The sequence below is a fragment of the Ideonella aquatica genome (assembly GCF_018069755.1).
GTDB lineage: Bacteria > Pseudomonadota > Gammaproteobacteria > Burkholderiales > Burkholderiaceae_C > Ideonella > Ideonella aquatica.
In genome coordinates this window covers 1-86209 of the sequence record NZ_JAGQDE010000018.1, presented here as the reverse complement: position 1 = coordinate 86209, position 86209 = coordinate 1, and the positions used below count along the sequence as shown (strand labels likewise).

Here is an 86209-nt window from a genome sequence, read left to right as displayed (position 1 = left end):
GCTCATCGGCGGTCAAGAACTCCCGGAAACTGCGCTCCATTGAATCGCTTCCTGGGAGTTCTCGCCATCGGCATTCACCCCGCAGAGCCAGTGTTCATGCGGGTTGCGGGCGTTTTGCAGGGACGACTCAAGAAGGGTTGATCGATGGCCACCGACGACCTGGCCTGGATCACGGCGGTCCGTGCCGACGATCTGCGCGGGTTCGGCGTGGAGCAGTTCGACGACGAGACCCCGGCCCAGGCGTTGACCCGCCTGGCCGAAGAAATGGACGTCGACCTGCACCGCGTGGGACGCTGCCTGGCCCTGCTCAAACAGGAGCCCTGTGTGCTGGCTGGCGGCGCGCCGATGGCTGTGCTGGGCTACTCGCCGCGATCTGATGAAGCACTGTCAGGTCGTTGACTCCCCCCTAGGGAGTCCGTCCTGAACAACTCGATTTCAACCGGCCGCGGCACGAGTAATCGGGCCCGCTGACGCGATCACGTTGCGGGCGACGAACATGAGCCAGGCAACGAGGGCCAAGCAAAGCACCCGCAGGTGCCGCAGGATCATCCTCAGGTTGTGCCCGGCGCCGCACAGCAGCGCATGAAGCGCGTCACCATCAGCGCCCTTGAGCCAGTTCTTGCCCAGCAGCCCGTCGGCCTTCATGTGGCCGATCATCGGCTCGACCACCTGGCGCCGTTTGAGCAGCGTCTTCAAGCGTTTGGGCAGCCGGCGCGTGTGGCTGATCAGCAGCCGCGTACCACTGGGCGGCTGTGCACCACGGTAGCCTCGATCCGCCAGCACGATCTTCGGCATGTGCCCCGTGAGGATGCTGACCTGTTCGAGTTGGCTGTCCACCGTGTGCCCGTCGTACGGATTGCTAGGCATCGAGCGCATGCCCACCACCAGGCCTTCGCCGGCCGTGACCGCCACCGACACCTTCACGCCAAACTCGTAGGGCGTTCGGGCCTTGCCCTTGGCGATGCACTCGACCTCGGGGGCGTGCAGCGCGTACAGCTTGTTCTTCGAATCGCGCCGCTGCTGGTGCAGACGCTGCGCCAGATCCAGCTTGGCCTTGAGCGTGCCGGCGATATCGCTGCCAGCAGCCTCGGCCTTGCGTTGCACGTCGCGGATCACCCGGCCCAGCCAGGTGCGCAGCTTCCTGATCTCGCGCTGCATGCGCCGGTATTGCTTGGCGTGCGCGTAGCGCCCGGCCTGGGCCTCGGCCGCCTTGCCCACGCGGGCGTAGCTCTGGCGCAGTGTGATGCCCGCGTCCTGCGCCGCGGCCACCAGGTGCTCTCGCGCCCGGTTGAGCAGCCGGCTATCCGTTGGATGGGCAATCGCCTTGGGCTGCACCGTCGTGTCCAGCACCACCTCGTCCAGGCTGCGGCGCTTGATCACGCCGGCGCGGCTGGCCGCTTCGATGCTGTGCGCCAACAGCCATTCGCAGCCTTCCTCGCCGATGCGCTGGCGCCAGCGCACCAGGCTCGATGGGTCACACGGCAGCTCGTGTCGGAAGTAACGCTCGCCGCTGAAGTGCTGCCAGTACGGGTTCTCGCACCAGCGCTCGACCACGTCCTCGTCGCTGAGTGCGTACACGTGCTTGAGGTACAGCAGCGCCGCCATCAGCCGCGTGGGCAGCGCCGGCCGCCCGGTCGTCGATTCGAACTGCGGGCTCCACTTCTGGGCAAACGCCTGCCAGTCGATCAACGCGGCCAGCTTCACCAGCTCATGCCGCTGATCGATCAGGTTCACCAGTTCCGTGCGGAACAGGTCATGGTCGCTGCGCTCGTCGGTCGGCTTCGGGCCCATTCAACCTCGGGTGAGTTTGCAAGGAATCGATATCGATTGAGCCTGATTCCTGCAATCTCAACCATCGGCAATCGCCCGCAGGCCCAGCATCCATGCGGGTTGCGGGCCTTGTTCAGGGCCGACTAGGGAGCCCAGAGCAAGGGACTGTTAATCCGTAGGTCCCTGGTTCGAGCCCAGGTCGGGGAGCCACCGAAAAGCTAGTAATAGCAAGCCCTTAGCCCAGCCTTCACCGGCTGGGCTTTTTGCTTTCCAGGGACCCGAGTACTTGATTCGTACTGTGCACGGCCCAGCTCTCAGAGGCCACCGGGGTCAGCCTCTGCGGAGGCGGGGGCAGACGCTGCCTGAGGCGCCTCAGGATCTTCGATCTGCTGACTGGTCGCTGAGGCAGCATGTGCGTGCCAACCTGCAAGCATCCATGGGGGCAGTCGATCATGTCGAGTCACTGCTACCCTAGCGTTGGCATACGGCATCGATGGCAACAGCACAGTACGCACAAGCAGACTGTCGGCGTTGACCTGCAGCGGCGCCACCAGGTCCGGAGCCTCTGTAATGTTCTCCCGAGTCTGCAGGTAGAGAGGCACCAGCACACTCATCTTTCCGTAGTACCAGTACGGCAGTTCGAGGCCACGATTGAGGGACCATTGGATAGAGCCCGCGACGGCACACATCTGGGCGACCCGTGGCGTATCCGCCAAGTAGGGCACTCGCTCGGCGTTGTCACCGAGTATGTGGTCATGAAGCATCACGATCTCTGCGCCGCGCGGAATGACAGGTGCGCTCGGGATGTCAGGCGGCGTAGGTAGCGCAGGAGCAGCGATATCGGCCCCCACCCTGACCAGCGCGTAGGGCGATGTGCCCGGAACCCGGTTTCGCTCAAAGACAAGGTAGATCGGTGTCCCGTAACGGGTCTGCAGATGCCCCGCCGTGACATAGAACTGCCGGTCAGAGCACGTGAAGCGCCCTTGTTCAATGCTCCAAGGGACATGTACCGCTATGTACTTTTCCAATACATATCGCTGACGTCCCCACACCTCGGCTAACGCTTGCTCGGCCAATCGGTCTATCAACGCATCTGAGACATAGGCGAAGCGATGGAATCGCGGCACGACCTCCTTGGTGTATGGATCGCCAAGGGCCGTCAACAGCTCTTCTTGAGTGAACATAGGTGTTCGTGCTCTGCGGCGTCAACGAAACTGACTAAACGTCTTCAATAGCTTCATAGTCGAATCATAGTCCAGCTTATCCCCCTCAAATTCGCAGCGGTACAGCCCCTGGAGGTTTGATGGCAAGCTCACGCCGCGCTCCACTAGCAGGATTACCTTCTTGCCGTATAGCGCCATGGCAGCACCGATCTCGATGAGCACGTTGTCGTTGATCTTGGTGTGTTCTGTCCCCTCACGGTCCAAATACTTTCCTTCAGAACCGACATGGATGACACCAGCAGCGCAACCCCGCATATCCTCAAAGACCTTCTCCGGTACCGGAATTGCGGTTGACTCGCGCTCCACAGAAACAACCGGTTCAAAGCTGCCGAAGGTCAACAGTTCCTTGATCTGGTTGACGATTTCGCGCCGTTTGCCGTGAGTGATGAAGACTCGATTGCTAGCCACATCAGACTTGGCTTGCTTCACTGGCGCTGAAGGCGCAACTCCCAGTGGCACGTTTGTTTCCTCCGCCTCGGCGTCAACCGGAGCCGCCGCATCAACCTCGGTCGATTGGGGCGTAGCGACAGTCGGGCCGGGAACACCAGGGGAGTCGAGGTTGATGAACGGCCCGGTCCGGGTTTCCCGAATGACCCCAGCGTACTGACCATTGGCTTTCAAGATGCCCAGTGCGGTGTCCACCCGGTCTGCAGGGATGCCAAGGCTCTTTAGGACATTTGACGCGATCACGTCGCTCGGAAACTTTGCTCGCCGGTACCTCTCATAGAACTCCATTGCAATACGCGGCTTCATGATGGCCTCGCGCCGCGCTATCAGATCCTCACCTTCCTCCTCTGGCGCGACCAAGCGCTTTCCGAGCGCAAGCAGTTTGATGACAATAGCGTTGGGACCGCCCTCTGTCAGGCCATACGCTATGGCTGCCCCTGCCAGGTCTCGCCATGTGCTGCTGGTCGGACTTGCACCTATCGAAAGCGCTACATCAGGCGGGCTACCTTCCCGTCCACCAAAGTCATCCATCAGCGCTGCAGCGACCCGCTGAGCCTCTTGGAGAGAAAACAGGGGAAAGTCCGCCTGCTTGAAATAGACGCGCTTCTCGCTCGCACGCACTGGGGCCTTCGCGGCACCTGGCTTCTTACCCGTCTTCTTCGCGGTCGCAGGCATCTTCTTCGCTGGGAGCTGCGCCTTCTTTTTCGTCGGCATTGGCAATTTCCCTTTGTTGGTAGGCGGTTGCATCCTACCTGCATGAGCACAGTTTCAGGGCCCCGATTCCACTGGGATGCGCGGCAGATCCCAACTTAGCTCACTGAATCGCCCCGGGTTCAGCGGAGGCCAGCTTCAGGCCGGGGTAACGCAGGCACTGTGCCTGAAGTAGATCCGTAGGTCCCCAAGTGATAGTGCATCGATCTTCGAACGGCCTCGTTTCGTTTCGGACGATTTCGGGCCAGTTCGGCTAAGTTGTTGATATGATTGAAATTCCGGCGATGCCGCCCCTCACGGGGCCTTTGACGCCCCTGTTAGTCCGTAGGTCCCTGGTTCGAGCCCAGGTCGGGGAGCCAGACTGCCAAGCCCGTCGTGTCACCGCGACGGGCTTTTTCTTGGGGTTCGCCTCCCCAAGGCATCAGAGTGGCCCTGTCGCGGCGATCGGCCTAGCATCCCCCCACGCCACCGGGAGACCGCCATGCCCACCAAGAACGTGCAGATCGGCCAGCGCGCCGTGTCGCTGGATGCCCGCCCCGACCGCCTGGACCTGCGCGACCGGCCTTATCTGCCACCGCTGGGCAACCTGCCCACGCAGTGGCCCACCGACGCCGACGTGCGCGAACTGCTGCCGCGCTACGCGCCGCTGATCCTGGACCAGGGCCAGGAGGGCGCCTGCACGGGCTTCGGGCTGGCGGCGGCGATCAACTACCAGCTGTTCATTCGCGCCATGCAGGCTGGTGGCAGCGTCGAGCGCCAGGTCAGCCCGGCGATGCTGTACCAACTGGCTCGGCTGTACGACGAGTGGCCGGGCGAAGACTACGAAGGTTCCAGCTGCCGCGGTGCCCTCAAGGGCTGGCACCGACACGGCGTGTGCCGCGCCGCGCTGTGGCCGCACGGCACTGACAAGCAAGGCCGCCGCCGGCCCCCTGGGGAGGATGCCAGGCACCCCGACGACCCCGATCGCAACTGGGATGTGGACGCGCTGGCCTGCACGCTGGGCGTGTACTACCGGGTGGACGTGCGCTCGGTGGTCGACCTGCAGGCCGCGCTGCGCGAGAACGGCGTGGTCTATGTCTCGGCCACGGTGCATGAGGGCTGGGCCGTGCCCGCCCGCAAGATCCTCACCGGCCATGCCGATCTGGTGCGCATCCGCGCCCTGCCGCGCCCCAAGGACGCCGGCGGTCACGCCTTTGCGCTGATCGGCTACAACGCCGACGGCTTCGTGGTGCAGAACTCCTGGGGCCCGGACTGGGGCTCGCACGGTTTTGCGCTGCTGCCCTACGAGGACTGGGTCACCCATGCCACCGATGCCTGGGTGTTCACACTGGGCGTGCCGCGCCTGGGGCCGGCAGTGGCTGCCCCTGCGCCGCGCAAGGGCAGGACCGCTGCGGCGGGCACCGCACGCGCACGGCGCGCGCCCCGCTTCCTGGTGCCCGCCGGCACCGGCGCCACCGCAGCGGCCAACGAGCGCCCGGCCGGCCTGGTCGGCGCTGACGACGCCTTGACCCGCCGCTACCAGGGCCTGAAGAACCCGGCCCACCAGCCGCTGGATCCGGACCAGGCCTACCGCCACACGCTGGTGCTGGACCGCGGCTTTCCGGTGCGCAACGACATCACCGCCGACAGCGCCGCCAGCGCCCTGGAGGCCGCCACGCTGACCCGTCCGCTGGCCTGGCTGAAGGCCCAGGGCAGCGTCAAGCTGATGGTCTACGCCCACGGCGGCCTGAACAGCGAGGCCGACTCGATCACCCGCATCCGCGTGATGGCGCCCTACGCGCTGGCCAATGGCATCTACCCGCTGTTCATCAGCTGGCGCTCGGGGCCGATGGAAACCGTGTCGGACCTGGTCGAGGAGCAGATGGCCCGCTTCGGCCTGGGCAGCCGCGGGGGTGCTCCGGCCCGCGGCTGGCTGGACCGGCTGAGCGAGACCACCGACCGCATGCTCGAGCCCGCGCTGCGCGGGCCCGGCGGCGCGATGTGGGGCCAGATGAAGCTCAACGCCGAGCGCGCCAGCAGCGACGCCCAGGGCGGCGTGCGCCTGATGGTGGCGCAACTGAAGGCCCTGAAGGCGCAGATCCCGAAGCTGGAGATCCACCTGGTCGGCCACTCCGCCGGGTCGATCGTGCTGGGCGCCATGCTGGATCGCCTGCACGAGGCTGGCCTGGCCGCCGCCAGCCTGCGCCTGTTCGCACCGGCCTGCACGCTGCGTTTTGCGCTGGACCATTACCGCCCGGCGGTGCAGCGCGGCACGCTGCGCGGCGACCGGCTGGCCCTGCATGTGCTGTCGGACGCCAATGAGCTGAACGACAGCGTCGGCCCCTACCGCAAGTCGCTGCTGTACCTGGTCAGCCGGGCCTTCGAAGACGTGCACAAGATGCCTATCCTGGGCATGGCCAAGGCCTTCGACCCCAGCTCGCTGGCGGCCGACATCTGGTCGCAGGACCGCCGCCAGGAGGTGCTGGACTGGCAGGCCTTCTGGGGCGGCCTGGGCCAGGGCCAGCCGCAGGTGCTGAGCAAGCCCAGCGTGTCCAATGGCGTGAAGGGCATCCCGTCCTCGCATGGCTGCTTTGACAATGCGGTGGACCTCTACGCCCAGGCGCTGGGGGCGATCGTCTCGCCGCAGTCTCCCACGCCGGTCAAGGTCGAGCGGCTGGACTACTGAGCGCCCTGGCCCCTACCCGGATGGGGTAGGAGCGCCCACCCATCGTGGGAATAGACGCTGCACCCTGCTTGCGTCGAAATTGCCCCTGCCGCCAGCAAGGACTGGCGAACACGCATGCGCGCCGCCACCGGTCCCCCGGTGCAGGCGCCACAATGCCCACGACTGGAGACAAGCACATGAACTTCGACAAGGAATTCGACGCCTCGGGCCTGGCCTGCCCGCTGCCCATCGTCAAGACCAAGAAATCGCTGTCCGACATGGCCAGTGGTCAGGTCCTGCGCGTGGTGGCCACCGATCCGGGATCGGTCTGCGACATGGCCGCCTTCGCCGAGCAGACCGGCAACACCCTGCTCGAGCAGGGCAGCGAGGGCGGCAAGTTCGTCTTCTTCCTGCGCAAGGCCTGAGCCCGCCGCGCCTCACCCGAACCCGGAGTTCGCATGAGCAAGAAGATGGCGATCATCGCCACCAAGGGCACGCTCGACATGGCGTACCCGCCGCTGATCCTGGCCTCCACCGCCGCCGCTCTCGGCTGGGATGTGCAGATCTTCTTCACCTTCTACGGCCTGCAACTGCTGCGCAAGGACCTGAGCGGCGTGGCGATCAGCCCGCTGGCCAACCCGGCGATGCCGATGCCGGTGCCAATGCCGGTGCTGGTCTCGGCACTGCCGGGCATGGAGGCCATGGCCACCTCGATGATGAAGGCCAAGATCAAATCCAAGGGCGTGGCCTCGCTGGAGGAACTGCGTGACCTGTGCGTCGAGGCCGAGGTCAAGTTCATTGCCTGCCAGATGACCGTGGACCTGTTCGAGTTCAAGACCTCCGAGTTCATCGACGGCATCGAGTATGGTGGCGCCGCCACCTTCATGAAATTCGCCGGCGAGACCGACGTCTGCCTGTTCATCTGAACGGTGGCCCGGTGCCTGAGCGCACCGGCCCGATGAACTGACAACGCTGTAGGAGACATCGATGTCGATCGAGTCCACCGTGATCCTGGGTGGCTTTGCCACCGCCGTGGTGCTGGGCGCCGTGGCCCAGCGCAGCAACTTCTGCACGATGGGCGCGCTGTCCGACGTCGTCAACATGGGCCATTGGGGCCGCATGCGCATGTGGGTGTTGGCCATGGCCGTGGCCATTGCCGGCACCACCGCGCTGTCCCAGGCCGGGCTGATCGACCTGCCGCAGGCGGTGGCAATGCGCCCGCGCCTGCCCTGGCTGTCGCTGCTGCTGGGCGGCCTGCTGTTCGGTGTGGGCATGACCTATGCCGGCGGCTGCGCCAACAAGAACCTGCTGCGTGTGGGCGGCGGCAGCCTGCGATCGCTGGTGGTGCTGCTGGTGCTGGCGGTGTCGGCCAGCATGACGCTCAAGGGCCTGTTCGGCCAGTGGCGCGCCAGCTACCTCGATCCGGTGGCGATTGACCTGGCCGCGCTGGGCTGGAAGGACCAGGGCCTACCGACCTTGTTGCAGCAGGTCACTGGCCTGGCGCCGCAACAGGCTGCAATGGCTGCGGCCGGCGTGCTGGTGCTGGCGATGCTGGCCTGGGTCTTCGCCGACAAGCGCTTCCGTGGCAATGGCCTGCAGATGCTGGGCGGCGTGGTGATTGGCGGCTGCGTGGTGGTGGGCTGGTACATCAGCGGCCACCTGGGCTTCGGCGAGAACCCCGAGACCCTGGAGATGACCTATTTCGCCACCAACACCCGGGCAATGGAGTCGATGAGCTTTGTCGCGCCACTGGCCTTCGGGCTGGAGTTGCTGCAGCGCTGGACCGACCAGTCGCTGAAGATCAGCTTCGGCATCGCCACGGTGCTGGGCGTGATGCTGGGCGCGGGCGCGATGTCGCTGGCCACGAAGAGCTTCCGCTGGGAGGGCTTTGCGTCGGTGGACGACCTGCGCAACCAGGTGCTGGGCGCCACGCTGATGGGCTTTGGCGGCGTCACCGCGCTGGGCTGCACGGTGGGCCAGGGCCTGACCGGCATCTCCACGCTGGCGATTGGCTCCTTCCTGGCGCTGGCCGGCATCATCGGCGGCTCGGTGGCCACGCTGAAGTACATGCTCTGGCGCGCCGAGCAGGACTGACGCGGCGCGCTCAGCGCGGCGCCCAGCGGCGCCTGGGCTGCCAGGCCGCGATCGCCGGGACCAGGCGCTCCCAGGGCAGTTCGGCGAACGCCGTGTCGGCGCTGTGCAGCGCGGCGGTCAGCGCCGACACATCCTCGCGCCCCACTGCCCGTGGACCGGCCTCGGCGGCCAGCGCGGCCAAGCCGCCGCACTGCAGCCGCAGCGCCTGGGCGTGCAGCAGCGGCCGACCAGGCGGCGGCAGGCGCAACGCAAAGGTGGCGCGCTCGCGCGCCAGCGCCAGCAAGGTCTCGCAGTTGTAGCGTGCCGGCGGGTGGGCGCACAGCAGGGCCTCGCGCTCGCCGACCGGCTGGCGACGCAGGTGCGCGCAGCCGGCCGCGCGGGCCAGCAGGGCCTTGTCAAAGACGCAGGCGTCGTCGGGCCGCGCGCAGCAGGCCGAGCGTTCGTCGGCGCGCTCGGCGTTCATTCGTCGCCTGTGGGTCCGGCGGTGCGAATCTGACACAGCAGGTCTTCGGCCTGCAGCGCATCGTCGGCGAACATCACCTTGACCTGGCCGGCACCGCCGTCGGCGCGCGCGGCCTTGGCCTGGATGGAGGCCTGCTTGAAGCTGGGGTGGCTGCCCAATTGTTCGAGCTGGGCGAAGGGCAGCACGCGGTAGACGAAGTAAGGCATCGGTCGATTCAGGGGTAGTGGCGGGTCTCGCGGCGGCGGCCTGGACGGGCGCGCTGGATCACCACGCCGCGCACGGCCGCGAGGTCCGGCAGCAGCTGCGGCGGCCAGCGGGGATCCAGCGCCTCCAGACGCCAGGCGCCGGGCGCGCCTCGCAGCTGGCGCAGCGTCCATTCGCCGTTGACCCAGGCCAGCACGAAGCGGCCGTCACCCAGGCGACCGTCCGGCTCGATGACGACGATGTCGCCGTGCGTGAACTCCGGCGCCATGCTGTCGCCCAGCACGCGCAGCGCGAAGGACTCCGCACCCTCGCAGGCGCTGGTCGGCGCGGGCGTTGGCGCGCCGTTCACGGCAGCACCTGGGTGCGGCGCTGCGCCGCGGGCACCCCCATCGCGGCCAGTGCGCTGTCCACCACCTGCACGAAGACCTCGGGGCCGGCCACGTAGCAGTCGCAGTCGATCGCGAACAGATCGGCACGCAGCGACTCGACCACCTGGGCGGCGCCCGCCTGGACGTCGCGGTCGGTGATCGGCGTGTACTCGAAGGCGTCCAGCGCCTCCGACCAGGCGCGGCACTGGTTGGCCAACACCTGGCCATCCGGCCGCGTGGCCAGCCACAGCAAGGCCATGGCCGGTGCGGCCTCGAGTGCGAGCGCATGCTCGATCAGGCTCTTGATCGGCGCGAAGGCGGTGTCGCAGGCGATGAACAGCAGCGGCCGCAGGCCCTCGGCCAGCACGAAGTCGCCCATCGGACCGCGCACCGACACCGCCGTGCCGGGCTTCAGGCCGGCGCAGACCGCCGCGCCGAAGTCGCCGTCGTGTTCGCGCGTGACCAGAAAGTGCAGGTTGCGGTCGTCGCAGGGACAGCTGGCAATCGGCAGCGTGGCCTGCAGGTCACCGCTGGCTGCGGCCAGGCCCAGCGTGACCGACTGGCCGGCCAGGAAACGCAGGCGGTGGCTGCGCGGCGTCTGCAGGTGCAGCTGCGCCGTGTCGGCACCCAGCATGGTCACCGAGCGCAGTGTGGCCACCAGGTCCTGCGCCGGAATGTCCTGCGGCCCCGACGCCTCCAGCGTTTCCAGCGTCAGGTCGCTGCTGGCGGCGGTGTGGGCGCACATCAGCGTGTAGCCCTGGCGCTTCTCGGTCTCGGAGAGCACGTAGTCGAATGGCTGGGTGCGGCAGACCTCGCCCTGGATCACCCGCACCTTGCACATGCCGCAGCTGCCGTTGCCGCAGCCATAGGGCAGGCGCAGCCCGGCCTTCAACCCGGCCTGCAGCAGGGTGTCGTGGCCCATCACGCTGAACTCGTGGCCACTCGGGCGGATCGTGACCTGTGCGGACATCAGCTTGAGCATGTCGTCCATCGCTTCCAGGGGGTCGGCGGCCTCGCTGGCCAGAATCTGGCCGAGTGCGCGGTCGATGTCATCGGCCAGCTTCAGTGGTCCGGGCGGCGTGGTCGCGGCGCGCAAGCGGTCGCGCAGGTCCACCACCAGGCCGTGGTAGCGCTGCAGGTGGCGGCGCACCTCGGCCAGCTCGGTGCTTTGGTGAAACAGGCGCTGCGCCAGCACCTCCTGGCTGGGCAGGGTGCGCTCGCGCACACGGCGCGCAAAAGCCTCGTTGCGGATCGCCTGGGTGCGCTCAAGCATGCCGCTGTCCTCCAGATGGGCCTGCGGGTACAGCGCCAGCAGGTCGTCGCTGGACACCAGGCCGTCGTCCAGCGCCAGCCGGCCCTCGCGCACCAGCGCCTGCAGCTGGCCACGCGAGACGCCCAGCAACTGCGCGGCGCGCCAGACGGTCAGGCGGTGCGCCATGCCAGCTCGCGCGCATCGCTGCGGTCCAGGAAGCGGGCGCGGTACAGCAGGCGCGGCTGCGCCGGGTCGTCCTGGAAGGCGCTGCGGTCATGCAGCACGTTGTGACAGACCAGGCCCATGCCGGGCGCCAGCCGGGTGGCCAGCACATCGTGCAGGCCGCCCTCGAGCAGGCGCTCCAGCGCCGCCAGCGCGGCCTGGGTGGCACGGTCGTCCTTCCAGGCGATGCTGCGGGTGCGCGCGGTGTAGCGCATGTGCAGCGCGCCGCTGGCGGTGTCGACACTGAACACCGCGCCGCCCTGGGCGGCACGGGCCACGCCGTGCTCGTCTGTGCGCTCGGGAATCACCATCGCGTCGGGGGCCATCAGCGCGCGGACATGGGCCGGCGACTGGTCGCGCAGCGCGATGTAGACCAGCTCGTGGTCCAGCAGCGCGTTGTCACCGCCCTGGACCGCCGGGCGCACGCAGTGCAGCACCATGCCGCGGATGGCGCGCTCGGGCACCTGGTAGTAGCCGTCGGTGTGCCAGCGGATCGCGCGGTCGGTGTAGGGGATGAAGCCGCCGCGCTCGTCGCGCCGATCACTCACGCAGATGCTGGACACGCCGTCCTCGCCGGCCAGCCAATTGGCGTCCAGCCGGCGCATGCCGAGCTGGGCGGCCAGTGCCACCGGCAATGTGGGATCCGCGTCCAGGCAGGGGCTGTGGTAGAGCGCCATGTTGCAGCGGCTGAGGCGGTCCAGCAGCGCCAGGCGCTCGGGGGCCGTCAGCCGGCGCGGGTCGGCCACCTCCACCAGCAGGTGCGACACGCTGCGCGGCCGCGCCGCCAGCTTCATCGCCCGCCAGCGCCGGTAGGCGCCCTCGTCGTCCAGGTCAAAGGGGTTACCGATGAAGCGCCGTCGGCGCCCTGCGGCGGTCATCTCGTCGGTGAGCCAGGCCATGGCCTCAGTCCCCGGTGGCCGCGGTGGCCGGTCGGGCGCGCCGCGGGGTCTCGTCAAACACGCCCGCCAGGGTGCGGCGCAGCGCCTGCGCAGCCTCGGGCACCTCGATCGACATCACCTGGTCGATCACCCACACCCGGTCGGCGGCGGGCAGCAGCGGCTCCAGGCGCCACGCGAAATGGCGCACGAAAGCGATCTCGGGCTCACCACTGACGGCGTCGCTGTCGAAGTCGGCGTAGGTGGGGGCGACGGTGTTCCAGGCAGCCAGAAAGTCGTCGGCCCAGTCGGGGCCGTCGGCGCGGCGCGGCGGCAGCCACTCGGTGGCGCTCTCGGCGTAGGTGGCCGCCAGATGGCGCACCATGCCCACGGTGAACTCGTCGCGCTCCTCGGGCGATTGCCTGGCGTGCACCTGGCGGTCGGCCAGCAGGGCCAGGAAGATCGCCACTTCCTTCAGCACCTGGAAGTAGCCTGCGCCCACCTCGATGCCAAAGCCAGCGCGCTGCAGCCGCTTCACCATCTCGATGCCCAGGCGCCAGCTGGCCACGGCGGCCACACCGCCGCGCTCGGCCGCGCTGCGCTGCGGGCCCTCGCGGAACCAGCGCGATTTCAGGCGGATGGCCATGGGGGCCGCCGGCGCTCAGTAGCCGCCCTTGCCGAAGGGCTGCGGCAAGCCGGCCACCTTGGCGGCCTGCTTGGCGGGTCCCATCGGGAACAGCTCGTACAGCGCCTTGCTGTCGGCCTCGGGCCAGAAGGCATTGACGCCCTTGAGCATGTGGCGGAAGTTGGGCGTCTGACCGTGCTCGCGGTACTCGTCGCGCATGTAGCGGATCACTTCCCAGTGACGCTCGGTCAGGCTCAGGCCCTCAGCGGCGGCGATCACCTCGACCACCTCGTCGCTGTAGTCGGCCTCGATCAGGTAGCCCAGGTCGTCGGTCTCGAGTTCCTGGCCTTGGACGGTGTAGGGCATGTGTGTCTCCGTTGTCTTGTGGGAAGCAACCTCAGTGGCCGACGGCGGCGGCCGACTTGTGCGGCACGAACAGGCCGCAGCCCAGCCAGTGCCAGTCGCCCAGGCCCAGCGACTGGGCGCGCAGGGAATCGGCGGCTGACAAGCCGTGCAGCATCAGGCTGTGCCCGCCCAGCGTGCCTTGCGGGCCCATCAGCTCGTGGCGTCGGCCACAGACCAGCTCGCCGCGCAGGCCATGCTGCTGCATCCAGGCCTCGGCCAGGGCCAGCAGTCCGAGCTCGTCGGGGGCGTCACAGACCACGCTCTGCGACCACAGCGTGGGGTGGGCCAGCAGCGCCCGGGCCTGCGGCTCGGCCAGCTGCAGCTGGCCATCGCCAGCCTCCAGGCGGGCGCCAGCCAGGGCCTGGGCCTCGGCCAGGCGCGATTGCGGCACCCTCAGCAGCAGACGGGCCCGGCGAGGCACCAGCCCCCCCGGGGCCAGGCGCGGCGCGTGCAGGCCGCTGCCCGGGGCCTCGCCCAGCCAGGGCAGCCAGGCGCGCAGGGCCGTGCCCAGCTGCAGGCGCGTCAGCGAGGGTCGACCGGCGCCCTGCAGCGCAAAGGCCAGATCCAGCAAGCTGTCGTCCACCACGCGGGCGTCCATCAGGCGCGGGTCGCTGAGCCCGTTTCGGCGGCCATGCCCGGCTGCGACAGGGCCCAGCGCTGCATGGCCTCGGCCCAGGCCAGCGTGGTCACCGGATCCAGGTCAAAGATGGTGAAACGGTTGCGCTCGCGGATGCGCACCCGCAGCATGGCCATGCCGCCCGCCTCGAAGTCCACCTGCTGCAGCTCGATCTCCTGCCCACCCAGCGGCACATGCAGGCGATCCAGGGGGGTGATTTCGGTCATCGGGCGCAAGGGCACCTCTCGGTCAACGGGGCGGGAACTGCATTGAGCCCGCTGCGCCCCGGTGGCGTCCATACCCGGCTCGGGGCGCCCCCGCCTACGCCATACGGGTAGGTGCCTGCACCCGACCAGAGGAATGGCGCCGCGCTGCCGCAGTTCCCAGAATCCGCCCCATTCCCAGAAGCGGACGGCACGCACCGGACCGCCACCCTTGCAACACACACCGGTGCCCTCAGGCACCCACGGAGACAAGCCGATGGCCAAGAAGTTGCACGACACGCCCATGCTGGACGCGCTGGAGACCGGCCCCTGGCCCAGCTTTGTCACCGGCCTGAAGCGCCTGGCGAACGACAAGGACTACATGGTCGACCTGCTCGGCCAGCTGGAGACCTCCTACCGCACCCGCAAGGGCTACTGGAAGGGCGGCACGGTGGGCGTGGTGGGCTATGGCGGCGGCGTGATCCCGCGCTTCACCGAGCTGAAGGACGAGCAGGGCCAGCCCATCTTCAAGGATGCGGCCGAGTTCCACACCCTGCGTGTGCAGCCGCCGCCCGGCATGCACTACACCACCGAACTGCTGCGCAAGATGTGCGACATCTGGGAGGAGCACGGCTCGGGCCTGATCGCCTTCCACGGCCAGTCGGGCGACATCATGTTCCAGGGCGCCAAGACCGCCAATGTGCAGGCCGCCTTTGACGCCATCAACGAGATCGGCTTCGACCTGGGTGGTGCCGGTCCCGCGGTGCGCACCTCGATGAGCTGCGTCGGCGCTGCCCGCTGCGAGCAGAGCTGCTACGACGAGGCCCGCGCCCACCGCCAGGTGCTCAACACCTTCACCGACGACATCCACCGCCCCGCCCTGCCCTACAAGTTCAAGTTCAAGTTTTCGGGCTGCCCGAACGACTGCATGAACTCGATCCAGCGCTCGGACATGGCCATCATCGGCACCTGGCGCGACAACATGCGCACCGACGAGGCGCTGGCCCGCCAATGGCTGGCCGGCCACGGCATGGACGAGCTGGTCAACAACGTCGTCGCCCGCTGCCCCACCAAGGCCATCCAGATCAAGGACGTCTCGGCCGTGCGCAGCGCCGAGCACATCACCAGCGTCCCGGTCAGCGACGACAAGGCGCTGGAGATCGACAACAAGGACTGCGTGCGTTGCATGCACTGCATCAACGTGATGACCGGCGCCCTGGCCCGCGGCACCGACACCGGCGCCACCATCCTAGTGGGCGGCAAGCGCACGCTGAAGATCGGCGATCTGATGGGCACGGTCGTCGTGCCTTTCATGCCCCTGAAGACCGACGAGGACTACGAGGCCCTGGTCGAGCTGGGCCAGAAGATCATCGACTTCTTCGCCGAGAACGCACTGGAGCACGAGCGCACCGGCGAGATGATCGAGCGCATCGGCCTGGTCAACTTCCTCGAGGGCATCGAGCTGGAAATCGACCCGAACATGGTCGCTACGCCGCGCACCAACCCCTATGTGCGCACCGATGGTTGGGACGACGAGGTCGCCCGCATCCAGGCCAAGCGCGCCGCCGCCTGAACGCGCCGAGCCGGCGTTCGAAAACACCAGGAGACAAGCGACATGGCCACTGCACTGCGCCAGCCCATCGAGAGCGGCGTTCCCGACAACAAGCCGTACCTTCACCCCACGCTGGCGAAGAACTACGGCAACTGGAAGTACCACGACCGGCCGCGTCCCGGCGTGCTGCACCATGTCGCCCACAGTGGCGACCAGGTCTGGAGCGTGCGCGCCGGCACCCAGCGGCAGATGGATGTCTACACCATCCGCAAGCTCTGCGACATCGCCGACACCTTTGCCGAAGGCCATGTGCGCTTCACCATCCGCTCGAACATCGAGTTCATGGTCAGCGACCCCAACAAGGTGGCCCCGCTGATCGAGGCGCTGGAGAGCAACGGCTTCCCGGTCGGCGGCACCGGCAACTCGGTGTCGATGATCGCCCACACCCAGGGCTGGCTGCACTGCGACATCCCTGGCACCGACGCCTCCGGCGTGGTCAAGGCGCTGATGGACGAGCTCTACGACGAGTTCCGGCGCGAGGAGATGCCCAACCGCGTGCACCTGTCCACCAGCTGCTGCGAGATCAACTGCGGCGGCCAGGCCGACATCGCGATCATCGTGCAGCATACCAAGCCGCCGAAGATCAACCACGATCTGGTGGCCAATGTCTGCGAGCGCCCCGCGGTGGTGGCCCGCTGCCCGGTGGCCGCCATCCGCCCGGCGCTGGTCAACGGCAAGCCCAGCCTGGAGGTGGACGAGAAGAAGTGCATCTGCTGCGGCGCCTGCTACCCCCCGTGCCCGCCGATGCAGATCAACGATCCCGAGCACTCCAAGCTCGCGATCTGGGTGGGCGGCAAGAACTCCAACGCCCGCGGCAAGCCCACCTTCATGAAGATGGTGGCCTCGGGCCTGCCCAACAACGCGCCGCGCTGGCCCGAGGTGGCCGAGGTGGTCAAGCGCATCCTGCACGTCTACAAGGAAGACGCGCGGTCCTGGGAGCGTCTGGCCGACTGGATCGAGCGCATCGGCTGGCCGCGCTTCTTCGAGAAGGTCGACCTGCCCTTCACCAAGTACCTGATCGACGACTGGCGCGGTTCGCGCGCCAACCTCAACGCGTCGACCCACATCCGCTTCTGAGATGGCGTTCTGAGATGAAGTTCAGCCTGCTTGTCAGTGAAGGGCCCTACACCCACCAGGCCGCCGACACGGCCTGGCAGTTCGCCAACGCCGCCATTGCCGCCGGTCACGAGGTGATGCGCGTTTTCTTCTACCACGACGGCGTCTACAACGCGACCCGCCTGACCGAGCCGCCGCAGGATGACCGCCACATCGTCAACCGCTGGTCGGCGCTCAAGGAGCAGCATGGCGTGGACCTGGTGGTCTGCGTGGCGGCGGCGCTGCGCCGCGGCATCAAGGACGAGGTGCTGGCCCCGGGCTTTCGCATCTCGGGTCTGGGCCAGCTGGTCGACGGCGGCATCAAGGCCGACCGCTCGGTGACCTTCGGAGACTGAGATGAAGAAGTTCATGTTCGTCAACCGCAAGGCACCCTACGGCACGATCTATGCGCTGGAGAGCCTGGAAGTGGTGCTGATCACCGCCACCTTCGACCAGGACGTCAGCCTGGTCTTCCTGGACGACGGCGTCTACCAGCTGATGAAGGGCCAGGACACGGCCGGCATCGGCATCAAGAACCACTCCAAGACCTACCGGGCATTGGAGGGCTATGACGTCGAGAAGCTCTATGTCGAGCGCGCGTCACTCGAGGCCCGCGGCCTCAGCGAAGACGACCTGATCGTTGATGTCGAGCTGCTCTCCAGCGACGAGATGGCCGGCCTGATGGCCGAGCAGGACGTCATCTACTCCTTCTGAGGCCGCCATGCTGCACATCGTCAACAAGTCACCCGCGCAGGGCTCTGGCCTGGCCAGCTGCCTGCGCCTGGTCCGGCCCGGCCAGACCGTGCTGCTGATCGAAGACGCCGTCCTTGCCGCCACGCGCGGCAACGCGGCCGCCAGCGGCGTCGCGGCCGTCCAAGGCGCCGTGAAGATCGTCGCGCTGGCACCCGACCTGGCTGCCCGCGGCGCGGGCAGCCAGCTCGCCGAAGGCATCGCCACCGTCGACTACGCGGGCTTCGTCGCCCTCGTCGCCGAGCACCCCACCAACCAGTCCTGGCTCTGAACCAGGCCCCATCACCAACGGAGACACACCATGGGCATCGAAGTCAACGGCACCACGTTCGAGACCGACGAGGAGGGCTACCTGGTCAACCTGGCCGACTGGAATGAGGACATCGCGCTGGAGCTGGCCAAGGCCGAGAACGTCGAGATGACGCCCAGCCACTGGGAGGTGGTGAACTTCCTGCGCGGCTACTACGACGAGTTCCAGATCGCCCCCGCGGTGCGCGTGCTGACCAAGGCCATCGGCAAGCAGCTCGGCCCGGAGAAGGGCAACAGCAAGTACCTCTACGAGCTGTTCCCCTACGGACCGGCCAAGCAGGCCTGCAAGATCGCCGGCCTGCCCAAGCCCACCGGCTGCGTTTGACCGCCCGCGCCGCCGCCGCGGCGCGCTCCACCTCTCCAGAACAAGGCACCCGCCCGTGTCGATGCTGTCGCTCGCCTACGCGATCCTGTTCTATGGCGCCACGGTCATCCTGGTGCTTGGCCTGGCCCGCAAGATCCACGGCTACTGGCGCACGCCGGCGCCGCTGAAGATCGCCACCACGCCCGCCCCCTTGACGCCCGGCGGCGTGGCGATGCGACTGGCGCGCGAGACCGTGCTGTTCGAGAGCCTGTTCAAGTCCAGCAAGTGGACCTGGATCTTCGGCTGGAGCTTCCATGCGGCAATGCTGCTGGTGCTGCTGCGCCATGGCCGCTATTTTCAGCAGCCGGTGTGGGACCTGACCGCGCTGATCCAGCCCTTCGGCCTGTACGCCGGCTTCTTGATGGTGCTGGGCCTGGGCGGCCTGTGGGCGCGGCGCTGGCTGGTCGATCGGGTGCGCTACATCTCCACGCCATCGGATCACCTGATGCTGGCGCTGCTGCTGGGCATTGCGCTGACGGGTCTGCTGACGCGCTTCGTGGCCCGCACCGACATCGTTGCCGTCAAGGCCTACATGCTCGGTCTGATGCGGCTGGACATTCAACCGCTGCCCACCGAGCCGATCCTGCTGATCCATCTGGCGCTGGTGGCGCTGCTGATGATCATTTTCCCGATCAGCAAGCTGCTGCATGCCCCGGGCCTGTTCTTCAGCCCGACGCGCAACCAGACCGACGACCCGCGCGAGCGCCGCCACCTGGTGGCCTGGGCCGCCGCGCTGGACCGCAAGCACTGAAGAACGCACCGAGCCCGCCATGGCCACCGCCAAGTTCGATATTCCCGCGCTCAAGCCCTACCCGGTCATTCCGCTGGTGGCCGAGGGCGCGATGGCCCACAGCAAGCCCTTTGTGGCGAATGCCGCCATCCAGGGCGCCATCGGCTTTCCGGGTGAGCTGACCGAGGGTTGGGAGCAGCGCGCGATCACCCGCATGGGTGAGTTGCTGGACACCTACCGCTCGCTGCGTGTCTACATGGACGCCTGCGTCCACTGCGGCGCCTGCTCCGACAAGTGCCACTACTTCCTGGGCACCGGCGACCCGAAGAACATGCCGGTGGCGCGCCAGGACCTGATGCGCGCGGTCTACCGCCGCTACTTCACCTTTGCCGGCAAGCACTTTCCCAAGCTGGTGGGCGCAGTCGACCTGACCAAGGAGGTGCTGGACGACTGGTACAGCTACTACCACCAGTGTTCAGAGTGCCGCCGCTGCTCGGTCTTCTGCCCCTATGGCATCGACACTGCCGAAGTGACGATGGCCGCACGCGAGATCATGGACTCGGTGGGCCTGGGCCAGAAGTACGGCAACGAGATCATCGGCAAGGTCCACAAGATCGGCAACAACCTGGGCCTGCCCGGCCCGGCGCTGGAGGACACGCTGCTGGGCCTGGAAGAGGACGTGCTGGAAGAGACCGGCGTGGCCGTGCGCTACCCGATCGACCAGGCCGGCGCCGAAGTGCTGCTGGTCACGCCCTCGGCCGACTTCTTCGCCGAGCCGCATGTCGAGAGCCTGATCGGCTATGGCAAGGTCTTCCATGCCGCCGGCATCAGCTGGACGCTGTCCAGCAAGGCCAGCGAGGCCGGCAACTTCGGCATGTTCATCGGCAACTACGAGCAGCTCCGCAAGATTGCGCTGCGCATCCGCGAGGCGGCTCTGGAGCTGGGCGTCAAGCGCATCGTGGTGGGCGAATGCGGCCATGCCTGGCGCGTGGCCTACAGCTTCTGGAACACCCTGGTGGGCGTCGGCGCCGGGGCCAATGATCCGTTCGCGATCGAGCTGCAGAACCAGCTGGACCACCGCTACAAGCAGCCGATGCACATCTGCGAGCTGACCTGGGACCTGATCCAGCGTGGTGCGCTCAAGTTCGACAAGAGCCGCAACGACGACAAGATCATCACCTTCCACGACTCGTGCAACGTGGCGCGCGCCTCGCGCATGGGCGACATGCCCGGCGGCCAGTTCGTCATCCCGCGCGAGATCATCCGCGCCGTCGCGAACAACTTCCACGACATGGCGCCGGGCACGATCCACGAAGCCACCTTCTGCTGCGGCGGCGGTGGCGGCCTGCTGACCGACGACCTGATGGAGCTGCGCGTCAAGGGCGCCCTGCCACGCATGGAGGCGCTGAAGAACGTCGTCGATCAGCACCAGGTCAATTTCATGGCCACGATTTGCGCCATCTGCAAGGCCCAGTTCACCAAGGTGCTGCCGGCCTACGGCTTCGACATGGGCATGGTGGGCGGTGTCCACCAGCTCGTCAGCAAGGCCATCCTCCTGGGCGACCAGGACTGAGACAGAACACATCCAGGAGACACGCGATGTCCACGAACAACGCCCCAGCCCAGCCGCTGACCTTCCGGCGCTACAAGGATGGCGACCACCGACCCGGCCGCTGGCAGGACGAGATCTTCGACGCCGACCACTCGCACAAGTGCCCCACCTACATCCAGAGCACGCCGCCCTGCCAGGGCTCCTGCCCGGCGGGTGAGGACATCCGCGGCTACCTGAACATCGTGCGCGGCGTCGAGAAGCCGCCGGCCGGCATGCGCTGGCAGGAGTACGCCTGGCGCCGCCTGACCGAGGCCAACCCGCTGCCCGGCGTGATGGGCCGGGTCTGCCCGGCCCCCTGCGAGTCGGGCTGCAACCGCAACCAGGTCGAGGACTTCGTTGGCATCAACTCGGTCGAGCACTTCCTGGGCGACTGGGCGATCAAGGAGGGTCTGGCCTATCCCAGGCCCGAAGCGTCCACTGGCAAGACAGTGGCCGTCATCGGCGGCGGTCCAGCCGGCCTGTCGGCCGCCTACCAACTTGCGCGCAAGGGCCACGCGGTCACCATCTTCGACGACCACGAGCAGCTCGGCGGCATGATGCGCTACGGCATCCCGGGCTTCCGCACGCCGCGTGCGCTGCTGGATGCCGAGATCCAGCGCATCCTGGACCTGGGTGTGCAGGTGCGGCTGAACTGCCGCATCGGCACCGACATCACGATGGAGGAACTGCGCGCCTCCTTCCACGCGGTGTTCCTGGGCATGGGCGCGCAGTCGGGTCGCCCGCTGCCGGTGGAGGGCGCCGAGGCGCCCAATGTCGTCACCGCCACCGCCTTCCTGAAGGCCTTCAACGACGGTCGCATGCGCCATGTCGGCAAGCGCGTGGTGGTGGTGGGCGGGGGCGACACTTCGATCGACGTGGCCACCGTGGCGCGCCGCCTGGGCCACATCGACCAGATCCACGAGAGCGATCGCCCCGAGCGGGCGATTGCCGGCCATGTGGCGCACGACGTGGCCGAGGCTTCGGCGCGCCAGGGCGCCGAGGTCACGCTGACCTCGCTGTTCGACATCGCCAAGATGCAGGCCAGCAAGCACGAGGTCGAGCATGCGCTGGCCGAGGGCATCACGATCCGGGGTGGCATGGCGCCGATCGCCGTGCTGCGCGATGCCAGCGGCCGCGCCACCGCGCTGCGTATCCAGCGCTGTGAGGCCAAGCTGGTCGGCGGCAAGCTCGATGTCAAGATGATCGAGGGCACCGAGGAAGACGTCGAGGCCGACCTGATCGTCTCGGCCATCGGCCAGGCGGTGGACTTCACCGGCTACGAGTTCCTGAACAACGGCCGCGGCGCGGTCAACACCGACAAGAACTACCAGGTCGCCAACCAGCCGGGCCTGTTCGCGGGTGGCGATGTGATCCGACCGCACCTGCTGACCACCGCGATCGGTCACGGCGCCATCGCTGCCGAGGGCATCGACCGCTACCTGGCCGGCGAGGCCCTGGAGAAGCGCCCCAAGATCGACGTCCACGCCTTCGACCTGATGCGCAAGCTGGTCGAGAAGGGCATGGCGCCCGGCAAGGTGGATGAGCCGCTGCGCGGCACCGATGGCCACACCGGCGTGGTGCATAACTTCGACAACCGCTCGGACCGCTACGTCATCCCGCACACCGAGCTGTTCCTGGGCCACTTCGCCTACACCGAGCGCCACAAGCGCCATGTGGTGACGCTGGACGCCGAGCAGGCCCTGAACAACTTCGACGAGCGCCTGCAGGCCCTGACCGAGGCCCAGGCCCAGGCCGAGGCCAAGCGCTGCATGAGCTGCGGCCAGTGCTTCGAGTGCGACAACTGCGTCGTCTACTGCCCGCAGACCGCCGTCTTCCGTGTGCCCAAGTCCAAGGCCACCACCGGCCGCTATGTGGACACCGACTACAACAAGTGCGTGGGCTGCCACATCTGCCGCGATGTCTGCCCGACCGGCTACATCCAGATGGGCCTGGGAGAGTGAGGCGATGACGCGCCGATCGCCGCCCGACTGGCGCCGCCGGCTGGAGCGCGCCAGCGCCTGGCTGATGCTGGTGCTCGCCGCGGCCCTGTGGTGGACCGCCCCATCGCAGGCCCAGGTGCGCGAGACCGGTCGCACCCCGGTGCCCGCCGTCGCGCCAGCCGCCAGCGGAACCCAGTGCGTGGTCGAGCCGACGCTCATGCGCCGCACCCACATGGACCTGCTCAAGCACCAGCGCGACCGCACGGTGCGCGTCGGCGACCGCAGCTCGGTGCTGAGCCTGAAGGCCTGCGTGGATTGCCATGCCAGCCCGGCCACCCGCAGCGTGGCCGCTGCGCCCACCGATTTCTGCCAGAGCTGCCACAGCTACGCAGCCGTCAAGATCGACTGCTTCGAGTGCCACAGCAGCCACGCCAGCCAGCAGGCCGCCAGCCTCGTCCAACGACCATGAGCTGCCACGACACTTCCGAGAAGACACCGGCCGACCTGAAGCGTCGGGGCTTTCTGGCGGCTGCGCTGGGCGGCGGCGTGCTGCTGGCCCCAGGCATCACGCTGATCGAGGTGGCCCGTGCCGCCCCCCAGGCGTCGGCCAACGAGGCCGTGCGCTGGGGCATGCTGATCGACACCACGAAATGCGCTGACGGCTGCACCGACTGCGTCAGCGCCTGCCAGACCGAGAACGGCCTGCCCGCGGCGGTCAGCGCCACCTCGGCCCAGTGGATCCGCCTGGTCGAGATCAAGGACCACGCCAGTGGCCGCGAGCAGCGTGCACCGGTGATGTGCCAGCACTGCGCCGAGCCGCCCTGCGTCGATGTCTGTCCCACTGGCGCCTCGTTCAAGCGCGCCGACGGCATCGTGCTGGTCGATCGCCACGCCTGCATCGGCTGCCGCTACTGCATGATGGCCTGCCCCTACAAGGCACGCTCCTTCGTGCATGAGCCAACCACCGGCCAGAAGCCCGATGTGCCGCGCGGCCAGGGCTGCGTGGAAAGCTGCACGCTGTGCGTGCACCGTCTGGACCGCGGCGAGACCACCACCGCCTGCGCCGAGGCCTGCACCCGCGCGGGCCATGGCGCCATCGTCTTCGGCAACCTGAACGACCCCGACAGCGAGATCGCCCGCCGCATCCGCGCGGTGGCCAGCACCCCGCTGCGCGCCGACCTGCGTCTGGACCCGGGCGTGCGCTACGCCGGCCTCTGAGGACCCACCATGGCCGCCACCCTGCCTTCGATGCAACGCCTGTCGCCCGGCCTGTACACGCTGCGCGAACGCCTGTTCTACCTGCTGCTGGTGCTGGGCGGTACCGGCGTGGCGCTGGGCCTGCTGGCCGCTGCCACGCTGGAGCACCACGGCCATGTGATCAGCGGCATGGACAACCAGGTGGTCTGGGGTCTGCCGCATGTGTTCGCGATCTTCCTGATCGTCGCCGCGTCGGGGGCGCTGAACGTGGCCTCGATCGGCTCGGTCTTCGGCCGCAGCCTGTACAAGCGGCGTGCGCCGCTGTCGGGTCTGCTGACGCTGGCCATGCTGGCCGGCGGCCTGTTCGTGCTGATGCTCGACCTGGGCCGGCCCGACCGCGTGATCGTGGCCGCCACGCACTACAACTTCCGCTCGGTCTTCGCGTGGAACGTGTTCCTGTACTCGGGCATGTTCGCCATCGTCGCGGTCTACCTGTGGACGATGTTCGAGCGGCGCCTGCAACCGTGGTCACGCAGCGCGGGCATCGCTGCCCTGGCCTGGCGCTTCGTGCTGACCACCGGCACCGGCTCGATCTTCGGCTTCCTGGTGGCACGCCAGGCCTACCAGTCGGCGCTGCTGGCGCCACTGTTCATCGTGCTGAGCTTCGGATGGGGCTTGGCGGTGTTCCTGATCGTTCAGTCGGCCATGTACCGCTGGAACGAGCAGGTGCTGCCCGATGCCACACGCCAGCGCATGTCGCGCCTGCTGGGCCTGTTCCTGATCGCCTCGGCCTACCTGGTGGCGGTCTACCACGCCACCAACCTGTATTTCGCCCGGCAGTCGGACTTTGAGGCCTTCCTGCTGCTGGGTCGCGGCGGCGGCGAGCTGTATTCGATGCTGTTCTGGGGCGGTTGGGGCCTGGTCGGCACCCTGGTGCCGGTGGCCCTGCTGTATCTGCCCTGGATGGGGGGCCCGCGCAGCATGCTGCTGGCCGCGGTGCTGGTGGTGGCCGGCGGCTTCGCCTTCCTGCATGTGTTCATCATCGGCGGCCAGGCCTTTCCGCTCGAGATCTTTCCCGGCCATTCGGTGCGCTCCAGCTTTGGCGATGGCCAGGTCGCGCGCTATGTGCCCAGCCTGTGGGAAGCCCTGCTGGGCCTGGGCGGACTGGCGGTGGCCTTCGTGCTGACCACGGTGGGTGTGCGGGTGCTGGACTTCCTGCCCCAGGACGAACTCAGCGATACCCAGGAGGCCCACTGAATGGCCCCGTCCCTGCCCCTGATCGCCGCGACGGCGCCGATGTGGATGGTGTCGGCCGCGCACAAGTCCTCGGGCAAGACCACGCTCAGCATCGGCCTGGCGGCGGCCATGGCGCGGCGCGGCCTGCGGGTGCAGACCTTCAAGAAGGGCCCGGACTACATCGACCCGATGTGGCTGGCCCGCGCCAGTGGCCGCGACTGCATCAACCTCGACCCCTACCTGAGTGCCGAGGCCGACATCCGCGATGCGGTGCTGGCGCGCATGGCGGGCGCCGACGTCGGCTTCGTTGAGGGCAACAAGGGCCTGTATGACGGTCTGTCGCTGGATGGCAGCAACAGCAATGCCGCACTGGCCAAGCTGCTGGACCTGCCGGTGGTGCTGGTGATCGACGCCCGTGGCATGACGCGCGGCATCGCGCCGCTGCTGCTGGGCTACCAGGCCTTCGACCGCGACATGCGCTTTGCCGGCGTCATCCTCAACCAGCTGGGCGGCTCGCGCCACGAGTCCAAGCTGCGCGCGGTGATCGAGCACTACACCGACCTCACCGTGCTGGGTGCGGTGCAGCACGATCCCGCCATTGCGCTGGACGAGCGCCACCTGGGCCTGATGCCCGATGCCGAGGTGCACGACGCCCACGCCCGCATCGGCGCGCTGGCCCAGGCCGTGGACACCCAGGTCGACCTGAGCCGGCTGATCGAGCGCTGCGCACCGCGCCAGGCCCCGGCCGACACGCCCAGGCTGCGCTTCCCCGACGCGGCGGCTGCAGCGCCTGCCGCGCCCGCCGCCGACCCGGTGCGCATCGCCGTGGCCCGCGACGCCGCCTTCGGCTTCTACTACGCCGACGACCTGAGCGCCCTGCAGGCCGCCGGGGCCGAGCTGTGCTTCTTCGACACCCTGCTCGATGCCGCGCTGCCCGCAGGCGTTGACGGCCTGTTCATCGGCGGCGGTTTCCCCGAAATGTTCATCGGCCCGCTGTCGGCCAACCAGGGCATGCGCGCCTCGGTCCGCCAGGCCATCGACGCCGGCCTGCCCACCTATGCCGAGTGCGGCGGCCTGATGTACCTGTCGCGGCGCATCCATTTCGGCGGCAAGCAGGCCGAGATGGTGGGCGTGATCCCGGGTGAGGTGCGCATGCAGGCCCGCCCGGTGGGCCGCGGCTATGTGCATGTCGAGGCCACCGAGCACCACCCCTGGCTGGGCGCGCAGGTGGCGGCCGGCGCGCCGGTGCAGTGGCGCGGCCATGAGTTTCACCATTCACGCCTGGATGGCCTGCCCGACGGCACCCGCTTCGCCTGGCGGGTCAGCCGCGGCCACGGCATCGACGGCAGCCACGATGGTGTGCTGGTGCGCCAATGCCTGGCGTCCTATACGCACCTGCGGCACGCCGCCGGCACCTGCTGGCCCGAGCACTTCGTGGCCCAGGTACGCCGCTGGCGGGATGCCCACCGGCTGACAGCCTCCTTCCTCACGCCCGCTGTCCATTCCCTTGGAGACCGCTCCCATGCTGACGCTCAGTGACGCCGCCGTGTCCCAGATCCGCTGGTCGGCCGCCCAGTCCGGCTGCGAGGGCGCGGCGCTGCGCGTGGCCGCACGCCTGGGCGCCGATGGCAGCCTGGACTACGGCATGGGCTTCGACGACCCCGGCGACGACGACCTGAACCTGGAGTTTGACGGCCTGGTGGTGCTGGTGGCGCCGTCCAGCCAGCCGCTGCTGGACGGCACGACGCTGGACTTCGTCGAGTTGGAGCCCGGCCAGAGCGCCTTCATCTTCGTGCCCCCGCAGCACTGCGCCAACGACACCGAGAAAGCCGCCCGCGGCGGCTGTGGCAGCGGTGGCTGCGGCAACTGCCGCAGCGCCTGAGGAGCCCGCCGATGCATCACCGTCTCGATCCCGCCGCGGGCCATGTGGCCCTGGTCGGCGCCGGCCCCGGCGACCCCGAGTTGCTGACCCTGCGCGCGCTGCGCCTGATGAGCCAGTGCGAGGTGCTGGTCTATGACCACCTGGTCTCGCCCGAGGTGCTGGCCCTGGCCAACCCGGCCGCCGAGATGCGCTACGTGGGCAAGCAGATGGCCCGACACAGCCTGCCGCAGGAGGGCATCAACGAGCTGCTCGTGCGACTGGCGCGCGAGGGCCGGCGTGTGGTGCGGCTCAAGGGTGGTGATCCCTTCGTCTTCGGCCGCGGCGGCGAGGAAATCGAGGTGCTGGCGGCGCACGGCGTGTCTTTCGAGGTGGTGCCCGGCATCACCGCCGCCTGCGGTGTCTCCAGCTACGCCGGCATCCCGCTGACCCACCGCGACCATGCCCAGGCCTGCGTCTTCGTCACCGGCCACCTGAAGGACGGCAACGCCGAGCTGGACTGGGCTGGTCTGGCCCGACCGCGCCAGACCCTGGTGATCTACATGGGTCTGTCGGCGCTGCCCGACATCTGCCACCAACTGCAGCAGCACGGCCTGCCGGCCGACATGCCCGCCGCAGTGGTGCAGCAGGGCACGACAGCGCAGCAGCGCGCGGTCTGCGGCACGCTGACCGACCTGGCGCAACGGGTGATCGATGCGGGGCTGCAATCACCGGCGCTGATCATCGTTGGCACGGTGGTCAGCCTGCACCCGACGATGCAGTGGTTCGAGCCTGCCGCCCAGGTCGCAGCGGCCTGATGTCAGCGACGGCGGGCCGGGGGCTCGCCCAGCTCGCGCTGGCCGGTGCGGGCCTCGACCGCAAACACCGCCGCCTCCACGCGCGAGCTCAGGTGCAGCTTGGCCAGGATGTGGCGCACATGCAGCTTGACGGTGTCGTGGCTGATGTCCAGCGCCCGGCCGATGGTCTTGTTGCTCTCGCCCAGCGCCAGCCGCTCCAGGATCTGGCGCTCGCGCTCGGTCAGCGAGGCCAGCATCTCGTCGCGCTCATTGCCTTTGGGGCCGGACTGCAGCAGTTGCGCCAGCTTCAGCGTCATCGCCGGCGCCACCGTCAGCTCGCCGCGGGCTGCACGGGCGATGGACGAGATCACGTCCTCGGGCTCCATGTCCTTGAGCAGGTAGCCGCGCACACCGGCGCGCAGCGCAGCTGCCAGGTCGTCCTCGGCGTCACTCATGGTCAGGATCAGGGCCGGCGTCTGCACGCCCTCGGCACGCAGTTGGCGCAGCAGGGTCAGGCCGTCGGTGCTGGGCATGCGCAGGTCCAGCACCACCAGGTCGGGGTCGTGCTGCCGCAGCAGCGGGACCACCTGGGCCGGATCGCCGGTGGAGGCCATGACGTGCATGCCGCCGCGGTGGGTCAGCAGGTCGGTCAGGCCGTTGCGGCACAGCGCATGGTCGTCCACCAGGACGATGCGCACCGGGTGCTCTGCGGCGGGCGACGTGCTCATCGGCCGGCCGCCGAGGCAGGGAAGCCCAGGTGGACCCGGGTACCCCCCTCGGCGCGCGGACCGATGTCGAGGTGTCCGCCCAGCCGGCGGGCGCGCTCGCGCATGATCTGCAGGCCATGGTGGCCGACGTCGTCGGTGGGGCCGGGCACGTGGGACCAATCGGCGCCCAGGCCGTCGTCGTCGATCGTGAAGCCGATCTCGCCGTCGCGCACAGCCACGGTCAGCCAGGCATGGCGCGCCTGGGCATGGCGGGCCACATTGGCCAGGGCCTCCTGGACGATGTGGAAGGCCTGCGCCTCCTGATCGGCCGACAAGGTCAGCCGGGGGGCCTGGTTCTGGTAGCGCAGTGGCAGGCCGAAGCGCTCGGGGAAGTGATCGGCCAGGTCGGCCAGGGCCGGCAGCAGCCCGCGCTGCGGCACCGGCGCACGAAAATGCGCCAGCACCTCGCGCAGGCTGGCGTGGGCCTCGCTGGTGGCACGGCGCACGTCGTCAACGTAGGCAGCCGCGCGCGGCTGGTCGCAGACCTCGATCGCCTCTTGCAGCAGCGGCATGCGCATCTTGATGTAGGCCAGGCTCTGGGCCACCGCGTCGTGCACCTCGGCCGCCATGGCCTGGCGCTCCGCGACGATCATGGCCTGCAGGTTCTCGCGCTCCAGGCGGGCGTTGTCCATGGCCAGACCGAGCAGGTCGCCGATCGCGCGCAGCATGGTCTGCACCTCGGCCGAGGGCTCAACGCCCGGCCCGAAGAACAGGTTGTAGACCCCCAGCACCCGCTCGCGGCGCTGCAACGGCACCGCCAGCACGCGCCGGCAACCGCCACCGAAGAAACTGCCGTCGTCGTCGCCGCCGCAATGGGCGTTGCACGACTGCACATCCGCGCTCCAGGCGCTGCGGTGCTCCCAGGCAGCTTCACCGCAGACGCCACACTGGCTGTTGACCACCTGCTCATGCCCGGCCACCCGCTCGGGCAGGCCCACCTGGCCGATCAGGCGCAGCGCCAGGCCATCGTCGCTGAGCGCCCGCACGGCACCGGCCTGGGCACCGGCCAGGCGCACCACCGGCTCCAGGAAGCGCCGCAGCAAGTCGGCCAGGTCGTGGCCGGAGGCCAGATCGGCGGTGATCTCGGCCAGCAAACCGGCGCCGGGCACCGTGTGCAACGCGGCATCGGTGGCGGGCAGGTTGGATATTCGCATCCGCTTATTTAATACCGGCCGTCCAGGCTCCGGCATCGGGAACAACCATATACCCCGTGCGGCATCAACCCGACACCCTGGTGAAAACCCCCACTACCCGGATGGGGTAGCCGCGCTTCCCGTTCGCGGGAATAGACGCTGACCCTGGCCCTTGCGCCTAATGCCGCCCAGGAGACACACGCGCGACGCCGACCTGGCGCTCGCCGGCCATGACATGACAGCCACACCGCTGCACGACCCGACCGCGCCGCCCCTGCCCGGCGCCCGCACCGAGACCAAGGACACCACCTGCTACATGTGCGCCTGCCGCTGTGGCATCCGGGTGCACCTGCGCGACGGGGAGGTCCGCTACATCGAGGGCAACCCCGACCACCCGCTGAACCAGGGCGTGATCTGCGCCAAGGGCTCCTCGGGCATCATGAAGCAGTACTCGCCAGCCCGGCTGCTCAAGCCGTTGCGGCGCAAGCCCGGCACCGAGCGCGGCGCCAACCAGTACGAGGAAATCTCCTGGGACGAGGCCTTCGGCACGCTGGAAGAACGCCTGCGCCACCTGCGCGCCACCGATCCCAAGAAATTCGCCCTCTTCACCGGCCGCGACCAGATGCAAGCCCTGACCGGCCTGTTCGCGCGCCAGTTCGGCACGCCCAACTACGCGGCGCACGGCGGCTTCTGCTCGGTCAACATGGCCGCCGGCATGATCTACACGATCGGCGGCTCGTTCTGGGAGTTTGGCGGCCCCGACCTGGAGCGCAGCAAGCTGTTCATCATGATCGGCACGGCGGAGGACCACCACTCCAACCCGATGAAGATGCAGCTGGCGAAGTTCAAGCGCAACGGCGGCCGCTTCATCGCAGTCAACCCGGTGCGCACCGGCTACGCTGCGATCGCTGACGAGTGGGTGCCGATCAAGCCGGGCACCGACGGCGCGCTGCTGCTGGCCATCATCCACGAGATCATCGCGCTGGGCCTCTACGACCGCGACTTCATTGCCCGCTACACCAACGCCGGCCAGTTGGTGAACCAGGACAGCGCCAGCGCCGACTTCGGCCTGATGCTGCGCAATACCGAGGGTGACATCCGCAATCCGCTGCGCCCGCACAACTTCTTCTGGTGGGACCGACTGAGCCAGCAGGCCGTGGCCGAGCACACCGAGGGCGCGGATCCGGCGCTGCTGGGCCACTTCCAGCTGCCCGACGGCACGCCCGCCGTGCCGGCCTTCCAGTTGCTGGAAGAACGGGTCAAGGCCTACACACCGGAATGGGCCGCCGACATCACCGGCATCCCCGCCGCCACCATCCGACGCCTGGCCCACGAGATGGGCGTGACGGCGCGCGACCAGCGCATCGAATTGCCGATCGCCTGGACCGACTGCTGGGGCAAGACCCACGATTCGGTCACCGGCAACCCGGTGTCCTTCCATGCCATGCGCGGTCTGGCGGCGCACAGCAACGGTTTTCACACCATCCGCTCGCTGGCCATCCTGATGAGCCTGCTGGGCACGATCGACCGCCCCGGCGGCTTTCGTCACAAGGCACCCTACCCGCGCGCCGTGCCGCCCAATGCACGCCCGCCCAAGGGCCCCGAGGCCGTGCAGCCCAACACCCCGCTGAACGGCGCGCCGCTGGGCTGGGTCGAGAGCCCGCAGGACCTGTTTGTCGATGCCGCCGGCGAGCCGGTGCGCATCGACAAGGGCTTCTCCTGGGAGTACCCGCTGTCGGCCCACGGGCTGATGCACAACGTCATCACCAACGCCTGGCGTGGCGACCCGTACCGCATCGACACCTTGCTGATCTTCATGGCCAACATGGCCTGGAACTCGACGATGAACACGTCCGAGGTCCGTCAGATGCTCAACGACAAGGACGAGTCGGGCGAGTACAAGATCCCGTTCCTGGTGGTGTGCGACGCCTTCCAGAGCGAGATGACGGCTTTCGCCGACCTGATCCTGCCCGACACCACCTACCTCGAGCGGCACGACTGCATGTCGATGCTGGACCGGCCGATCTCCGAGTTCGACGGCCCGGTCGATTCAGTGCGCATCCCGGTGCTGCCGCCCACCGGCGAGTGCAAGCCCTTCCAGGACGTGCTGGTGGAGTTGGCCAGCCGGCTCAAGTTCCCGGCCTTCACGCACGCTGACGGCAGCCGCAAGTTCCGCGACTACCCTGACTTCGTCATTCACTACGAGACCGCGCCGGGCTCAGGCATCGGCTTTCTCACCGGCTGGCGCGGCAAGGGCGGCGAGAAGAGCATGCGCGGCGAACCCAACCCGCGCCAGTGGGAGATGTACGCGCAGAACAACTGCGTACACCATCTGGTGCTGCCGCCGTCGCTGCAGTACATGCGCAACTGGAACCAGGGCTACATGGACTGGGCCCAGCAGGCCGGCCTGCGCCGCGACCGCGACCCGGTGGTGATCCACCTGTACTCCGAGTTCCTGCAGCGCTTCCGCCTGGCCGCGCAGGGCAAGCAACCTGGCCGTCAGCCTCCGGACCGGCTGCGCCAGCGCGTCGACACCTTCTTCGACCCGCTGCCGTTCTACTACGCGCCACTGGAATCACAGGCCGTGGACACGCGCGCCTTTCCCCTCAACGCGGTGACCCAGCGGCCGATGGCGATGTACCACTCCTGGGACTCGCAGAACGCCTGGCTGCGCCAGATCCACACCCACAACCACCTGATGGTGAACACCCGCACCGCGCTGGCGGCGGGTATTGCCGACGGCGCCTGGATGTGGGTCGAGTCGCCCTGGGGCAAGGTGCGCTGCCTGTGCCAGCACACCGAGGCGGTCGAACCCGGCACCGTCTGGACCTGGAACGCGATTGGCAAGGCCAGCGGCGCCTGGAGCCTGGACGGCGACGCCAACGAGTCGCGCAAGGGCTTCCTGCTGAATCACCTGATCAAGGAAGAGCTGCCCACCGCCGGCGGCGGCAGCGTCTCCAACAGCGACCCGATCACCGGCCAGGCGGCCTGGTACGACGTGCGTGTGCGCATCCGCCCGGCCGACCCCGGCGAGCCCGGCGAAACCTGGCCCCGCTTTGACACGATGCAGCCGGTGCCCGGCATGCAGCCGGCGCCGAAGCAGCGCGGCTGGTGGGCCGGCCGCATGACCCGGGGAGACAAGGCATGACCCAGCTCGCCCTGGTCATCGACCTGAATGTGTGCGTGGGCTGCCATGCCTGCGTCACCAGCTGCAAGCAGTGGAACACCTCCGGCAGCGCCGGCCCGCTGACCGACGACAAACCCTATGGCGCCGACCCCAGCGGCACGTTCTTCAACCGGGTGCAGACCTTCGAGGTGGGTGAGTTCCCCAACACCCAGACCGTCCACTTCCCGAAGAGCTGCCTGCACTGCGAGGAACCGCCCTGCGTGCCGGTGTGCCCCACTGGCGCCAGCTACAAGCGGGCCGAGGACGGCATCGTGCTGGTCGACTACGACAAGTGCATCGGCTGCAAATACTGCTCCTGGGCCTGCCCCTACGGTGCCCGCGAGTTCGATGAGGACCGCAAGGTCATGACCAAGTGCACGCTGTGCGTGGACCGCGTCACCGACCAGAGCCTGCCCGAAGACCGTCGCAAGCCGGCCTGCGTGCTGGCCTGCCCGGCCAACGCCCGCCTCTTCGGCGACGTGCATGATCCCGAATCGGTGGTATCGGTGGCCATCCGTGAGCGCGGCGGCTACGCGCTGATGCCCGAGTGGAACACCCAGCCGTCCAACCACTACCTGCCGCGCCAGCGCACCGGCATGACGATCCGCCCGGACGACCTGGTGCGTGTAGACAACCCGCTCAAGATCGACGGGCAGCAGCCCGAACACCCGCAACTCGGCGCTCCGGGGTCTGAGGACTACGCGACATGAAGCCCGCCTTCTCGGTCATCTTCCTGACCACGCTGATCGGTGCCGCCCAGGGTCTTTTCCTGCTGCTGGTGGGCAGCCAGGCCCTGAACCTGGCCGATGGCGATTTCCTGGTCACCGGCGGCGTTGTGTGCCTGGCGCTGGCGGCGCTGGGCCTGTTCGCCTCGTTCTTCCACCTGGGTCACCCCGAGCGCGCCTGGCGCGCCGCCGCGATGTGGCGCACCTCCTGGTTGTCGCGCGAGGTCATTGCCCTGCCGGTGTTCATGGGCTGCGTGGTTCTGTGGTCGGTCTCGCTGCGGCAGAACTGGCCGGGCGTGGCGGTGTGGGCCGTGCTGGGTTCGCTGGCCTGCGGGGCGCTGTTCGTCTGCACCGCGATGATCTACGCCTCGCTGCGCTTCCTGCAGGAATGGGCCAGCAGCTACACGCTGCTCAACTATGTGCTGCTGGGTTGTGCGTCGGGCACCACGCTGGGCGCGGCATTGGCGACCTTCGGGCAGCCGCAGCTGGCGCCGCCTTATGCGCTGCTGGCGATCGGCCTGACGGTGGCGGGCGCGGTCAGCCGCAGCCTGTCGCTGCGGCGCAATGCCCGGCTGCGGCCACGCTCCACGCTGCACAGCGCGATCGGCATCCGCCACCCGCGCATCGTGCAGATCGCCACCGGTTTCCTGGGCGGCTCGTTCAACACCCGCGAGTTCTTCCATGGCCAGCCGCAGGCGGTGATGACGCTGGTGCGCAATGGCTTCCTGGTGCTGGCCTTTGTCGTGCCGCTGCTGCTGCTGGTGCTGTCGATCATCCTGCCGGGCCTGCTGGTCGTGGCCTTCACGGTCCAGTACCTGGGTCTGCTGCTGGAGCGCTGGTTCTTCTTCGCCCAGTCCAGCCACCCGCAGAACCTGTACTACCAGAGGGCGGCGTGAGACTCGCGCCGCTGCGTCGCCCTGCCGGTCTGTCGGCGGGCTGGCTGCCCTGGGCGGTCGCGGCGCTGGTGCTGCTGGGCGCGGGCGTGGCCTGGGCCGCGCCAGCCGCTGCCGGCGCTGACACCGCCTGGTGGTGGACGCCGCTGGAGCTGTTTCTGGCCTGCTTTCTGATGGGGCTGATCGCGGTGCCAGCGGGCATCGGGGGCGGCACACTGTTCGTGCCCATCATCGGCGGCTTCTTTCCATTCCACCTCGACTTTGTCCGCGGCGCCGGCCTGCTGGTGGCGCTGGCCAGCGCGCTGGCGGCCGCGCCCACGCTGCTGCGCGGCGGCCTGGGTCATCTGCGGCTGGCCATGCCACTGGCGCTGCTGGCCTCGCTGAGCTCGATCTTCGGTGCGCTGCTGGGCCTGGCATTGCCGGCCGCCGCTGTGCAGGTGGCGCTGGGCGGCACCGTGCTGGGCATCGTGGCGCTGATGCTGGTGGCTGGCAAATCAGAGCGGCCCCAGGTGCCAGCCAGCGACGCGCTGGGTCAGGCGCTGTCGCTGCATGGCGTGTTCATCGACGGCGCCACGCGCCAGCCGGTGGCCTGGCAGGTGCATCGCACGCCAGTGGGCCTGGCGCTGTTCCTGGTCATTGGCGTGATGGCCGGCATGTTCGGCATCGGCGCCGGCTGGGCCAATGTGCCGGCGCTGAACCTGCTGATGGGGGCGCCGCTGAAGGTGGCGGCCGGCACCTCGGGCCTGGTGCTGTCGCTGGTCGATTCGGCCGCGGCCTGGGTCTACATCAACAAGGGCGCGGTGCTGCCAATGATCGCCGTGCCCTCGGTGGCCGGCATGATGCTGGGGGCCCGCATGGGCGCGCGGCTGCTGGACGTGCTCAAGGGCTCGGTGATCCGCCGCATGGTGATCACGGTGCTGCTGTTCGCCGGTCTGCGGGCGCTGCTCAAGGGCCTGGGCGTATGGACCTGAGCCGCAACCCGAGACCTGCCCATGACCCCCTCCGCTGCACCTCCAACCCCGCCCCTCGATCCCGAACAGGCGGTCTATGCCCGCTGGCTGGCGCGCGGCAACCAGATCGCCCTGGCCGTGATGCTGGGCGGCTTCGCCGCCTACCTGGCCGGCCTGTGGTCGCCACTGGTGCATCGCCGCGACCTGGCCAGCCTGTGGCATCTGTCGGCACGCGAGTACCTGCAGCGCACCGGCGTGCCCACCGGCTGGGGCTGGTTCGGGCAGCTGGGCCATTCCGACATGACGGCGCTGCTGGGCATTGCGTTGCTGGCAGCCTGCTCGCTGCCGGCGCTGGTGGCGGTGGCCTGGCGCTACGGGCGCCGAGGCGAGCGTCTGGCCGCCGCTCTGGCGCTGCTGCAGATCGCGGTGCTGGTGCTGGCCGCGTCGGGCATCATCGGCGCTGGCCACTGACCCCCCGGGAGCCCCGCGATGAGCCATGTCTTTGAACGCCTGCTGCTGGCCACCGAGCACACCCCGCAGGACGCCGGTGCCGAGGTCCTGGCGATGGCCATGGCGCGCCGCTGCGCGCTGCCGCTGGACCTGGTGCTGCCACTGGTCAGCAATGCCGAGTACGAGGCGGTGGCGCCCGAGCTGGCCGAGCGCCACGAGGCCGTGGCCCGCGCCCACCTGGACGAGCTGCGGGCGCTGGCCGAGTCGCAAGGCGTCACGCTGCGCCCGCAGGTGCGCCACGGCAGCGAGCTGGATGCGGAGATCATCGCCCAGGCGGGCGAGAACCGGTCGGATCTGCTGGTCATCCGCCGCCGTGGCCGCCGTGGCCTGCTGGCACGGCTGATGTTCGGTGAAATGGTGGGCCGGGTGGTGGCCCGCGCGCCCTGCAGCGTGCTGGTGGCACCGCGGGACGCGCGGCTGTGGTCGCGCCGCGTGCTGCTGGCGGTGGACCCCGAGCACGCGGATCCGGGTCTGACCCAGGCCGCCCTGGCCGTGGCGGCCGAGTGCAGCCTGCCACTGCTGGCGGTGGCCGTGGGAGCCGCGCCCCAGGGGGCGCTGGACGCTGTGCTGGCCCTGGCCCGTGCCCGAGGCGTCGCCGCCGAGGCCCAGTCGGCCACCGGCCGGCCGGCCGAGACCATCCTGGCGCTGGCCCAGGCGCAGGGCGCCGACCTGATCGTCGTCGGGCGACGTGGCCCGGGCCCCAGCCACCGCGTCTGGATCGGTGGCACCACGCAGAAGATCATTGGCCTGGCCGAGTGCCCGGTCCTCGTCCATGTTCCCAACGCCCCCGTAACCACACCATGAGTGACGCCCTCGCCTACCTCGTCAAGGCCCGCCCCGACGCCGTCAGCCACTACTTCGCCTTTCTCAAGCAGTGCGGCACGCACCTGGACCCCAAGACCCGCAACCTGATCTCGGTGATCACCAAGGTCGATGCGCAGACCCCGCGCGGCTTTCGCCAGTACCTGAACCGCGCGCTGCGCGAGGGCTGCACGCCGATGGAGGTGCTCGACGCCCTGCTGATGGCCTTTCCCACGCTGGGTCTGGCCAAGATCGTCTGGGCCGTGGACCAGATCCTGGAGATGGGCATTCCCGAGTTCGATCCGGCCGCGCTGCATGGCCAGACCGAGTGGCGCGATGTGGGCGAGTTCAAGTCGCTGAAGGACGGCGAGGTGCGTCGAACCGAGGCCCACGGCCGCGGCCTGTTCCTGTACCGCCAGGGACGCACGGTCACGGTCTATGACAGCCGCTGCCCGCACCAGGGCACCGACATGCCTGAACTGGCCCTCAAGGGTCAGACCTTGACCTGCCCCAAACACGACTGGGCCTTCGACGCCCACACTGGTCAGTGCATCAAGACCGGCAACAGCCCGCTCAAGCGCCTGGCCAGCAAGGTGGTCAAGGGTCGGGTGTTGGCCCAGTGGTGACGCCGGGAAAACCCTGATTCATGGGCGGGTTTGATACCCCACCCCGTATCTGATAAGATACCTGCATGGGTATCTCAACAGCCTCCTCCCCGAGCCCGCAGCGCGCCGCGCTGCGGCCGCGTCTTTGGGCCTTCGTCGGCCTTTGCGTGTTGGCTGGCGTCGGTACAGCCGCAGCGGCCGCCACCGCGGTGCCGGTCCTGCAGGTTGGCGCTGCGCCAGCTGGCCGCGGCATTGAACTCACCGCCTCGATCGAGGCCTTGCGCCAGGCCACCGTGGCAGCACAGGCCTCGGGCAACGTGCTTGCATTGAACGTCAAGGCCGGTGACCGCGTCAAGGCGGGCCAGTTGCTGGCCCGGATTGACGACCGCGAGCCGGCCGCCGCGCTCAGTCGCAGCGAGGGCGGCGTGCTGCAGGCCGAGGCCGAGCTGCGCAACGCCCAGGTGAACGCCGAGCGCACCCGCGACCTGCGCAGCAAGGGCTTCGTGAGCCAGTCGGCCCTGGACATGGCCGAGACCCAGCTCAAGGCGGCTCAGGCCGGCCTGCAGGCGGCCCAGGGCGGCCGCCGCCAGGCCGCGCTGGCCCGCGACTTCGCGGCCGTCACCGCCCCGTTCGACGGCGTGGTGCTGGCCACCCACCTGGAAGCCGGTGACCTGGCGGCGCCCGGCCGGCCGATCCTGACGCTCTATGCGCCCGGCGCGCTGCGCGCCGTGGTGCAGGTGCCGGCCTCGCGCTCGGCCGCCGCGCGTCAGGCCAGTGCCCGCCAGGTGCAACTGCCCGATGGCCAATGGGCCACGCCGCTGCGCAGCACCGAGCTGCCCACCACCGACCCGGTGGCGCAAACCGTGGAATGGCGCCTGGACCTGCCCGCGGCCGCCCAGGCCACACCGGGCCAGAGCGTCACGGTGCGATTTGAGGGGACGCCGGCCGACAACGCCGCGCGCAGCCTCAGCGTTCCCGCCGCTGCCGTGCTGCAGCGGGGTGAACTGGAGGCCGTGTATGTGGTGCGCGAGCAGCGCTTCGTGCTGCGGGCGGTGCGCCTGGGCAGCCGCCAGGGCAGCCAGGTCGAGGTGCTGGCCGGTCTGAAGCCGGGCGAGCAGATCGCCACCGACGCCGTGCGCGCCGGTCTGGCCGACGCCCAGCCTGCGGCCCGCTGAGGACAGCCCCGATGTCCGATCCCGTGCATACCCCGGCCCCGGCCGACGCCCCGATGGGTGTCTCCGGCCGCCTGGCCGCCGCCTTCCAGTCCAACGCCATCACGCCGCTGCTGGCGCTGGTGGCCCTGCTGCTGGGCCTGTTCGCCGTGCTGGTCACACCGCGCGAGGAAGAGCCGCAGATCAACGTCACGATGGCCAATGTGCTGATCCCCTTCCCGGGAGCCAGCGCGGCCGACGTGCAGGCGATGGTGGCGCGCCCGGCCGAGCAGGCGCTGTCGCAGATCGCCGGCATCGAGCACACCTACTCGGTCGCCCGCCCCGGCGTGGCGGTGCTGACGGTGCAGTTCAAGGTGGGCGTGCCGCGCACCGAGGCGCTGGTGCGCCTGTACGACGTGCTCAACGCCAACCAGGATTGGCTGCCCGCGGGTCTGGGCACGATGACGCCCATCGTGCGGCCCAAGGGCATTGACGACGTGCCAGTGCTGGCCGTCACGCTGTGGGCCGCCGATGCCCGCCCGGCGCTGGAGCTGCAGCGAGTGGCCCACACGATGGAGGCCGAGCTCAAGCGGGTGCCCGGCAGCCGCGAGGTGCAAACCATCGGCAGCCCTGGCCGCGCGGTGGTGGTCGAGCTCGATCCGTCCCGCCTGCGCGAGCGCGGTGTCGATCTGCCGCGGCTGCGTGACACGCTGTCCGCTGCCAACCTGTCGATGCCGGCCGGCCAGGTCGCTCAGCCGGGTGAGGATCGGCTGCTGGCGGTGCAGACCGGCGAATTCCTGCGCTCGGCCGACGATGTCGCCGATGTCGTGGTCGGCACCCACGCCGGCAAACCGGTCTACCTGCGCGAGGTGGCCACGGTCCGCGACGGCGCGGCCCAGCCCGGCCACCTGGTCTGGCACCTGCCGGGCGCGGCCCAGGGCGCCTCGGCGCCGGGCGCCGGCCAGGCCTTGCCGGCCCTCACACTGACCGTGACCAAGAAGCCCGGCATGAACGCCGTCGACGTGGCCGCCGCAGCGCTGGCGCGCATCGAGGAGCTCAAGGGCAGCGTCATCCCGGACGGCATCCAGGTCAGCATCACCCGCAACTACGGTGAAACCGCCGCCGAGAAGGCCAACAAGCTGATCCAGAAGCTGGCCTTTGCCACGGCGTCGGTGATCCTGCTGGTGGGCGTGGCGCTGGGCCGGCGCGAGGCGGTGATCGTCGGCGCCGCGGTGATCCTCACGCTCACCGCCACGCTGTTTGCCTCCTGGGCCTGGGGCTTCACGCTCAACCGGGTGTCGCTGTTCGCGCTGATCTTCTCGATCGGCATCCTGGTCGATGACGCGATCGTGGTGGTGGAAAACATCCACCGCCACCAGCAACTCTATCCGGGCCGCAGCCTGCGCGAGATCATTCCCGGCGCGGTCGATGAGGTCGGCGGTCCGACCATCCTGGCCACGCTGACCGTGATCGCCGCGCTGCTGCCGATGGCCTTTGTCAGCGGCCTGATGGGGCCGTACATGAGCCCGATCCCCATCAACGCCAGCATGGGCATGGCGCTGTCGCTGGCGATCGCCTTCACCGTCACGCCCTGGCTGGCGCTGAAGCTGATGAAGGCGCACTCCGGGCATGGCGCCGGCCACGGCACCGCGCCGGCCGGCGTGGGCGCCCGCCTGGGCGGCCTGTTCGCCGCGCTGCTCGAGCCGCTGCTGGCCAGTGCCCGCAAGCGCTGGCTGCTGCTGGGCGGCATCCTGGGCGCGCTGCTGCTGTCGGTCGGCCTGACGGTGGTGCAGTGGGTGGTGCTGAAGATGCTGCCCTTCGACAACAAGTCGGAGTTCCAGGTGGTGGTGGAGATGCCTGCCGGCACCCCGCTGGAGGCCACCGCCGCCGCGCTGCAGGACATGGGCGCCTTCCTGGCCACGCAGCCCGAGGTCACCGACCTGCAGGCCTACGCCGGCACTGCCAGCCCGATCACCTTCAACGGCCTGGTGCGCCAGTACTACCTGCGCGCCGATGCCGAGCAGGGCGACCTGCAGGTCAACCTGGTCGACAAGCACCACCGCAGCGACAAGAGCCATGCCATCGCGCAACGTCTTCGCCCGCAGTTGGAGAAGATCGCCGCCGCGCACGGCGCGCGCATCCAGGTGGTCGAGGTCCCGCCGGGCCCGCCTGTGATGAGCCCGCTGGTGGCCGAGGTCTACGGCCCCGACGAGGCCGGCCGCCAGGCCCTGGCCGCCCGCGTGGCCCAGGCCTTCCGCGCCACGCCCGATATCGTCGGCATCGAGACCACGCTGGAAGAGAACGCGCCGCGTGCCTTCCTGCGCATCCGCCGCCAGCGCGCCGAGGCGCTGGGCATTCCGGTGGCCGTGGTGGCGCAGACGGTGCAGGCCGCGCTGTCCGGCGCTGACGCCGCCTGGCTGCACGAGGACGGTGCCAGCAAGTACCCGGTGCCGGTGCGCCTGCAGCTGCCGCGCAGCGCGCAGGTCGGGCTGGACGCGCTGCTGGCCCTGCCGCTGCGCGCCGGCAACGGGCAACTGGTGCCCTTGTCAGAACTGGTGCAGGTGCAGCGCGGCGTGATCGACAAGCCGCTGTTCACCAAGGACCTGCAGGGCGTGAGCTATGTCTTCGGTGACATGGCCGGCGCGCTCGACTCGCCGCTGTACGGTCTGTTCGGCATCCGCCCGCAGCTGGCCCAGGCCGCGCTGGAGGGCACCGGCGGCGTGGCCGAGTACTGGATCCGCCAGCCCTCCGATCCCTTCCGCGGCTACGCGATCAAGTGGGACGGCGAGTGGCAGGTCACCTACGAGACCTTCCGCGACATGGGCGCCGCCTATGGCGTGGGCCTGATCCTGATCTACCTGCTGGTGGTGGCGCAGTTCCGCAGCTACCTGACGCCGCTGATCATCATGGCGCCGATCCCGCTGACCATCATCGGCGTGATGCCCGGCCATGCGCTGCTGGGCGCGCAGTTCACCGCCACCAGCATGATCGGCATGATCGCGCTGGCCGGCATCATCGTGCGCAACTCGATCCTGCTGGTCGACTTCATCGAGCTGCAGGTGGCGCAAGGCGTGCCCTTCGCCCGCGCGGTGGCCGAGTCGGCCCGGGTGCGCGCGCAGCCGATCGCGCTGACCGCGCTGGCCGCGATGATCGGCGCCTTCTTCATCCTCGACGACCCGATCTTCAATGGTCTGGCCGTGTCGCTGATCTTCGGCATTCTGGTCTCGACGCTGCTGACGCTGGTCGTGATCCCGGTGCTCTATTTCGCGGTCTACGAAGGCCGCCATCCCCCCCAAGCCGCCACCTGAGCGGTCCCTTCACCACCACGGAGACACAGACACCATGGCCCACATCGTCATCATGGGCGCCGGCATCGGCGGCATGCCCGCCGCCTATGAGCTGCGCGAACTGCTGCCCAAGGAGCACCAGATCACCGTCGTCAGTGCGGTGAGCTACTTCCAGTTCGTGCCGTCCAATCCCTGGGTGGCGGTGGGCTGGCGCCAACGCGAGGACATCGTGCTCGAGGTCGGCCCCTTGCTGGCCAAGAAGGGCATCGCCTTCATCCCGCAGGCGGTCACCGCGATCGATGCGCCGGGCAACACGCTGTCGCTGGCCGACGGCCAGTCATTGGCCTATGACTACCTGGTGATCACCACCGGCCCGAAGCTCAGCTTCGACGAGGTGCCGGGCGCTGGCCCGCACGGGGGCCACACCCACTCGGTCTGCTCGGTCGACCACGCCCAGGCCTTCTGGCGCGACTATGAGCAGTTCCTGCAGAACCCCGGCCCGATCGTGGTGGGCGCCATGCCCATGGCCAGCTGCTTCGGCCCGGCCTACGAGTTCGCCTTCATCGTCGATGCCGACCTGCGCAAGCGCAAGCTGCGCCACAAGGTGCCGATGACCTATGTCACCAGCGAGCCCTACATCGGCCACCTGGGCCTGGGCGGCGTGGGCGACAGCAAGAGCATGCTCGAGAGCGAGCTGCGCAACCACGACATCAAGTGGATCTGCAACGCCAAGACCACCAAGGTCGAGGCCGGCAAGCTGTTCACCACCGAGGTCGACGGCCTGGGCAATGTCTACAAGGAGCACGAGGTGCCGTTCAAGCTGGCCATGATGCTGCCGGCCTTCAAGGGCGTGGACGCGGTGGCTGCGGTGCCCGAGCTGTGCAACCCGCGCGGCTTCGTCATCATCGACGAATTCCAGCGCAGCAAGAAGTACCGCAACATCTTCTCGGCCGGGGTGTGCGTGGCCATCCCGCCGGTGGAGGCCACCCCGGTGCCCACCGGCGCGCCCAAGACCGGCTACATGATCGAGACCATGGTCTCGGCCATCGCCCACAACATCGCCGACGAGCTGGCCGGCAAGGAAGCCACCGCCAAGGGCACCTGGAACGCCATCTGCCTGGCTGACATGGGCGACACCGGCGCCGCCTTCGTGGCCCTGCCGCAGATCCCGCCGCGCAATGTCAACTGGTTCAAGAAGGGCAAGTGGGTGCACCTGGCCAAGATTGCCTTCGAGAAGTACTTCCTGTCCAAGATGAAGTCCGGCAACTCCGAACCCGTCTACGAAAAGTACGTGCTCAAGGCCCTGGGCATCGTGCGGCTCACCGACCGCTGACCAGCTTTTTTCATTCTCCAAGGAGCTTTCCATGACCATCGAGCGCTGGATCCGCGTGATCGCCGGCACCTTCATCCTCCTGTCGCTGGCGCTGGGCGTTGAGGGCAGCCCGCTGTTCGTCAGCCGCTGGGCCCTGGCCTTCACCGCCTTCGTCGGGCTGAACCTGCTGCAGTTTGGCTTCACCAACGTCTGCCCGATGGTCTGGTTCCTGCGCAAGGCCGGCGTGCCCGAGTCCGTGGCCGCCTGTCCGCGCTGACGCTCAGCCTCCCCTTCGCCGACCCCCCTTTTCCGGAAGCGACGACAATGGCCCCTGTGACCACCTCCCAGGCTCCTCATCTGGAGCTGTGTGCCATGTCCCAGCTGACCGACGAAAAGAACCGCACTGATCTGCTCAACCGCCTCAAGCGCGCCGAAGGGCAGTTGCGCGGCATCCAGCGCATGATCGAGGAAGGCCAGCCCTGCCTGGACATCGCCAGCCAAATGGCCGCCGTGCGCAAGGCGCTGGACAGCACCTATGTGCGCATGACCGTGTGCTTCATGGAGCAGGAGCTGGGCAACCGCCTGGGCGACAACGCCAAGGGGCGCAAGCAGCTGACCGAGGTGCTGGAAGAAGTCCAGACCCTGCTGGGCAAGGTGCGCTGAGGCGTCCCGCCGTCCTCCCATGAGCGACAAGCAGGTCACCGTGGTGCTCAATCAGCACCGCGACTACCAGTTCGACATCGACGTGGGGGGTGGCGTGCCGCTGCTGCGCGGCGATGAGCCGCCGCCGCTGGGCCAGGGCCAGGGCCCGTCGCCGGTGCAACTGTTGGCGGCGGCCGTGGGCAATTGCCTGAGCGACTCGCTGCTGTTCGCGCTGCGCAAGTTCAAGCAGTCGCCCGAGCCCATCCACTGCGAGGTGACCGCCCAGATCGGCCGCAACGCCGAGCAGCGACTGCGGGTGACGGCGCTGCATGCCGAGCTGCGTCTGGGTGTGCCGGCCGACGCACTGGAGCACCTGGAGCGGGTGCTGCAGAGCTTCGAGGGCTACTGCACCGTCACGCAAAGCGTGGCGGCAGCGATTCCTGTGACGGTGAAGGTCTTCGACGCCCACGGCGCCGAATTGCGCTGAAGTCTGTTGCCGCCGCGCGCTCAGCGCACGCTGGGCGCCGGACGCAGGCGCTGGTCCGGATCGACGGCGCTGTCCGGATCCATCTCGCTGGCCACCTGGGTGCACACCGCGCGGCACAGCGTGGCCACGCGCTCGCTTTGCAGGCGGTAGTAGATCTGGGTGCTGTCGCGTCGCTTGCCCACCACGCCGGCGCGGTACAGCGTGGCCAGATGCTGCGACATGTTGGGCTGGGTGGTCTCGATCTCGTCGAGCAGCTGAGAGACGTTCTTCTCGCCGTTGCACAGCGCGCTGATGATCTTCAGCCGCACCGGCGTTGACAGCAGCGAGAACAGCTCCGCCACGGAGTCAAACACCGTGTCGGCGTGGAGGCTGGGGTCCTGTGACATGGCGGGATCGAGGGCTGTTCACCGCTATTGTATCGGTATGCACTGATGCGCGCATTCTGTCAGGCCCCAGACAGGATTCAGGACATTCCCTCAGCGACTGAAACGGTAGTGCCGCTTGTTCAGCACCGCGGCCACCGCGGTGACCTCCTCGGGGAACATCTGCAGCTTGAGCTGGGTATTGCAGCCCTCGACCATGCCGCGCAGGCCGCCGGCATCCTGGATGCGGCCCCGGGGGTTGTAGATGTCGTCCCCGCCGCTGCCACCCATGTGCCGGGTGTGGCACTCACTGCATTTGTGCTCGGCGATGAGCTTCTCTCCCAGCGCCAGGTCAGCGTCCTTGAAGATGGCAGGCACCGCAGGCTCGGCGGCGCGGACCAGCGACAGCATCACGCTGCTGCAGGCCAGCACGGCCAGCAGGCCCGGGACAGGCAGGTTCATGGGGTCTCCTTGCGGTGTGGTCAGGTGGTCCGGACAGGCGCCGCCCAGCGGGCGAGGCCCTGCACGTCGTCGTCGCTCATTTCGCCGGGAATCAGCTCGCGCACGAGGCCCGCGGCGTCCACCACGGCCGTGAAGGGCACGACACGCCGCGCGGTGACCAGGCTGCGCAGCGCCGCGCCCTGGGCGGTGGCGTCGAAGCCCAGGCCATGACGGCGCAGGTGGCCGCGCACGGCATCGGCGTCGTCCTGGGTCACGCCCAGCACCTGCAGGCCGTGTCCGCCCATGCGGCGTGCCAGCGTGTCCAGCCGCGCGTTGTGGCGCTGGCAGTAGGGGCAGTCCAGCGTGAAGAAGCTCAGCACCCAGGCCTGGCCGGCCCAGTCCTCGGGGCGCAGCCACCGGCCATTGAGCAAGGGCAACGGCGGCGGCACCAAGACCTCACCACGCTGCAGTGCACCGGCCGGCCGGCCCACCACCAACCCGGCACCGGCCAGCGCCTGCAGCAGGACGCGGCGATGGCGGTTCGGTGCGGTGCTCATCGCTGGGTGGCCTCCATCTGCAGGTAGGTGTTGTAGGCGTTCATGCGGTTGGCGGCCTGGAACAGCGGCAGCTTCTCGAAGCGGCTCCAGTCGGTGGCGCGGTAGGCCTCGTCGAACGGGTCCATGTTGCGCGCCGCCTCGCCCATGCGATCGCGCAGGTAGACCAGGTAGTCGCGGGTCAGCTGCATGTCGGCCAGCGGGTCGGTGGACAACGGGCCATGGCCCGGCACCACCACGCGCGGCCGCACGGCCAGCATGCCGTCCAGGGCCTTGATCCAGCCGGCGCTGTCGGCCTGACCGACGAAGGGAATGCGGCCCCGGAACAGCAGGTCGCCCGAGAACAGCACGCCGCGTTGCGGCACCGCGATCACCAGGTCCTCAGGCGTGTGCGAGGGACCGACCGGCCGCAGCACGAAGCGCGTGCCGCCGATCTCCAGGGTTTCCTCGCGCAACTGGCCGTCCAGGCCCAGCCAACGGTCGGCGGGCACCAGGCGGGTGCTCTCGTCGACCCAGGGAAACAACTCCTCGCGGCTGGCCTGCAGGCGCAGGCGAGCAGTGTCAGAGGACAGGTACTCCCGCGCCCGGGCCTGCGCAATGATGGTGGCGCCCGCGTCCTTGAAGACCTGCAGGCCATAGATGTGGTCGGCGTGGTAGTGGCTCACCAGCACGTGGCGCACCGGCAGCGGCGTGATTGCCCGGATCTGCGCCAGCAGGCGCTGAGCCAGCGGGGGCGAGCCCAGAGCATCGATGACCACCACGCTGTCGGCCGTGATCACGAAGCCGGCGTTCGAGATGAAGTTCTGGTTGGCCGACGAGCCCAAGGCCGATTCGCCCTGCACGTAGTAGACGCCGTCAGCCACGGCCTGGGGCTTCATCTCCACCGTGGCCGACGCCGCAGTCTGCGCACGCAACCCGCTCGGCAGCCAGCCGAGCGCCGCAGTGCAACCGCAGCCGGCCAGAAAGTAGCGCCGTGACGACTTCAGGGATAACACCACATTAGCAACCAATGATATTTCGGACACTATACGGCCGACCCGGCCTGGGCGCCAAGCCCCGCGGGTCGCGTCCTCGCATCACGGAGAACAAATCATGACCCCACGCCCCCTGCTGGCGTCCCTGCTGCTGGCGCTGGCCCTGCCCGCACTGGCCAAGGACCCCACCGCACTGCGCACCCGCTCCCTGGCGGCCACCTGCGCCCATTGCCACGGCACCGATGGCCACGCCGTCCAGGGTGAAGCCCTGATCAAGCTGGCCGGGCTGCCGCAGGACTACATCCTGAGCCAGTTGATGGCCTTCCGCAGCGGCCAACGGCCCGCCACGATCATGCACCAGATCACCAAGGGCTACTCCCAGGAGCAACTGGAGACCCTGGCCGTGTATTTCTCGAAGCAAAAGCCCTGAGGAGCCCGAGCATGATGCAACGCAGACAAGTTCTGGCCGGCCTGGTGGCCGGCAGCGCGCTGGGCATGGCGGGCTGCGCCTCGGTGGGCTCGGCCAACAAGGCCAAGGTGCTGGTGGTGGGCGGCGGCTATGGCGGCGCCACGGTCTCCAAGTACATCCGGCTGCTGTCCGACTACAGCATCGACGTGATGATGGTCGAGCCCAATGCCGCCTTCGTCTCCTGCCCGGTCTCCAACCTGGTGATCGCCGGCATGAAGACCATGGCCGACATCACCAATCCCTACACTGGCTTGTCCAGCAAGCATGGCGTGCGAGTGGTGCAGGACTCGGTGGCCTCGATCGATCCGGCCAAGAAGACCGCCGTGCTGGCCTCCGGCGGCACGGTGACCTATGACAAGCTGGTGCTGGCCCCCGGCATCGATTTCATGTGGGACCAGATCGAAGGCCTGCAGGCTGCCCACGCCGCCGGCGACGTGCTGCACGCCTGGAAGGCCGGTCCCGAGACCATGGCACTGCGCAAGCAGCTTGAGGCCATGCGCGACGGCGGCGTCTTCGCGATCAGCATCCCTGAGGCGCCCTACCGCTGCCCGCCTGGCCCCTATGAGCGCGCCAGCGTGGTGGCGGCCTACCTGAAGCAGCACAAGCCCAAGTCCAAGGTGCTGATTCTGGATGCCAACCAGGACGTCACCTCCAAGGGCCCGCTGTTCAAGAAGGCCTGGGCCGAGATCTACGGCCCGATGGTCGAGTACCGGCCACAGCACAAGGCGGTGGCGGTGGATGCGAAGACCCGGACCGTCAAGTTCGACGTGCAGGACGACGTCAAGGCCGACGTGCTGAACGTGCTGCCGGTCATGCGCGCTGGCGCCCTGGCCGTCAAGACCGGCCTGGCCAATGCCAACGGACGCTGGTGCCACACCAACTTCCTGAACTTCGAGTCCACCGCCGCCAAGGACATCCACGTCATCGGTGACGCGATCCAGGTGGCCCAGGGCATGCCCAAGTCGGGCCACATGGCCAACTCGCACGCCAAGGTCACGGCCGCGGCCATCGTGGCCGAGCTGCAGGGCATGGAGATCAACCCGCACCCGATGCTGACCAATGTCTGCATGAGCTATGTGGACGCCACCCACGTGATCCACGTGGCCAGCGTGCACGAGTACCAGGCGCCGAAGAAGAGCTTCTTCACGATCGGCGGCTCGGGCGGCGTCTCCGATGTGCGCTCCGACCTGGAGGGCCGCTACGCCGAGGCCTGGGCCAAGAACATCTGGGCCGACGTGCTCGGCTGAAGCCCGCTTTCGACCCGGGCCTGACCAAGGTCAAGGCCCGGGGCGGTCGGCGGGCCCATCATCGACGCATCAGTACGCACGGATGCGTTGCCGGACAAGCCCGCCATGTTCCTTGAATCCCTGATCGCCCAGGTCGGCGAGATGTGGGCCATCACCCTGGCTGGCGCCGCCATTGGCGTGCTGTTCGGCTTCTTTGCCCACCGCTCGCGCTTTTGCATGCGCTCGGCGGTGATCGAGTTCTCGCGCGGCACGCGCGAGGGCAAGCTGACGGTCTGGCTGTTCACCTTTTCCACCGCCGTGATCGCCACACAGGCCTTCATCCTGGCGGGCTGGCTGGACGTGAGTGATGCGCGCCAGTTGTCGGCCCGCGGCAGCTTGTCGGGTGCCATCATCGGCGGCGCCATGTTCGGCGCCGGCATGATCCTGGCGCGGGGCTGCTCCAGCCGACTGCTGGTGCTGGCCGCGCAGGGCAATCTGCGCGCGCTGCTGTCTGGCCTGGTGTTCGCCGTGACGGCGCAGTCGGCGCTGTCCGGATTGATGTCGCCGCTGCGGCTGGAAGTCGCCAGTTGGTGGACCATCGAAGGCGGCTCGGCCCGTGACTTGCTGGCCTGGCTGGGCTGGAACCACGCGATGGGCGTGATCTTCGGTGGCGTCTGGCTGCTGGCCGCGCTGGTCTGGGCCTGGCGCCAGCAGGTGCGCTTCTGGGGCTGGTTCGGTGCGATCGGCGTGGGCCTGATGGTGGCCCTGGCCTGGCTCACCACCTGGGCCCTGTCGCGCCAGGCCTTTGACCTGGTGATTCCGGTGCAGAGCCTGTCCTTCACCGGTCCGGCGGCCGACACGCTGATGTTGGTGCTCTCACCGCCTGGTCACGCGCTGAAGTTTGATCTGGGTCTGGTGCCCGGCGTGGCCCTGGGCTCGTTGCTGTCGGCGCTGCTGTGGCGCGAATGGACGCTCGAAGGCTTCAAGGACGGCCAGTCGATGCGGCGCTACATCGCCGGCGCGATGCTGATGGGCTTTGGCGGCATGCTGGCGGGCGGCTGCGCGGTGGGCGCAGGCGTGTCAGGTGCGGCCGTGTTCGCGCTGACCTCGTGGGTCACGCTGTGCAGCATCTGGGCCGCAGGCACCGCGGTCGACCACCTGCTCGACCGCCCGCACGACGTGCTGCCCACGCCCACCTTGGTGACCACCAGCGAAAGCTACCAGCGGCCCTGAGGCCAGGTGGGAGCAGGCGCTCAGGGCGCCGGCTTGCTCAGCGTGATCACACCACGGATCTGTCCCACCGCATAACCGGTGGCGCGGTCATGCGGGTAGAGCGCGGCCAGCTTGGCCTTGACGCCCGCATCCATCTGCGCGGTGTCACCGTGGCATTGCACGCACACCGGCCCCACCGCCAGCGCGCGCACATAGCGCAGCGTGGGCACACCGGCCACATCCACCCGCTCGGCCTTCTCCAGCGTCATCGGCACCTCGCCCGCGGCCACGCGGCGGTCAAAGTCCTCCAGCGCGGCCTGCTCCCAGGCGTCGGGCCGGGCCTTGGGATTGCGCTCGCGCAGGCTGACGCGGCGCACCGTCCAGCCGCTGGCCGCACTGGCCTGGCGGGCCATCTCGGGGGCCTGGATCTGGCAGGCGCCGATGGCCTGTACCGCCCCGCCCTGCTCGATCTCTCGGTTCAGCACCGCCAGCAACTTGGGCGGCACGCTGGTGGCCAACTGCCGGGCTTCGGCGACCCAGGCGTCCTCGGCCTGGGCGACGAACGATGCTGTGCCCAGGAGCACAGCCAGTCCGAGCTGACGCGGCCGGCTCATGCCACCATCCCCGGGTTGCCCTGCACACCGACCAGCGACGGCGTGTTGATCGCGCGCGGCTTGACGCGGCCCCCTTGCGACTTCAGCCAGGTTTCGACCACGTCCCACACCGGCTTGTTGCCCGGGGCCGTGCGCGCCTCCTCGGCCACCGGCGCCCAGCCGGCCACCTTGTACTTCTTGCCGGCGTCGATCGGCTTGCCCTTGAGCCGCATGTCAGTGATGCGGCTGCCCATGCCGGCGCCCGGCGTGCAGGTGTAGGTCAGCCCGCCCACGCGCACCATGTCGCCGCCCTGCTGGTAGTAGGGGTCGGGGTTGAACAGGTTGTCGCAGACGTCCTCGAGCACCGTCTTGATCATCTCGCCGCTCATCTCGGTGAGCGTGGCATAGGGGTAGGTGATGGCCAGCTGGTCCATCATCAGCTCGCGGGTGATGGTCTCACCGGGCAGCAGCGAGGTGCCCCAGCGGAAGCCGGGCGAGAAGGCCAGGTCGGCGCCCTGCACGTCGATCAGCGCATCGACGATCAACTGGTCCCAGCTGCCGTTGAAGTTGCCCCGGCGGTACAGCAGGCCTTCGGTGACGGCGAGCTTCTCATTCAGCTTGGCTTCGTAGGGATCGCGGATCTTCTTGATCAGTGCCGCCATTGCCGGATCGGCCTGCAGCTGGTTGGCGAAGACCGGCAACAGGCGGTAGCGGAAGTCCACCACCTTGCCGCCCTTGACGTCGAAGTCCATCAGGCCGAGGAACTTGCTGTTCGAGCCGGCGTTGGTCACCAGCGTGGTGCCGCCAGCGTTCTTCACCGGAATGGCCACTGGCACGCCGTCGTGGGTGTGGCCGCCAAAGATGGCATCAATGCCGCGCACGCGGCTGGCCATCTTGAGGTCGACATCCATGCCGTTGTGGCTGACCACCACCACCACCTGCGCACCCTTGCCGCGCGCCTCGTCAACCATGGCCTGCATGTTCTCGTCCTGGATGCCGAAGCTCCAGTCGGCCACCATGTAGCGCGGGTTGGCGATCGGCGTGTACGGGAAGGCCTGGCCGATGATGGCGCAGGGCACGCCGTTGATCTCGCGGATCACATAGGGCTTGAAAACCTGATCGCCGAAATCGGTGGTCTTGACGTTCTGCGCGACGAAGTCGACCTGGCCCTTGAAGTCCTTCTCGACGATCTCCTTGACGCGCTCCATGCCATAGGTGAACTCCCAGTGGCCGGTCATCACGTCCACGCCCAGCAGCTTGCAGGCGTCAACCATGTCCTGGGCGTTGGTCCACAGTGAGGTGGCCGAGCCCTGCCAGGTGTCGCCGCCATCCAGCAGCAGCGCCCCCGGACGGCTGGCCTTGAGCTGCTTGACCAGCGTGGCCAGGTGAGCAAAGCCGCCGACCTTGCCGTAGCGGCGCGAGGCCTTCTCGAAGTCGAGGTAGGTGAAGGCGTGCGACAGATCGGTTCCCGGCCGAGCGCCAACGGTCTTCAGCAGATGCTCGCCCACCAGGTGCGGCAGTTGGCCCTTCATCGCCCCGATGCCCAGGTTCACGCTGGGTTCGCGAAAGCGGATCGGCATCAGCTGCGCATGGCAGTCCGTCATGTGCAGGAAGGACACATTGCCGAACTTGGGGACGTCGTACAGGCCGTGCTGGGCCGTGGCCGCATCGGCCTCGGACCAGCGGCCCAGGCCCATGCCGGCCACCGAGGCGGCACTGAGCACCTGCATGAATTCGCGCTTACTGATATTCATCTGAGAAGCTTCCAAGAGAGAAGCCCGCGCACACCGGCGGTGATGCGCGGGCACAGGTTACGGTGCGGCTCGGTGCCTACTGCGCGTTGACCGGCGAGGCCGGGTCCAGCAGCAGCGCCATCACATGCTTGATCTGCTGCTCGTTCAGCAGCTTCTTGTGGCCGAAGCGCGGCATGTTGGAGCAGGCGTTGTACGCCCAGGCGTTGTTGATCTTGCCCCAGGTGTACTGCACCATGGCCTGCGCCTCAGGGGCGCTGGGGTTGCTCACACCGCGCAGCTTGCCAAACTGGTACAGGCTGGGGCCGATCGTGCCGTAGGAAATCTCGGCCTTGGTGATCTGGTGGCAGTTGTAGCAGTTGGCGCCATTGGCCGACGGGTCGGCCGACTTGTCGGTCCAGGTCATGCCACGGCCGTTTTGAGCCAGTTTCTCGCCTTCGCGCCAGTCGCCCAGGTACTTGCCATCGCTGGGCGGCTTGACGGTGGCCAGGGCCTCGGCCTCGATGACCTTGGCCTGCTCGGGACTGGGCGTCTGGCCGGTGGAACAGGCCGCCTGGCCGGCGTCCTGGTTCAGGCGGTCGATCGTGGCTATGCCCTGGTCACGAAACGAGGACTTCAGCATGGCCTGGAACTGCGCCTGCAGCTCGGCCGGGCTGGGTGCGCTGGCGCAACCAGCCAGAGCGACGACGGCGACGGCGGCCAGCAGGGGGGTGGTTTTCTTCATCACGGGTCTCCTGCTGGATCAGCGCTTGATCGCCGGTGCGATCGACTCGGCGCCCTTGGCATTGACGCCCATGTACACGCCCAGGGCGATCGTCACCTCGGAGGCGAAGCCCGGGTACGGAAAGCGCTGCTGGCGGTAGCAATCGTTCAGGCGGCGCTGCATGCTCCACATCTCGCCGCTGGAAACGCGGTAGGCGGGCCAGGCGGCAAAACCCACGCCGTCGCCCGGGTTGCCACGCAGATCGGGCAGATCCTGCAGGCGGATGCGCTTGCCGGCCTCACCGTGGCAGGTGGAGCAGGCAAAGTCCATCGGACCACCGCGGAAGAAGAAGGCCTTCTGGCCCATCGCGTACATGCGCTTTTCCTCGGCGTGGCCTTGCGGCAGATTCATCTTCATGCCACGCGACTCGGCCGAGATGTAGGCGGCCAGCGCCTCCATGTTGGCCTGCTCGCCCTTGCCGAACGGTGTGGCCGCGATGGCCTTGGCGTCCAGGCCTTGCAGGGTCTCCATGCAGGTCAGCAGGCGTGACTCCAGGTCTTGCACGCGGCCGGTGTCGGCGAACCAGCGCGGCATCTCCACCCAGGCGCCCTTGATGACACCGGGTCCCTTGCCCAGATCGCACTTCTCGAGCGAGGCGTTCTTCGGGCCGCGCGCCTTCTTCCAGAGGTCTTCCCCCTTGGCTTCAAACAGCTCGGCCGGGTTGCCGTCGGCCAGCATGGCACGGTACTCGGCGATGCCATCGGCAGCCGACTTCTGGGCCTGGGCGCCAGCGCCAAGCGCCAGCGCCGCGGCCGCAAGGCTCAAGCGGATCGTGTGGGACACGGTGTCTCCTGGGGGCATGATTGGAAGATGGCGCGTGTCTCTCAGGACACCGTCGCTTCGTCAGTGCGCTTGTCGCCCTTGCTGTCGGTCCAGGTCACGGCGACCTTGTCGCCGGCCTTGGCCCCCTTGACGGTGAACTGCAGGAACGGGTTCTTCGAGACGGACGGGCCCCACTGGGCGCTCAGCACCGGCTTGCCGTTCAGCGTGGCGCTGACTTCCTGGATGAACCAGGCCGGGATGACCTTGCCGGCGCTGTCCTTGCGCTGGCCGGTTTCCATTTCGTGGTTCATCAGCACGCGCACAGTGGTCTTGTCGCCAGCGGACTGGGCGCGGATGCGCATCGGATCTGCCATGGTGTGTTCTCCTGGATAGGTTGGATTCGGAACGGAAACGTCAGTCGATCAGCCGCCGCAGCCGCCGAGGGTGACCTTGATTTCCTTGGTCGAGTACAGGACCTTGCCGTCAGCCATCATGGCCACCGCATACACGTTGGACGATTGGCCCATCTTGACGCGGGTGGCGATGTTGGCCTCGATCGCGTCGCTGACCTCGAAGACCGCGGCCAGGGCCGACGGGTTCTTCTCGATCAGGATGGCCAGGCGCTTGACGCCCGGCAGAGCGGTCGAGGCGCCCACCGGCACCACGGCGCCGTTCTCGGCGATGTCCGGGCCAGTCAGCACGATGTCCTTGCTTTCAACCGGTGCCGCACCGCCAAGCGACTTGATGGCCTCGGCCATGGTCTTGGCATCGAAGGCGGGCTGATTCCAGGCGGCCTGGGCGGCGGTGGGGACGAGGCCGGCAGCAGCCAGCAGACCGGCGACGGTGGCGCTGTGGACCAGCATGTCACGACGATGGATCATGGAGTTCTCCTTGGGTGGAACGAATCGAGTCGGGGGCGGTTCCGGGCCGCAGCTCCCGATAGGGGTCAGGGTAGTCGACGGAACGATCGACTCACTTCTTGGCGCCGGCCGCCAACCATTGGGCGATGCTGTTCGCATCATCCTCCGACAGGGTCTGCGCAGGCATCGGGATCGCCCCCCATACCCCTGCGCCGCCCGAGCGGATCTTGCCGCTCAGGTAGGCCACGGCATCGGGCCGTGCACCATGTTTGGCCGCCACCTCGCGGAACGCAGGGCCGACGATTTTGTTGTCCACGCCGTGGCAGGCCACACAGCCATTCTTGCTGAGCAGCGCGATCGCCGGCGACGGCGCCGCAGCCGCAGCGGGTGCCGCTGTCGCCGCGGCCACGGTCGAGGCACGCGGTGCACCCGCCGGCTTGGTGGTGTCGGCACCCAGCTGCGCACCAACGATGCGCTGCTGCTCGGCCAGATTGCCGTGGGCGTTGCGGGCGAACTCGGGCAGCAGTGAGGCCACCTTGACCTCGGTCGCGCAGTTCTTCATGCACGACGACCCCTGCACATCCGGCTTGCCGTGGCCGATCTCCTTGCCCGGCCACATGCCATGGTTGGTCTGCATGCCGTTGCGATTGGGGATCAGCTTCTGGACCTCGGCCATGTTGCGGTCCGACAGCACATAGTCGTCGGGCAGCACGTACGACAGGTTCAGGATGTAGGCCACCACCGCATAGACCTCATCGGTCTTGAGGGACTTCGGCGCGTTCCAGGGCATCGCGCGGTTGATGAAGTCGAACAGCGTCGAGACCGAGCTGAGCTTCATCATCGCGGTGCGCTCGGGATAGGACTCGTCGAGCAGCCGCGCGACGCGACCGGTCTTCACATCGTCCTTGGTCGTGCCGCCGACGATCGGGCTGAAGAACTCGCGCGACTCGCCAAAGATGCCGTGGCAGGCGGCGCACTTGGACTCCCACACATCCTGGCCCTGGGCCACCGAGCCGGACCCCTTGGGCAGGCCCTGCAGATCGGGGCGCACGTCGATGTTCCAGGCGGCGATTTCCTTGTCAGTGGCCGGACGACCAATGCCGTTGTAGATGCCGCTGGACACCGGCGCCAGGCCGCCGTCAGGCTTGGGCGGCGCAGGCGTCTTGGCAGCATGGGCCACCGCAGCCAGGCCCAGCGTCAGGGCCAGTGCAGCGAGGCCGGAGCGCAGATCACGACAGCTGGACATTCTTCACCTCACCGTTTTCCTCGACCAGCCAGGTCTGGATGGCGTTGTTGTGGTAGATCGATCGGGTGCCGCGCACCGCGCGCAGCTGGCGGTAGGTCGCCTGCGTGTGGCCGGTTTCGTCGGTGGCCCGGCTCTGGATCAAGGCCGGCTTGCCGTCCCAGACCCAGTCGAGGTTGAAACGCGTCAGGCACTTCGACATCACCGGCGTCTCCAGGCGTGCCTCGCGCCATGAGCGGCCGCCATCCACCGACACGTCGACCCGCTTGATCTTGCCGCGGCCCGACCAGGCCAGACCGCTGATGTTGTAGAAGCCGTTGTCCAGCAGCACCTGGCCACCTGACGGCGTGGTGACCACGCTCTTGACCTCCATGAGGCTGCTGTACTGGCGGTGCGAGCCGTCGGGCATCAGGTCGGTGTAGCCCAGCACCTCGTCCTTGGAGCCGAAGGGCTGGTCGCCCACCTTGATGCGGCGCAGGTACTTGACCCAGCTGACGCCCTGCACGCCGGGCACCACCAGGCGCAGCGGGTAGCCCTGCTGAGGACGCAGCATCTCGCCGTTCTGGCCCCAGGCCAGCAGCACCTCGCCGCTCTCGATCAGCGACATCGGGATGGTGCGGGTCATGGCCGAGCCGTCACCGCCTTCGGCCAGCACGAAGCGGCCGCGCTGGGTGTCGGCGCCGCACATGTCCAGCACCAGCTTCAGCGGCACACCGGTGAACTCGCTGCACGACAGCATGCCGTGGGTGTACTGCGCGGTGGGCACCGCCACATTGCCCCATTCGATCGAGGTGTTGGCGCCGCACTCGATGAAGTGGAAGCGCGACACCGAGGGCAGGCGCATCAACTCATCCATCGTGAAGACGTGCGGCTTGCGGACCATCTTCTCGTCGGAACCATGCACCATCAGGCGGTGCTTGGACGGGTCGATGTCGTACCAGCCCTGGTGGTGGCGCTCGAAGTGCAGGCCGCTGGGCGTGACAATGCCGAACAAGGACTGCAACGGCGCGAAGGCCACCGAAGCCTGGGTGGTCTGCGACAGACCCGGGCTTTGCCGCCTCGCCACATTGGCCTCGAACTTGGACGGCAGGCCGTAGGGCTGGCTGGCCACGCCTTCGCCCAGCGTGGTGGCGTGGGTGGGCAGCGTCAGGATGTTGTCGTCGCCGCCGCTGGCGGGCACCGGGTTGGACGTGGCGCTGGCCACGCCCGCCGCACCGGCACCGGCCGCCGCCGCGAAGGCCGTGCGGATGAAGCTGCGGCGTCCCTGCTTGGCCTCGGCCCAGACGGTGCGGATGCCCTGCGGGTCGAGGAAGTTCTCGGGCGCCTTCAGGAGCCGCCCACCCGCCGGGAAGGGCTGCAGACTGACGCGATCGTCTTTGTTCACGGTTTCTCCTTGTGATCGCTGCCGTCGGCGCGCATGGCGCCTTGGGCCTCGAGCCACTGTGTCAGGGCCGCCAGGCGGTCGCCGGCGATCCGGTAGAGCATGTGCACGCCGTCACGCCGTCGGCTGAGCAGGCCGGAGCGGTACAGCGTGGCCAGATGCTGCGACAGATTGGGCTGGCTGGCGCCCACACTCTCGATCAACTGGCTCACCGTGCGTTCACCGCCCATCAGATCATGGACGATCCGCAGGCGCACGGGGGTCGACAGCAGGGCAAACAGCTCTGCTGCACGTTCGAACACCCGGTCCTCTTCGGAAGAATCCACGAATCTGCCTATTGCGATATAAGCACATGCAGATATTATGTGAATGATCCTGACGCGAAACTGGTGAAAACACTGAGACATGTCAAATTCAAGCCTTGACCCCGGCGCCGACCGCGCCCCCTTGCTGCTCGATGTTCGCTCGAACGCCGAGTTCGCCAGCAGCCACATCGACGGCGCCGTCCACCTGCCCCTGGACCAGCTCCAGCAGGCGGCGCCGCGCCTGCTGCCGGACACCGGTCAGCCGCTGATCGTCTACTGCGCCTCGGGCGCGCGCTCGGCCTTCGCCTGCGCCGTGCTGAACCAGATGGGCTATCGCCGGGCGACGAACGGTGGCGGCATGACCCTGCTCGCCATGAGCCTCGAGCGCCCGCTGCGCAGCGCCTGAACACCCCCAAGAGGTCGACGGGCTTGACATCAGGCAGGCCCGACCGGCTATCATTGCGATACCCCATTGGGTATCTTAACGCCGTTGAACTGATGAATCCGACTGCACGTCTCTCCGCCCCCGCCGCGGTGCGCCCGTTCTGGAACCCCCTGCTGGCCGGCCTGGCGCTGGGCCTGGTGCTGCTGGCCACCTTTGTGCTCACCGGCCACGGCCTGGGGGCCACCGGCGCGTCCACCCGTCTGAGCGCCTGGCTGGGCGGCTTGGCGGCGCCCCAGGCGGCAGCCGCGAACGGCTACCTCGGACCCTTGCTGGAAGGCGGCAACCCCCTGCCCTCCTGGATCACCTGGCAGGTGCTGGGTGTGGCACTGGGCGCCGGCCTGTCGGCCTGGGCCGCCGGGCGCTTTCGCCTGCAACTCGACGGTCTGCGCAGCATCGGTCTGAGCCGGCGCGCGCTGACGGCGCTGGCCGGTGGCGTGGTCTCGGGCTTCGGCGCCCGTGTGGCCGCCGGGTGCACCAGTGGCTTGGGGCTGTCCGGTGCCGCCACGCTGGCCGTGGCGGCCTTTGTGTTCCTGGCCACCTTCTTTGCCGCCGGGCTGCTTGCCAGCCGACTGGTGCGGGGGATCTGAGATGCTGCCGCTCAACGATGCCGGCCTGTGGTCCGGCCTGGCCTGTGGTGTGGCCTTTGGCGTGGTGCTGGAGCGTGCCGGCTTCGGCAGCCCTTGCAAGCTCACCGCGCAGTTCCGCCTCAACGATTGGTCGGTCTTCAAGGTGATGTTCACCGCCATCGTGGTGGCCGCGGCCGGCCTGTGGCTGCTGCGCGTCAGTGGTCTGTTGGCCGAGGACGCGCTGTACGTGCCCACCGCCTACCTGGGCGCGGCCGCCGTGGGCGGGGCGCTGGTCGGCATCGGATTCGCGGTGGGTGGCTACTGCCCGGGCACCTCGGTCGTGGGCCTGCTCTCCGGCCGCGCCGATGCCTTGCTCTTCATTGCCGGTCTGGTGCTGGGCACCTTCGGCTTCGCCGCCGCCTGGGGCCCATCGCTGGAGTCGCTGACCAGTTGGGGCGAACTGCCCAGCGGCGACACTTTTTCGGACGCCTTCGGGCTGCCCGATCTGGCCATGCTGGGCCTGCTGGCCGCCGCGCTGGTGGCCGTCTTCATCGTTGGCGGCCGCCTGGAGCGCCGTGGCCGCGGTCCGGTCAGCGCCGAACAGGCTGTGGCCGGTGCCGACGACGAACTCACCCGCACCTGAATGTCCCGTCCCCGTTGTTCACCCCCGCCAGGAGTGCCCATGTCCCGTCGCAAGACCCTCGCCCAATCCCTTCCCGCGCTGATGCTGGCCGCCGGCCTGGTGGCCCCTGCCGCCCGCGCCGCGGACGCCCCGGCCGCCCCGAAGGCCGCCGCCTCGGCCGCCGCCCCGGCCAAGGCAGCCAATCCCTGCGGCCCCAGCAACCCCTGCGGCCCGGCCAAGAAGCGCAAGAAAGGGGGCGACAACCCCTGCGGCCCGGCCAACCCCTGCGCCCCCAAGAAGGGCTGATCCGGCGCCACGCACCCGCTCCGTGATGCCCGACGACGCCACGGCCATCGACGCCGCCGCCGAACTGGTGGCCGTGCAGATGGCTTTGGCCCGTCGGGGTCTGGGTCTGGCGCAGGCTGCGCTGGCCGGCGCCCGGCGGATCGAGACCCTGCGCCACTACCCCCGTGGCGACGTGATCGACACCGACAACCGCTCGCAGTTCTACTACCACCTGCACCGCTCAAGCCGCTGCCCGCCCGAAGAGCATGGCCACTTCCATCTCTTCACGCGGCGGCCGGATGGCGGCTTCAGCCACCTGGCCGGCCTGTCGCTGGACGATCGTGGCTGGCCGATCCGCTGGTTCACCACCAACCGCTGGGTGACCGGCGAGACCTGGCTGGCGGCGCCCGCGCTGTGCGCCGACATCGACCGCTTCGCCCCACGCACCGCGGGTCGGCTGGCCCCGGTGGCCCGCTGGCTGGGGGCGATGGTGCGGCTGCACCGCGACAGCCTGAAGGCGCTGCTGCGCCGACGTGACGCCGTCGTCGCCCGGCAACTGCAGCGCCGCAAGGCCGAGGATTTCTTCGAGGACCGCCGCCACGACGTGCTCACCGAGCAGCGGATCGACCTCGCTCACACCCTTTCCCGACTCGCGGGGACACCCCCGCCCACCCCAGGAGACAACTGATGAAGCGCCTCACCCGCACCCTGGCCGCCGCCGCGCTGGCCCTGGGTCTTCAATGGGCCCAGGCCGGCGTGCTGCCCGGTCCGCTGGTCACCCCGGCCTGGCTGGCCGACAACCTCGACAAAGTCCAGGTGGTTGACGTTCGCTCCAACCCCAAGACCTACACCAGCGCGCCCGAGATCGAGACCGACAAGGCCGGCAAGAAGACCGTGGTCGAGGCCGGTGGCCACATTGCCGGTTCGCGCCTGATCGACATGAAGACCATGCGCACCGAGCGCCGCATCGGCGAGCAGAACGTCAAGTACATGATCCCCGAGAAGGACGTCTTCGAGAAGGCCGTGCAGGCTGCCGGCATCGACGCCGGCAAGCCGATCGTGCTGGTCCCTCTGGGCACCGAGGCGGCCGACGTCGATGACGCGCTGCGCGTGTACTGGCAGTTCAAGGTCTATGGCGAGGACCAGATCGCCGTGCTGGATGGCGGCATGGCCCAGTGGGCCCTGGATGGTCGCGCCCTGAGCACCGACGCCGCCGCAGCCCGCACCGGCAACTGGAAGGCCGTGGCCGACCGCAGCGCCCGCTACTTCGCCGGCTCGGACGAGGTGGCCAAGGCGATCGCCGGCAAGTCGGCCACCTTGGTCGATGCCCGCGATGCGCGCCAGTACCACGGCCTGGGCAAGCGCGATTATGTGTATGCCTACGGCCATCTGGAAGGCGCCCGCCTGTACAGCCCCGACCTGCTGCTGAAGTCCGCCAATGGCGTGGTCAGCTTCATGAGCCCCGCCACCTACAAGGGACTGATGAGCGCCCAGGGCATCGACCCGGCCGCGCCGGCCATCACCTATTGCAACAGCGGCCACCTCTCGTCGGGCCCCTGGTTCGTGCTGTCCGAACTGCTGGGCAACAGCCGCGCCAGCCTGTACGACGGCTCTCTGCACCAGTGGACGCTGGAAAAGCGCAGCCTGGTTGGCGCCGTGCCGCTGAACTGAGCCCGCCAGAGCGTTCACCACCGCCAAGGGGCCGCAGACCGCGGCCCCTTTGTTCATTCATCAGCCATCAGTGATATCGAGAACAGGTCAAACCCGCGCCCCGGGCAAATACCAGCACGGGTAAGGGTGTATGGGGGCCAATGTCGCGCTTGTCCAACCCACCCATGACCCCACTGGAGACTCGCCCGTCATGACCGCTCCTCGCTTTCGCAAGACACCGCTCGCTGCACTGATCCTGGCCCTGCCCCTGGGCGTCTGGGCCACCAATGGCATGAACCTCGAAGCCTATGGCGCCCGGGCTGGCGGCATGGGTGGCGCGTCCTACGCCTACGACAACGGCAACTCGGCCGTCATGAACAACCCGGCCACGCTGGGCCTGCGCCCGCAAGGCAGCAGCCTGGGACTGGGTGTGACGGTGTTGATGCCGGACGTCAGCACCCGCATGAACCACCCGCTGGCCGGGCCGCTGAGCGCCGACTCCAGCGCCGACCAGTTCCTGATGCCCTCGGTGTCGCTGATTCGCAAGACCGGCGGTCTGACCTATGGCGCCGCGATCACCGCCCAGGGTGGCATGGGCACCGATTACGGCACCCAGTCCTTCCTGTCCAACGGCACCGGCTTGCCGATGCGCTCCGAGGTCGGCTTCGGCCGCGTCATGCTGCCGCTGGCCTTCAACATCGACGAGCGGCTGACACTGGCCGCCCAGATCGACTACGTCTGGGCCGGCATGGATGTGCAGATGCTGATGCCCGATGGCTCCGGCCACGTCAGCGTCAGCAACAACAGCGACTACACCGGCCAGGCCAAGGGCCGGGGCTGGGCCTTCAAGCTGGGCGCGCATTACAAGCTCAGCGACAGCGTCTCGGTGGGCGCCACCTACCACAGCAAGACCGATATCTCCGATCTGGAGGGCAGCGGCACCTTCACCGCCTTCACCCCGGGCGGCCCCGTACCCATGCCCACGCGCTTTCGCATCGTCGATTTCCAGTGGCCCGAGACCTACGGCATCGGCGCGGCCTGGCAGGCCACGCCGCAGCTGATGCTGGCCGCCGACATCAAGCACATCGGCTGGTCCGACAGCATGAAGACCTTCCGCCTGGCGATGAACATGGGCGCCGGCTGGATGGAAGGCGCCATGCCGCAGAACTGGAAGGATCAGACCGTCCTGCTGGTGGGCGGCCAGTACATGGTGGCACCGAACGTGGCCCTGCGCGCCGGCTACAACCACGGCTCCAATCCGGTGCCGGCCTCCACGCTGAACCCGCTGTTCCCGGCCATCGTCACCCGTCATTACACGCTGGGCGCGGGCTGGAACATCGGCGGCGGCCACAGCATCGCCGGCTCTGTCGCCTTCTCGCCCAAGGACACCCAGACCAATCCGGCCATGTTCGGTGCCGGCCTGGCCGGCACCAACACGCACAGCCAGACCACCCTCCGGGTGAACTACAACTACAACTTCTGAGTGCCACGCCCCGGCGGCTTCGGATACCCTATTGGGCATGAACACCGAAGCCGCCGCCGTCGACCAACTGCCCCTGATCGACCAGGAACACACGCTGCTTGAATCGCTGGTGCCGCTGCCACCGGGCACCGGCCTGGTCGAGGCCGGTTGCGGCAACGCCCGCCTGCTGCGCCAGCTGATGCAGCAGCACCCGGGCCTGCGCTGCGCCGCGCTGGAGGTGGACCGCATCCAGCTGGCCCGCAATCTGACCGAGCCCGCGCCGCCCGGCCTGCAGTTCATCGAGGCCGGCGCCGCCGCCATGCCGCTGGCCGACGGCTGGGCCGATGGTGTGCTGATGCTCAAGTCGCTGCACCACGTGCCGCTGCACGAGCTGGATGCCGCGCTCGACGAGGTGGCCCGAGTGCTGCGACCGGGCGGCTGGTTCTATGTGTCCGAGCCGATCTACGACGGCGCCCTCAACGAGCTGATCCGTCTGTTCAACGACGAGGGCGTGGTGCGCGCCGAGGCCCAGGCCGCGCTCGACCGCGCACTCGCCCGGGGCCGCTTCTGCGCGGTCAGCGAACACCGCTTCGCTCAGGCGGTGGCCTACCCCGACTTCGACAGCTTCGAGCAGCGCATGATGCGCCCGAGCTTTGCCGACCATCGGCTGACGCCCGAACTGATCGCCGCGGTGCGCCAGCGCTTCGAGCCGCATTGCGGCCCCCAGGGCGCGCGGTTCGTGCGCCCGATGCATGTGCGGCTGCTGCGGCGCTGCTGAGGCGCCGCAGCGCCTCTTCAGGGCTTCAGGTAGGCCCAGCCCTGCATCTGCAGCTTGGTGATGCGCACCACGCCACTGGGCGTGAAGTCAGCCTCCTGGATGAACTGTTCCTTCTTCAGGTTGCGGTTCTTCAGGGTGATCTCGCAGATCTCGAACTTGACACCGCGGTTCTTCAGTCCGGCCACCAGCGGTTCGTACTGGACATCATTGCGGTCCTTGGCACCCTCCATCAGGAAGTCCACGCCGTTGGCGTGGGCGACCACGGTGATCTGCGCCGACGGGTCGGTGTCCAGGTGGTTGCGCACGTTGCGCAGGCCTGCAAGCGCCTGGCCGGCGGCATCGTTGATGTGATAGACCACCTTGTCCTGGGCGGCGGCCAGGCTGGCCAGGGTGGTCAGGGCAAGGGCCAGCACGGCAGCGCGAACAGATTTCATCAGCAACTCCTGATATTCAACGCGCCGCACGGTACGCGCTGGCATGACCGGCGTCAATCGGTGTCAACTCAGCAGCCAGAGCACGCCACTCAGGCTGAGGAAGGACGAGGCCGTGGCCAGCAGCAGGGCGGCAGCGCAGAAGCCCTCGTGGCCGTAGCGCTGCGCCAACATCGGGTAGATGCTGAGCATGGGCGCCGCCGCCGCGACGATGCCGGCCGCCCGCAGCGGATCACCGGCGGGCAGCATTGGCAGCATGCACAGCGCCACCGCCAGCGGATGCCCCACCAACTTGCCCACCGCCACCGCCAGCAGATCGGTGTCCAGGTGCCCCTTCTGCAGGCCGGCCAGTGCGCCGCCGATCACCACCAGCGCGGCACCCGCGGCGGCACGGCCCAGCAGGTCGATGGAGCGCGCTGCGGGTGCAGGCAGGCTCAGCCCCAGCGCTGACCACAGCAGGCCGGCCACGATGGCCAGCAGCATCGGCTGGCGCGCCAGCGGCGCCAGCGCGTCACGCAGGCGATGCCAGGCGCGCGAGCGGTTCGAGGCCGGCTCAGCCAGCACGAAGAGCAGCGGCAACACCAGCAGGTTCTCAACCAGGAACACCAGCGCCAGCGCTGGTGCGGCAGCCGCCCCCATCCAGCTCAGCAGCACCGGCGTGCCCACGAAACCGGTGTTGGAGCAGGCCATGCCCGCGCCCACCAGCGCGCGCATCGACGACTCGCGCCGTCGCGCCCACCACCAGCCCAGCGCGAAACTCAGCGCCGAGCCGCCGCCGTAGGCCAGCAGAAAACGCCACTGCAGCATGTCGGCCAGCGGCCGCGAGGTGATGATCTGGAACAGCAACGCCGGCAGCGCCACGCGGATCACGAACAGGCCCACCGCACGCATCACGCTGGCATCCAGCCAGCCACTGCGCACCGACAGGAAGCCCACCGCCATCAGCAGATAGATCGGGGCGGTGATGGTGAGGATCTGGGTCATGCGGGCATGATCGCCCGTTGCAGCCTTGCCGGCGATGCCGGTGTGCGAAGGCAGCTATGCAGACCACAACGCAAAACGCCACCGCAAGGGTGGCGTCGCGTGGACCGTGGTGGGCGGTGCAGGGTTCGAACCTGCGACCCCTGCCGTGTGAAGGCAGTGCTCTACCGCTGAGCTAACCGCCCGGGTCGGGCATGCAAGGCTTGGTGGGCGGTGCAGGGTTCGAACCTGCGACCCCTGCCGTGTGAAGGCAGTGCTCTACCGCTGAGCTAACCGCCCAAGCCGGGCATTTCTTGCGGTTTCCGGCGGTCTTCAGCGCTTTGGCAAAAGCTCTGAGACCCGGAAAAGCCCTTGATTATGCCACAAGCTGGCGCCAGATCGTCTTGCCGCCGCTGGCCTTGTCGAGTTCGGTCAGCACCGCCTCATGGGCACGGGCCTCGTCCTCATCGGGTTCCAGCGTCGGCAGACTCAGCGTGGACAGGTCGATCTGCGCCAGCGCCAGCGTGGCGCCACTGCTGCTGTCGCTGCCGGCATCGATGACCAGCGAGCCCTGCCCGCGGGTCATGTTGATGTAGACATCGGCCAGCAGCTCGGCGTCCAGCAGGGCGCCGTGGAAGGTGCGGCCGGAGTTGTCGACCTCCAGTCGCCGGCACAGCGCGTCCAGCGAGTTGGCCTTGCCGGGGAACATCTCGCGCGCCATCACCAGCGAGTCGGTGATCTGCGCCACCGCCTGGCGGAACACCGGGCGGCCCAGGCGGCGCAGCTCCTCGTCCAGGAAACCCAGGTCGAAGGGCGCGTTGTGGATGATCACCTCGGCGCCAGCCACGAAGGCCAGCAACTCGTCCACGGCCGACGCGAACAGGGGCTTGTCGGCCAGGAACGCATCGGTCAGGCCATGCACCCGGGTGGCTTCTTCGGGCACCGGGCGCTGGGGATTGAAATAGCAGTGCAGGTGGCGGCCGGTCAGGCGCCGGTTGTCCATCTCCACGCAGGCCAGCTCGACGATGCGGTCGCCGCTCTCGGGCGACAGGCCGGTGGTTTCAGTGTCCAGGAAGATCTGCCTCATGCCGCCGCCTCCGCCCGCGGCTGGCGCCCCGCCCAGACCCACAGCGCAAGCCCCACCGCCACCATAGGCAGGCTCAGCCACTGGCCCATGCTCAGGTTGAGCGCCAGCATGCCGAGGAAGTCATCGGGCTCGCGGAAGTACTCGGCGACGAAGCGCAGCACACCGTAGCCGATCAGGAAGGCCGCGGTCACCCGCCCGGCCGGGCGCTGGCGGCGGCCATACAGCCACAGCACGACGAACAGCAGCAGGCCCTCCAGCGCGAACTGGTAGAGCTGCGACGGGTGGCGGGCGATCTCCAGCCCCGACTGCGGAAACACCATCGCCCAGGGCAGACCGGGATCGGCGGCTCGGCCCCACAACTCCCCATTGATGAAATTGCCGATGCGCCCACTGGCCAGGCCGGTGGGCACGCAGGGCGCCACCAGGTCGGTCACGGCCAGGAAGCCCCGACCGCGCCGCCAGGCGAAGGCCGCCATCGCCACCGCCACGCCCAGCATGCCGCCGTGGAAGGCCATGCCGCCCTTCCAGATCGCGAACACCTCCAGCGGGTGCATGGCGTACCAGCCCGGCTTGTAGAACAGCACATAGCCCAGGCGCCCCCCCACCACCACGCCGACCACGCCAAAGAACAGCAGATCCTCAACGTCTCGGCGCGTCCAGCCCTCCTCGGCGAACCAGGGCAGCCGGGTGCGCAGCGTGGCCAGCCACAGGAACAGGCCAAAGGCCACGAGGTAAGTGATGCCATACCAGTGGACCTGCAGCGGCAGGCCCAGCCCGGTCAGGTCCAGGGCGATCGGGTTGAATTGCGGATGCGTCAGCATGGGCAGGGATCATATCGGCCCTGGCTGGGCGAAAATGGCGGGTTCCTGCATTCCAACCCTTCAAGGTTTCGCCGATGCCCGCCTACCGCTCCAAGACCTCCACCGCCGGCCGCAACATGGCGGGCGCCCGCTCGCTGTGGCGCGCCACGGGCATGCAGGACGAGGACTTCAGCAAGCCCATCATCGCCATCGCCAACAGCTTCACGCAGTTCGTGCCCGGCCATGTGCACCTGAAGGACCTGGGCCAGCTGGTGGCGCGCGAGATCGAGCGTGCCGGCGGCGTGGCCAAGGAATTCAACACCATTGCGGTGGACGACGGCATCGCCATGGGCCACGACGGCATGCTGTACTCGCTGCCCAGCCGCGACATCATCGCCGACTCGGTCGAGTACATGGTCAACGCGCACTGCGCCGACGCCATCGTCTGCATCAGCAACTGCGACAAGATCACGCCGGGCATGCTGATGGCCGCGATGCGCCTGAACATCCCGGTGGTCTTCGTCAGCGGCGGCCCGATGGAGGCCGGCAAGGTCAAGCTGGCCGTGCCCGGCACCTCGACCATCCAGATCAAGAAGCTCGACCTGATCGACGCCATGGTCATGGCCGCCGACAGCCAGGTCAGCGACGCCGAGGTGGCCGAGGTGGAACGCTCCGCCTGCCCCACCTGCGGCTCTTGCTCGGGCATGTTCACCGCCAACTCGATGAACTGCCTGACCGAGGCCCTGGGCCTGTCGCTGCCGGGCAATGGCACGGTGGTGGCCACCCATGCCGACCGCGAGCAGCTGTTCCTGCGCGCCGGCCGCCTGGCGGTGGAGCTGTGCCGGCGCTACTACGAGCAGGGTGACGAGTCCGTGCTGCCTCGCAGCATCGGCAAGAAGGCCTTCGAAAACGCGATGACGCTGGACATCGCCATGGGCGGCTCCACCAACACCATCCTGCACATCCTGGCCGCCGCCCAGGAGGCCGGCATCGCCTTCGACATGGCCGACATCGACCGCCTCTCGCGCGATGTACCGCAGCTGTGCAAGGTGGCGCCCAACACCAACAAGTACCACATCGAGGACGTGCACCGCGCCGGCGGCATCATGGCCATCCTGGGCGAGCTCGAGCGCGCCGGCAAGCTGCACACCGACGTGCCCACGGTGCACACGCCCACGCTGGGCCAGGCCCTGGCGCAGTGGGACATCCGCCGCACCCAGGACGAGGCCGTCAGGACCTTCTACCAGGCTGGCCCGGCCGGCATCCCCACGCAGGTGGCTTTCAGCCAGGCCACGCGCTGGCCCAGTCTGGACCTGGACCGCGCCGAAGGCTGCATCCGCTCCTATGAGCACGCCTTCAGCAAGGAAGGCGGCCTCGCGGTGCTGCGCGGCAACATCGCCCTGGACGGCTGCGTGGTCAAGACCGCCGGCGTCGACGACAGCCTGCTCGTCTTTGAAGGCCCGGCCCATGTGGTCGAGAGCCAGGACGAGGCGGTCGAGCACATTCTGGCCGATCAGGTCAAGGCCGGCGACGTGGTGGTGGTGCGCTACGAAGGCCCCAAGGGCGGCCCGGGCATGCAGGAAATGCTCTACCCCACCAGCTACATCAAGTCCAAGGGTCTGGGCAAGGCCTGCGCGTTGCTGACCGACGGCCGCTTCTCGGGCGGCACCTCGGGGCTGTCGATCGGCCACTGCTCGCCCGAGGCGGCGGCCGGCGGCACGATCGGCCTGGTGCGCAACGGCGACCGCATCCGCATCGACATCCCGAAGCGCTCGATCAGCCTGCTGGTGGACGATGCCGAACTGGCGCGCCGTCGTGCCGCGCAGGATGCGCTGGGCTGGAAGCCGGCGCAGCCGCGGCCGCGCAAGGTGTCGGCGGCGCTGAAGGCCTACGCCTTGCTGGCCACCTCGGCCGACAAGGGCGCGGTGCGCGATCTGTCCAAGCTGGAAGGCTGACCGGCCCGGCGGCGCTCAGCGCCGCCGAAAACTGCTGCTGCGCTGGTCCGGGCCCAGGCCCATGGCCTCAATGTGGCGCTTGCGCCGCTCTTTTTGCTTCTCGACCTCCCGGTCCATCTCGCGACGCTTGGTCAGGCCAGTGCCATCGGCCCAGGCCCACCAGGCCAGCGCCAGCAGGAAGGGCACCGAAAACTTGGCGAAGCCGGTCACACTGAGCGGGTCCCAGGCCGCCGTCGGCCCGAGGCCGGCAAAGTGCAGCAGCAGCATCAGGACGCCGATCACGATGAAGGCCATGGGGTAACTCCTGTGAAACACCGATGCGACAGCGCATGTCCGCCGTCAACCGAACTCCTTAGAATCCGTTGTGGCACTGTATCTTGTTTGTGTCCACCCCTCTTAGGAAGGAACCCATGAAAGCTCTGTTCGCCCTGATCGCCGCGGTGGCCGTGACCGCCCCCGCCTTCGCCAGCCAGGAACTGGCCCAGAAGAAGAACTGCCTGGCCTGCCACGCGGTCGACAAGAAGGTCGTTGGCCCGTCCTACAAGGAAGTGGCCGCCAAGTACGCCAGCGACAAGACCGCTGCCGCCAAGCTGGCCGAGAAGATCCAGAAGGGCGGCGTGGGCGTCTGGGGCCAGGTCCCGATGCCTCCCAACCAGGTCACGCCCGACGAGGCCAAGACCCTGGCCGCCTGGGTCCTGAGCCAGAAGTAAATCGGCGCGGCCCACGCCGCAGCCGACCGCAAGAGCCCCGCTGCGCGGGGCTTTTTCGTTGGCCGGATCAGCACACTGGGGTTATCGTCGGCCCTCATGAAAAGCGCCACACCCGGTGTCATCGATGTTGAAGCCTCGGGATTCGGCCGCGGCAGCTACCCGATCGAGGTGGGCTATGTGAGGCCCGATGGCCAGGGCTGGTGCTCGCTGGTCAAGCCGTCCGAGGACTGGCAGCACTGGGATGAGCAGGCGCAAAGCGTGCACGGCATCGCGCGCGAGTTGCTGGAGCGCCACGGACGCTCACCACTTGAGGTGGCCCGACAGCCCAACCAGGACCTCGAGGGCCTGACCGTCTACACCGATGCCTGGGGCAACGACATGCCCTGGCTGCACAAGCTGCACGACGAGGCCGGGGTGCCGCTGCGCTACCGGGTGGCCCCCGTGGCGCAACTGCTGGACGATCGCCGCCTGCCCGACCTGGGGACGCTGCGCCAACAGGCCTTCCAGACCCTGGGCATCACCCGCCACCGGGCCAGCAGCGATGCCCGGGCGCTGCAATGGGCCCTGGAGCAATTGCTGAACTGAGCGAACGGCCGCGCGGAATGAGAAAAGGGCGCCGACGCGCCCCTTGCCATTCGTTAGGAGGCGATCAGTTGTTCTCGCCCAACTGATCGAGGATGGCGGGGTTCTCCAGCGTGGAGGTGTCCTGGGTGATGGCTTCGCCCTTGGCCAGCGAGCGCAGCAGGCGGCGCATGATCTTGCCCGAGCGGGTCTTGGGCAGGTTGTCGCCGAAACGGATGTCCTTGGGCTTGGCGATCGGGCCGATCTCCTTGCCCACGTGGTCGCGCAGCTGCTTGGCGATCGCCTTGGCCTCGTCGCCGGTGGGGCGGGGGCGCTTGAGCACCACGAAGGCGCAGATCGCCTCGCCGGTGGTGTCATCCGGGCGACCCACCACGGCGGCTTCAGCCACCAGCTCGGTGCAGCTGACCAGCGCCGACTCGATTTCCATCGTGCCCATGCGGTGGCCCGACACGTTCAGCACGTCGTCGATGCGGCCGGTGATGGTGAAGTAGCCGGTCTTCTCGTCACGGATCGCGCCGTCGCCCGCCAGGTAGTACTTGCCCTTGAAGTCTTCCGGGTAGTAGGACTTCTTGAAGCGCTCCGGGTCGCCCCAGATGGTGCGGATCATCGACGGCCAGGGCTTCTTGCAGACCAGGATGCCGCCCTTGCCCCAGGGCAGGTCATTGCCGACCTCGTCGACCACCGCGAACTGGATGCCCGGGAAGGGCAGCGTGCACGAGCCCGGCACCAGCGGCGTGGCGCCCGGCAGCGGGGTGATCATGTGGCCGCCGGTCTCGGTCTGCCAGAAGGTGTCGACGATCGGGCAGCGGCCGCCGCCCACATGCTGGTGGTACCACTCCCAGGCGGCCGGGTTGATCGGCTCGCCCACCGAGCCCAGCAGACGCAGGCTGGACAGGTCGTAGCTCTTCGGATGCACGGCGTCATTGGCCTCGGCCGCCTTGATCAGCGAGCGGATGGCCGTGGGCGCGGTGTAGAAGATCGAGACCTTGTGGTCCTGAATCATCTTCCAGAAGCGGCCGGCGTCCGGGTAGGTGGGCACGCCTTCGAAGACGATCTCGGTGCCGCCCAGGGCCAGCGGGCCGTAGGTGATGTAGGTGTGGCCAGTGACCCAGCCGATGTCGGCCGTGCACCAGAAGACGTCATCGGCCTTGAGGTCGAAGGTCCACTTGGTGGTCAGCGCCGCATGCAGCAGATAGCCGCCGGTGCTGTGCTGCACGCCCTTGGGCTTGCCGGTGGAGCCGGAGGTGTAGAGCAGGAACAGCGGGTGCTCGGCCTCGACCCACTCGGGCTCGCAGGTGGTGGGCAGGCCAGACACCAGGTCGTCCATCCAGACATCGCGGCCGGCGGTCATGGCGTTCTTGGCGTCGCCGCGCTTGACCACCAGCACCTTCTGGATCGAGTCGCAGCCACCCAGGCCCAGGGCCTCGTCGACGATGGCCTTGAGCGGCAGCTGCTTGCCGCCGCGCACCTGGCAGTCGGCGGTGATGATGGCCTTGGCGCCGGTGTCCTCGATGCGGTCACGCAGCGACTGGGCCGAGAAGCCACCGAACACCACCGAGTGGGTGGCACCGATGCGCGCGCAGGCCTGCATGGCGGCCACGCCGTCGACCGACATGGCGATGTAGATCATCACCCGGTCGCCCTTCTTGATGCCCAGGCTGCGCAGGCCGTTGGCGATCTGGCAGGTCTTGGCCAGCAGCTCGCTGTAGGACACCTTGGTGACCTCGCCACCGTCAGCTTCGAAGATGATGGCGGTCTTGTCGCCCAGGCCGCGCTCGATGTTGCGGTCCAGGCAGTTGTAGGACACGTTCAGCGTGCCATCCTCGAACCACTTGAAGAAGGGGGCTTCGGCCTCGTTGAGCACCTTGGTGAAAGGCGTCTTCCAGGTGATCAGCTCCTTGGCCAGGCGGCCCCAGTAGCCCTCGTAGTCGGTCTCGGCTTCCTTGCACAGGGCCTCGTAGGCGGCCATGCCGTTGACGTGGGCCGCGGCGGCAAAGTCTGCCGGCGGTGCATAGACCTTGAGTTCTTCGCTCATCGAATGTCTCCTCGAAGCTCGGTTGGATTCGTAGCACACCATGTGCATCCTTGGCCGAATGGTCGTCCTGCCATCTGACGACCGCCTTACTCTGGTGCGCTCGCCGGACGCTGCGGCACGCTGCCGGCGCACAGCATGGGTGCAGGAGAAAGTCTAGTGCGCGCCTGGGGGCTGCGATACCCCGTCGAAGCCCGGGGGTGCTGTCCTAGAATCGCCGCTCCCTGCTCCACGGCCCGCACCATGGCATCCCACAACAACACCACCCGCCAGCGCCTGAACCCCCTCGCCAATCTGATCTTTGCCAGCCGCTGGCTGCAGTTGCCGCTGTACTTCGGACTGATCATTGCGCAGGGTGTCTACGTCTACAACTTCTGTCTCGAACTGACACACCTGGTGGAAGCCGCGTTTGGCAACCAGCATGCGCTGCAAATTCTGGTGGAAAGCCTGGGCTACAAGGCCAACCCGATCCTGTCGGCCGACGGCAAGCCCATTGGCTACGACTCGATCAAGGGCCTGAACGAAACCATCATCATGCTGGTGCTGCTGGGCATGATCGACGTGGTGATGATTTCCAACCTGCTGATCATGGTCATCGTCGGCGGCTACGACACCTTCGTCAGCCGCATGAAGCTCGAAGGTCACCCAGACGAGCCGGAATGGCTGAGCCACGTCAATGCCTCGGTACTGAAGGTCAAGCTGGGCATGGCGCTGATCGGTATCAGCTCCATCCACCTGCTCAAGACCTTCATCAACGCCGACAAGATCACCGACCGGGTGGTGCTGGCGCAGATCGCAATCCATATTTCCTTCCTGCTGTCGGCGCTGGCGCTGGCCTATGCCGACAAGCTGCTGCAGGGCGGCGCCCACCCGGGCGAGAAACACTGATCCCGTCCCGGACTGGCGCAAGCCTCGCGACAGTCCCATGACTACACTGCCCGCATCCCCGGTTCCTGAAGCATCGAGAGACGCCATGTCCACCACGATCAAGTACGCCGACCTCGTCGAGAGCGTCGCTGCCGCGCTGCAGTACATCAGCTACTACCACCCGGCCGACTACATCGCCCACCTGGCCCGCGCCTATGAACGCGAAGAATCGGCCGCGGCCAAGGACGCGATCGCCCAGATCCTGACCAACTCGAAGATGTGCGCCGAAGGGCGCCGCCCGATCTGCCAGGACACCGGCATCGTCAACGTCTTCCTGAAGATCGGCATGGACGTGCGCTGGGAGGGCTTCAGCGGCTCGATCCAGGACGCCGTGGACGAAGGCGTTCGCCGCGCCTACAACCACCCGGACAACCGCCTGCGCGCCTCGGTGCTCAGTGACCCCATCTTCGAGCGCAAGAACACCAAGGACAACACGCCGGCGGTGGTCTTCATGGAGGTGGTGCCCGGCAACACCGTGGATGTCATCGTCGCGGCCAAGGGCGGCGGCTCCGAGAACAAGTCCAAGGTCTACATGCTCAACCCCAGCGACAACATCGTCGACTGGGTGCTGAAGACCGTGCCCACGATGGGTGCCGGCTGGTGCCCGCCGGGCATCCTGGGCATCGGTGTCGGCGGCACGGCCGAGAAGGCGGCGCTCCTGGCCAAGGAGTCGCTGATGGATGACATCGACATGTACGAGCTGCTGGCGCGCGGCCCGCAGAACAAGCTCGAGGAACTGCGCGTCGAGCTCTACGAAAAGGTCAATGCGCTGGGCATCGGCGCCCAGGGCCTGGGCGGCCTGACCACGGTGCTGGACGTCAAGATCAAGACCTACCCCACCCACGCCGCCAGCAAGCCGATCGCGATGATCCCGAACTGCGCCGCCACCCGCCACGGCCACTTTGTGCTCGATGGCTCGGGCCCGGCCTACATGGAGCCGCCCAGTCTGGACCTGTGGCCGGATGTCGCCTGGGCGCCCGACTACAACAAGAGCAAGCGCGTCGACCTGAACACCCTGACCAAGGCCGAGGTGGCCAGCTGGAAGCCGGGCGACACGCTGCTGCTCAACGGCAAGATGCTGACCGGCCGCGACGCCGCCCACAAGCGCATCGCCGACATGTTGGCCAAGGGTGAACCGCTGCCGGTGGACTTCACCAACCGCGTCATCTACTACGTCGGCCCGGTGGATCCGGTGCGTGACGAGGTGGTCGGCCCGGCCGGCCCCACCACCGCCACGCGCATGGATGGCTTCACCCGCATGATGCTGGAGAAGACCGGCCTGATCGCGATGGTCGGCAAGGCCGAGCGCGGCCCGGTGGCCATCCAGGCCATCAAGGACAACCAGTCGGCCTACCTGATGGCCGTGGGCGGCAGCGCCTACCTGGTGTCCAAGGCGATCAAGGCCGCCAAGGTGGTGGGCTTTGCCGATCTGGGCATGGAAGCCATCTACGAGTTCGACGTGGTCGACATGCCGGTCACGGTGGCGGTGGACGCCGGCGGCACCAGCGCCCACATTGAAGGTCCGAAGACCTGGCAGGCCAAGATCGGCAAGATCCCGGTGGTCACCGCCTGAGGCCCTTCCCGGCCGTGCTGCGCCCCGCCTTGGCGGGGCGTTGTCGTTTCAGGCCTGGCGAATCACGCGCTGCGGGTACGGGATCTCCACGCCCAGGCGGCCCAGCAGCGCCAGGATCGCCAGGTTGACGCCCGAGCGGGCGCCGCCGGCACCGTTTTCCAGGTCGGTGATCCAGAAATTCACCGTGAGCTCCAGACCGTCGGCCGCGAAGGCCGACAGGTGGACCACCGGCGCCGGCTCGGCCAGCACCCGCGGCACCTGCGTCACCGCCGCCACGATCTGCGGGAACAGCGCGTCCAGATCCGTGCCGTAGGCCACCTGCACCGTGGTCTGCAGCAGCACCTGTGGGTCGGCCAGCGAGGAGTTCTCCACCCGCTGGGTGATCAGCATCTCGTTGGGAACAATGGCCTCGCGGCCGCCAGGTGAGCGGATCACGGTGTAGCGCATCGCGATATCGGTGATGCGGCCCTCGAAGTTGTCCACCCGCACGGTGTCGCCAATGCGCAGCGAACGCTCGGTCAGGATGACGAAGCCCGACACATAGTTGGCTGCCAGCTTCTGCAGGCCCAGGCCCACGCCCACGCCGATCGCGCCGCCCAGCACCGACAGCGCGGTCAGGTCGATCCCCACCGCGGTCAGCCCCACCAACAGGCCCACGAAGACCAGCAGCGCCCGCACGGTGTTGGCCGCCACCTTGCGCAGCGAGAGGTTCTCGCCACTGGCGCCGCTGAGCAGCCGCGCCTCGATCGCCGCCGAGATCCACAGCGCCACGATCAGCACCACACCGGCGCTGATCGTGCCTTCCACCAGCGTGCGCAGTGACACGTTGGAGCCGCCCATCTTCCAGTGGATCTCTTCCATGGCCGACAGCAACTCGGGCAGCAGGCCGGTGACCCAGCCCACCATGCCGGCCCAGACCAGCCACGAGATCGAGCGCTCGACCACCCGCACCAGGCGCGACGTGGGAAAGGCCGCTTCCAGCACCCGCACCGCCAGCCGGATCACGGCAAAGGCCACCAGCACCGGGATGACGATCTTGAAGACCGCCACATGCACGTCGGCCGCGATCAGCGCGCGTCGCGCTGCCAGCGCCAGGCCCAGGGCCAGCACCGGGAACAACAGGCCATCGACCAGCCGACGGCCGAACAGCACCGAGGGCGCCGCACTGGCCGCGGCGCCGCGCAGCAGGCGCACCAGGGCCCAGGCCAAGCCCAGGCAGCCGGCGATCACCGCCAGTTCGAGCGCTGCGCTCGGGTGGGTCAGCGCGTTGAGAAATTCCTGCAGGCTGGGGGCGGCATCCGTGGTCATCGCCGGATTGTCACCCGGCGACCCAGGTCACACGTCGGCCAGGGCCCGCAGATGCGCCGCCACGCTGCGCGCCAGCGAGCTCAGCGTGTAGCCGCCTTCCAGGCAGGACACGATGCGGCCCTGGCAGTGGCGCTGGGCCACATCCTTCAGGCGACGCGTGATCCACTCATAGTCGGCCTCGACCAGGCCCAGTTGGCCCAGGTCATCCTCACGATGGGCGTCGAAGCCGGCCGAGATGAAGATCATCTGTGGCTTGAAGGCCTCCAGCCGGGGCATCCAGTTGGCTTCGATGATCTCGCGGATCTCGCCGCCGCGGGTGTAGGCGGGGATCGGCACGTTGAGCATGTTCTCGCCCATCGGCACACCACCGCTGAACGGGTAGAGCTGATCCTGGAAGAAGCTCACCATCAGGATGCGATCGTCCCCCGCCACGATGTCCTCGGTGCCGTTGCCGTGGTGCACATCGAAATCGATGATCGCCACGCGCTCCAGGCCGCGCACATCCACCGCGTGGCGCGCCGCAATGGCAATGTTGTTGAAGAAGCAAAAGCCCATGCTCTGCGAACGCGTGGCATGGTGGCCGGGCGGGCGGATCGCGCAGAAGGCGTTCTCGGCGCGGCCATCCAGCACCGCATCGGTGGCCGCCACCGCCGCCCCGGCCGAGCGCAAGGCCGCCTGCCAGGTGTGCGGACACACCAGGGTGTCGGGGTCCAGCGCGCGGTGTTCACCCGTCTCGGTGGCCTGCTTCATGAACTCGTCGAGCTCCAGCAGGTAGCCCTCGGAGTGGGCCAGCATCAGGTCGGAGTGGCTGGCCAGCGGCGGATCCATGCGGGTGAGCGCAATGTCCAGACCGGTGGAGAGCAGGTGGTCCTCGATGGCGTCCAGACGCTGAGGGCACTCGGGGTGGCCAGCGCCCATGTCGTGGCGGCGGCAGTCAGGGTGGGTGAAAAAGGCCGTGGTCATGGCGTCATGCCCCCGCACAGGCGACGGCATTTGTCTTCCTCTGGTTGTGAGCTATCGTGCCTCCATGATGAGCGCACGCTGGACCGAACGATTGACCCAACTCAAGGGTCAGATTAGCACGATCGTCGTCGGCAAACCGACCCAGGTGGACGACTGCCTGGCCTGCCTGCTGGCCGGCGGCCACCTGCTGGTGGAGGACCTGCCCGGCGTGGGCAAGACCACCCTGGCGCATGCGCTGGCGATCTCGCTGGGCCTGCAGTTCTCGCGCGTGCAGTTCACCGCCGACCTGATGCCCAGCGACCTGATCGGCGTCAGCGTGTTCGAGCGCAGCAACGAGCGTTTCGTGTTCCATCCGGGGCCGGTGTTCGCCCAGGTGCTGCTGGCCGACGAGATCAACCGCGCCGGTCCGAAGACGCAGAGCGCGCTGCTCGAGGCCATGGAAGAGCACCAGGTCAGCGTCGATGGTGCCACCCGTGCCTTGCCCCGGCCTTTCTTCGTCATCGCCACCCAGAACCCCGGTGAGCAGCTGGGCACCTACCCGCTGCCGGAAAGCCAGCTGGACCGTTTCCTGATGTGCATCAGCCTGGGCTACCCCGACGCCCGGGCCGAGCGCGCCCTGCTGGCGGGCGAGGACCGGCGCGCGCTGCTGGCCCGCCTGAAGCCGGTGCTCGGCCCCGAGGAACTGCTGCAGGCCATGGCCGCGGTGGGCGAGGTCCATGTGTCCGAGCCGCTGCTGGACTACCTGCAGGCGCTGATCGCGGCCACCCGCTCAGGCCGCTGGTTCGTGGACGGCCTGTCGCCGCGCGCCGGCATCGGTGTGCTGCGCGTGGCGCGCGCCCGGGCCCTGCTGGTGGGCCGCGACCACGTCACCCCGGACGACCTGCAGGCGCTGCTGCCGCAGGCCATCGCCCACCGCCTGCAACCGGTCTCGGGCGCAGGCCGCGGCCGACGCGAGCAGGTGCGTGCCATGCTTCAGGCGGTGCCGCTGCCTTGATCGGGCTGAGGCAGCGCCTGCGACAGGCCTGGCACGCGCGGCACCGGGCCAGCGAGCGCCATGAGCTGAACCAGCGCAACATCTACATCGTGCCCACGCGCGCCGGGCTGGCCTTCATCGTGATGTTGCTGCTGCTGCTGATCGGCTCGATCAACTACCAACTGAACCTGGGCTACGCGCTGACCTTTTTGCTGGCCGGCGCGGCCTTGGCGTCGATGCACATCACCCATGCCAGCCTGCGCGGCCTGAGCCTGCACCTGCGACCGGTGGCAGCCTGCCATGCCGGGCAGACCACGGCGCTCGAGTTGCAGATTGCCAACCCCGGCCGCGAACGCCACGGCGTGGGCCTGGGCCTGCAACCCGACGAGGGCCCGGGCGCACTGGCCTGGGCCGAGATCGGCGCGCAGGGCCAGTCGGTGCTGACGCTGACGCTGGAATGCCCTCAGCGCGGCCTGCACCCGCTGCCGCTGCTGCGCATCGAGAGCCGCTTTCCCTTCGGCCTGTTCCGCGCCTGGTCGCTGTGGCGACCGGCCGGCCGGGCGTGTGTGTGGCCGGCCCCCGAGCGACCCGAGCCGCCGTTGCCCCTGGCCGCCGGTGCAGGCGACGACACCGGCGCGCGGCGCCACGCCGAGCAGGGCGAGTTCGACGGCGTTCGGCCCTGGCGCCGCGGCGACAGCCCGCGCCGCGTCGCCTGGAAAAAGCTGGCGCACAGCGGCGAATGGGTCAGCCGGGATGGCAGCGAGCCACAGTCGCCACCGCTGTGGCTGGATCTGGCCGACGCTTCCGGCACGGGCGTCGAGGCCCGGCTGTCGCGACTGACTGCCTGGGCCCTGGCCTGTGAGCGCACGCAGCGCCCCTGGGGCCTGCGTGCCGGCGGGCGCGAGTGCCCGGTTGGCGTGGGTCAGCCGCATCTGGAGCAGGGCCTGCGCGTACTGGCGGAGCACCGCGGATGACGCCGCTGCCGCGCGACACCCGCGACACCTGGCTGCTGCTGGGCCTGATCGGCTGGACCGTGCTGCCCCATTTGTGGCGCCAGCCGCCGTGGCTGGCCGCGCTGTGCGTGGGCGTGCTGCTCTGGCGCGGCTGGCTGGCGGCGCGCCAGGCGCCACTGCCCCGGCGCTGGGTGCTGCTGGCGCTGCTGCTGCTGCTGGGCGGACTGACCTGGCAAAGCCAGCGCACCCTGGTCAGCCGCGACGCCGGTGTGCTGCTGCTGGTCTCGCTGATGGCCCTGAAGACGCTGGAGATGCGCGCGCAGCGCGACGCCCTGCTGCTGTTCTTCCTGGGCTTTTTCGTCGTGCTGACCAATTTCCTGTATTCGCAGTCGCTGGCGCTGGCCGCCGCGATGGCGCTGGCGGTGTGGGGCTGGCTGACGGTGCTCACGCTGGCCCACATGCCTGCCGGCCGCCCCACGCTGGCCTCGGCCGCGGGCCTGGCCCTGCGCGCCACCGCCTGGGGCACGCCGGTGATGCTGGCGCTGTTCCTGCTGTTCCCGCGGCTGGCACCGCTGTGGTCGGTGCCTGGCGACGGCGCGATGACCGGGCTGTCCGACAGCATGCAGCCGGGCGAGGTGGCCGAGCTGGCGCTGGACGACAGCGTCGCGCTGCGCTTGCGCTTCGACGGCCCGCCGCCACCGGCGGCGGCGCTCTACCTGCGCGGGCCGGTGCTGGTGCGCCAGGACGGCCGGCGCTGGCGGACAGCCCCCGGTCTGGGCGAGCCGGGCCGCTCCTCCGCCGTGACGACGGATGGCCCCGGCCTGGGTTACGAGATCACGATCGAGCCCGGCCGCACCCGCTGGGTGCCGCTGCTCGAGCTGACGCCCAACGCCCCCGCCGGCCTGCCGCCTGAGCTGGCCAATGCGTTGCACCAGGAGGCGGGCCTGCAGTGGAGCCTGAGCGTGCCCACCAGCGCCCGCCTGCGCCTGCAGGCGCGCGCCTGGCCGCAGGGACGCCTGGGCGGCGAACTCGGGCGCGGCGAGCGCCGCACGCTGCTGGCGCTGCCGGCGGGCGCCCACCCGCGCATGCGGGCCTGGGCGCAGGCCCTGCTGGCGGACTCGCCCGGCCTGCAGCAGGCCGGGCCGGCGGCCTGGGCGCAGGCAGTGCTGCGCCATGTGCGCGAGCAGAACTACCGCTACACGCTGTCGCCCGGCCCCTACGAAGGCGACATGGTCGACGAGTTCTGGTTCGACCGCCGCGCCGGGTTTTGCGAGCACTACGCCTCGGCCTTCGTGGTCGCCATGCGCAGCCTGGGCGTGCCGGCGCGCATCGTCACCGGCTACCAGGGCAGCGATCCCCAGCCAGTGGACGGCTACCTGGTGGTTCGCCAAAGCAATGCCCACGCCTGGGCCGAGATCTGGGTCGAGGGCCAGGGCTGGCTGCGGGTCGACCCCACTGCCGCCGTCGCACCCGAGCGCATCGACCGCGGCCGCGCCCTGCCCGCTCCCAGAGGACTGATGGCCGGCACGCTGGACACCGTCAGTCCCGGGCTCAGCCTGGTGCTGCGGCAGTGGGCCGAAGCCCTGGACAACCGCTGGAACCAGTGGGTGCTGGGCTATGGCCGCAACGAGCAGTACCACCTGCTCGAGAAGCTGGGCTTCGAGACGCCGGACATGGCCACGCTGGGCCGCGCGCTGGCGGCACTGATGGCGCTGGCGGCCACGGCGGGCGCGGTGTGGGTGTGGCTGGATCGGCGCCGCCGCACGCCCTGGCAACGCCTGCAGGCCTGGCTGATCCGGGAGCTCGACCGCTTGGACGTGGTGGTCGACGAGACCATGAGCCCCGCTGCCCTCGCCCGCCAGCTGCATCGGCGCCATGGCGACGACGCGGCGCCGCTGGTGACCCAGCTCGACGCGCTGCAGGCCTGGCGCTACGCACCGGTCGTGGCGGCAGCGCCGCAGCCGCGTGCGTCCTGGCGCGATTGGCAGCGTCGGCTGCGCCAAGCCCGGCGCGCGCTGAACCTGCCCACCGGCCGCTCGGGATAATCGGCCCCATGTCCTGGTTCCCGCTCCTGTCCGCCGCCGCGCTGCTGTTTTCTCTGGCCGCCGCGGCGGCACCCCACCGTCAGCGCGGCGCGAAGTCGCCCGAGCCCGTCGCGGCCCCCTCTTACGCCAGCCGCGAAGACGCCCAGGCCCTGGCTCGCACCATCGCCGCCGCGCAGGGCCTGGACCCCGACTGGGTGCAGCGCGCCCTGGCCCAGGCGCGCTTCCAGGCCAGCGTGACGCGGCTGGTGATGCCACCGCCGGCAGGCATCGCCAAGAACTGGGCCGCCTACCGCGCCCGCATGGTCGACGCCGCGCGCGCCGCCGAGGGCCTGCGCTTCTGGCAGGCCCACGAGCGCTGGCTGAACCAGGCCGAATCCCGCTGGGGCGTGCCGCCCGAAATGGTGGTGGCCATCGTCGGCGTCGAAACCTACTACGGGCGCATCCGCGGCGGCTTTCGCGTGCTCGACGCGCTGGCCACGCTGAGCCTGGACTTTCCCAGCGGCCGCTCCGACCGCAGCGGCTTCTACCGTGACGAGCTGGCCGCCTTCCTGAGCTGGTGCCACGCCGAGCAGCGCGACCCCACCAGCGTCAAGGGCAGCTACGCCGGCGCGATCGGCCTGCCGCAGTTCATGCCCAGCAGCATCCGCCGCTATGCCATCGACGGCGACGGCGACGGCCACATCGACCTGGAGTACAACCCCGCCGATGTGATCAGCAGCGTCGCGCGCTACTTCGCCGAGTTCGGCTGGGAGCGCGGCCTGCCCACGCATTACGGCGTGCAGGTGCCCGCTGACACCAGCGCCCGCGCCACGCTGCTGGCGCCCGATATCCAGCCCAGCTTCAGCGCTCAGCGCATGAGCGAGCTGGGTGCGGTGCTGGACGAGGCCGGCCGCGCCCACGCCGGTCCGCTGGCCCTGGTCGAGCTGCAGAACGGTGACGCCGCCCCCAGCTATGTGGCCGGCACGCGCAACTTCTGGGTGGTGACGCGCTACAACTGGTCCAGCTACTACGCCATGGCCGTGATCGATCTGGCGCGCGAGATCAAACGCCTTCGGCCACCCCCGCCACCGTCCTCGGCATCGACCCCTCTACAATGACGGATCACGCCGATTCAGACAAGGTTCCACGGCCCATGTCCCGTCTGCCGGATCTCGCCGAGCGCATCGAGCGCCTCGTGCTGCGCCACGAGGAGCTGCAGCGCACGAACGAGCTGCTTGAGCAGCAGCTCAAGGCCACGACCAGTGAGCGTGACAGCCTCAAGTCCCGCCTCGCCGCCGCCCGCTCGCGCATCGACGCACTGCTGGAGCGCTTGCCCACCGACCCGACCCCGACCCCGACATCTGAGGGCGGCGAATGAAGCAGATCGAAGTCACCATCCTCGGCCAGAGCTACCTGCTGGGCTGCCCCGAAGGCGGCGAGGCACTGCTGCAGCAGGCCGTGGCCACCGTTGACCAGGAGATGAGCGCCATCCGTGATGCCGGCCGTGTCAAGGCGCGCGAGCGCATGGCCGTGCTGGCGGCACTGAACCTGGCCTACCGACTGGCCGAGAAGCCGGCCGCCCGCCCAGCCGCCGCGGCCCCGGCAGACGCCAGCGGGGCCTCGCTCGACGACACCGTGCTGCAGCGCCTGATCGACCGCATCGACGGCTCGCTCGGCCACGACGGACATTTGCTCTGAATTTGCACGGCTTCTCGGACCCGCAGCGCACCGCCAAGGCCTAGAATCAGGTTGTCCGTCACCTCCGCGTGGGTTTTATATTTCCTTGAACCGATGCTCTCGCGAGCCAGGGCTTGGAACATCGCTCGGCAGGTGTGATCGTCTCGCGTCAGATGAACCCGACGCCGTGCTGACCTCGCCCACCTGAATCCCCTGGGTTCAGGAATGCGGCCCACGGTTGGTGGCGGACACCCTTCACCCGCACCCCACCGCTTCATGGCGTCCTTCTGGCTGATGAAGATCGAGCCCGACGAGTGCTCGATCGACGACCTCGCGCGCCGCCCCGGCCAAACCGTGCCCTGGACCGGCGTGCGCAACTACCAGGCGCGCAACTTCATGCGCGACGCGATGCGACCGGGCGATGGCGTGCTGTACTACCACTCGTCCTGCGCCGAGCCGGGCATCGCCGGCCTGGCCGAGGTGGCCAGCGCGCCCTACCCCGACGCCACCCAGTTCGACCCCGCCAGCCCGTACTTTGACGCCAAGGCCACGCCCGAGGCGCCGCGCTGGGTGCATGTGGACGTGCGCTTCGTGCGCAAGACCCGGCTGCTGACGCTGGCCGAGCTGCGCGCCGAACCGCGCCTGGCCACGATGGAGCTGCTGCGCAAGGGCAGCCGGCTGTCGATCACCCCGGTCAGCGCCGCCGAGTGGGCGCTGGTGACGCAACTGCTGGACCGTTGATGGATCTGTCCCTGACCTTGATCGCCGAGCTGCTGGCCCTGGGCCTGGTGGCCGGCTTCCTGGCCGGCCTGCTGGGGGTGGGCGGCGGCATGATGATGGTGCCGTTCATGACCTTCATCCTGGGCCAGCGCGGCGTGCCGGCGGACGTGTCGGTGAAGATGGCGATCGCCACCTCGATGGCCACGATCATGTTCACCTCCATCTCCAGCGTGCGCGCCCACCACAAGAAGGGGTCGGTGCGCTGGGACCTGGTGCGCGGCATGGCACCGGGCATCGTGGCTGGCGGCCTGCTGGCCGGCGCCGGCGCGTTCGCGCTGATCAAGGGGCAGGCGCTGGCGCTGTGCTTCGCACTCTTCGTGGGCTTTTCGGCCACGCAGATGCTGCGCAACCGCCAGCCCAAGCCCAGCCGGCAGATGCCGGGGCCGCTGGGCCAGGGGGCGGCCGGCACCGGCATCGGCTTCCTGTCCGGTCTGGTGGGCGCGGGTGGTGCCTTCGTCAGCGTGCCCTTCATGACCTGGTGCAACGTGCCCATCCACCAGGCGGTGGGCACCAGCGCGGCGCTGGGCTTTCCGATCGCGCTGGCCAACACCGTGGGCTATGTGGTGGGCGGCTGGAACCTGCCGCCGGCGCTGCCCGGTGCGCTGGGCCACCTCTACCTGCCGGCCTTGCTGGTGATCGCCAGCGCCAGCGTGACGATGGCGCCGCTGGGCGCGCGCGCCAGCCACGCGATGAACGTGGCGCAGCTCAAGCGGGTCTTCGCGGTGCTGCTTTACGGCCTGGCCAGCTACATGCTCTGGAAGGGCCTGACGGCGTGAGTGCCGCGGTCGATGCGCTGGTCATCGGTGCCGGCGCCGCGGGCCTGTTCTGCGCTGCCCAGGCCGGCCAGCGCGGCCTGAAGGTGCTGCTGGTCGACCACGCGCCCAAGCTGGCCGAGAAGATCCGCATCTCCGGCGGCGGCCGCTGCAATTTCACCAACCGCGAGGCCGGGCCGGCCAACTACCTGTCCGAGAACCCGCACTTCTGCCGCTCGGCGCTGGCGCGCTACCCGGCGTCCGAGTTCATCGCCCTGGTGCAGCGCCACGGCATCGCCTTCCACGAGAAGCACAAGGGCCAGCTGTTCTGCGACCACTCGGCGCAGGACATCATCGAGCTGCTGCTGCACGAATGCGCGGCGGGAGGTGTCGAGCGCTGGCAGCCCTGCGCCGTGCACGAGGTGCAGCCCACCGAGGCTGGCTGGACCGCCCGCACCGACCGCGGCGAGGTGCTGGCCCGCCGCGTGGTGATTGCCACCGGCGGCCTGCCGGTGCCCAAGATCGGCGCCAGCGACTGGGGCCTGCGCCTGGCCGAGCGCCTGGGCCACCGCCTGGTGGCGCCGCGCGAGGCGCTGGTGCCCTTGACCTTCGACACCGCCCACTGGGCGCCCTTCGTGCCACTGGCGGGCATCGCGCGACCGGTGGCCATTTCCACCGCCGTGCCGGGCAAGGGCAAGCGCTCGAACACGGTGAGTTTTCTCGAAGACCTGCTGTTCACCCACCGCGGCCTCAGCGGCCCGGCGGTGCTGCAGATCTCCAGCTTCTGGCGGCCCGGTCAGACCATCGAGATCGACCTGCTGCCCGGCACCGACCTGTTCGAGACCCTGCAGCAGCTCAAGCGGCAGTCACGCCGCCAGCTGGGCAACGAACTGGCTGCGCTGCTGACCCAACGCCTGGCCGACACCTGGCTGGCGCTGCAGGGCATCGCCGCCGACACCCCGATGCCGCAGGTGCCCGACGCCACGCTGCGCCGCCTGGCCGACAGCCTGCAGCACTGGACCCTCACGCCCAGTGGCACCGAGGGCTGGGCCAAGGCCGAGGTGATGGCCGGCGGCGTCGATACCCGCGACCTCAGCTCGCAGACGATGGAAAGCCGCCTGCACCCCGGCCTGTACTTCATCGGCGAGGTGGTCGACGTGACCGGCTGGCTGGGCGGCTACAACTTCCAGTGGGCCTGGGCCAGCGCGGTGGCCTGCGCCGAGGCGATGGCCGCGGCGGCCTGATCAGGCCGGCATCAGGCGGCCGGCCTCGATGTGCAGCTGTCGCTCGCAGCGCGCTGCCAGCGCCCGGTCATGCGTCACCAGCACCAGCGTCGTGCCCGCCTCGCGGTTGAGCTCGAGCATCAGGTTCATCACCGACTCGCCGGTGGCGAAGTCCAGGCTGCCGGTGGGCTCGTCGGCCAGCAGCAGTTGCGGCCGCACCACGAAGGCCCGCGCCAGCGCCACGCGCTGCTGCTCGCCACCCGACAGCACCTTGGGGTAGTGGCGCAGGCGCTGCGACAGGCCCACGCGGTCCAGCATCTCGGCGGCCTGCTCGCGCGCCCGCGCCGCACCGGCCAGCTCCAGCGGCAGCATCACGTTTTCCAGCGCGGTGCGGTTGGCCAGCAGCTGAAAGCTCTGGAAGACAAAGCCCAGCGAGCGAGCGCGCACCTCGGCGCGGGCGTCCTCGTCCAGCGCGAAGAGGTCGGTGCCGGCCAGGCGCACCGTGCCCTCGGTGGGCACGTCCAGGCCGGCCATCAAGGCCAGCAGGGTGCTCTTGCCCGAGCCCGAGGCGCCGACGATGGCGGCCGATTCGCGCGGCTGCAGGGAGAAGTCGATGTCGTGGAGAATCGTCAGCGTGCCAGTGGCGTCGGTGACGCGCTTGCTGACATGCTCCACTGCAATGATGGGTTCGGACATGAGCTTGGTTTCAAGGGCGCGCCGCGCCGGGCTGCTGGCAGGCCTGATCGCCTGCATCGGCGCCGACTGTAGCGCGGCCACGGCCGCCCCCACGGCCGCGCCGGTCTTGCTGGTGGTGGGCGACAGCCTCTCGGCCGAGTACGGCCTGGCCCGCGGCAGCGGCTGGGTGGCGCTGCTGGCCGAGCGGCTGAAGGCGCAGAAGTCGCCACTGCAGGTGGTCAATGCCAGCATCAGCGGCGACACCACCGCCGGCGGCCGCAGCCGTCTGCCGGCGCTGCTGACGCAGCACAAGCCCGCGCTGGTGGTGATCGAGCTGGGCGGCAACGACGCACTGCGCGGCCTGCCAGTGACCAGCACGCGCGACAACCTGATGGCGATGACCAGCGCCGCCCAGCAGGCCGGTGCCAAGGTGCTGCTGGTGGGCATGCAGGTGCCGCCCAACTACGGCCGCGCCTACACCGAGGATTTCGCGCGCAGCTTCCAGCAGGTGGCGCGTGAGCGGCGTGCGGGCCTGGTGCCCTTTCTGCTGGCCGGCGTGGCCGACCGGCCCGATGCCGAGGCCTGGTTCCAGAGCGATCGCATCCACCCACTGGCCAAGGCGCATCCGCTGATGCTGGACAACGTCTGGCCGGTGCTGAAAACGCTGCTGCCCCGCTGAGCGGGGCAGCCTGGTCGGCGATCGACCGAGGGGTCAGCGCATGTCGTCCCGGCCGCGGCCGTTGCCGCGGCTGTCGGCATCGCGCTGCCGCGCCGGCCGCTCGGCTTGCGCACGCTCAGGCTGGGCGCGCTCAACCGGCGGGCGTTCCACCTGCGGACGCTCCATCGGCGCGGCCTGCGGACGCACCGGCGCCGGGCGCTCGGCAGGCAGCGTGCGGCTTGGCGGTGCCGCGACCGGGCGTTCCACCTCGGCCGGACGGGCGATCGGCGCGGCCGGCACGCGCGGCGCCTCCATCGGACGCGCCACGGGTTCGGCCGACGGCAGTGTGCGGCTGGGCGGCGTCACCACGGCCGGGCTGCTGCGCAGTGCGGGCGGCGCAGCCGCCGGCTCGGCGCGAACCGGCGCCTCGGC

Annotated in this window: 95 protein-coding genes, 2 tRNA genes, 1 other RNA gene and 1 pseudogene; 60 read left to right on the top strand and 39 right to left on the bottom strand. The window is 68.8% G+C overall.

The window, feature by feature from the left end:
• Nucleotides 1-144 precede the first annotated feature (144 nt).
• Complete coding sequence (locus KAK06_RS18110) at nt 145-399, top strand: hypothetical protein (RefSeq protein ID WP_210803542.1); 255 nt, start codon at nt 145-147, stop codon at nt 397-399.
• Nucleotides 400-435: 36 nt separating this feature from the next.
• Here the strand turns inward: KAK06_RS18110 and KAK06_RS18105 are convergent, their stop codons facing one another.
• The 3 genes from KAK06_RS18105 to KAK06_RS18095 form a co-directional block, all read right to left on the bottom strand.
• The gene (locus KAK06_RS18105) at nt 436-1791 is read right to left on the bottom strand and encodes an IS5 family transposase (RefSeq protein ID WP_210803541.1); all 1356 of its coding nucleotides are present in this window, start codon (nt 1789-1791) and stop codon (nt 436-438) included.
• Nucleotides 1792-2084: 293 nt separating this feature from the next.
• Nucleotides 2085-2954, bottom strand: coding sequence for a DUF3825 domain-containing protein (locus KAK06_RS18100; RefSeq protein ID WP_210803540.1), 870 nt, complete (start codon nt 2952-2954; stop codon nt 2085-2087).
• Nucleotides 2955-2975: 21 nt separating this feature from the next.
• A complete protein-coding gene (locus KAK06_RS18095) occupies nt 2976-4187 on the bottom strand; it encodes a TIR domain-containing protein (RefSeq protein WP_210803539.1) in 1212 nt (403 codons plus the stop codon).
• Between the two features lie 445 nt (nt 4188-4632).
• Here KAK06_RS18095 and KAK06_RS18090 point away from each other — a divergent pair, with 445 nt between their 5' ends.
• The 4 genes from KAK06_RS18090 (at nt 4633) to KAK06_RS18075 (ending at nt 8889) form a co-directional block, all read left to right on the top strand.
• On the top strand, nt 4633-6816 hold the full coding sequence (locus KAK06_RS18090) for a C1 family peptidase (protein ID WP_210803538.1): 2184 nt from the start codon (nt 4633-4635) through the stop codon (nt 6814-6816).
• A gap of 176 nt (nt 6817-6992) precedes the next feature.
• Complete coding sequence (locus KAK06_RS18085; RefSeq protein WP_210803537.1) at nt 6993-7220, top strand: sulfurtransferase TusA family protein; 228 nt, start codon at nt 6993-6995, stop codon at nt 7218-7220.
• 33 nt (nt 7221-7253) lie between these two features.
• Nucleotides 7254-7721, top strand: coding sequence for a sulfur carrier protein DsrE2 (gene dsrE2, locus KAK06_RS18080; protein ID WP_210803536.1), 468 nt, complete (start codon nt 7254-7256; stop codon nt 7719-7721).
• 61 nt (nt 7722-7782) lie between these two features.
• Nucleotides 7783-8889, top strand: a complete 1107-nt coding sequence (locus KAK06_RS18075; protein ID WP_210803535.1) for a YeeE/YedE family protein — start codon at nt 7783-7785, stop codon at nt 8887-8889.
• A 10-nt stretch (nt 8890-8899) separates the two neighbouring features.
• On the opposite strand, the gene KAK06_RS18070 is transcribed toward KAK06_RS18075, so the two are convergent.
• From KAK06_RS18070 to KAK06_RS18030, 9 genes are read right to left on the bottom strand one after another with little or no spacing between them, the layout of a single operon-like run.
• Complete coding sequence (locus KAK06_RS18070; RefSeq protein ID WP_210803534.1) at nt 8900-9352, bottom strand: hypothetical protein; 453 nt, start codon at nt 9350-9352, stop codon at nt 8900-8902.
• Nucleotides 9349-9558 carry a hypothetical protein gene (locus KAK06_RS18065; RefSeq protein WP_210803533.1) on the bottom strand — a complete coding sequence of 70 codons (210 nt, stop codon included), beginning with the start codon at nt 9556-9558 and terminating at the stop codon, nt 9349-9351. The genes KAK06_RS18070 and KAK06_RS18065 overlap by 4 nt, the downstream gene beginning before the upstream one ends.
• Before the next feature lie 8 nt (nt 9559-9566).
• Nucleotides 9567-9905: a S24 family peptidase gene (locus KAK06_RS24440; RefSeq protein ID WP_210803532.1), complete on the bottom strand. Its 339-nt coding sequence runs from the start codon at nt 9903-9905 to the stop codon at nt 9567-9569.
• The gene (locus KAK06_RS18055) at nt 9902-11362 is read right to left on the bottom strand and encodes a 2Fe-2S iron-sulfur cluster-binding protein (protein ID WP_210803531.1); all 1461 of its coding nucleotides are present in this window, start codon (nt 11360-11362) and stop codon (nt 9902-9904) included. The genes KAK06_RS24440 and KAK06_RS18055 overlap by 4 nt, the downstream gene beginning before the upstream one ends.
• Nucleotides 11347-12297, bottom strand: coding sequence for a TauD/TfdA family dioxygenase (locus KAK06_RS18050; protein WP_247652963.1), 951 nt, complete (start codon nt 12295-12297; stop codon nt 11347-11349). The genes KAK06_RS18055 and KAK06_RS18050 overlap by 16 nt, the downstream gene beginning before the upstream one ends.
• A 4-nt stretch (nt 12298-12301) precedes the next feature.
• Nucleotides 12302-12919 (bottom strand): hypothetical protein, encoded by a 618-nt coding sequence (locus tag KAK06_RS18045; RefSeq protein ID WP_210803530.1) that lies wholly within the window; start codon nt 12917-12919, stop codon nt 12302-12304.
• Nucleotides 12920-12934: 15 nt separating this feature from the next.
• A complete protein-coding gene (locus KAK06_RS18040; protein ID WP_210803529.1) occupies nt 12935-13264 on the bottom strand; it encodes a TusE/DsrC/DsvC family sulfur relay protein in 330 nt (109 codons plus the stop codon).
• A gap of 31 nt (nt 13265-13295) precedes the next feature.
• Nucleotides 13296-13901 carry a type I-MYXAN CRISPR-associated protein Cas6/Cmx6 gene (locus KAK06_RS18035; RefSeq protein ID WP_210803528.1) on the bottom strand — a complete coding sequence of 202 codons (606 nt, stop codon included), beginning with the start codon at nt 13899-13901 and terminating at the stop codon, nt 13296-13298.
• Nucleotides 13901-14146, bottom strand: a complete 246-nt coding sequence (locus KAK06_RS18030; RefSeq protein WP_210803527.1) for a DUF6967 family protein — start codon at nt 14144-14146, stop codon at nt 13901-13903. Before KAK06_RS18030 ends, KAK06_RS18035 begins: the two co-directional genes overlap by 1 nt.
• Before the next feature lie 253 nt (nt 14147-14399).
• On the opposite strand from KAK06_RS18030, the gene dsrA reads away from it, so the two are divergent.
• From dsrA to cobA, 15 genes are all read left to right on the top strand, one after another.
• On the top strand, nt 14400-15695 hold the full coding sequence (dsrA, locus tag KAK06_RS18025) for a dissimilatory-type sulfite reductase subunit alpha (RefSeq protein ID WP_210803526.1): 1296 nt from the start codon (nt 14400-14402) through the stop codon (nt 15693-15695).
• A gap of 42 nt (nt 15696-15737) precedes the next feature.
• Entirely contained in the window at nt 15738-16811 is a 1074-nt protein-coding gene (dsrB, locus tag KAK06_RS18020) for a dissimilatory-type sulfite reductase subunit beta (RefSeq protein ID WP_210803525.1), read from the top strand.
• A gap of 14 nt (nt 16812-16825) precedes the next feature.
• A complete protein-coding gene (tusD, locus tag KAK06_RS18015) occupies nt 16826-17185 on the top strand; it encodes a sulfurtransferase complex subunit TusD (protein ID WP_210803524.1) in 360 nt (119 codons plus the stop codon).
• A gap of 1 nt (nt 17186) precedes the next feature.
• Nucleotides 17187-17543 carry a sulfurtransferase complex subunit TusC gene (tusC, locus tag KAK06_RS18010; RefSeq protein WP_210803523.1) on the top strand — a complete coding sequence of 119 codons (357 nt, stop codon included), beginning with the start codon at nt 17187-17189 and terminating at the stop codon, nt 17541-17543.
• 7 nt (nt 17544-17550) lie between these two features.
• Nucleotides 17551-17850: a sulfurtransferase complex subunit TusB gene (tusB, locus tag KAK06_RS18005; protein WP_210803522.1), complete on the top strand. Its 300-nt coding sequence runs from the start codon at nt 17551-17553 to the stop codon at nt 17848-17850.
• A 30-nt stretch (nt 17851-17880) separates the two neighbouring features.
• Nucleotides 17881-18213, top strand: a complete 333-nt coding sequence (locus KAK06_RS18000) for a TusE/DsrC/DsvC family sulfur relay protein (protein ID WP_210803521.1) — start codon at nt 17881-17883, stop codon at nt 18211-18213.
• A 61-nt stretch (nt 18214-18274) separates the two neighbouring features.
• A complete protein-coding gene (locus KAK06_RS17995; RefSeq protein WP_247652962.1) occupies nt 18275-19003 on the top strand; it encodes a respiratory nitrate reductase subunit gamma in 729 nt (242 codons plus the stop codon).
• 19 nt (nt 19004-19022) lie between these two features.
• Nucleotides 19023-20555 carry a sulfate reduction electron transfer complex DsrMKJOP subunit DsrK gene (dsrK, locus tag KAK06_RS17990; protein WP_210803519.1) on the top strand — a complete coding sequence of 511 codons (1533 nt, stop codon included), beginning with the start codon at nt 19023-19025 and terminating at the stop codon, nt 20553-20555.
• A 26-nt stretch (nt 20556-20581) separates the two neighbouring features.
• On the top strand, nt 20582-22534 hold the full coding sequence (locus KAK06_RS17985) for an NAD(P)-binding protein (RefSeq protein ID WP_210803518.1): 1953 nt from the start codon (nt 20582-20584) through the stop codon (nt 22532-22534).
• A gap of 4 nt (nt 22535-22538) precedes the next feature.
• A complete protein-coding gene (locus KAK06_RS17980; protein WP_210803517.1) occupies nt 22539-22982 on the top strand; it encodes a hypothetical protein in 444 nt (147 codons plus the stop codon).
• Nucleotides 22979-23731, top strand: coding sequence for a sulfate reduction electron transfer complex DsrMKJOP subunit DsrO (gene dsrO, locus KAK06_RS17975; RefSeq protein ID WP_210803516.1), 753 nt, complete (start codon nt 22979-22981; stop codon nt 23729-23731). Before KAK06_RS17980 ends, dsrO begins: the two co-directional genes overlap by 4 nt.
• A 9-nt stretch (nt 23732-23740) precedes the next feature.
• Complete coding sequence (nrfD, locus tag KAK06_RS17970; protein ID WP_247652961.1) at nt 23741-24967, top strand: NrfD/PsrC family molybdoenzyme membrane anchor subunit; 1227 nt, start codon at nt 23741-23743, stop codon at nt 24965-24967.
• A complete protein-coding gene (locus KAK06_RS17965; RefSeq protein WP_247652960.1) occupies nt 24968-26485 on the top strand; it encodes a cobyrinic acid a,c-diamide synthase CobB in 1518 nt (505 codons plus the stop codon).
• A complete protein-coding gene (locus tag KAK06_RS17960) occupies nt 26469-26828 on the top strand; it encodes a HesB/IscA family protein (protein WP_210803515.1) in 360 nt (119 codons plus the stop codon). Before KAK06_RS17965 ends, KAK06_RS17960 begins: the two co-directional genes overlap by 17 nt.
• Before the next feature lie 11 nt (nt 26829-26839).
• Nucleotides 26840-27622, top strand: a complete 783-nt coding sequence (cobA, locus tag KAK06_RS17955) for a uroporphyrinogen-III C-methyltransferase (RefSeq protein ID WP_210803514.1) — start codon at nt 26840-26842, stop codon at nt 27620-27622.
• 2 nt (nt 27623-27624) lie between these two features.
• Here the strand turns inward: cobA and KAK06_RS17950 are convergent, their stop codons facing one another.
• Nucleotides 27625-28329, bottom strand: coding sequence for a response regulator (locus tag KAK06_RS17950; protein WP_210803513.1), 705 nt, complete (start codon nt 28327-28329; stop codon nt 27625-27627).
• Nucleotides 28326-29522, bottom strand: coding sequence for a GAF domain-containing sensor histidine kinase (locus KAK06_RS17945; protein WP_210803512.1), 1197 nt, complete (start codon nt 29520-29522; stop codon nt 28326-28328). The genes KAK06_RS17950 and KAK06_RS17945 overlap by 4 nt, the downstream gene beginning before the upstream one ends.
• Before the next feature lie 229 nt (nt 29523-29751).
• Between KAK06_RS17945 and KAK06_RS17940 the strand changes: the two genes are divergently transcribed.
• The 13 genes from KAK06_RS17940 (at nt 29752) to KAK06_RS17880 (ending at nt 44030) form a co-directional block, all read left to right on the top strand.
• The gene (locus tag KAK06_RS17940) at nt 29752-32649 is read left to right on the top strand and encodes a molybdopterin oxidoreductase family protein (protein ID WP_375140902.1); all 2898 of its coding nucleotides are present in this window, start codon (nt 29752-29754) and stop codon (nt 32647-32649) included.
• Nucleotides 32646-33377 (top strand): sulfite dehydrogenase subunit SoeB, encoded by a 732-nt coding sequence (gene soeB / locus KAK06_RS17935; RefSeq protein WP_210803510.1) that lies wholly within the window; start codon nt 32646-32648, stop codon nt 33375-33377. The genes KAK06_RS17940 and soeB overlap by 4 nt, the downstream gene beginning before the upstream one ends.
• The gene (locus KAK06_RS17930; RefSeq protein WP_210803509.1) at nt 33374-34288 is read left to right on the top strand and encodes a dimethyl sulfoxide reductase anchor subunit family protein; all 915 of its coding nucleotides are present in this window, start codon (nt 33374-33376) and stop codon (nt 34286-34288) included. Before soeB ends, KAK06_RS17930 begins: the two co-directional genes overlap by 4 nt.
• The gene (locus tag KAK06_RS17925) at nt 34285-35256 is read left to right on the top strand and encodes a sulfite exporter TauE/SafE family protein (RefSeq protein ID WP_310741119.1); all 972 of its coding nucleotides are present in this window, start codon (nt 34285-34287) and stop codon (nt 35254-35256) included. Before KAK06_RS17930 ends, KAK06_RS17925 begins: the two co-directional genes overlap by 4 nt.
• Nucleotides 35257-35277: 21 nt before the next feature.
• Nucleotides 35278-35706 (top strand): hypothetical protein, encoded by a 429-nt coding sequence (locus KAK06_RS17920; RefSeq protein WP_210803508.1) that lies wholly within the window; start codon nt 35278-35280, stop codon nt 35704-35706.
• An 18-nt stretch (nt 35707-35724) separates the two neighbouring features.
• Complete coding sequence (locus KAK06_RS17915) at nt 35725-36549, top strand: universal stress protein (protein WP_210803507.1); 825 nt, start codon at nt 35725-35727, stop codon at nt 36547-36549.
• Nucleotides 36546-37172 (top strand): Rieske 2Fe-2S domain-containing protein, encoded by a 627-nt coding sequence (locus KAK06_RS17910; RefSeq protein ID WP_210803506.1) that lies wholly within the window; start codon nt 36546-36548, stop codon nt 37170-37172. The genes KAK06_RS17915 and KAK06_RS17910 overlap by 4 nt, the downstream gene beginning before the upstream one ends.
• Nucleotides 37173-37237: 65 nt before the next feature.
• Entirely contained in the window at nt 37238-38326 is a 1089-nt protein-coding gene (locus KAK06_RS17905; RefSeq protein WP_210803505.1) for an efflux RND transporter periplasmic adaptor subunit, read from the top strand.
• 11 nt (nt 38327-38337) lie between these two features.
• On the top strand, nt 38338-41610 hold the full coding sequence (locus KAK06_RS17900; RefSeq protein WP_247652959.1) for an efflux RND transporter permease subunit: 3273 nt from the start codon (nt 38338-38340) through the stop codon (nt 41608-41610).
• 34 nt (nt 41611-41644) lie between these two features.
• Nucleotides 41645-42922, top strand: coding sequence for an NAD(P)/FAD-dependent oxidoreductase (locus KAK06_RS17895; protein ID WP_210803504.1), 1278 nt, complete (start codon nt 41645-41647; stop codon nt 42920-42922).
• Nucleotides 42923-42953: 31 nt separating this feature from the next.
• Nucleotides 42954-43178, top strand: a complete 225-nt coding sequence (locus KAK06_RS17890; RefSeq protein WP_210803503.1) for a YgaP family membrane protein — start codon at nt 42954-42956, stop codon at nt 43176-43178.
• A 95-nt stretch (nt 43179-43273) separates the two neighbouring features.
• Nucleotides 43274-43564, top strand: coding sequence for a metal-sensing transcriptional repressor (locus tag KAK06_RS17885; protein ID WP_210803502.1), 291 nt, complete (start codon nt 43274-43276; stop codon nt 43562-43564).
• Between the two features lie 19 nt (nt 43565-43583).
• Nucleotides 43584-44030, top strand: a complete 447-nt coding sequence (locus KAK06_RS17880) for an OsmC family protein (RefSeq protein ID WP_210803501.1) — start codon at nt 43584-43586, stop codon at nt 44028-44030.
• Nucleotides 44031-44050: 20 nt separating this feature from the next.
• On the opposite strand, the gene KAK06_RS17875 is transcribed toward KAK06_RS17880, so the two are convergent.
• From KAK06_RS17875 to KAK06_RS17860, 4 genes are all read right to left on the bottom strand, one after another.
• Entirely contained in the window at nt 44051-44416 is a 366-nt protein-coding gene (locus KAK06_RS17875; protein ID WP_210803500.1) for an ArsR/SmtB family transcription factor, read from the bottom strand.
• A gap of 90 nt (nt 44417-44506) precedes the next feature.
• Nucleotides 44507-44854 (bottom strand): hypothetical protein, encoded by a 348-nt coding sequence (locus KAK06_RS17870; protein WP_247652958.1) that lies wholly within the window; start codon nt 44852-44854, stop codon nt 44507-44509.
• Between the two features lie 20 nt (nt 44855-44874).
• Nucleotides 44875-45390 (bottom strand): TlpA disulfide reductase family protein, encoded by a 516-nt coding sequence (locus KAK06_RS17865; protein WP_210803499.1) that lies wholly within the window; start codon nt 45388-45390, stop codon nt 44875-44877.
• The gene (locus KAK06_RS17860; protein ID WP_210803498.1) at nt 45387-46265 is read right to left on the bottom strand and encodes an MBL fold metallo-hydrolase; all 879 of its coding nucleotides are present in this window, start codon (nt 46263-46265) and stop codon (nt 45387-45389) included. Before KAK06_RS17860 ends, KAK06_RS17865 begins: the two co-directional genes overlap by 4 nt.
• A gap of 214 nt (nt 46266-46479) precedes the next feature.
• Between KAK06_RS17860 and KAK06_RS17855 the strand changes: the two genes are divergently transcribed.
• The 3 genes from KAK06_RS17855 (at nt 46480) to KAK06_RS17845 (ending at nt 49289) form a co-directional block, all read left to right on the top strand.
• Complete coding sequence (locus KAK06_RS17855) at nt 46480-46791, top strand: c-type cytochrome (protein WP_210803497.1); 312 nt, start codon at nt 46480-46482, stop codon at nt 46789-46791.
• Nucleotides 46792-46805: 14 nt separating this feature from the next.
• Nucleotides 46806-48077 (top strand): NAD(P)/FAD-dependent oxidoreductase, encoded by a 1272-nt coding sequence (locus KAK06_RS17850; RefSeq protein WP_210803546.1) that lies wholly within the window; start codon nt 46806-46808, stop codon nt 48075-48077.
• A 105-nt stretch (nt 48078-48182) separates the two neighbouring features.
• Nucleotides 48183-49289 (top strand): YeeE/YedE family protein, encoded by a 1107-nt coding sequence (locus tag KAK06_RS17845; RefSeq protein ID WP_210803496.1) that lies wholly within the window; start codon nt 48183-48185, stop codon nt 49287-49289.
• A gap of 20 nt (nt 49290-49309) precedes the next feature.
• Here the strand turns inward: KAK06_RS17845 and KAK06_RS17840 are convergent, their stop codons facing one another.
• The 9 genes from KAK06_RS17840 to KAK06_RS17800 form a co-directional block, all read right to left on the bottom strand.
• Nucleotides 49310-49882, bottom strand: coding sequence for a Tll0287-like domain-containing protein (locus KAK06_RS17840; RefSeq protein WP_210803495.1), 573 nt, complete (start codon nt 49880-49882; stop codon nt 49310-49312).
• The gene (soxB, locus tag KAK06_RS17835) at nt 49879-51615 is read right to left on the bottom strand and encodes a thiosulfohydrolase SoxB (RefSeq protein WP_210803494.1); all 1737 of its coding nucleotides are present in this window, start codon (nt 51613-51615) and stop codon (nt 49879-49881) included. The genes KAK06_RS17840 and soxB overlap by 4 nt, the downstream gene beginning before the upstream one ends.
• 76 nt (nt 51616-51691) lie before the next feature.
• Nucleotides 51692-52336 carry a sulfur oxidation c-type cytochrome SoxX gene (gene soxX / locus KAK06_RS17830; protein WP_210803493.1) on the bottom strand — a complete coding sequence of 215 codons (645 nt, stop codon included), beginning with the start codon at nt 52334-52336 and terminating at the stop codon, nt 51692-51694.
• Nucleotides 52337-52354: 18 nt separating this feature from the next.
• Entirely contained in the window at nt 52355-53176 is an 822-nt protein-coding gene (soxA, locus tag KAK06_RS17825; protein ID WP_210803492.1) for a sulfur oxidation c-type cytochrome SoxA, read from the bottom strand.
• A gap of 23 nt (nt 53177-53199) precedes the next feature.
• On the bottom strand, nt 53200-53511 hold the full coding sequence (soxZ, locus tag KAK06_RS17820) for a thiosulfate oxidation carrier complex protein SoxZ (RefSeq protein ID WP_210803491.1): 312 nt from the start codon (nt 53509-53511) through the stop codon (nt 53200-53202).
• Between the two features lie 48 nt (nt 53512-53559).
• Nucleotides 53560-54018 (bottom strand): thiosulfate oxidation carrier protein SoxY, encoded by a 459-nt coding sequence (gene soxY, locus KAK06_RS17815; protein WP_210803490.1) that lies wholly within the window; start codon nt 54016-54018, stop codon nt 53560-53562.
• A gap of 91 nt (nt 54019-54109) precedes the next feature.
• On the bottom strand, nt 54110-55243 hold the full coding sequence (locus KAK06_RS17810; protein ID WP_210803489.1) for a c-type cytochrome: 1134 nt from the start codon (nt 55241-55243) through the stop codon (nt 54110-54112).
• The gene (soxC, locus tag KAK06_RS17805; protein WP_310741118.1) at nt 55227-56624 is read right to left on the bottom strand and encodes a sulfite dehydrogenase; all 1398 of its coding nucleotides are present in this window, start codon (nt 56622-56624) and stop codon (nt 55227-55229) included. The genes KAK06_RS17810 and soxC overlap by 17 nt, the downstream gene beginning before the upstream one ends.
• The gene (locus KAK06_RS17800) at nt 56621-56947 is read right to left on the bottom strand and encodes an ArsR/SmtB family transcription factor (protein ID WP_310741117.1); all 327 of its coding nucleotides are present in this window, start codon (nt 56945-56947) and stop codon (nt 56621-56623) included. Before KAK06_RS17800 ends, soxC begins: the two co-directional genes overlap by 4 nt.
• Nucleotides 56948-57026: 79 nt before the next feature.
• On the opposite strand from KAK06_RS17800, the gene KAK06_RS17795 reads away from it, so the two are divergent.
• The 8 genes from KAK06_RS17795 (at nt 57027) to KAK06_RS17760 (ending at nt 62734) form a co-directional block, all read left to right on the top strand.
• Entirely contained in the window at nt 57027-57332 is a 306-nt protein-coding gene (locus KAK06_RS17795; protein WP_210803487.1) for a rhodanese-like domain-containing protein, read from the top strand.
• 92 nt (nt 57333-57424) lie between these two features.
• Nucleotides 57425-57958, top strand: a complete 534-nt coding sequence (locus KAK06_RS17790) for a YeeE/YedE thiosulfate transporter family protein (RefSeq protein ID WP_210803486.1) — start codon at nt 57425-57427, stop codon at nt 57956-57958.
• Between the two features lies 1 nt (nt 57959).
• Entirely contained in the window at nt 57960-58580 is a 621-nt protein-coding gene (locus tag KAK06_RS17785; protein ID WP_210803485.1) for a DUF6691 family protein, read from the top strand.
• Between the two features lie 39 nt (nt 58581-58619).
• Nucleotides 58620-58865, top strand: coding sequence for a hypothetical protein (locus KAK06_RS17780; RefSeq protein WP_210803484.1), 246 nt, complete (start codon nt 58620-58622; stop codon nt 58863-58865).
• 25 nt (nt 58866-58890) lie between these two features.
• Nucleotides 58891-59532 (top strand): DUF6969 family protein, encoded by a 642-nt coding sequence (locus tag KAK06_RS17775; RefSeq protein WP_210803483.1) that lies wholly within the window; start codon nt 58891-58893, stop codon nt 59530-59532.
• Complete coding sequence (locus tag KAK06_RS17770; RefSeq protein WP_210803482.1) at nt 59532-60515, top strand: sulfurtransferase; 984 nt, start codon at nt 59532-59534, stop codon at nt 60513-60515. The genes KAK06_RS17775 and KAK06_RS17770 overlap by 1 nt, the downstream gene beginning before the upstream one ends.
• Before the next feature lie 190 nt (nt 60516-60705).
• Nucleotides 60706-61977 carry an OmpP1/FadL family transporter gene (locus KAK06_RS17765; RefSeq protein ID WP_210803481.1) on the top strand — a complete coding sequence of 424 codons (1272 nt, stop codon included), beginning with the start codon at nt 60706-60708 and terminating at the stop codon, nt 61975-61977.
• Between the two features lie 37 nt (nt 61978-62014).
• On the top strand, nt 62015-62734 hold the full coding sequence (locus KAK06_RS17760) for a class I SAM-dependent methyltransferase (protein WP_210803480.1): 720 nt from the start codon (nt 62015-62017) through the stop codon (nt 62732-62734).
• A gap of 17 nt (nt 62735-62751) precedes the next feature.
• On the opposite strand, the gene KAK06_RS17755 is transcribed toward KAK06_RS17760, so the two are convergent.
• The 6 genes from KAK06_RS17755 to lgt form a co-directional block, all read right to left on the bottom strand.
• Nucleotides 62752-63168 (bottom strand): DsrE family protein, encoded by a 417-nt coding sequence (locus KAK06_RS17755; protein ID WP_210803479.1) that lies wholly within the window; start codon nt 63166-63168, stop codon nt 62752-62754.
• Nucleotides 63169-63231: 63 nt separating this feature from the next.
• The gene (locus KAK06_RS17750) at nt 63232-64149 is read right to left on the bottom strand and encodes an AEC family transporter (RefSeq protein WP_210803478.1); all 918 of its coding nucleotides are present in this window, start codon (nt 64147-64149) and stop codon (nt 63232-63234) included.
• A 107-nt stretch (nt 64150-64256) separates the two neighbouring features.
• Nucleotides 64257-64331 (bottom strand) — tRNA-Val (locus KAK06_RS17745).
• A 19-nt stretch (nt 64332-64350) separates the two neighbouring features.
• A tRNA-Val gene (locus tag KAK06_RS17740) sits at nt 64351-64425 on the bottom strand.
• Between the two features lie 76 nt (nt 64426-64501).
• A complete protein-coding gene (gene dnaQ, locus KAK06_RS17735; RefSeq protein WP_210803477.1) occupies nt 64502-65212 on the bottom strand; it encodes a DNA polymerase III subunit epsilon in 711 nt (236 codons plus the stop codon).
• Nucleotides 65209-66033: a prolipoprotein diacylglyceryl transferase gene (gene lgt, locus KAK06_RS17730; protein ID WP_210803476.1), complete on the bottom strand. Its 825-nt coding sequence runs from the start codon at nt 66031-66033 to the stop codon at nt 65209-65211. The genes dnaQ and lgt overlap by 4 nt, the downstream gene beginning before the upstream one ends.
• A 74-nt stretch (nt 66034-66107) precedes the next feature.
• Here lgt and ilvD point away from each other — a divergent pair, with 74 nt between their 5' ends.
• Nucleotides 66108-67967, top strand: a complete 1860-nt coding sequence (gene ilvD / locus KAK06_RS17725) for a dihydroxy-acid dehydratase (protein ID WP_210803475.1) — start codon at nt 66108-66110, stop codon at nt 67965-67967.
• 15 nt (nt 67968-67982) lie between these two features.
• Here the strand turns inward: ilvD and KAK06_RS17720 are convergent, their stop codons facing one another.
• Nucleotides 67983-68261, bottom strand: coding sequence for a TIGR04438 family Trp-rich protein (locus KAK06_RS17720; protein ID WP_210803474.1), 279 nt, complete (start codon nt 68259-68261; stop codon nt 67983-67985).
• A 116-nt stretch (nt 68262-68377) separates the two neighbouring features.
• Here KAK06_RS17720 and KAK06_RS17715 point away from each other — a divergent pair, with 116 nt between their 5' ends.
• A complete protein-coding gene (locus KAK06_RS17715; protein ID WP_210803473.1) occupies nt 68378-68677 on the top strand; it encodes a c-type cytochrome in 300 nt (99 codons plus the stop codon).
• Between the two features lie 96 nt (nt 68678-68773).
• A complete protein-coding gene (locus KAK06_RS17710) occupies nt 68774-69262 on the top strand; it encodes a 3'-5' exonuclease (RefSeq protein ID WP_210803472.1) in 489 nt (162 codons plus the stop codon).
• A gap of 64 nt (nt 69263-69326) precedes the next feature.
• Here KAK06_RS17710 and acs read toward each other — a convergent pair whose 3' ends face one another.
• The gene (gene acs / locus KAK06_RS17705; protein ID WP_210803471.1) at nt 69327-71294 is read right to left on the bottom strand and encodes an acetate--CoA ligase; all 1968 of its coding nucleotides are present in this window, start codon (nt 71292-71294) and stop codon (nt 69327-69329) included.
• Nucleotides 71295-71534: 240 nt separating this feature from the next.
• Between acs and KAK06_RS17700 the strand changes: the two genes are divergently transcribed.
• Nucleotides 71535-72179: a YqhA family protein gene (locus tag KAK06_RS17700; protein ID WP_210803470.1), complete on the top strand. Its 645-nt coding sequence runs from the start codon at nt 71535-71537 to the stop codon at nt 72177-72179.
• 85 nt (nt 72180-72264) lie between these two features.
• Nucleotides 72265-73791: a fumarate hydratase gene (locus tag KAK06_RS17695; protein WP_210803469.1), complete on the top strand. Its 1527-nt coding sequence runs from the start codon at nt 72265-72267 to the stop codon at nt 73789-73791.
• Nucleotides 73792-73839: 48 nt separating this feature from the next.
• Here KAK06_RS17695 and KAK06_RS17690 read toward each other — a convergent pair whose 3' ends face one another.
• A complete protein-coding gene (locus tag KAK06_RS17690) occupies nt 73840-75099 on the bottom strand; it encodes a mechanosensitive ion channel family protein (protein WP_210803468.1) in 1260 nt (419 codons plus the stop codon).
• A gap of 27 nt (nt 75100-75126) precedes the next feature.
• Complete coding sequence (locus tag KAK06_RS17685) at nt 75127-76062, bottom strand: histone deacetylase family protein (RefSeq protein WP_210803467.1); 936 nt, start codon at nt 76060-76062, stop codon at nt 75127-75129.
• Between the two features lie 64 nt (nt 76063-76126).
• On the opposite strand from KAK06_RS17685, the gene KAK06_RS17680 reads away from it, so the two are divergent.
• The 10 genes from KAK06_RS17680 to KAK06_RS17640 all read left to right on the top strand — a co-directional run bounded on the left by KAK06_RS17680 (nt 76127) and on the right by KAK06_RS17640 (nt 84465).
• On the top strand, nt 76127-77056 hold the full coding sequence (locus KAK06_RS17680) for an AAA family ATPase (RefSeq protein ID WP_375140901.1): 930 nt from the start codon (nt 76127-76129) through the stop codon (nt 77054-77056).
• Nucleotides 77053-78009 (top strand): DUF58 domain-containing protein, encoded by a 957-nt coding sequence (locus KAK06_RS17675; protein ID WP_210803466.1) that lies wholly within the window; start codon nt 77053-77055, stop codon nt 78007-78009. The genes KAK06_RS17680 and KAK06_RS17675 overlap by 4 nt, the downstream gene beginning before the upstream one ends.
• On the top strand, nt 78006-80033 hold the full coding sequence (locus KAK06_RS17670; protein ID WP_210803465.1) for a transglutaminase TgpA family protein: 2028 nt from the start codon (nt 78006-78008) through the stop codon (nt 80031-80033). Before KAK06_RS17675 ends, KAK06_RS17670 begins: the two co-directional genes overlap by 4 nt.
• 8 nt (nt 80034-80041) lie before the next feature.
• The gene (mltB, locus tag KAK06_RS17665; protein ID WP_210803464.1) at nt 80042-81130 is read left to right on the top strand and encodes a lytic murein transglycosylase B; all 1089 of its coding nucleotides are present in this window, start codon (nt 80042-80044) and stop codon (nt 81128-81130) included.
• A gap of 35 nt (nt 81131-81165) precedes the next feature.
• Nucleotides 81166-81390: a DUF904 domain-containing protein gene (locus KAK06_RS17660; protein WP_210803463.1), complete on the top strand. Its 225-nt coding sequence runs from the start codon at nt 81166-81168 to the stop codon at nt 81388-81390.
• On the top strand, nt 81387-81710 hold the full coding sequence (locus tag KAK06_RS17655; RefSeq protein WP_210803462.1) for a cell division protein ZapA: 324 nt from the start codon (nt 81387-81389) through the stop codon (nt 81708-81710). The genes KAK06_RS17660 and KAK06_RS17655 overlap by 4 nt, the downstream gene beginning before the upstream one ends.
• Before the next feature lie 51 nt (nt 81711-81761).
• Nucleotides 81762-81942, top strand: a non-coding RNA gene (gene ssrS, locus KAK06_RS24685) — 6S RNA.
• Between the two features lie 23 nt (nt 81943-81965).
• Entirely contained in the window at nt 81966-82430 is a 465-nt protein-coding gene (locus KAK06_RS17650; protein WP_247652957.1) for an EVE domain-containing protein, read from the top strand.
• Nucleotides 82430-83245: a sulfite exporter TauE/SafE family protein gene (locus tag KAK06_RS17645; RefSeq protein ID WP_210803461.1), complete on the top strand. Its 816-nt coding sequence runs from the start codon at nt 82430-82432 to the stop codon at nt 83243-83245. Before KAK06_RS17650 ends, KAK06_RS17645 begins: the two co-directional genes overlap by 1 nt.
• Nucleotides 83242-84465, top strand: coding sequence for a BaiN/RdsA family NAD(P)/FAD-dependent oxidoreductase (locus tag KAK06_RS17640; protein ID WP_210803460.1), 1224 nt, complete (start codon nt 83242-83244; stop codon nt 84463-84465). Before KAK06_RS17645 ends, KAK06_RS17640 begins: the two co-directional genes overlap by 4 nt.
• Here the strand turns inward: KAK06_RS17640 and KAK06_RS17635 are convergent, their stop codons facing one another.
• Nucleotides 84466-85140, bottom strand: a complete 675-nt coding sequence (locus tag KAK06_RS17635; RefSeq protein ID WP_210803459.1) for an ABC transporter ATP-binding protein — start codon at nt 85138-85140, stop codon at nt 84466-84468.
• On the opposite strand from KAK06_RS17635, the gene KAK06_RS17630 reads away from it, so the two are divergent.
• Nucleotides 85139-85798, top strand: coding sequence for an arylesterase (locus tag KAK06_RS17630; protein ID WP_210803458.1), 660 nt, complete (start codon nt 85139-85141; stop codon nt 85796-85798). The two genes, KAK06_RS17635 and KAK06_RS17630, sit on opposite strands and share 2 nt — an antisense overlap.
• 33 nt (nt 85799-85831) lie before the next feature.
• On the opposite strand, the pseudogene KAK06_RS17625 reads toward KAK06_RS17630, so the two are convergent.
• Nucleotides 85832-86209: pseudogene (locus tag KAK06_RS17625) on the bottom strand (hypothetical protein); the annotation flags it as partial.

Bases quoted from the DNA above. Each gene is read 5' to 3' on its own strand.
- KAK06_RS18110 (WP_210803542.1), top strand. From the start codon at position 145: ATGGCCACCGACGACCTGGCCTGGATCACGGCGGTCCGTGCCGACGAT.
- KAK06_RS18105 (WP_210803541.1), bottom strand. From the start codon at position 1,791: ATGGGCCCGAAGCCGACCGACGAGCGCAGCGACCATGACCTGTTCCGC.
- KAK06_RS18100 (WP_210803540.1), bottom strand. From the start codon at position 2,954: ATGTTCACTCAAGAAGAGCTGTTGACGGCCCTTGGCGATCCATACACC.
- KAK06_RS18095 (WP_210803539.1), bottom strand. From the start codon at position 4,187: ATGCAACCGCCTACCAACAAAGGGAAATTGCCAATGCCGACGAAAAAG.
- KAK06_RS18090 (WP_210803538.1), top strand. From the start codon at position 4,633: ATGCCCACCAAGAACGTGCAGATCGGCCAGCGCGCCGTGTCGCTGGAT.
- KAK06_RS18085 (WP_210803537.1), top strand. From the start codon at position 6,993: ATGAACTTCGACAAGGAATTCGACGCCTCGGGCCTGGCCTGCCCGCTG.
- dsrE2 (WP_210803536.1), top strand. From the start codon at position 7,254: ATGAGCAAGAAGATGGCGATCATCGCCACCAAGGGCACGCTCGACATG.
- KAK06_RS18075 (WP_210803535.1), top strand. From the start codon at position 7,783: ATGTCGATCGAGTCCACCGTGATCCTGGGTGGCTTTGCCACCGCCGTG.
- KAK06_RS18070 (WP_210803534.1), bottom strand. From the start codon at position 9,352: ATGAACGCCGAGCGCGCCGACGAACGCTCGGCCTGCTGCGCGCGGCCC.
- KAK06_RS18065 (WP_210803533.1), bottom strand. From the start codon at position 9,558: ATGCCTTACTTCGTCTACCGCGTGCTGCCCTTCGCCCAGCTCGAACAA.
- KAK06_RS18055 (WP_210803531.1), bottom strand. From the start codon at position 11,362: ATGGCGCACCGCCTGACCGTCTGGCGCGCCGCGCAGTTGCTGGGCGTC.
- KAK06_RS18050 (WP_247652963.1), bottom strand. From the start codon at position 12,297: ATGGCCTGGCTCACCGACGAGATGACCGCCGCAGGGCGCCGACGGCGC.
- KAK06_RS18045 (WP_210803530.1), bottom strand. From the start codon at position 12,919: ATGGCCATCCGCCTGAAATCGCGCTGGTTCCGCGAGGGCCCGCAGCGC.
- KAK06_RS18040 (WP_210803529.1), bottom strand. From the start codon at position 13,264: ATGCCCTACACCGTCCAAGGCCAGGAACTCGAGACCGACGACCTGGGC.
- KAK06_RS18035 (WP_210803528.1), bottom strand. From the start codon at position 13,901: ATGGACGCCCGCGTGGTGGACGACAGCTTGCTGGATCTGGCCTTTGCG.
- KAK06_RS18030 (WP_210803527.1), bottom strand. From the start codon at position 14,146: ATGACCGAAATCACCCCCCTGGATCGCCTGCATGTGCCGCTGGGTGGG.
- dsrA (WP_210803526.1), top strand. From the start codon at position 14,400: ATGGCCAAGAAGTTGCACGACACGCCCATGCTGGACGCGCTGGAGACC.
- dsrB (WP_210803525.1), top strand. From the start codon at position 15,738: ATGGCCACTGCACTGCGCCAGCCCATCGAGAGCGGCGTTCCCGACAAC.
- tusD (WP_210803524.1), top strand. From the start codon at position 16,826: ATGAAGTTCAGCCTGCTTGTCAGTGAAGGGCCCTACACCCACCAGGCC.
- tusC (WP_210803523.1), top strand. From the start codon at position 17,187: ATGAAGAAGTTCATGTTCGTCAACCGCAAGGCACCCTACGGCACGATC.
- tusB (WP_210803522.1), top strand. From the start codon at position 17,551: ATGCTGCACATCGTCAACAAGTCACCCGCGCAGGGCTCTGGCCTGGCC.
- KAK06_RS18000 (WP_210803521.1), top strand. From the start codon at position 17,881: ATGGGCATCGAAGTCAACGGCACCACGTTCGAGACCGACGAGGAGGGC.
- KAK06_RS17995 (WP_247652962.1), top strand. From the start codon at position 18,275: ATGCTGTCGCTCGCCTACGCGATCCTGTTCTATGGCGCCACGGTCATC.
- dsrK (WP_210803519.1), top strand. From the start codon at position 19,023: ATGGCCACCGCCAAGTTCGATATTCCCGCGCTCAAGCCCTACCCGGTC.
- KAK06_RS17985 (WP_210803518.1), top strand. From the start codon at position 20,582: ATGTCCACGAACAACGCCCCAGCCCAGCCGCTGACCTTCCGGCGCTAC.
- KAK06_RS17980 (WP_210803517.1), top strand. From the start codon at position 22,539: ATGACGCGCCGATCGCCGCCCGACTGGCGCCGCCGGCTGGAGCGCGCC.
- dsrO (WP_210803516.1), top strand. From the start codon at position 22,979: ATGAGCTGCCACGACACTTCCGAGAAGACACCGGCCGACCTGAAGCGT.
- nrfD (WP_247652961.1), top strand. From the start codon at position 23,741: ATGGCCGCCACCCTGCCTTCGATGCAACGCCTGTCGCCCGGCCTGTAC.
- KAK06_RS17965 (WP_247652960.1), top strand. From the start codon at position 24,968: ATGGCCCCGTCCCTGCCCCTGATCGCCGCGACGGCGCCGATGTGGATG.
- KAK06_RS17960 (WP_210803515.1), top strand. From the start codon at position 26,469: ATGCTGACGCTCAGTGACGCCGCCGTGTCCCAGATCCGCTGGTCGGCC.
- cobA (WP_210803514.1), top strand. From the start codon at position 26,840: ATGCATCACCGTCTCGATCCCGCCGCGGGCCATGTGGCCCTGGTCGGC.
- KAK06_RS17950 (WP_210803513.1), bottom strand. From the start codon at position 28,329: ATGAGCACGTCGCCCGCCGCAGAGCACCCGGTGCGCATCGTCCTGGTG.
- KAK06_RS17945 (WP_210803512.1), bottom strand. From the start codon at position 29,522: ATGCGAATATCCAACCTGCCCGCCACCGATGCCGCGTTGCACACGGTG.
- soeB (WP_210803510.1), top strand. From the start codon at position 32,646: ATGACCCAGCTCGCCCTGGTCATCGACCTGAATGTGTGCGTGGGCTGC.
- KAK06_RS17930 (WP_210803509.1), top strand. From the start codon at position 33,374: ATGAAGCCCGCCTTCTCGGTCATCTTCCTGACCACGCTGATCGGTGCC.
- KAK06_RS17920 (WP_210803508.1), top strand. From the start codon at position 35,278: ATGACCCCCTCCGCTGCACCTCCAACCCCGCCCCTCGATCCCGAACAG.
- KAK06_RS17915 (WP_210803507.1), top strand. From the start codon at position 35,725: ATGAGCCATGTCTTTGAACGCCTGCTGCTGGCCACCGAGCACACCCCG.
- KAK06_RS17910 (WP_210803506.1), top strand. From the start codon at position 36,546: ATGAGTGACGCCCTCGCCTACCTCGTCAAGGCCCGCCCCGACGCCGTC.
- KAK06_RS17905 (WP_210803505.1), top strand. From the start codon at position 37,238: ATGGGTATCTCAACAGCCTCCTCCCCGAGCCCGCAGCGCGCCGCGCTG.
- KAK06_RS17900 (WP_247652959.1), top strand. From the start codon at position 38,338: ATGTCCGATCCCGTGCATACCCCGGCCCCGGCCGACGCCCCGATGGGT.
- KAK06_RS17895 (WP_210803504.1), top strand. From the start codon at position 41,645: ATGGCCCACATCGTCATCATGGGCGCCGGCATCGGCGGCATGCCCGCC.
- KAK06_RS17890 (WP_210803503.1), top strand. From the start codon at position 42,954: ATGACCATCGAGCGCTGGATCCGCGTGATCGCCGGCACCTTCATCCTC.
- KAK06_RS17885 (WP_210803502.1), top strand. From the start codon at position 43,274: ATGTCCCAGCTGACCGACGAAAAGAACCGCACTGATCTGCTCAACCGC.
- KAK06_RS17880 (WP_210803501.1), top strand. From the start codon at position 43,584: ATGAGCGACAAGCAGGTCACCGTGGTGCTCAATCAGCACCGCGACTAC.
- KAK06_RS17875 (WP_210803500.1), bottom strand. From the start codon at position 44,416: ATGTCACAGGACCCCAGCCTCCACGCCGACACGGTGTTTGACTCCGTG.
- KAK06_RS17870 (WP_247652958.1), bottom strand. From the start codon at position 44,854: ATGAACCTGCCTGTCCCGGGCCTGCTGGCCGTGCTGGCCTGCAGCAGC.
- KAK06_RS17865 (WP_210803499.1), bottom strand. From the start codon at position 45,390: ATGAGCACCGCACCGAACCGCCATCGCCGCGTCCTGCTGCAGGCGCTG.
- KAK06_RS17860 (WP_210803498.1), bottom strand. From the start codon at position 46,265: ATGAAGCCCCAGGCCGTGGCTGACGGCGTCTACTACGTGCAGGGCGAA.
- KAK06_RS17855 (WP_210803497.1), top strand. From the start codon at position 46,480: ATGACCCCACGCCCCCTGCTGGCGTCCCTGCTGCTGGCGCTGGCCCTG.
- KAK06_RS17850 (WP_210803546.1), top strand. From the start codon at position 46,806: ATGCAACGCAGACAAGTTCTGGCCGGCCTGGTGGCCGGCAGCGCGCTG.
- KAK06_RS17845 (WP_210803496.1), top strand. From the start codon at position 48,183: ATGTTCCTTGAATCCCTGATCGCCCAGGTCGGCGAGATGTGGGCCATC.
- KAK06_RS17840 (WP_210803495.1), bottom strand. From the start codon at position 49,882: ATGAGCCGGCCGCGTCAGCTCGGACTGGCTGTGCTCCTGGGCACAGCA.
- soxB (WP_210803494.1), bottom strand. From the start codon at position 51,615: ATGAATATCAGTAAGCGCGAATTCATGCAGGTGCTCAGTGCCGCCTCG.
- soxX (WP_210803493.1), bottom strand. From the start codon at position 52,336: ATGAAGAAAACCACCCCCCTGCTGGCCGCCGTCGCCGTCGTCGCTCTG.
- soxA (WP_210803492.1), bottom strand. From the start codon at position 53,176: ATGCCCCCAGGAGACACCGTGTCCCACACGATCCGCTTGAGCCTTGCG.
- soxZ (WP_210803491.1), bottom strand. From the start codon at position 53,511: ATGGCAGATCCGATGCGCATCCGCGCCCAGTCCGCTGGCGACAAGACC.
- soxY (WP_210803490.1), bottom strand. From the start codon at position 54,018: ATGATCCATCGTCGTGACATGCTGGTCCACAGCGCCACCGTCGCCGGT.
- KAK06_RS17810 (WP_210803489.1), bottom strand. From the start codon at position 55,243: ATGTCCAGCTGTCGTGATCTGCGCTCCGGCCTCGCTGCACTGGCCCTG.
- KAK06_RS17795 (WP_210803487.1), top strand. From the start codon at position 57,027: ATGTCAAATTCAAGCCTTGACCCCGGCGCCGACCGCGCCCCCTTGCTG.
- KAK06_RS17790 (WP_210803486.1), top strand. From the start codon at position 57,425: ATGAATCCGACTGCACGTCTCTCCGCCCCCGCCGCGGTGCGCCCGTTC.
- KAK06_RS17785 (WP_210803485.1), top strand. From the start codon at position 57,960: ATGCTGCCGCTCAACGATGCCGGCCTGTGGTCCGGCCTGGCCTGTGGT.
- KAK06_RS17780 (WP_210803484.1), top strand. From the start codon at position 58,620: ATGTCCCGTCGCAAGACCCTCGCCCAATCCCTTCCCGCGCTGATGCTG.
- KAK06_RS17775 (WP_210803483.1), top strand. From the start codon at position 58,891: ATGCCCGACGACGCCACGGCCATCGACGCCGCCGCCGAACTGGTGGCC.
- KAK06_RS17770 (WP_210803482.1), top strand. From the start codon at position 59,532: ATGAAGCGCCTCACCCGCACCCTGGCCGCCGCCGCGCTGGCCCTGGGT.
- KAK06_RS17765 (WP_210803481.1), top strand. From the start codon at position 60,706: ATGACCGCTCCTCGCTTTCGCAAGACACCGCTCGCTGCACTGATCCTG.
- KAK06_RS17760 (WP_210803480.1), top strand. From the start codon at position 62,015: ATGAACACCGAAGCCGCCGCCGTCGACCAACTGCCCCTGATCGACCAG.
- KAK06_RS17755 (WP_210803479.1), bottom strand. From the start codon at position 63,168: ATGAAATCTGTTCGCGCTGCCGTGCTGGCCCTTGCCCTGACCACCCTG.
- KAK06_RS17750 (WP_210803478.1), bottom strand. From the start codon at position 64,149: ATGACCCAGATCCTCACCATCACCGCCCCGATCTATCTGCTGATGGCG.
- dnaQ (WP_210803477.1), bottom strand. From the start codon at position 65,212: ATGAGGCAGATCTTCCTGGACACTGAAACCACCGGCCTGTCGCCCGAG.
- lgt (WP_210803476.1), bottom strand. From the start codon at position 66,033: ATGCTGACGCATCCGCAATTCAACCCGATCGCCCTGGACCTGACCGGG.
- ilvD (WP_210803475.1), top strand. From the start codon at position 66,108: ATGCCCGCCTACCGCTCCAAGACCTCCACCGCCGGCCGCAACATGGCG.
- KAK06_RS17720 (WP_210803474.1), bottom strand. From the start codon at position 68,261: ATGGCCTTCATCGTGATCGGCGTCCTGATGCTGCTGCTGCACTTTGCC.
- KAK06_RS17715 (WP_210803473.1), top strand. From the start codon at position 68,378: ATGAAAGCTCTGTTCGCCCTGATCGCCGCGGTGGCCGTGACCGCCCCC.
- KAK06_RS17710 (WP_210803472.1), top strand. From the start codon at position 68,774: ATGAAAAGCGCCACACCCGGTGTCATCGATGTTGAAGCCTCGGGATTC.
- acs (WP_210803471.1), bottom strand. From the start codon at position 71,294: ATGAGCGAAGAACTCAAGGTCTATGCACCGCCGGCAGACTTTGCCGCC.
- KAK06_RS17700 (WP_210803470.1), top strand. From the start codon at position 71,535: ATGGCATCCCACAACAACACCACCCGCCAGCGCCTGAACCCCCTCGCC.
- KAK06_RS17695 (WP_210803469.1), top strand. From the start codon at position 72,265: ATGTCCACCACGATCAAGTACGCCGACCTCGTCGAGAGCGTCGCTGCC.
- KAK06_RS17690 (WP_210803468.1), bottom strand. From the start codon at position 75,099: ATGACCACGGATGCCGCCCCCAGCCTGCAGGAATTTCTCAACGCGCTG.
- KAK06_RS17685 (WP_210803467.1), bottom strand. From the start codon at position 76,062: ATGACCACGGCCTTTTTCACCCACCCTGACTGCCGCCGCCACGACATG.
- KAK06_RS17680 (WP_375140901.1), top strand. From the start codon at position 76,127: ATGATGAGCGCACGCTGGACCGAACGATTGACCCAACTCAAGGGTCAG.
- KAK06_RS17670 (WP_210803465.1), top strand. From the start codon at position 78,006: ATGACGCCGCTGCCGCGCGACACCCGCGACACCTGGCTGCTGCTGGGC.
- mltB (WP_210803464.1), top strand. From the start codon at position 80,042: ATGTCCTGGTTCCCGCTCCTGTCCGCCGCCGCGCTGCTGTTTTCTCTG.
- KAK06_RS17660 (WP_210803463.1), top strand. From the start codon at position 81,166: ATGTCCCGTCTGCCGGATCTCGCCGAGCGCATCGAGCGCCTCGTGCTG.
- KAK06_RS17655 (WP_210803462.1), top strand. From the start codon at position 81,387: ATGAAGCAGATCGAAGTCACCATCCTCGGCCAGAGCTACCTGCTGGGC.
- KAK06_RS17650 (WP_247652957.1), top strand. From the start codon at position 81,966: ATGGCGTCCTTCTGGCTGATGAAGATCGAGCCCGACGAGTGCTCGATC.
- KAK06_RS17645 (WP_210803461.1), top strand. From the start codon at position 82,430: ATGGATCTGTCCCTGACCTTGATCGCCGAGCTGCTGGCCCTGGGCCTG.
- KAK06_RS17630 (WP_210803458.1), top strand. From the start codon at position 85,139: ATGAGCTTGGTTTCAAGGGCGCGCCGCGCCGGGCTGCTGGCAGGCCTG.
- KAK06_RS17635 (WP_210803459.1), bottom strand. From the start codon at position 85,140: ATGTCCGAACCCATCATTGCAGTGGAGCATGTCAGCAAGCGCGTCACC.